The organism is Sulfitobacter sp. SK011 (genome assembly GCF_003352065.1).
Classification (GTDB): domain Bacteria; phylum Pseudomonadota; class Alphaproteobacteria; order Rhodobacterales; family Rhodobacteraceae; genus Sulfitobacter.
This window is the reverse complement of record NZ_CP025803.1, coordinates 344360-459702: the sequence shown is the minus strand read 5'-3', so window position 1 is coordinate 459702 and position 115343 is coordinate 344360. Positions and strand designations below refer to the sequence as shown.

Here is a 115343-nt window from a genome sequence, read left to right as displayed (position 1 = left end):
TCAAACCGATTGCCGGATGAGCTTTATAAACATGGTTTGAACAGAAGCCTTTTCATTCCGTTTATCGAAATGATCAAAGAAAAAATGGTTGTGCGTGAAATGGTCAGCCCAACCGATTACCGTCAGAACCGCCTGTCAGGGACCCAAGTGTATTTTACCCCGGTCAACGCCGACAGCCGCGCCGCGATGAATGCGGTTTGGGACGATTTGGCCGGTGGCCCCGGCACACCGCTAACGCTGCGTGTCAAAGGCCGCGACGTGGTGATCCCGGCGTTTCACAACGGAATGGCGCGCGCGCAATTTCATGACCTGTGTGGTACTGCCCTTGGCCCGGCCGATTATCTCGCCCTGGCTGAGGCCGTTCGGGTTTTGCTGCTTGACGATATTCCCACGCTCAGCCGATCAAATTTCAATGAAGCGAAGAGGTTTGTGACTTTGATCGATGCACTTTATGAGGCACGCGTGCGTCTCATTTGCTCGGCAGCCGCAAAACCCGAAATGCTGTATGTCGAAGGCGAAGGCACGTTTGAATTTGAACGCACCGCGTCGCGGCTGCGTGAAATGCAGGCGGATGGCTGGGGCGACTAGACGTCCCGCTTAGGAATCGGCGGTGTCGATGATCAGCGTTTCGGTCACGGGGATGTCTGGATGATAGGGGCCGTCAACATCATAAAGCAGCCACAAACCACCCACAACGATGGCAAAGCCAACGCCGATAAAGATCACCTGAGAACGGTTTGAAGCATCTGCTTTTGACGGCGGCAGAATCGCGGTCTGGTCCTTTCTTTCCATGGTGCTCACCTTTGGTCTTTTGATTTATTGCATGCGCGTGTCGCGCCTGAATACGCCTAACTATACACCAAATATTGATGATTGATCAGCTCAGCACACAAAATACTGCGGGTTAGCTGTTTTCTCGCAACACGCCACCGGCCAGATAAAGTGAGCCACAGATCAGCACTCGGGCGGTCGGATCGCTCGCCACAATGTCACGCAGGGCTTGTGCCACGCTTGGCGCTTCAAAGGCATCCATCCCCACTTTGCGTGCGGCAGCCGCAGTATCAGCGGCAGGCAGCGTCGCGGTTTCCCCAGGTATGGAAACCGCATGCAGGGTGGTGGCATGTGCCGCCAAAGGGCGCAGATATCCACCAATGTCCTTGGTGTTCAACATGCCGCAAATCAAATGCGTGGGACGTTTGGGGCCCTGTGCTAGCACCGCTGCGATTGCATCGCCTGCTGCGGGGTTGTGACCACCGTCGAGCCATAGTTCTGCTTGGTCCGCGATATCGGCAAGCGGTCCTGTTTTCAAACGCTGCATGCGCGCGGGCCAGTAGGCCTGGGTCACAGCCGCCTCGCAAGCAGCGTCATCTGCGCCCAGATGGCGCAGGGCGGCCAGCGCTGCCCCAGCATTCATAATCTGATGATCACCGGGCAAATTGGGCCGTGGCAAATCAAGCAAGCCCCGCTCATCCTGATAGATCATGCGCCCGGCTTCGGCACCTGCATGCCAATGCTGGCCATATGCCAAAAGAGGCGCGGCATTGCGGGCCGCGACCGCCTCGATCACATCCAAACCCGCGTCGTCCTGCGGTCCAACGACACATGGTACATGGCGCTTGATGATCCCTGCCTTTTCACCGGCAATCTCGGCCAGAGTGTCGCCCAGATATTGCTGATGATCGACCGACACAGGCGTGATGATTGTGAGCAACGGTGTCTCGACGACGTTGGTCGCATCAAGCCGTCCACCCAGCCCCACCTCAAGCAAGGTATAATCCGCACGGGTGCGCGCAAACGCCAGCAGAGCCGCGCAGGTGGTGATCTCAAAATAGGTGATGCTCTCGCCGCCATTGGCCGCATAGCATTCATCCAGAACTTTTGTGAGGTCATCTTCGTCAATCAACGATCCGGCAACACGAATACGTTCATGGAACCGGGCCAGATGCGGAGAGGTATAGGCATGCACCGACTTGCCCATCGCCTCCAATCCCGCACGTATCATGGCCTGCGTTGAACCTTTGCCATTCGTGCCTGCAATATGGATCACAGGCGGCAGATCATTTTGCGGATTGCCCAATGCGCTGAGCAACCGGTGCATGCGGTCCAGTGTCAGATCAATGATCTTGGGGTGCAGCGCCATCATCCGGGCCAGGATGACGTCCGACGTCGGAGTGGTCATTTTTTGGCATCTGCCTTGGCTTGCGCCTCTTCGACATCGCTCAGCGCATGATCCAATTCGCCACCCTCGCGTGGCGCTGGCAGATCGCCGCGCACAGCAGGCGGCATGCCAAGCAGCATTCGGGTGATTTTGATCAGCTCGTCGCGCAGTTGCGTGCGCGGGGTCACGCGGTCCAACATACCGTGATCCAACAGGTATTCTGCGCGCTGGAACCCATCGGGCAGCTTTTCGCGTATGGTTTGTTCAATCACGCGCGGCCCGGCAAAACAGATCAACGCGTTGGGTTCAGCAATGTGAACATCACCCAGCATCGCATAGCTTGCCGTGACGCCACCGGTCGTCGGATGGGTCAGGACAACGATATAGGGCAATCCGGCCTCTTTGAGCATCTGCACCGCCACTGTCGTGCGCGGCATTTGCATCAGTGACAAAATCCCTTCCTGCATCCGCGCGCCCCCTGCGGCCGAAAACAGGATCAGCGGGCGCTTTAGCTTCACTGCCTCTTCGGCGGCGGCAATGATTGCGTTGCCTACATACATGCCCATTGATCCGGCCATGAATGAAAAATCCTGTCCTGCCGCGACAATCGGTGTGCGGCCCATCTCGCCCGTGGCCACCAACATCGCTTCGGCCTCTGCCGTTTGTTTCTGCGCGGCTTTCAGGCGGTCGGGATATTTCTTCTGGTCCCGGAAATGCAGGGGGTCCGGCGTGGGGGCCGGAACTTTGACTTCTGTAAACACACCGCCGTCGAACAATGTCTGAAACCGCTCACGCGGGGTGATCGGCATGTGGTGGCCGCAGTTGGTACAGACGTTCAGGTTGTCGGAAACCTCACGATGAAACAGCATGGTGCCGCAATCATCACATTTGGTCCAAAGATTGTCCGGCGTTTCGCGGCGCGAAAAGATCGAGTTGATCCGTGGCCGGACGTAATTGGTAATCCAGTTCATGTGCAGCCCCTGTTGGCATCAGTTGCATCTGAAATAAGCTGCCGGCCGGTGAATTGCAATCAGCGGCGTAGGGCCAGCCGCGCCGCCAGCCATGAGACGAACATCAAGACGAAATCAACCGGCAGCCATGCGCGTATTTCTGCGGCATCGCCTAGACCGAAGGGTGCCAGATACAGCGCCAGACCCGAAAGGTCATCGGGCAGCGACACGATCAGGATTGCCGATACGTTATTCCACAAGTGCACGGCGATCGCGGGGCCAAGTGTGCCCGCGCGGGCCGTGAGATCGGCCATCATGATCCCGAATAGACCTGCCCAAACAGCAATAAACAGTGCATTTTCACCCGCGGAGTCGGGTAGGTAATGCCCCAGTGCAAACAGAACTGATGGCAAGATCATCCAAACCAGCGGCGACTTGAAACGGGCGGCCAGCTGTTGCTGTACATAGCCTCGAAAAACGATCTCTTCTGCGCTGACCTGCACCATGACAGCCACCAATGAAATCGGCAGCAGAACGACCCAACGGCTGGCTGACATGTTCGCGACGAAATCGCCGCCCATGTCCCAAGGGGGCAACAAAAACACCACAATCATCAGGCCCAACATGGCTGCGGACACCGCGCCGAACTGTGACAACGCAAGGCGCAGGTCGCCCAGCAGACCTAATGCCGATCTGCGGTGCACAATGCGTACGGTGACACCAACCGCCATTGTCATGAATGCAAAGCTAAAAAGCAGCAGGTACATCGCCTGCGGTGAACTGCCTTTCAACAAGTTCTCATAAAGCGCGCTGCTTTGCGCGCCCAGAAACGAATACACGACCTGAAAAAACATCTGATTAAGCGCAACATACCCCAGCGATGCCAGAGTAAAGCCCAACACAAGCCGCCATAATGCAGCGCTGTCACGCGCTGGCGCAATAAACTGCTCATGCGCGGCATAGTTCAATCGCCAGATCACTTCTTTTCCTCTGCCTCGATCAGCGGGGGCAACCCTGGCCCAAATTCGCGCGGAACTTCAATTTGTGACGCACGTAACAATTCTGCGGCACCTGTCAAATGCCCCGCGACCGTTTGGAGCAACCGAAGCAATACGGTCTTATCATTTTCAACCACAGCCAAAAATTCTTCTGCACCGATGCGCAAGAACTTGGTGGGTTCAGTCGCTGTCAGGTTTAATTGCCGCGGTTCATTGAGGATAATTGCCAGATCGCCGATCAACCGTCCCGGCTCAACCTGCGAGACATGGTGCAAGACGCCATATTCATCCAACCAACCCAAATCGGCACGGCCCGACAGACACAGATAAGCGGCATCAGGGCGTTCGCCCATAGAGAAGACACGTTGTCCTGCGTCAACGTCGTACCATTGGGCGGCAAACGCCAGAAGGCGCTGGCTCCGGGCATCCAGACTGCCGAAAAGATCATTTCGCGAAATGATCTGTAGTTTGCGACGCAGATCGTCGGAAGTGCCTTCATCGTCATCACTTGTTTCCTGTTCGACGACCCCAACAATGCGACCATGTCGGATGACCATATGAAGGTCGAAGTCTTCCGGAGCAGCGAACTTACTGCCCAGATATATCTGGGTGCTTTCGGGCAAAAGGGCGCTCAGCTTGTTGCGTATATCCGATTGTGATTTGGCGTCCTGACCTGCGAGGAGTTGGTTAAAGACCAACACATCGGGGCGCTTGATCGCAGCGCGACCAAAGGCAACGCGTTCCTGAAAAACCGCAGGCAAATTCGCGCCACCTATTGTTGTGCCAACATCAAAAAGGATCGCTGAAACCATTTGCTGCAATCCGTGTTCTTCCAGCACCTCGGCCACGACATCCTGCACCAGATCACCCTGCAAACCGGCGACCGAAGACAATCGGCCATATAGCATGTTTTCAAGGATCGTCAGCCGTGGCAGGTAGTTCTCCGGTGCCACGGGCACAAACAATGCACTGGCCTTTTTCCGCAGCATTTCACCGTTGGTTTTGCGAATGTGGAGGATTTCTTTTTTAAAGCTGTCCGGAAAGGCCGGACCGATCTGTTCTGCCGTAAAGGCGAATGGAACAGTTAGGAGCAGTGCAAATTCGTCTGGCGTCAGCGCCTCGTCGCCCATCTCGCGGCGGCGGCCGGCGATATCCACAAGCTGTTCGTAAAGCGCCTCTTCAATACCCAGTGCCGTGAACAATGGATGCCCGGTTCCATCCATGCCAAAGGTCTGGTGCAGCCCTTCGATGAGGGTTTGTGAAATTGCGATGGCCTGTTCCGCAAGGCCCTGATCAATGATCATCGCCAAAAACGATTTTTCAGCGACAAGGCTTTGGGGGCTGATGTTGCGTGCCGGGCTCGCAAACATAAGGTTGCCCCCTAAAGGCACTGACGGATTGAACTTGTCAGGATCGAACCGGTTGACAACTTTGTCCAAGCCTTTGGCCTTGAGCCTTTTGTGCACCTCATCGCGCAACGACACGATCCGCCGGGCAAGTTCCCCATGCTTTGTCGCATCCATGCGAGAATTCAGCATGCGTTCGAACAATACCTCGGCTGTTCCCAATGCCTGCGTGATTTGGAACCACCATTTGAGGATGTCTTCGTCGGTGTTTAGACCTGCAAGCCCCGGATCAAGCCAATCGGCGCGCAGGCTATCACGGCTGTTGCCGGCACGCATTGCTTCGATGGTTTCACGGTCACTGCTTTTTGGGTCCCACAAAACCGTTTTCGGGCTGGTGCGCAGCGGCATCAACAAATTGTCGCCGACCGTCCCCTGAAACAGATAGGGCGATGAACTCGCGTACCCGATGCGCGCCGCAACGACTGATTGATGGAGGCGTGACAGGTCAAACTCACCAATTCTGACTTTCCCGCGGGTTGGAATAATTTCTCGGGTCAAGATTTCGGCCAACGCCGTTCTTTCTGACTGCGTCGGCACTTCGATCGCCACGCGGCTGCCTGCCGGAATATGGATTGTCAGGTCGTCCAGAAGGGTATTGCCACTGGCATTGCGCACCGAGACGTTTGTCAGATCGATGTCGCCGCGCAAGTGGGGAATTTGATCTGGCTCACCCTCAAACAATGCCTCGTCTATCATGTTTTTCGGGGCAAAACGTTCGATCACGATTTCCCAGCGCAGCGACATATCCTGTGTCTGATTGTAATATGTCAGCAGTTCTTTCCAAGGATTGCTGAGGTCTTTGTAGGCTGCAAGCGCTGCGACAAGCGCCCCAACCGTTATGTCACCGTTGATCGCCAGATAACCGCCAACCGCATAGAAAAAGAACGGAGTAAGTTGCGTGATGAAGTTGTTGAGAAACTTCATGAAGAACTTCTTTTGATAGATCCGAAACCGGATTTCAAAGAGCCGCCCCAAAATACCGGTAAACGTCGCCAATCGGAATCGCCAGCCCCCGTTGGTTCGCAAATCAGTGATGCCTGCCGCCGTCTCGCCGATCTCGGCAGACAAATGGCGGACCTCTTTGATACGCTCCTTGTTCAACAGATTGATCTGACGTTGCAGCAAAGGGATCAGCCATGCCTGCAACGGGATCAGTGCCACACCAGCAAGGCCGAACCAGAGCGATTGGATAAAAAGGAACAACAATATGATGAGCATTTGACCGGCCTGAAACACAGGCTGCGCCACGGCTTCGCCCATCAGCCCGCCCATGGGCTCGGCCTCGGATGTCACCATGCTAACCAATTCGCCCTGGCTGGTGTCCTGAAAATAACTATGCGGAAAGCGCATCATCCGCGCGATCAACTGATAGCGGAAACGACGCAACAGACGTTCCGCCACGACACCCTTCATGGTGTTAAGACGCATTTTCATCAGGCCATGCACCAGAACGGATGCCAGATAGGCAAAACACAGCGCCAACAGGAACTGCACCTGGGTGACCTCAAAGCCAAACACATCAACGAATCTGGTGGTTGATCCGATCGCGTCGTTGATGATGCGTTTGGGCAGTTCCAGCGTCACATAAAGAAATGGAAAGGTGACGATTGTGAACAGCAATAATGCCAGCTGATCGCGACGGGAATATTTCCAGATAAAGGAAAATATGTTGGGTTCCATACGCCGCTCTTTCTTTGGGAAGGGCCGCAAAAGGCACCGAATACGCTTGTGCAAAGGTAAGCGTTGCGGTTGGCCAATACAACATCCTGCACAGGCTGTGTTGTCTTGCGGCCTTGCAGCACCGGGCGCAGCCGACTATTCCAGTGGAAATGCTTAACGGAGAGCCTGTCGATGTCCACCAATCAACGCTTTGATAAATCCAAATTACCCAGCCGCCATGTCACCGAAGGCCCTGCGCGTGCGCCGCATCGTTCATATTACTACGCGATGGGCATGACCGACGAAGAAATCCATCAGCCTTTGGTGGGTGTCGCGACCTGCTGGAACGAAGCGGCACCTTGTAACATTGCGCTCAATCGTCAGGCGCAGGCTGTCAAGATCGGTGTCAAACAAGAACAAGGTACGCCGCGCGAATTTACCACCATCACCGTCACGGACGGCATCGCAATGGGTCACGAGGGCATGCGGTCTTCGCTGGCAAGCCGCGAGGCGATTGCCGATACGGTTGAGTTGACGATGCGCGGTCATTGCTATGACGCGATTGTGGGTCTTGCAGGGTGTGACAAATCGCTGCCCGGTATGATGATGGCAATGATCCGGCTGAATGTTCCGTCGGTATTCATGTACGGCGGATCGATCTTGCCGGGTCGGGCCCCCGAAGGGGCCGATGTCCCGGCCGCTTTTGCAGATCGGGACCTGACGGTCCAGGATATGTTCGAAGCCGTTGGCAACTGGCAAAGCGGCACCATGTCCGAAGCTGAACTTGAAATTCTTGAAAGGGTGGCCTGTCCGTCTGCGGGCGCGTGTGGGGGTCAATTCACGGCCAATACGATGGCTTGCGTATCCGAAGCAATTGGCCTTGCCCTGCCCAATTCGTCCGGCGCACCTGCTCCGTATAAATCACGCGATGAATATGCCGTGGCCTCTGGTGCGGCAGTGATGAACCTGATCGAGAAGAATATCCGCGCCCGCGATATCTGTACCCGCGAAGCCTTTGAAAACGCGGCGCGCATCGTTGCCTGCACGGGTGGCTCGACCAACGCGGGTCTGCATTTGCCTGCGATGGCACATGAGGCAGGCATTGATTTCTTTCTCGAAGATGTCTGCGAGATCTTCCGCGACACGCCATACTTCGTCGACATGAAACCGGGCGGCGCTTATGTGGCCAAGGATCTTTATGAGGCGGGCGGCGTGCCCGTGGTGATGAAGGAACTGCGCAAAGCGGGGTTGATCCATACCGATTGTATGACGGCAACAGGCTATTCGATGGGTGAAGAACTTGACCGGATTGAGCGTGAAGCGGATGGCAAGGTCATCCACTCCGTTGCGAACCCGATCAGCAAGACAGGCGGCGTTGTCGGGCTTAAGGGCAACCTCGCGCCTGAAGGCGCAATTGTGAAGATCGCCGGTATGTCAGAGGATGATATCGTATTCACCGGTCCCGCATTGGTTTTCGAATGCGAACAGGATGCTTTCGAAGCGGTGCAAAACCGGACCTACAAAGAAGGCGACGTGTTCGTTATCCGCAACGAGGGTCCCGCCGGTGGTCCGGGTATGCGTGAAATGCTCGCGACGACCGCGGCGCTGTCAGGTCAGGGCATGGGCAAGAAAGTCGCGCTGATCACCGATGGTCGTTTTTCAGGTGCGACACGCGGGTTCTGTGTGGGCCATGTTGGCCCAGAAGCGGCACTTGGCGGACCAATCGGATTGCTGGAAAATGGCGATATGATCACGCTGAATGCCATCGAAGGGTCAATCTCTGTCGATTTGAGCGATGACGAACTGGCCAAGCGCAAGGCCAACTGGAAAGGCGCGCGCCCCACCAATTATGCTAGCGGAGCCTTGTGGAAATACGCGCAACTTGTTGGGCCAACCTATCTGGGTGCGGTCACACATCCCGGTGCCAAGGCGGAAACCCATGACTACATGGACCTGTAAAGGTCCCATCGCGGCCCTTTTGCTGTTCGCCCTGACCGCCTGCGAAGACGGTCAGGGTGCAGCGCTGTTTGAAGGGCTATCAGTGCCTCCGGCTACAGGTCGAACAACCAAGCCAATCTTGCAGGCAAAGCTGTCAGAGGGTGCCGTTATACTTGTCGCGCCACCGGGATTTTGTATTGACAGAAAAAGTGTGCGGAAAAGATTTGCGCTGATGGCCCGGTGCGACATTCTGGGTGCGCCGCAGGCCGCAGGCGATGCGCCCCTGGCATTCATCACGGTCAGCATCCAACCCGCCAGCCCGGACGCCTCACTGCCAGCTGTTGAACATTTGGCAGCGGCCAGCGCATTAAGCGCTGTATCAGATCCTCAGATCAGGAATGGTCAGCTTACCTTTCGTGCCAAGGGGGCCGCACCGATTGACGGGGTGAGCAATACCCACTGGCGCGGTACAACACGTATCGGCACGCAAATTGTCGGCGTGGCGCTTTATGGACCTGAAAAGGGGCGCGCGATAACCGGAGAGGGACGCAGCATCGTTTCCGCCGTGTTGTCACGCAGTCAAATTGGATCGTGACGCTAACTGTTTCCATCAAAGCAACATAGTAGGATTTCGCCCAAGTATTGTTGCCAATTTATTTGAATGAAACCTTTAGGCTAGATAGAGTGTCAAAAAGTCAGAGGCAGTCCATACATGTCCAAGCTCGGTTTTCGGTTTCTGGATGGCAAGATATATGCGCGCAACATCCAACGTTGGGCGCGTGCGGCCCGTATGGCGGCAACGACCGACCTGTCTTTGCTGCGCCGCCAGCGCAGCCGTGCGAGATTGCTCAAAACGCACCTGGACCGGCTTATTCACACAGCGGATGAACGGTTGGCTTTGCCCAAAGTCGGCTCCAACAGTTTTCCCAAACCCCACAATGCAGACTGGTCGTGGCGGCCGGAACTTTGGCGCGGATCGCTGCCCACGCCGGGGCTGTCGTCGGTTCAGACAAAATCCATGTTGGGCGATGAAGTCACGCTGTTTCATGATTGCGAATTTTCAGAGCTGACCTTGCGCCAATTGCGCAATCTTCGCGAAGAAGACCTCGCACCTTACGGGCTACGACTGGATGTTTTCAAATTTGACGGGTCTTTTTTGTCGTTGGTCGTGGACCTGCCGGATGCCGGGGTGAAAGGGCTCAAGCGCAGCCACCTGTTGCGGATGGATGCCATCGTCGAGATGGAAAAACCGCTTGAGATTTTTGCGCGCCTGAACATCCGCCATGGCCCCAATACCGAACAGATCGTGCGTGAGTTGCCCCTGAGCGAAGAGAATATTCGCGTTGAATTTGATCTGGCTTATTCCAACATGAACGAAAAAAGGGTCGAGCGGGCGTGGATTGATCTGATATTTGAAGGGCCGCAAATGAACCAGGTGATCCTGCGCGACCTGACCTTTTCGCGCCGCCCGCGCGCCCACCTTTGAGGAGCCATGCACATGACTGCAGTTCAACTAACAAAGACCAAAATGCAGCAAGGGGTTTGGCAGGGGATCATCACCCAAAATGGCACAGACACCCCACAGATTGATGTGTCACATCAAAAGAATTCTATAGCAGACGTGAGCATAACCCATGATAGCGCCGCCAATCACTGGGTTTTGTCGGTTCCCATCCCGAAAGAGGCAATTGCGGATGGCGTTCAAACGCTGATTATCCGAGACACCGCCGCTGATGTAGACATTGGTCATATCACATTGCTGGCAGGTGAAGTGTTGGGAGATGACATCCGTGCTGAAATCGATCTTTTGCGGGCGGAACTGGATATGCTGAAACGGGCATTTCGCCGCCATTGCCTTGAAACGATGTGATTTTCGCCGCATGAGTGCGACGTGATCCCAGCGCTTTGTCCTATGGATTTCACAAACCAAGGATCACAACGAAAAAGGCCCGCGCATAAAGCACGGGCCTTTTCAATCATGCTGTTGCCTCGCGTTACTCTTTCGGACCCAACGCCGACAGGCCTTTCAGAATATCAATGGCATAGGCCAGTTGATAATCCTCTTCGCGCAACTCTGCTGCCTTTTCCGCTTTATCACGGTCCGCTTCGATTTGTTTGATCTGGTCGTCGGTGAGGCTGTCATTGTTCAGTCTACCGCGCAGGTCGGCTTCCGAACGTGTACGACGCGCTGAATTTTTTTCGTCCTCGTCCTCTGCTGCGGGCTTTGCGGGGGGCTGTGCCACGATGATGTCAGGCGAAACACCCAGCGCCTGAATAGACCGGCCTGATGGTGTGTAATATCGCGCCGTCGTCAGGCGCATCGCACCGTCACCACGAAGAGGCATGACCGTCTGAACCGACCCTTTACCAAAGCTTTTGGTGCCGATGACAATGGCACGGCGGTGGTCCTGCAAAGCACCGGCCACAATTTCAGAGGCCGAGGCAGAGCCGCCATTGATCAACACTACAATCGGTTTGCCCTGTGACAGGTCACCCGGTGTTGCGTTGACACGGTCCCCGTCCGCCAATTCACGGCCTCGGGTGCTGACAATCTCGCCTTCTTCCAGAAATGCGTCTGATACTGCAATCGCCTGGTTCAACAACCCACCGGGATTATTGCGCAGGTCGATAACGATTCCATTCAGGTTGTCGATACCGCCCAAAGCATCGATTTGCTTGGCCAGTTCTTCCTTCATCTTGGGATAGGTTTGTTCGTTGAAGGTGGTCAGGCGCAGGACAGCGGTTGATCCAACAGTACGGGCACGCACCGCGGTCAGTTGGATGGTGTCGCGAATGATTGAGACATCGAATGGTTCCGCCTCGCCTTCGCGCACCACGGTGATGATGATCTCGGACCCGACCGGGCCACGCATCAGCTCAACCGCGTCATCGAGGAGCAGGCCCAAAAGGCTCTCGCCATTCACATGGGTGATAAAATCACCTGCCTCAATGCCGGCTTCTGCCGCAGGCGTCCCGTCGATGGGGGAAACCACTTTGACAAAACCTTCTTCTTGCGTGACCTCAATCCCCAGGCCACCAAATTCGCCGCGCGTCTGTTCACGCATCTTCGCGGCGGCCTTCGGCGACAGATAACTTGAGTGCGGATCAAGAGATGTCAGCATGCCGTTAATCGCCGCTTCGATCAGTTCACTTGAATCGACCTGCTCGACATATTGCGCGCGGATGCGTTCAAAGATGTCGCCAAACAGGTCCAGTTGCTCATAGACATTGACCGTCTTGGCCGATTCCTGTGCTAACAACGGCCCGGCAATCTGGGTAGTGGCGATTACACCTGCCAATGTGCCGCCAACGGCCGCCATCACGAATTTCTTCATCTCTTTATCCATCCTTGTCGGTGCGGAACCAGTCACTTGGGTCCTGTGGAGTGTTGTCTTGCCTGACCTCTATATAGAGCGTTTCTGAGCGATCAGTGCCAGTGCCATCACGATTGGGTGACAATGTCGTGTCATTTTCATCCGCCGGGGCCCCCATCAGGCCAATCGGCGTGCCCGCAGCGATCACTTGACCAGTCTGGCCATAGACCGTTTCCAGCCCAGCCATAACAAACAAAGTGTCCGCCTGGGGTTCTAAAATGATCACATTGCCTAAATCAAGCAATGGGCCGGTATAGCGGATCGTTGCCGCCGTCGGGCTGATCACGATGGCCCGCGGGCGGGTTGCCACGATAATGCCGGGTCTTCTGATGCCAGCGGCATCTGCTTCGCCTGCCCGGCGCAAGATCAAGCCCTGGACCGGCAAGGCAAGCTCTCCAACTTTGCCGTCCAGTTTTGCGAGGGCTGGTGCCGTTTCGTCTGTCACAATCTCTGACAATCCGCTGGCAAAGCCACCCAAGGTCTCGGTTGAGGCAATCAGGATAGCGGTCCGCACCGGATCTTCGGTAAAACGCTTGGGCAGGTCGGTGCGGTTTGCCATGGCCTGATTAAGTGCCGTCCGTGCCGCCTGAACTTCAGTCAGCCCATCTTGCAGACGTTCGGCTGCATCGACCTGCAGGTCGCGCAGGGTTTGCACATCTTCCACATCGCGGCGCAGGGCATCGGCACGGGTGTTGAGCGCGGGGGTCAATTCCGCCAGTAACATGCCGGCCCGCGCGGTACCCGTTGGGCCACTTGGATGCAGAAATGCCACGGGCGACGGTGTGCCGCCGATGTTTTGCAATACACCAAGCAACTGTGCGACTTCACCGTCACTTGCCTGCAGTTTTTGGGACAGCTGTGCCTCGCGGATCGCAACCTGACGCAACCCTGCACGCATCGCGCCCAGACCCTTCTCAAAGGCCTGGATCGTCTCAGTCAGGGCCTTGACCCGGTCGCGGGCACCTTCCGCACTGTCCAATAGTGCCGATGCTATTTCCAGCTCTGCTGCCGCTGCACGGGCCTGACTGGCTGCCTCAGATTGGGCAACGGCTGTCATTGGCCATAAGAGCATGAGGATCAGCGCTGTGCGGATCATGACAACAAACACCGCCCCGTCATTTCGTCGGGTTTTGCCAAGCCCATCAAGTGCAACAGTGTCGGTGCCAGATCTGCCAGCCGCCCGTCTTTGAGTGTCGCGCCGGTCGGTCCGCCCAGAAGAGCTACTGGCACAGGATTCAAAGTATGCGCCGTGTGCGGACCACCTGTTTCAGGATCAATCATCGTCTCGCAATTGCCGTGATCCGCCGTCAGGATCATGGCACCGCCCGCTTTTTCCAGCGCCTCAACAACCCGTGCAAGCCCCGCGTCCACCGCCTCGCAGGCGGCAATTGCGGCCTGCAAATCGCCGGTATGGCCCACCATATCCGGGTTGGCGTAATTCACGACAATCAAATCATAGCCATCGTCAATTGCCTGAACGAAATGATCAGTCACCTCGCCGCAAGACATCTCTGGTTTTAGATCGTAGGTCGCCACGTCTGGCGATTTCGCCATGTACCGATCTTCACCAGCCACAGGCGTTTCAGCGCCGCCGTTCAAAAAGAATGTCACATGCGGATATTTCTCGGTTTCTGCCAGACGGAATTGGCGCAGGCCCTGCTGCGACACCCACGCGCCCAATGTGTTCACGATGTCGGGCTTGGGATACATCGTGGTCATATAGGAAGTATGGGCATCGGAATAGGCCGCCATACCCATGAGCGCCGCAAATTTCGGGCGTTTGCCTGTGTCAAATGCATCAAACTTCGGATCGCCCAGCGCAGCCATGATCTCGCGCGCGCGGTCGGCGCGGAAATTCAGGCAAAACAACCCATCGCCATCCTTAACCCGTTCATAGCCTTCCAGAACTGTCGGCAGGATGAACTCGTCATTCTCGTCGCGCGCATAGGCGGCGTTGACCGCTGCCTTGGCTGACTTTTCGAGATGTCCCTGAGCCTGCGCAATAGCCTTATAAGCCTTGGCAATACGGTCCCAACGGTTGTCACGGTCCATCGCATAATAGCGCCCTGTCACTGTGACCACATCCGCACCTGTCGGCAATTCAGCCTCCAAAGTCTCAAGAAATCCCAGCGCCGAACGAGGGGCCACGTCACGACCATCGGTCAATGCGTGGATCACAACCGGCACTTTCGCGTCGTGCAAGGCGTTTGCCGCAGCGATCATATGGCTCAGATGACCATGCACCCCCCCATCGGACACAACACCCATCAGATGGGCGGTGCCGCCGGTCTCAAGCATCTGGCCGATAAAGGCCCGCAACCGCGCGTTATTGGCAAAGCTGCCTTCCTCAATCGCAAGATCAATTTGGCCCAGATCCATTGCCACGACGCGCCCTGCACCGATGTTGGTATGGCCGACCTCAGAATTCCCCATCTGCCCGCGTGGCAAACCCACGTCGGGGCCATAGGTGATCAAGGTCGCATTGGGACAGGTTTTCATGATTTGATCATAAGTGGGCGTCTTGGCCAAGAGCGGTGCATTGCCCTCGGACGCGTCGCGCAATCCCCATCCGTCAAGGATGCACAACACTACTGGTTTGGGGCTGCTCATGTCTGTGTCTGCTCCGAACGATCTTTGTTTTGTTGGCCTTTTAGCGGGTCAAAGGGCCGGGGTGAACCGTTTTCATGGTGATGGGCAAATATGCGCAATAATCGGATTGAGCGGTTGATCCAAAACCACAACAAGAAGTGGCACATCAAGGGAGACACACCATGCACTATTCCGCTATGCCCACCAACATTGCCCGCGCTTATCAGACGGGTATGGCTGACGCTTATGACAACGCGCCTGAACAAGCAGTCTCAAACGGGCCCGGCACGCCATGCCGGCATTGTCTAAAGAATATCCCGAAAGGCGCAGGCATGCTTATACTTGCTTATCGGCCTTTTGACGGGCTGCACCCATACGCTGAAACAGGGCCGATATTTCTATGCGCCGAACATTGCAGGCGCGGGGGTGGCGATGTCCTACCGCCGGTTTTAACCACCTCGCCTGCATATCTGGTCAAAGGCTATTCATCTGATGATCGCATCGTCTATGGCACTGGTGCGATTGTGAAATCAGCAGAGATTCCTGATCATGCGGCTCAGGTCTTGAAAGATCCTCGCGTCACATATGTCCACGTCAGATCCGCAAGCAATAACTGCTATCTGGCGCGGATTGATCGCGATTAACGGTCTTCAAGCAGGGCTTGTCCCGCTCGCTGGCTTTGGGCATAACAGACTGGCAATCTGCCCAGAGCCAAGGATCATTCGATGACCATATCAGCGCCCGAAACCCGGATCGTGAACACCTACCGCGTCGCCTGTGATGGCAGCGAAGGTGCGTTGGGCCATCCCCGTGTCTGGCTGCAAATTCCCCGCGATACCGGATGGGTCGAGTGCGGCTATTGCGATTGCAGGTTTGTGCATTCGGATTTTGAGGGAAAATCCTGATCAAAATGGCGACCTCTCCTACTGGACGGGTCAGACGGTACTTTTGAAAAGGCGAAGGACAACGATTTGCCTGTATCGCAGGTCGCATGTGATCCTTTGCAACAGACAACGCAGGAAAAGGAACGCAGCATGTCCCAGACATTTGGCAAAGGCCATCACCTGCATCTGATTGACGGCTCGGCCTTCATATTTCGCGCATACCATGCATTGCCGCCGCTAACGCGCAAATCTGATGGCTTGCCCATTGGTGCGGTTGCGGGCTTCTGCAACATGCTGCACCGCTATGTCGAGGGCAACACCGGCCCAGATGCGCCGACCCATGCCGCCGTTATTTTCGACAAAGGCAGCCATACGTTTCGCAATGAAATGTACGACCAATACAAAGCCAACCGCGATGCAATGCCCGAGGATTTGCGCCCGCAAATACCGCTGACCCGAGATGCGACAGTTGCCTTCAACATTGCCTGCAAGGAAAAAGAAGGGTTTGAAGCCGACGACATTATTGCAACCCTCGCGGTCCAAGCGCGCAAGGCTGGCGGGCGGTGTACGATCATCAGCTCTGACAAGGACTTGATGCAGTTGGTCGGGGACGGCGTCGAGATGCTTGACGCGATGAAGAACAAGACCATCGACCGGGAAGGCGTATTTGAGAAATTCGGCGTTTACCCTGAGCGGGTGGTCGATGTGCAGGCGCTGGCGGGCGACAGCGTTGACAACGTCCCCGGCGCGCCGGGCATTGGGGTCAAGACAGCGGCCTTGTTGATCAATGAGTATGGAGATCTGGATGCGCTTTTGGAGCGCGCGGGCGAGATCAAACAGCCCAAGCGCCGCGAGACCTTAATTGAGCATGCAGAGCAAATCCGGCTGTCGCGCCGCCTTGTCCAGCTGGACGAGAATACCCCGCTGGATTTCACCCTTGATGATCTTGAGGTAAAAGACCCTGACCCAGACAAGCTCTTGTCTTTCCTTGCCGAGATGGAGTTTCGCACCCTCTCTAAACGAGTTGCGGAAGTTCTTGGCCGAGAAGCTCCAGTAATTGAAGACACCCCTGTAACGCCTGATGCACCTGTTGCTGCGGATATCCCGTTTGACGCCGCTAATTACGAGCAGGTCGGTGATGCGGCTGCCCTTCAAAAGTGGATCGACCAGATTTACGAATTTGGGTACGTCGCCGTGGATACCGAAACCACCGGTCTGAATGAAATGACGGCAGAGCTGGTTGGCATATCCTTGGCGGTTGAGGCAGGGCGGGCCTGTTACATCCCGCTGATCCACAAAGCGCATCGCGGCGATGATCTGTTTGGATCCGATGATCTGGCCGAGGGGCAGATGGCTGTTGAAGACGTGCTTGGGATGCTCACGCCGGTGTTGGAGGATGCAAGTATCCTCAAGATCGGGCAGAACATGAAATATGATGCCAAGATATTTGCTCAGATCGGCATAACTGTGGCCCCCTTCGATGACACGATGCTGATGTCCTATGCGCAACACGCAGGTCTGCACAATCATGGCATGGATACGTTGTCAGAACGTTATCTGGGGCACACCCCTATCCCGATCAAACCGCTGTTGGGCTCTGGTAAATCCGCAATCACCTTTGACAAGGTGCCGCTGGAAGACGCTGTGAAATATGCAGCAGAAGACGCCGACATCACCCTGCGGCTTTGGCAATTGCTGAAACCTCAATTGCACATGGCGCAAGTTACAAAAGTCTACGAAACGCTTGAGCGGCCGTTGGTGCCGGTGCTGGCCGCGATGGAACGCTCTGGCATCAAAGTGGACCGCGATACATTGTCCCGCATGTCCAATGCCTTTGCCCAAAAGATGGCCGGGCTGGAGGATGAGATATACGGTTTGGCAGGCCGAAAGTTCAATGTCGGCTCACCCAAACAACTGGGTGAAATCCTGTTTGACGAAATGGCGCTTGAGGGTGGCAAGAAGGGCAAGACCGGGGCCTATGCCACAGGTGCCGATGTGCTGGAGGATCTGGCGACCGAACATGAATTGCCTGCGCGTGTGTTGGATTGGCGTCAGTTGAGCAAGCTCAAGTCCACCTATACCGATGCGTTGCAGGACCACATCAACCCCGATACGGGCCGGGTGCACACGTCTTATTCCATCGCGGGCGCTTCGACAGGCCGCCTCGCATCCACCGATCCAAACCTGCAAAACATCCCGATCCGGACCGAAGAAGGCCGTCGCATCCGCGAGGCATTTATCGCGGAACCGGGCAAGACACTTGTTGCGCTCGACTATTCCCAAATTGAGTTGCGTATTCTGGCGCATATTGCTGAGATCCCCGAATTGAAACAGGCCTTTGCGGATGGCATCGACATTCACGCGCTCACGGCCTCGGAAATGTTCGGTGTGCCCCTGGACGAGATGACCCCGGATGTGCGTCGTCAGGCCAAGGCGATCAATTTTGGCGTGATCTATGGCATTTCGGGCTTTGGCCTTGCCCGAAACCTGCGCATCCCGAGGGCCGAAGCACAGGGATTTATTGATCGCTATTTCGAACGCTTTCCCGGCATCCGAACCTACATGGACGACACCAAGGCGTTTGCCAAAGAACACGGGTATGTGCAGACGCTATTTGGCCGCAAGATACATACCCCCAACATCGGCGCAAAAGGCCCGCACGCCGGATTCGCCGCGCGGGCTGCCATCAACGCGCCGATCCAAGGCACCGCTGCCGACGTCATTCGCCGCGCTATGATCCGCATGCCGGATGCCATTACCGATCTGCCGGCAAAAATGCTTTTGCAGGTGCATGACGAATTGCTGTTCGAGGTGGACGAAGGATCCGAAGATGCGCTGATTGCTGCGGCCCGAGAGGTCATGGAAAACGCCAATGATCCAGTGGTAAAGTTGGATGTAAAACTGACAGTGGACGCAGGACAGGGCAAGAACTGGGCCGAGGCGCATTAAGGGTGACATGACCCCAATTTTCTATTCGTTTCGCCGTTGCCCATATGCCATGCGCGCACGACTGGCGATTGCGGCGGCTGGCATCACAGTCGAATTGCGGGAGGTGGTTCTGCGCGATAAACCCGCTGCTTTTCTAGCGGCGTCAGACAGCGGCACGGTTCCCTGCCTTGTCACGGATCAAGGCAACATCGACGAAAGCCTCGACATTATGAAATGGGCCTTGGCGCGCAACGACACAGATCATTGGCTGGATATGCGAGATACGGGCTGGGACTTGATCGCGCGCGCTGACGGTCCGTTCAAAGACGCATTGGACCGCACGAAATACGCCAGCCGTTATTCAGATACCGACGCCAAAGAACAGCGCGAGGTCGCTGCAGAATTTCTGACGGAATTGGACAGTAGGATCGCAGTTTGGATTTTTGAGCGTCCGAGTATTGCGGATTTTGCGATCTTACCTTTTGTCCGGCAATTCGCCTTTATCGACAAGCCGTGGTTTGATGCGCAACCATGGCCCGACCTGCAGGGCTGGCTGGACCGGTTTCTGGCGACGGATCAGTTTGAGAACATCATGTTGAAATACCCGCAATGGTCCGAGGGCGACGCGCCAACATTCTTTCCCGATTAACTGCGACGTTCGGACCTACCGGACCAATTTAGCGACCAGTTTCCGGGTCAGCGGGGCGATCACCAGAACAACCGGAAAAGCGATCATCCAACTGGCCAACCAACCGCCCATCCAGAGCACTGCAAAATCAGGGGCCAATCCCGCCGCTCTATATGTCGCGATGCCGGAAACCATCAGTGACATAAGACCCGACAGAATAAAGCCAAACAATATCGGTGCAAATCGGGCAGGTATCATAGGTCTTTCATCCAATCCAACGTGTCTTCGGTCCGTCCATTCGGGTGGTATTCTGCGCTGATCCAACCCTGATATCCGCTGGTCCTCATCCGGTCAAAGAGCGCTTTGAAATCAACCTCACCAGTTCCTGGGGGGCCACGATCCGGGGTGTCACCGACCTGAAAATGACGGACCAGATGGGCAAATTGATCAAAGACCGCAACCGCATCCCCATGGATCATTTGCGCATGATAGCTGTCAAATTGGAGCGCAACATTCGGCGCGTTGACCGCCACCAGAACATCCCGAGCAAGGTTGTAGTCGTTTAGGAAATATCCGGCCATCGCCACCCGGTTCAGCGGTTCAATCATCAACGTCAGATCGCCCGGTGCAACTTTTGCTGCCCATTTGAGGTTTTCAACAAACGTCGCTTTGGCCTCAGATCCGCCTGCAGCGCCAGCCATGACGTGCACCATGCTCACGCCCGAACCTATCGCATATTCAAAAACCAGTCGCATATCCTGCTGAAACCGGGCTCTTTTGCCCGGTACGGCGGCAAATCCACGTTCCCCATCCGCTTCATTTAGCGGAGGTGCGTTGATCAGCACCATTTCCAGATTGGTCCGCGACAGTGCTGCCAGAATGGCTTTCGCAGCAATATCGTAAGGGAACAACACCTCAACACCAGTGAACCCAGCCGCCGCAGCCGCGTCAAATCGCTCAAGAAAGGGTAATTCCGGCCATAAAAGGCTTAGATTGGCGGCACATTTCATCTTTGGAAGGGCCAACGTCAGGCTTCCGGCAACTCATCCGACGGGATGATGCCAAAGAATTCCCCGCCCGACCAAACACCAAACCAGCCTTCATGATGCACGCCCAAATCGACCAACCGGTAGAAACTCTTGCGGTCAATCAGCGCCTCAAGGTTACGGCGGATCCGCACATAGGGCGATGGCTCGCCTGTTTTTTCATCACGCACAACACGGATTGGCGCGTCCTGACCTGCGACACTGAAATCGCCCAAGTTGGTCTCAAACCGCAGGTCTTGTGCCTCTCCGGTCCCCTCAGCCTCAAAATCTACGGCGACAAAAGGTGCGTCTTCGACGGTGATGCCCACCTTCTCAACGGGCGTGACGAGGAAATACTTGTCCCCTTCGCGCCACAGAATCGTCGCGAACAATTTCACCAGTTCACGGCGTCCGATGGGTGTGCCCTGATAGAACCACGTCCCATCACGCTTGATCTGCATGTCCAGATCACCGCAAAACGGCGGATTCCACTTTTCCAACGGCGGCAAACCGCGCGTTTTGGCGGCTTTTGCCGACGCCACAAGGCTTTCAGCGGTTGGGGTAACGGTTTTTTGTCCGCTCATTGCTTTTGCCATTTCCTGTGACCGATATACACTTACACTGTAACGATATAACCCAAGGGACCTGAATGTCATGACCAAAGCCGAAGATATGGTAGCGCAAATCGAAGCGTTGGGCGAAAAGCTGGCTGAGGCAAAGAAGTCGATTACCAGTCGGTTTATCGGTCAGGAACGGGTTGTCGACCTGACGCTGACAGCGCTTTTATGTGGTGGTCACGGGTTGCTGATCGGTTTGCCGGGCCTGGGCAAAACCCGGCTGGTTGAAACATTGTCCACGGTGATGGGGCTGGATGGCAGCCGGGTGCAATTCACGCCCGATCTGATGCCAGCGGACATTCTGGGGTCCGAAGTTCTGGAAACCGGGGCCGATGGCGTCCGGTCCTTTCGGTTTATCGAAGGGCCAATTTTTTGCCAACTTCTGATGGCTGATGAAATCAACCGTGCCAGCCCACGCACGCAATCCGCGCTGTTGCAGGCGATGCAGGAAAAAACGGTGACCGTTGCCGGGCAGGACCGGGCATTGGGTGTGCCGTTTCACGTGCTGGCGACGCAAAACCCGATTGAACAGGAAGGGACATATCCCCTGCCCGAAGCACAACTTGACCGGTTTCTGGTGCAGATCGACGTCGCATATCCGGACCGCGACACCGAACGTGACATTCTGATTGCCACTACAGGCGACGTCGAAGCGCAGGCGACCCAGACTTTCACTGCCGCTGAATTGCTTGATGCGCAGCGTTTGCTGCGCCGCATGCCAGTCGGTGAATCCGTTGTCGAGATGATCCTTGATCTTGTCCGCGCCTTTCGCCCCGAAGAGGACGGTGCAAGTCAGCAAGTCCGTGAAACTGTCGCTTGGGGCCCCGGCCCGCGTGCCGCGCAAGCGCTGATTCTGGCGGTGCGCGCCCGTGCCTTGTTGCAGGGACGTTTGGCACCCTCGGCCGAAGACGTCATTGATATGGCGCGCCCGGTCCTGAGCCACCGGATGGCCTTGAATTTCGCGGCGCGGGCGCGGGGTGACAGCCTGTATGCGCTCATCGACGAAACTGCCGCCAATTTGTCCGGGGCAAAGGCCGCAGCGTGAACACCCCTGCAACCTTACGCGCATCTGCTGAACGTGAGGCCACCCGCCTGCCAGACCTGCTGGCGCGGGCCGAACATCTTGCTGGGGCGGTTTTGTTGGGTGCCCATGGGCGCAGACGCGCGGGCATGGGTGACGATTTCTGGCAGTACCGCCCGGCGCAGATGGGCGACAGCCGCCGGTCCATTGACTATCGCCGCTCGGCCATGGGGGATCAGGAATTTGTGCGCCAGCGCGAATGGCAGATTGCACAGTCAGTGATGCTTTGGGTCGATCAGGGTGCCTCGATGCGTTTCGCATCTGACGCAAATGTACCGCAAAAAGCGGATCGCGCACGCTTGCTGGGTCTGGCGCTGTCCATCCTGCTGCTGCGCAGTGGCGAACGGGTTGGGCTGACGGGTACCACCCTGCCCCCGCGTCGGGGCAATCCTCAGGTCCTGCGGCTGGCCGAGATGTTTTGTCGTGACGATGAGACCGATTACAGCCCCCCCGAACACCGCGCCATGATCCCCCATGCGCGGGCGGTATTTGTATCGGATTTCATGGGTAATCTGGCTGGGGTGCAACTGGCACTGACCAAGGCCGCTGATCGTGGCGTGCGCGGGGTGCTTTATCATGTGCTGGACCCGTCAGAGGAAGCGTTTCCGTTCACCGGACGCACCATTTTCGAAAGTATCGGCGGCACGTTAAGCCACGAAACGCTCAAGGCGAATGACCTCAAGGGGCGTTATCTTGAACGCCTTGCGGAACGTAAATTCGAACTTCAGCGGCTGTGCACCCTGACCGGATGGCAATATGGCCTGCATCACACGGATGCATCGGCGCAGTCCGCCCTGCTGTGGCTTTATGGTGCGCTTGATGCGCGGGCAGGTGTCGCAGCATGATTATCTTCGGGGGCATAGGCTTTACGGCACCCTGGTTGCTTGTCGCCTTATTGGCGCTTCCAATCCTGTGGCTGATCTTGCGCGCCGTGCCGCCTGCGCCAATCCGGCGTCGCTTTCCCGGTGTCGCATTGCTGTTGGGGTTGAATGACGATGAAACTGTATCGGATCGCACGCCATGGTGGTTGCTTTTGCTGCGGATACTGGCGGTTGCGGCGATCATTTTGGGGTTGGCGGGTCCAGTTCTTAATCCCCAGGCAGATCAGGCTGAGGGTAATGGGCCCCTGCTGATCGTCTTGGATGGCACATGGGCGGGTGCCCCCCGTTGGCCGCAACAGACCGAAGCGATTGAGGCCCAGTTGACCCGTGCCGGACGCGCCGGACGCACCGTTGGTTTCCTGGTCCTGACCCGGCCGGACATCCCGGCATTTCAATCTGCCGATGTTTGGCGTTCCCGGCTTGCTGGATTTGCCCCTGCTGCTTGGCAACCATCCCCTGCAGATCTCGAAAAAGCCGCAAAAATTATGGCTGACTTGCCGGCATTCGACACGCTTTGGTTCAGTGATGGGTTGGACTTTGACGGACGCGCTGTCGCTTTGGACGCGATGCAGGCACGGGGCAGTGTTGACGTCTATCAGACCGCCGCAAACGTGTTGGCGATCGCGCCTGCGCGGTACGAAGACAATGTTGTCAAGCTGGAGCTTAACCGCGCCGCCGCTGGACCTGAACGAGAGGTCGTTATCCAGACAGAAGGGCGCGACCCTGCGGGCAATGCCCGTATTCTGGCAACTGTCCCTGCGCTATTTGAACAAGGGTCCGTGAACGCAAGCGCCGAACTGGCCCTGCCTGCAGAAATGCGGGCGCGGGTGACGGGGTTCGTGATTGCCGGGCAACGCTCTGCCGGGGCGACAACGATTGTGGATGACGGGTTGCGCCGCCGCGAAGTTGCACTGATTGGCGGGCGCAATGACCGCGAGGGCCTGCAACTTCTGTCGCCCTTGCACTACATCGAGCAGGCGCTGGCACCAACCGCTGATCTGATCGACGGATCACTTGCCGATGTATTGCCAGCCAACCCCGATGTGATCGTGCTGGCCGATATTGCGACACTCTCAGAGGCCGAAGCGGGGCCGCTGATGGACTGGATTGACAGTGGTGGCATGCTGGTCCGTTTTGCTGGCCCCCGCATTGCCGCAAGCGACATCAGCCGGATTGACGAAGACCCGCTGATGCCCGTGCGCCTTCGGGCCGGCGGGCGCAGTGTCGGAGGCGCGATGTCATGGGGGGAGCCAAAATCGCTCGCACCATTTCGGGACACATCACCCTTTTTTGGTCTGAACGTCCCGGACGATGTCGTGGTCTCTGCACAAGTTGTGGCGCAACCGGATCCCACTTTGGCAAACCGTGTCATCGCCTCGCTCAGTGATGGGACGCCTTTGGTCACGCGCAAACCTGTTGGCCAGGGTCAGATTGTGCTGTTTCATGTAACGGCAACGGCAGAATGGTCCACTTTACCGATTTCGGGCTTGTTCGTCGAGATGATGGAGCGGTTGGCGGTGTCCTCTGCGGCCGCGACACCGGACGCCGGTGATCTGGTGGGCACGACATGGACGCCACTACGGGTGATGGATGGCTATGGCGTTCTGACAGATGCGGGAAATCTGCCCGGTGTGAATGGCCCTGACCTGATCAACGCCCCAGCAGGGCCGCGGATGCAACCCGGGATTTACGGGTCCGGTGACCGACGTTTGGCGCGCAATGTTTTTACGGGCGAGAGCATGCTGACGCCCGCAACATGGCCCGCCAATGTGACCGTGCGCGGCCTTGCCGTGGCCCCGGAACAGCCCATCGCCGGTTGGCTGCTGAGCCTTTCGATCTTGCTGCTTCTGGCAGATGTTGTCGCTTCACTGGCGCTGTCGGGCCGTTTGTTGACCCGCAGCAATGCGGCGGCGGTGGTCTTGCTGGCGCTGCCTCTCATTGGTCAGCCGATCACAGGCCATGCCCAAACCAACGCAGATGCTTTCGCCCTTGAAGCCACAAACGAAGTGTCACTGGCGCATGTCATGACGGGCAATGCTCAACTTGATGAGATCGCCCATGCGGGGCTCGTGGGCCTGTCAGACACGCTTTTCTTTCGCACCTCGGTCGAACCGGCTACACCAATCGGTGTTGACCTCGAAACGGACGAACTGGCGTTTTTCCCGATCCTTTATTGGCCGATCACACCAGATCAGCCGCGCCCCTCTGCCGAGGCTTATGGCAAGCTGAACGAATATCTGCGATCTGGCGGGTTGATCGTTTTCGATACCCGCGACGCGGATACTGCGCGTTATGGGGCCGCCAGCCCCAATGGCCGCAAGCTGCAGGAACTTGCCGAACCGCTTGATATTCCACCGCTTGAACCGCTGCCTGCCGATCATGTGCTGACCCGAACATTCTATCTGTTGCAGGATTTTCCGGGCCGCTACATTAGCCGCGATGTCTGGGTTGAGGCATCCCCACCTGATGCCGAACGCATCGAAGGGATGCCGTTCAGGAACCTCAACGATGGTGTGACGCCGGTGATCATCGGCGGCAACGATTGGGCCGCTGCTTGGGCCGTGCGCAGTGACGGCGCACCCCTGTTGCCCATCGGGCGCGGCTATTCCGGTGAGCGGCAGCGCGAGTTGGCCAATCGGTTTGGTGTGAACCTCGTCATGCATGTGCTGACGGGCAACTATAAGTCAGATCAGGTGCATGTTCCCGCCCTGCTGGATCGGTTGGGACAATGACGGCAACCATTGTCTTTGACCCGTTGGTTCCCTTGTCACTGCTGATTGTTGTGGCGATTATTGCGGCACTTGGCGTTGTATTGGCTGGATTGCGGGGGCTGCAGGGCTGGGCGTTGCGCGGATTGGCGGCACTTGTTATTCTGGGTGCCCTTGCAGGGCCATCATATCAGCAAGAAGACCGCGCACCGCTCAGCGATATTGTGCTGCTTGTCGAAGACAACAGTGCCAGCCAGAAACTGGGCGACCGCGCAGATCAAAGCGCCGATGCCGCCAATGCCATCGCTGCCCAGATCGCCGCGCGACCCAATACCGAGGTGCGCCGTGTCTCTGTGCCGGATGGTGCGGGGGATGCGGGCACCGAATTGATGACTGCCATTGCCGATGCGCTGGCCGAAGAACCCCGCGCGCGGGTTGCTGGCATCCTAGCGATCAGCGATGGCCGCGTGCATGACGCCGATTTGCCTATCGACCTGCCCGCGCCCATGCATGTGCTTCTGTCGGGGCGAGCGGATGATTGGGACCGCCGCCTGACCGTGCGCAATGCCCCTGCATTTGCCATCATCGGTGAAGCGGTGACGCTTACCCTGCGCATTGACGATTTGGGGGCGGCACCTGCCGGGCAAACCCTTGCAGCCCTCGATATTTCCATCGACGGCGAACCGGCACAGACGTTCCGTGTCCCGATTGGCGAGGACATTACCCTTCCCGTCACGCTGCCCCACGGGGGGCGCAATGTGATCCGCTTTTCGCTGCCCTTCGCAGACGGCGAGTTGACGGACCGCAACAATGCCGCGCTGATCCAGATGAACGGCGTGCGTGACCGCCTGCGCGTGCTGTTGGTCAGCGGCGAGCCGCATCCGGGCGGGCGCACATGGCGCAACCTGCTGAAGTCTGACAGCTCTGTCGATCTGGTGCATTTTACCATTCTGCGCCCGCCCGAAAAGCAGGACGGCGTGCCGGTTGGCGAACTGTCCCTGATCGCATTTCCCACCCGTGAATTGTTCATGGAAAAAATCGACGATTTCGATCTGATCATATTTGACCGCTACAAACGGCGCGGCATCCTGCCCGGCCTCTATCTTGAGAACGTGGCGAATTATGTGCGCAAAGGTGGGGCGGTGCTGGTTGCTGCTGGCCCCGATTTTGCCAGCGCAGACAGCCTTTATCGGTCGCCCTTGGGGTCGGTGTTGCCTGCCACACCTTCCGCGCGGGTGTTTGAGGATCCCTTCCTGCCAACGGTCAGCGATTTGGGCAAGCGTCATCCCGTTACGGCGGGGTTGCCCGGCAATGGCGATTGGGGTCGCTGGCTGCGCCAGATTGATGTCGCCGAACCACAGGGAAATGTGGTTCTTGAAGGGATCGAAGGGCGGCCGCTTTTGATCCTGAACAGAGTTGACGAAGGACGCGTGGCGCTCTTGGCATCGGATCATGCATGGCTTTGGAGCCGGGGCTATGAAGGGGGCGGACCACAGTTGGAACTGCTGCGCCGCCTGGCCCATTGGATGATGAAAGAACCCGAGCTTGAGGAAGAAGCGTTGACCGCCACCGCTGAGGGTCAAAGCATGCGCATCACGCGCCGGACCTTGGGCGAAACCGCCCCCCCGGTCATTGTTACGGCACCCGATGGCAGCACCAGCGCGGTTGATCTGACACCCAACGGACCCGGTACATTTGAGGGCACGTATCAAGGGCCTGATATTGGCCTTTATCGCCTGGAAAATGGCGATGAGACGTCGGTGATCGGCCTTGGCCCTGCCGCACCACGTGAATTTGTCGAAACCATCGCCGATGCAGTGGCCTTGGCACCTGCAATTTCCGCATTGCGCGGTGGTGTTGTGCGACTTGAGGATGGATCACCGCGGTTGCGCAACGTGCGCGCAGGTCGTCCCGCTGCCGGGCGCGGATGGCTGGGCCTGACCCCGCGCGGCGCATATGAAACCCGCGATGTGCGCCAGACGCCGATCCTGCCGGGATGGTTGGTATTGCTGCTCAGCGCCGCTCTGATCACCGGCGCGTGGCTGCGTGAAGGGCGGCGATGATCGCCTAGATGGCGCGCAACAGCAGTACCGCGGCAAGGAATGCGACAAAACACCCTGCAACCATTTCCACGACCGCAGCAATCTGAGCGCCCCGCGTGGACCCGGCGACACCGGCCAGCATGCCACCGCGCAGACCAGTTGTTGCAAGACCCACAGAGATCGTGATCGCCGCCGTGCCAATCGCCATTGCAAAGGCACCAAGGACACCAAGCAGCGCGATCCCCATTTGCCAGGTAATGATCAGCACAAACAGCGCACCGGTGCAGGGCCGAATGGCGATACCTGCAATCAGCGCCAGACCTTCGCGCAGTGAATTCACGTTTTCCACCTGCTGCAACGTGGGACCATGTGCGTGACCGCAACTGGCGCAAACCTCGCCATGATCCGAATGGCTATGCACCTGCGGCGCACTGGCCCCGCGCAACCGCCGCAGCCCGCGCCAGACCAACCACAATCCGATTGCGGCGATAGCGCCATAGCTTACGGGCGCAAAAACCTGTTCTGTCACGCCAACCATGGCCTGACGGCTTAGGTTCAGGATCAACACGCCCGCATAGACCAATGCAATTGCTGTCACCGCCTGACCCAGAGATGCAGCCAGAGCGATGAGGGACAATCGGAACATCGGAACCCTGCGCGCAAACCCGTAGGCCCCGATCAGAACCTTGCCATGGCCCGGACCCGCAGCATGCGCCAGACCATAGGCAAAACAAGCCGTCACCAGTGCCAATACTGCACCTGCATCACCGGCCCGTGCGCCGCGCAACGATATCGCGATGGAGTTTTGAAACGCGCGTTGCTGGCTTGCGGCCCATAGGCCAAGTTCCGCAAACCCTCCGGTGAGCCACATCAATGCAAGGCCCAACACTACAGCCAAAACCGTCAAAGTTATGATCCGGCGCATGTCACGATCACATCATTGGCCAGTTCCGCCCCAATATTCGGCAGCCCCGCATCCTGGGGTTCAGCGTCGGGATCAAGCGTGCTGAGCTGGTCACGTATTTCGGTGAGATCAGCGTTTATATCCGGCATCTTCACGCGCGCACGGCATGTATCAGACCCCCTGATCACCACAGGCAGGGTGACATCATAGGCCGTATAATAGGTTGGATCGTAAGGTTTGATCACCACCTGCTCTACGACAGACACAGGCGACAGAATTTCGCGTAAGTGCGTGGTTGTAATCCGGCCCTCTGCGAACACCGCAGTGGTCTTTGACGGGCCCGACAGGGCAAGAACCTCGGCCCCGTTCAACACCTCAAGATCACCGTTGAAACCTTCGACCCATTTCATATCGAAACCTGTCAGTGCCGCCTGTTCGGCTGTGGTCAAAACACCGTCATAGTCAGGATCAAGCCCCATATCCTCAGTGATTAACAATGAGTAAAGGGCGTCATATTGCCAGGTGACCTGCACATGGGTCAGCTGCCCGGTATCATTAAAAATCATCTCCAGCCCCGTGTCGACAAACACATGTGGATGTGCCGCCAAAGGGGTCGCCATCATCAAAGCAACAACAGGATGAATGATACGTTTCATTGCCTGACGTCTTAGCGCAGAGCGGACCCTGCAGCAATCAGGCACATCACGGGCATGCGGGACTTAGCCGATCAGCGCATAGGCCCAGATTGGCAGCACGATCAGGCATAAAAGCGTCTGCCAGGACAAAACATCCACATAAGGGTCGGCGTCTCCACCCATTTGCTTGGCGATGATGTACCCATTCAACGCGGCCCGTGCCACGGGCGGCAACGTCAGTCCAGACGGATTTCCACCTGCGCCCCGCGACCTCTGGCATCAATCACTGATATTTGGGAAAACCCCGGCCCGCTGATTGGCAGCATGACACTGCGTTCACGGACACCGGTCAAAACGGGCGCACCATTCACCAGCACCGTCATCGGCAGAACGCCATCGCGCAGCTTAAGCGGAATGCTGTCGCCGCTTTGCCGCAGCACTGCCCCTTGAGGGGGGAAACTGACCAAAGGTGCATCGGTGGCTTTTTGAAAAACCGCGTCGCGGCTGCGAAAGCGTTGCAACGGAACGGGCAATGCCGCCGTGCTGAGGATCAGGGTCTCGGGCGGCGGCGCTGCCAGTGGCGTGGGCGTTGGCTTGAGCCGGCCAAAGGCCTCAAACAAAATCGGCGCGGCCAGATCACCCCCAAAGGCACCCGGCACCGGGGTACCATCAGGGCGTCCCAGCCAGACACCCACCACGTGGCGGCCATCAAACCCAATCGCCCAGGCATCCCGATGGCCATAAGACGTCCCCGTCTTATAGGCGATCTGGCCGCTGCGCGCGGTGGTGCCCGCAGGTGGCGTGATGCTGGCAAGGATGTGACCGACCTGCCATGCGGCGGACCTTGACATCATCTGGTGCTGAGATGCGTTTTCGCTGCCCAGCCGCCAAACCAAAGGCCGCGTTTTGCCGCCATTGGCAAGCCCTGCATAAAGCTGCACAAGATCGTTCAGGGTCAGGCCAACACCACCCAGCGCCACCGCCAGACCCGGCTTGCCACCCGGCACCTGCGGATCAGCGCCACCTCCGCGCAAACTGGCCATCAGCCGGGCGGGTCCAAGCTCTTGGGTCAGCAGAACGGGCGGGATATTAAGCGACAGTTGCAAAGCTTCCCGCACCGTGAGTTCACCGCGAAACTGTCCGTCGAAATTCTGCGGCGCATAGCGGCCAAAGGCGACCGGACTGTCGTCGATCAGTGTGTCGGGGTGGGCCAGCCCCTGATCAAAGGCCAACCCATAGATAAAGGGCTTTAACGTCGAACCCGGAGAGCGCACAGCGCGGGTCATATCGACAAAGCCAAGCGCGCCGCCTTGGGCCGAATAATCGGGCGACCCCGTCGAGGCCAGCACTTCGCCAGTCTGATGATCCGCAATGACAATGGCGGCTGAGACACCGCGCGCCTGACCCTGAACCGCGCGCCGGGCAAGGTTTTCGATTTCTGCCTGCAAACGGGCATTCAACGTCAGATCGTGATGCCCGGCCAACGGGTCCGCGTGCTGCATCTGGTCCGCCAGATGCGGGGCCAGTCTGATAAAGGGTTTCATCGCTTGTGGCACTGCGGCCAATCGCATTTGTTCGGGTGCATCCACACGGTCCAGGACCCGCGCACGGGCAGCCTTGGCCGCGTCAGGATGGCGATCGGGGCGGCGTGTTTCGGGTGACTGCGGCAGCGCCACCAATAGCGCTGCCTCTGCCATGGTCAGCCGCGCTGGTTCTTTGCCAAACCACGCCAAAGACCCCGCGCGCAACCCTTCGACAGCACCGCCGTACGGCGCATGCGCCAGATACAGCCTCAGGATATCATCCTTGCTGAGCCGCCGTTCGAGCGCCAGCGCGACCTGCACTTGGCGCAGTTTGCCCTGCCAGCGCCCCGTGCCGGAGTTTTCCAAAAGGCGCGCAACCTGCATCGTCAGCGTCGAGCCGCCAGAAATAACCTGCCCATTCCATGCTGCTTGAGCAACGGCACGCAGCGCCGCGAGCGGGTCCACACCCTGATGGCGGTAAAACCGCTTATCCTCATAGGCGATCAGCATTGCGAGATAGTCTTTGTCGACATTCTCCAGACTGAGGGCCAGTCGAACCCGCCCATCCTCAACCGGAAAGACCCGCATCAGCTCACCATCCCGGTCGCGCACCTCAACCGAGTTTTCAACGAGGACAGGCGGCAGATCAGTCGCATCCACCCAAGCGTCGAACCCGTCCCTCACGCCCGCCGCGATGCCAAGTACCGCGACCAGAACAAAGAGGCCAAACCGCTGGGTCATGGGGAAACCGTCACCTCGCCCGTGTCGGTATTGGCGCGGTATTCGGGGCGATACATATCTGTCACCGTGGCTGCGGGGTGATGATATGTCCCCGGTGTCACGGCCCGTACGATGTAAGCCAGTCGAAAGGCATCAGCGTCACGGTGATTGACTGCCGCGACAAACCGATCACTACGGAATTCGGCGTTTTCGGCCTCTTTGGTTTGCAACCAGTCAAGCGCACCGACCTGACCGCTGCGCAGCAGGTTGGGGTTGTCGATCTCAAAACCTGCCGGAAGCGGATCGTCCAGGATCAGCCGCGCGCCCACATCCTCGAACGGGTTCACTTCCAGAACAACCACCATCCGATCCCCCGATTTCATCGGGCCCTGCGCTGGCACACCCTCCATCGTGAAATAGCTGCGCGTAATCGCATACCCATATCCGCCCGCCGCTGGCGGCACCTCTGGCACCCCATAAGCGGTCATCGTGACATCCATCGCGATATCGCTGACGTTTTCGATCACCGCCGGTATCGGGTCGCCATCATTCAGGCGTTTTACCACAGGGCCATTCACCGATTGGCCGTCCACCCTAAGACCCGGCACCGCATCCGGTGACGAAAGCGCATGCGCCGCCAGAACCACTTGGGCCGCTTCTTGTGTCGACAGATGTTTGTTGTCATTGCCAACCCAGGACACCAGCGTTGCGGCATCAATGGCAGTGCTGCCTGCCTCTGCTGTGAGTTTGAGAACACCGGCAGTATCGCGCAGATTGGTCCCGAAATCCGACCGCCAGCCGCGTCGCTGATCCCTGTCGCGCAGCAACAGCGCCCCGGCCCTGCGAAACATCATATCGGCGCGGACCTGATCGCCATAAGCCGCAAGTGCCGCGCCCAGTTGGGCGGCAGCCAAAGGCGTCCCGAAATTGTTCATCCTGGTATCTGCGTAATACCGCAAATCACCCATGCTCGCGGCTCCTTCGCGTGCAAGCACAAGAAGGGCGTAGGCAACGTCTTCTCCCCCCTCGTCAAAATCGGGCGCATAGCTGATCCGGTTGCGCAGGTTGTCCATCGCCTGTGCAAAGGCCAGGTCAGGCACGGCATGACCCTCACGGCGGGCGCGGGACAGGAAATCGGTGACATAGGCATCAAGCCAGAACTCGCCGGATTCGGCCCGCCAAAGACCAAAAGCACCATTGCTGGCTTGTCGTGTCAAAATGCGGGCAATGGCTTTGCTGATCTTGTCGTCGATCTGCGCAGGTTCCCCAATGCCTGCGGCCTGCGCCATCGCACTGAGATACAAGAGCGGCATCGCGCCCGATGTCACCTGCTCGGTGCAGCCGTAAGGGTAGCGGTCCAACTGGCGCAACAGCCCCGGCACATCGAACCGCGCCAACGGCCCAGCGGTGAGCGTGGCGCTGGCCGTGCCCAGCCGCAATCCCGCAAAAACATTACCATCGAAAGTGAATGTCTCGCCAACGCCCAGCGCAAACTGCCGGGTTACTGATACCTCAGGATCATTGTCACGCACGGGCATGGTCAGCACCTTGCGCAATTCTTTGCCATCCGGCGTGGTCAGCGAAACGGTGATCAGATGATCGCCAATTTCGCGCGCCGTGATCGGAACGCTCAGACGCTGCGACCCTTGATCTTGGAGGCTTACGATTGTCGGCGCATCGCCAAGGGCCACACCAGCGTCTGTAATGACCTGCAACGCCATCTCACCAGATGCACCTGTTGCGTGGACAAGTTCCAGCAACAACCGGCTTTGATCGCCGGGCGCGAGAAACCGTGGAAGCGACGCGGTAACGACAACCGGATCGCGGGCGACAACGTCAGCAGAGGCATCGCCGACAGCGCTGTCAGACCAGGCAACCGCCATCAGTTTGATCGTCCCGTTAAAAGCAGGACGGATGATTTCAACCTCGGCGCGGCCATCGGGGCCGATCTGCAATGGTCCGGTAAAAAACGCCATCAACTCTTCGGTTGGCGGGGGTGATTGCAATTGCGCGCTGGCTGCCGCATCACCGCCCGACCGCACAGCGCCCATCGCGCCGTTCATGCCGTCGATGAGCCGACCATAAAGATCGCGCATTTCCACGCCCAATCTTCTTTGACCAAAATAATGATCGGTCGCATCAGGCGCTTTGAACCCTGTGAGGTTCAATATGCCCACATCAACTGCGGCAAGGGTGACATAGGCCGTTTCGCCGGGTTTCACCCCATCGACCAGCACCGCAGCACGCATCGTGCCCGCTTGCCCATCAACCTCCTGCGGTGTTTCAAAGCTGACCGACAAATTCTTATCGCCCGGTCGCACAGCGGCGTGTGCCAACCCCAGACTGCGCGTGGGGTTTTGGCCTGTTGCCTCATCCATGGCGCTCAGGACCGATGCTGTGACGTAGGCCCCGCTACCCCAATCTTCGGTCACCTCCAGCGGGATCAGGTTTTCACCTGCCGACACGGCCACGGCCTTGCGTTCAATCACCTGGTTCGACAGCACGCTGATCAGCGCCACGCCGTCACTTTCAGGAACCAGTCGCACCTGAACGGTATCGCCCATGCTGAATTCTGTGTCATTTAACGACAGGTCCAGACGATCGGGCGTATCCGTCGCCCCGTCGCCACCGTACCAGCCAGAATAGAATTGAACCGATGTTGCCGCATAGGGCGTGCCAATGCGTTCTACCAACAGCTCATATTCGCCCCATTCTGTTGGAGCAGTCAGGGTCAAAGGCGTTTCACCCATTGTCATCTCACCCGTATCCTGACGGATGCGACGTGTGGTCGGCTCCCACTCCCAGTTGCCGTAAAGTTGATACCACTGATAGCGCGTCTCAACCTTGTTCAATGTCCAGCGCACCGGCATTTGTGCAGGTGTTCCGTCAGGGTTGAGCGCGATCAGGTTAAACGAGGCCTCACTGCCCTCAGGCAGGACATCATCGAAGTTCGGTTTGATCCCGATCAACGCCATTTCAGGCTCAATTGGTTTCGTCAGACGGCGTTCAACTGGTCGGCCTGACCCTTCGGACACCCGCAATATCACCTGGGCCTCAAGCGGCATTCCCGGATCTTCGTTGAGTTCCGGCAGTTTCAGGGCCAGTATCGCCCTGCCCTGACCATCAGTCACTTCGTCGCCGATGGACTGCGTTTGCGTGCCAAATCGGGTATCATATCGGCCGAACAGGTACCCATCCCAGCCCGCAATTTCACGTGTCGCACGCAGGCGCAGATCGCCCTGCACGGCCAAATCCGCGCCCGGCGCACCAAACAGGTACCGAACATCTACAGACAGAGGGGGCGTGCCAGTGATCCGCAAAGGTGCATCCGGCAGGCTGATATCAAAATCAATCCGTTCCGGCAGAAAATCCTCAACCAGCACGGTTTGGCTTGCCAGCGCCGGCCTTTCCACGTCTGACAGGATATCAAGACGCCAGGCACCGCGCGGCACGTCCGGCCCCAATGGCATCGCAAAAACATGCCCGCCAGCGACAGCATTCTGGCTAAGAGTGCGGCTGTATTCGACCCCATCAGGACGCTTGAGGATTGCGGTCACTGGCAAATCTGTCAGCGCCCTGGCCTGCGCATCCCGGGTCAGGACCGTGGCATAAACGGTATCGCCAACGCGGTATGCACCACGATCGGTGGTCAGAAACGTATCGATCGGCGGGCTGGGCGGATGGCCTTCTACGCCACGGTCAGAAAGATCAAAGGACGGATCGGTCAGCGGCAGGAACGCGATATCCCGCCCACCATCATCAGCCATCAATAACGCAGGACTGGCGGCACCCGTCCCGCGGGTCAGGCCCGCCGGAAATGCGGCAAAACCATCAGCATCTGATGTCACCTCACCCAGAATCGCATTTGCGCGCGAAATCAGGGTCAGTTTTACCCCAGCACGCGGTGCGGTGTCTGACAATCGGCGCACAGAAACCTGCATGCCATCCACGCCTGCCCAAGTCGACAATCCCAGATCAGACAGCACAAACCATTGCGTCGCTGCCGGGTAATCATACGGGTCCTGTCCCGGCACTGAAGCGCTTAACGCATAAATGCCCGCTGTCTGACCCACCAATACATCGCCCATCGGCAAGCGCGTGGTCATGTCGGCGTTCAGTGTATTTTGAACATCGCCTGTCCCGGTCCAGATTTCCTGTGCAAGGTCGCTGGAAAACTGATCATCCTCATATTTGCTCAGGGGTTTCCCGAAATAGCTTTCTCTGATCGCGCGCACCAGATTGCGGTCGCTGACGCGCCGCAATTTCAGATCCAGTGTGTCGACGTTTACCGTCTCAACAGGCAATGCCGCCTGCGCGCTGCGCGGCAGCACATAGGCCCGACCGGGGAACCGCACCACTGGATTGCGGTCTTTTACATAAAGGACCAACCGCACATCCTCGTGCAGCGTTTCTGTGCTGGCAGCGGGCAGCCCCTGACGAAACGTGACATCATAGCGCACGCCGTGTTCGACACCATCAATGCAAAGCTGGCTTTCGTCGGCCTGCACAACCAGCCCTTTGCCTTCAATCCGCACAAAAGGTTCGTAATCGACACCGACCTGCACCAGCTTTTCCGAAAATTCGGCGCAAATGCGCGGCGCTGCTGCGTCGTTATCGACCCGATGTTCCACAATGCGGAATCCGTATTTGCCAATGGCCTCGTCCAGCGCTGCATTCAGATCGTCGCGTGGGGTCAGGGAAAGGGCCAGTCGCAATGCCGGGATCATGTCGCGCCCCCGCCGGTTCGCTTCCAATGCCTGCGCCATCACATCCAGCGCATCCACGCGGACCCCGGCATCGGTTGCCCGCAGGTAAGCGTTCACCGCCGCTGACAACGCATCAAGGCGTGCGCGGTGCCGCTCGGAATTGCCCTCCCGGTTTGCCTCGCGCAGTGACAACCGCGCATATCGCGCCCAGAGGTCAGCACGGTCTGAGGCGGCAACCGCTTTGCCCGCCCATACCAATGCTGACCGTGTGGCACCCGATTGGATTGACGCCACCATCGCCGCGATCAGGTCGTCCAGAACGGCATCGCCGACGGGCAAGCGCCGCGCGTTGGTGCCAACCAGCATTCGCGCGCTTTCCAGATCGCTTGTTGTCAGAATCCCCAGATCAGCCGCGCGTGCAGCAGCGTTGTTTATCACGTCGGGGTCCGTGGATACTTTGCTGGCCGACATCGCCCCGTTGTAGGGTTGTTTGTCTGTAATGGCTGACTTTGGAAAACATGCGTTGGAGCGTTTGTTGAAGGTAAAGGCGACACAATCGGCCTGCGCAGAACACGCACTTTCGCAAGCGGATTGCGTCGTATCAAAGAGATTGGTCAGGTCGGCCCCAAAGAAATCCACATCCTGCGTATAGACATACCGATGATCCGGCACCGCAGCCTGAGCCCAGACTTGCGTGGCGAAAAAAATCGGGATCAGGAAAATCAGACGAAACGCGCGGAAAAAAGTCATGACACTCTCCATTCGGGGTCTTTTCATCGTGCCACGCAGCCCCCTTTCGAGCAAGTGTTGCTGCAGGACTTAAGCATATGTTCACCCTGTTACAGCAGTCTGCGCATGACGTCTTGAGGACCACATCGGAGTGGCGGATGAGCCTTGCCAACAAACTGACCGAAGAGCGGCGCAGCCGCCTTGCGGCAGAGCGCCTGCTGGAGCTCAAACAGGCCGAACTGTTCGCGGCAAACCGAAAATTGGGTCAACATGCCCAGCAACTTACCGAGGAAATTGTCGAAACCCGCGCCGAAGTTGAAAACATCCGGGGCGAGAATCAACGGGTCAAATCCGACCTCACCGCAGCAAACCAAAAGATCGAGATCGTCGAACGCAGGTTATGGTATTCGATTGAGACCATAACCGATGGCTTCGCGTTCTTTAACGCTGACAACGAGATGATAATGGCCAACCGATCCTATCTGGCGATCTTTGATGGTCTTGAGGTGGTCAAACCGGGGGTCAATTATGTGACGATCCTTCAGGCCCTCACCGATGAAGGCATCGTCAACACCGGCCATCTGGACCCGAACGGCTGGCGCCAGATGATGACGGAACGCCTGCACAACCTGCAACCCGAACCTATCGTCATCCAACTTTGGAATGGCACTCATATCAAATTGATCGACCAGCGCGGACCGGGGGGCGACATGGTATCGCTTGGCCTCGATATCACGGCGACCGTTATGTATGAGGAGCAACTGAAAGAAGCCCGCGCCATCGCAGAAAGCGCCAACCGCGCCAAGTCGGCTTTCCTTGCCAACATGAGCCATGAGATCAGGACACCGATGAATGGTGTTGTCGGCATGGCGGATGTCCTGAACGACACAGAACTGACCGACGAGCAGCGGCTTTATGTCGATACGATCAAGAATTCCGGCGAGGCATTGTTGGTGATCATCAACGACGTGCTGGATTACTCGAAAATTGAGGCCAAGAAACTTGATCTGCATCCAGAACCCTTTGACCTTGAACGGGCCATCCAGGAAGTCCTGATGCTGCTGCAAACATCTGCGCGCAGTAAAGGCCTGAACTTGCTGCTGGACTATGACATGTTCTTGCCGACCAAGTTGCTGGGTGACCCCGGGCGCATTAGGCAGGTCTTGACCAATCTGGTTGGCAACGCCGTCAAATTCACCACAAGCGGGCATGTGTTGGTCAGGGTCACAGGGGTGCCCGATGCGGCGACAAACATTGTGGCACTGCACATCACCATTGAGGATACCGGCATTGGCATTCCCGAAAATATGGTCAACCACATATTTGGCGAGTTCAATCAGGTCGAAAATGAACGAAACCGCCAGTTTGACGGTACCGGACTTGGCCTTGCCATCTCGCAGCGCCTGATCGACATGATGGGTGGCACCATCTGGGTTACCTCCGAAGAAGGCGTCGGATCATGCTTTGGTTTTAAGCTGGATATGGCAGCCGCCTCTGATTTGCATCCCGATCATCATAGCCTGCCAGCGGGGCTGCGCCGCATCATGATTGTGGATGACGTCGCGATCAACCGCACCATATTGGAGCGGCAGTTGGAACTACTGGGCCTTGGTGTGATCAGCTGCGCCAGCGGACAAGAAGCATTGGCCCGCTTGGATGAGAATATTGATTTGATCCTGACCGATCACAACATGCCTGAGATGAATGGCATCGAACTGGCCAAGGCAGTGCGCGGCACCGGCAACACCGTTCCGATCTTACTGCTCAGTTCAAATCCCGGCCTTGCGGAAAATGATCCCGCACGGGTTCACCTTCAGGGCGTGTTGCAAAAACCTCTGCCCCGTCAGGAACTTTTGGCGCAGCTCGAGGCGGTGGTCATGCCACCCGCCCCAGATGCCGCAGTTACGTTGAGAAAGATGCGCATCCTCGCAGCCGAGGACAACAAAACGAACCAGCTGGTGTTTCGAAAAATGATCAAGGATCTGGAAGTTGATCTGACCTTTGCGTGCAATGGCGAAGAAGCCGTTGAATTGTTCCAAAGCCTTACCCCCGATATCATCTTCATGGATATCTCAATGCCCAAGATGGACGGAAAAGAGGCCACCAGAGCCATCCGCGCGCTTGAGGCAGACACAGGTGCACATGTGCCAATCGTGGCGATGACGGCACATGCGATGGACGGTGATGACGCGGGCATTCTGGCCGCTGGGCTGGACCATTATTTGACAAAACCACTGCGCAAGCCGGACATCATCGCCCAGATTGAGGCGGCAGTCAGCGCAGGTATCATCCCACCCCTATCTGCCGACCCTGTTCAGGCTACGGGATAGGGTCGCACAAACACCGGGCGATCCGGTGTTGATGCTGCTTTCTGCCAGACATACCCGCCCGCTTCAAATCCGTGAATGGCGTCCGGATCTGTCAGCCGATGTTGCACGATAAAACGCGCCATCGCACCGCGTGCCTTTTTCGCGAAAAAGCTGACGATCTTTGGCCCTTTTCCATCGCCCTTATCTTCCATGAACTGGGGCGTGATGACCCTGAGCTTCAGTGCTTTTGGCGAGACCGCCCCAAAATATTCCTGGCTTGCACAGTTCACCAAAACATCGCTGGCCACCGCGGCTGCCTGCGCATTCAGCGCTTTGGACAGCGTGTCACGCCAATAGTCATAAAGGTTGCTACCCCGCCGCGTTTTCAGGCGGCTGCCCATCTCCAATCGGTAGGGCTGGATCGCGTCCAGTGGACGCAGCACGCCATAAAGCCCGGACAGAATGCGCAGGTGATCCTGAGCCCAGGCCATCTCGTCTGTGTCAAGGCTGCCAGCCTCCAGACCTTGATAGGTGTCGCCAGCAAAGGCCAGTGCTGCCGGCCTTGTGACATCGCTGACCGGTTCATCTTCAAAGGCTGCAAACCGGTCCCGGTTGAGCCGCGCCAGATCATCTGACAAATCCATCAGTCCCTTGAGTTTGCCCAAGGTCAGATTGCGTGCCGTCTTGGCCAGTCGCACCGCATCATCCTGAAAGGCAGGCTCGGTCGTTGCAACGTCGCGTGTGTCCCAATCCAGCCGCTTGGCGGGCGAAATAACAACCAACATCATAGTCCCCTTTGTACAGATGTGCCTGATCTAGCCCGCGTCCCGTAGAACGTCCAGAAAAGCCGGTCCAAATCGTTCGGCATGTCGGTCGCCAAGCAGCCTTTTCAACGCGCTGTCGTCGGCATTGCGCAGTTGCGCCACCTTGGCGAGCACCGAGGCAGAGCAGGACATAGGTTTGTCCGCGCCTGCGGAACCACGCGCCAGGTCTGCCTGAACCTGCAACAACTGATCATAGACCGTGCCCGCATCACGGCCCGCCAATTTGCGCCTTGTCGGATGCATTTGCTGCACCTCTCCGTTGATGACCTCAAGAAACGCCTTGCCGTAAGTCTCAAGCTTCTTGGCACCGACGCCACCGATCCGCGCCATCCCATCCAGATCGCGGGGCCGGGTTTCGGCCATCTCAATCAACGTGCGGTCGTTGAAAATAATATATGCCGGGACCTTGGCCGCCTCTGCCAGACCGCGGCGTTTGGCCTTGAGGGCTGACAACAACGGCGCGTCCTCGTCGCTTACCATCTCTTTGACTGCGGGTCGGCGGGTGGCCGATGCTGCCTTGATCGAATCCCCGCGCAGGCTGATCTTGGCCTCATCGCGCAGGATCGGCAGCGCCGCATCGGTCATGCGCAACGCGCCGTGGCGTTCCGGGTCAGGCCGGATCAGATCATGCCCCATCATCTGCCGGAAAACCGCCTGCCATTGGCGGCGATCATATTCAGTACCCACACCAAATGTCGGAAGGCTGGTATGGCCGCGCTGTGTCACCTTGTCGGTCTCGACCCCCAGCAGAATATCGATCAGATGCCCCGCGCCGAACCATTCCTCGGTGCGTAAGATTGCAGAAAGCGCCTTGCGCACCGCCGTTGTGCCATCAAATACGTCAGCTGGCGCATCGCACAGATCGCAATGTCCGCAGGTGATGTCCGCCTCAGCGAAATACCCCAGCAATGTCTTACGTCTGCATTCCAACGCCTCTGCCAGACCCAGCAAGGCATTCAACCGCGCATGATCGGCGCTGCGCCGTTCGGGTGGGGCCAACCCTTCGTCAATCTGACTGCGGCGCAGGCGGATGTCGTCCGCCCCAAACAGGGTCAAAGTCTCGGCTGGTGCACCATCGCGGCCAGCGCGGCCAATTTCCTGATAATAGGATTCGATTGATTTCGGCAAATCGGCATGCGCAACCCAGCGGATATCCGGTTTGTCGATGCCCATGCCAAAGGCCACGGTGGCAACCACAATCAGACCGTCCTCTTGTTGAAACCGCCGTTCCGCGATGCGGCGGTCTTCGGCGTCCATCCCGCCGTGATAATGCAGCGCCACATGACCCTCGTCGCGCAGTGCTTTGGCAAGGCCTTCGGTTTTGGCCCGCGTTCCGCAATAGACAATTCCCGATTGGCTTTTGCGCGCGGATGCAAAATTTAAAATCTGGTCGCGCGGTTTGTTTTTCGCGGCAAAAGCCAAGTGAATGTTGGGGCGGTCAAACCCGCGCAGAAAGGCGCGTGGCGCAACCCCATCGAACAGCTTTTGCACAATCTCGACTTGGGTTTCTGCATCCGCAGTTGCCGTGAACGCGGCAAGTGGCACGTTTAAACTGCGCCGCAATTCCCCGATGCGAAGATAATCTGGCCTGAAATCATGACCCCATTGGCTGACGCAATGCGCTTCATCGACCGCGATCAGCCGCACGTTCACACGCCGCAGCATGCCCATGGCCGACCCCGCCGCCAACCGCTCTGGTGCCATGTAAAGCAGCTTGAGCGTGCCTGCTTCCAGCGCCTCCCAGACGGCGTCGGTTTCTTCAGGTGTGTTGCCAGAGGTCAGGGCACCCGCCGACACACCCGCCTCTTGCAAGAACCGCACCTGATCCCGCATCAGTGCAATGAGCGGGGAAATCACCACTGTGACCCCCTCGCGCATCAGCGCAGGCAATTGAAAGCAAAGGGATTTTCCGCCACCCGTCGGCATGATCGCCAGCACGTTTTCGCCGGCTGTCACAGCCTCGACAATTTCCTGCTGTCCGGGCCTGAACGCGTCAAAGCCGAATACATCACGGATCAGCGTATCAGCACCGGAAAGTGTGGCCGTCATGTGGGAACCCATATGTTTGTCTGCTCTTTTTTGCAGACTCCCACACTAACAATTGGTGAACAAGTGCTAGCGCCTCATTGGCCCAAAAATACGCCAGACCAATCTGGGTTTAATAGAATGCAGCCGCGTTGTTGGTCAGGATGATCCGCAAAATCGCCACACCGATCAAGACAACCAAGGGGGCAAGGTCAAGCCCGCCCATCGCAGGGATGACCGACCGCACACGGCTATAAAGCGGTTCCAGCAACCGGTTCAGCCCGTACCAGATTTGCGCGACCAGAGGCTGACGCAAATTCAGGACCTGAAAATTGATGAGCCATGACATGATCACATGCGCGATGATGACAAACCAAACGATGTTCAGCAGCAGCATCAAAATTTCAAACAGCGATGACATGGCAAACCCTTTCAAAGTGGTGCCTGTCAGTTAAGCGTCGGCGCACAAAACCGCAAGAGTGCCGCGAGGTTCATGCTTGACGCGCACGCGTTCAGGTGCACCTGACTACGGCCAAAGGAGACGCTAAAATGTTCCCATTCGTCCGTCTGTTCAAAGATCTCTTTCTGGCCAGCCGCCAACCGCCGCTTGAAACGCTGACCGAAACCCATGTCAGCCATCACATCTGCTGGCCGCATGATCTGGATGTCTGGCTTGAACTGAACAATGGCCGCGCGCTGTCGCTCTATGATCTGGGGCGCACGGCAATGGCCCAGCGCGCCGGTATGATCGGTGTATTGAAGCGTGAAGGGTGGGGGTTGACCATGGCTGGTACGTCAACTCGTTTCCGCCGTCGCATTCGCGGGTTTGAGCGTTTTGAAATGCGAAGCCGAGCCCTGTGTTGGGATGACAAATTTATCTATCTTGAGCAATCCATGTGGAAGCGGAACGGCGAATGCGCGAGCCATGTCCTTTATCGGTCTGCCGTGACCAACAAAAACGGTATTGTCGCGCCGCACACCGTGCTGTCGGCAATGGGGCAACCGACCACGTCGCCAGAGATGCCGGATTGGGTGGCAAAATGGTGCGCTGCTGAAACGCACCGTCCCTGGCCGCCCATGCAGGACGCCTGAGCACCAAACCGTATCTTGCGCATACGTCGCTGCCCTGTTCTACCTTCAGCCAACGAAGAACGGGGTAGCTATGACACAGATCACCGCACGCAAACGCATCTGGGGCTGGTATTTCTTTGATTGGGCAAGCCAGCCTTACAATACCCTTCTGCTTACCTTCATTTTTGGCCCCTACTTCGCCCAGACGGCAACTGCTTCTCTGGTCGAGGGCGGCATGGAACTGTCTGCCGCCAAGGCGCAGGCGCAGGCCTATTGGGGATATGGTCTGGCCATCGCGGGCATCGCCATCGCAATCCTCGCGCCAATCCTGGGTGCGGTTGCGGATTCGTCCGGCAAGAGGTTGCCTTGGGTCTGGCTGTTCTCGCTGCTTTATGTCGTTGGGTCCGGCGCGCTTTGGTGGACCGCCCCACAGGATTTCTCGGTGCTTTGGGCGTTGTTCTTTTTCGGCATTGGCCTCATCGGGATGGAGTTCGCGACGATCTTTACCAATGCCTATCTGCCAGAGTTATCCCCGGACCCTGCAGAACGCGGGCGTATTTCAGGGGACGGTTGGGCGTTTGGTTATGCCGGTGGGGTGCTTGCATTGATCATCATGATTGCCTTGTTCCAAAGCGGGTCCAGCGGCAAAACGATGGCCGGACTGTCACCGCTCTTTGGTATGGATCCGGCGACCAAGGCCGATACCCGCGTGGTCGGACCCCTGACTGCGATCTGGTTCGCGGTCTTCATGATCCCTTTCTTCCTTTATACACGCGACACCCCCAAACCGGCCGCCGCGCGGTATCGGCTGGGCAAAGGATTGACCGATTTGGTGCAGACATTACGCAATCTGCCGCGGCATCCTTCATTGATGGCCTATCTCGGATCGTCGATGTTTTACCGTGACGCGCTCAATGGCATGTATACCTTTGGCGGGCTCTATGCGTCCGGCGTCTTGGAATGGTCAATTCAGGAGATTGGTATTTTTGGCATCCTCGCCGCCATCTCGGGTGCTATTTTTTGTGTGATCGGTGGCCGGGTTGACCGTCGCATCGGGCCCATGCCGGTTATCGTATTTTGCTGTATCATCCTGATCTTCACGGCCTGCCTGATCATCTCGTTGACGCCTACATCCGTGTTGGGCATGACCGTTGCGCAAGGCTCCACCTTGCCTGATATCATGTTCTATCTGGCCGGTGCACTGATTGGTGCTGCAGGTGGCGCATTGCAGGCGTCATCGCGCAACATGATGACACGTCAGGGCAACCCGGACCGCATGACCGAATCATTTGGCCTCTATGCATTGTCGGGCAAGGCAACCTCATTCATTGCACCTGCGCTGATTGCGCTCACAAGTGACATCACAGGCAGCCAGCGCCTTGGCATTACACCCGTTGTGGGTCTGTTCATTGTCGGCCTAATACTGTTAGCATGGGTCAAACCGAACGGAGATTTTGAAAAATGATCCTGACACGCCTTTTGACCTGTGCGGCCTTGGTCCTGACAATGGGTTCGTGTGGCGGTGGCAATTCCAGCAATGACATCAGCGGCAGATCAGCGGTCCTGCCCACCATCGGGTCGTCCGGCGGCGCACTCAGCAATGTGCAGGCGAAAAAGCTCTTTGGGGCAAAAAGTTTTGCCTCGCCACAGTCATCCGCGCCCTATGGCAGCTATGCCAAGGGGTGCCTTGCAGGGGCAGAACAACTGGCCGAAACAGGCCCGACATGGCAGGCCATGCGCTTGTCACGCAATCGAAACTGGGGGCATCCCGACCTGATTGATATGGTCAAAAAACTCAGCGCCAAAGCCGCTCAGCAGCCCGGTTGGGCTGGTATTTATGTGGGCGATATGAGCCAGGCGCGTGGCGGTCCGATGTTGACAGGCCATCGCAGCCACCAGATTGGTCTTGACGCAGACATCTGGATGCTGCCCCCGAAAACACTGGGCCTGTCCCGCGCACAGCGCGAAAGCATTTCATCCATTTCGATGCGCCGTGCCAACGGTGCATATGTGAACAGCAGTTGGACCCGCGCGCACCACGAGATCATCAAAGCCGCCGCCGAAGACCCGCGTGTCGAGCGTATTTTCGTATTCCCCGGTGCCAAGGTGCAGATGTGCAATGATGAAAAAGGCAACCGTGCCTATCTGCGCAAAATCAGGCCATGGTATGGGCATCACTACCATTTCCACGTGCGCCTTGCCTGTCCGGCTGGGGCGCGCGGCTGCACCAACCAGACACCACCCCCCGCCGGGGACGGCTGCGCCGATGCACGCGAATGGCAGCGCAATATTCTGAACCCGCCGCCACCAAACCCAAACGCGCCGAAACCAAAACCCCGGCGTGAACTGGTGCTGGCCGACCTGCCCGCCCAATGTAAGTCTGTGCTGGACAACTGATCTACGTCATCAGAACAGCCTTTTTCGTTGCATTCACCTGTGTCGCACTGACCGCACAGGCCGAACCGTCACTTCATCAGGTGTCCAAATTAATCTGGTCACAAACCGATCCGTGGTTCGGCGGTTTCTCCGGGGCCGAGGTGACGGCAAACGGCACCGACATAACGTTGATCACCGACAAGGGCAGTCTCGTCACTGCGACCATGCTGCGTGAGAACGGTGTCCTCACAGCGCTCAAGTTGCGTGGGCATGTCTTATTGACGCCTACCGTCAGGGTCTCGTCAGAAAGTTTTGAATTGGATGCCGAAGGGCTGGCCATGGATGCGCATGGTCACGCATTTGTATCCTTTGAACAAGATCATCGGGTGGAACAGGTGGATCTCGACTCTGCGCGCATCCTAGGTGCCTTGACCACAACAGAGTTTGTAGACCTGCAGGACAATTCTGGACTTGAGGCGCTTGCCGTTCACCCCGATGGGACACTTTACACACTGCCCGAACGGTCGGGCATGATTGATACCCCATTTCCCGTTTTCACACATGTGGGCGGGGAATGGCATGTGGCCCATCATATCCCACGTCGCGGCCCCTTCCTGCCGGTGGGTGCGGATTTCAGTGATGATGGGCTGTTCTACCTTCTCGAACGGGCTGTGACGCCTTTGGGCTTTCGCAGTCGCATTCGCAGGTTCGATCTTGCTGCGCCTGACCTGGACGAAGAGGTCCTGCTTACCACCGGCCCCGGCCAGTTTGACAATTTTGAAGCCATCAGCATTTGGCGGGATATGTCAGGTCAAACATTCGTAACGCTGGTTTCTGACGACAATTTTCTGCCCATTCAGCAGACACAGATCGTGGAATTCGCCCTGGAAGAATAGCTTGCGCGCATCGTCAGGAAACCGTAAAGCGCCCCTGTCAGCGATCCCCGCTGGCCAAGTCGCCGCACCCTTGCAAAAAACGGTTTACATATGACACGCACTTATCTTCCCGGCATTCTTGCCATGGCCACCATTGTTGTGGCCTCAAACATCCTCGTTCAATTTCTCTATGGTCAGTGGTTGACCTGGGGCGCATTCACTTACCCCTTCGCGTTTCTGGTCACAGACGTGATGAACCGCGTTTATGGCGCATCGGCTGCCCGCCGTGTTGTCCTTGTCGGGTTTGTAGTCGGCCTGATCTGTTCATTGATTGGCACCCAGATCATGGGCGAATTTGGCCCGCTGGTCACCTTGCGCATCGCAATTGGTTCTGGCGTGGCGTTCCTTGCTGCACAGCTTCTTGATGTTTCCATCTTTGCCGCCCTGCGCGGCGGTGCCTGGTGGCGCGCGCCCCTGATCAGCACTTTGATCGGCAGCACAGTTGATACGGCATTGTTCTTTGGGATCGCCTTTTCCGGTGCGCTATCTTTTGTGCACCCTGCCACGGACGTTTCCTGGGCGGCTGAAATTCTGCCGCTGCTTGGCTTTGGTCCGGCGGCCCCGCTCTGGGTTTCGCTTGCGCTGGCAGATTGGGCCGTGAAACTCAGCATTGCCCTGGTCGCACTGATCCCGTTCCGCATGATTACCAGCAGGCTCATGCCGACGGCGTGATTGTTGTCGCAATGACAAAGGGAACCTCCTGTGCGGCAATGTCACACTTTCGGAATGTAAGCGAAAAAAGTGCTTTGCGTTTTGAAATACCTGTGCAACGATTCAGGTGAGTTCAACAAATGTAAAGGAGGTGATCTAGTGTCAAGAAAGGTACTGGAGCGAGGTGTCGGAACAGCTTGGGAGGTAACCTGCTAGGGCAGCCCTTGGCAGCGATAACAACCCAGGTGGATCAGTTGATCTAACCGATCCCACCTCCTTAAACCATTCGATTGGGCCGCTCCTTAGCTGGAGCGGCCCATTTCGTTTCTCGCCCTTCAACTTGGCCAATGCCCATGCGATATTGAACCCATGTTACGCATCACCGATACCGTTGCCCTGCAAGACTGGGAATTGACCGAAACCTTCATGCGGGCGTCGGGGCCGGGTGGCCAGAATGTGAACAAGGTCTCGTCTGCTGTCGAGTTGAGGTTTGAGGCAGCAACGTCTCCTTCGCTGACGGGTCCGGTCAAAACGCGACTGCGACGGCTGGCCGGTCGGCGCTGGACGCTTGAAGGTGCGCTGGTCATTCAGTGCGACGAAACCCGATCACAGGCGCGCAATCGAGATATCGCGCGGGATCGTCTGGCGGAACTGATTAAAAAGGCGCTGACACCACCCAAGCGACGCATCGCGACCCGGCCCACTTTGGGGTCCAAGAAACGGCGATTGAAGGCCAAGAAGGTGCGTGGTGAGGTCAAGGCAATGCGTGGAAAAGTCGACCCGGATACCTAGTGCCAAAGCAAGGACGCACCGTTTACTGGCGGCCCTCAGCACATTCTGCGCAGGATATATATGTCCATGATCCAACCGTGCCGGCCCCGCGCCTCAGCGCGCATTTTGATGATCTGATCCCGCACCTCAACCAGCGGCCCCTCGCAAATGATTTGTTCCATCATCCCAACATACCCACCCCACCAGATGTGCACCCCGTCAGCTGCCAGTGTCTGAAATGCACAATCGCCGTCCAGCATGACAACAACAGTATCGACACCTGCGGGCCACCCTTCATCGCGCAACCGCCGCCCTGTGGTCACGACAAATGGCGCGCCAATGTCATTCACGGGGATCGCATGTGCCGCGGTCAGCGCGTGCAATGATGTGATACCGGGGATCACCTCAAGCGCCGGCGCGGGGTCCAGCCGCGCGGCAATCCGCAAGGTGCTGTCATAAAGGGATGGATCCCCCCAGACCAGCAGTGCGACCTTCGCGGCCCCCGGATGACCTGCCATCGCCTCTTGCCATGCCAGCGCAATGGCGTCGTGCCAATCATCAACCCGTTGCCGATAATCCGCTGTCGCTTCATCCCGCACAGGCAAATCAAATTCCACAATCTGTGTGGCTTTGTTGTTTAAAACCTCATCACATATCGCGCGGCGCAGTTCGGCAAGATCGGCCTTTGCCTCGCCTTTGCGCGGGATCAGGATCAAATCCTGCCTGTTGATCGCGCGGATCGCCTGCAGGGTCAGATGCTCGGGGTTGCCCGTCCCGATCCCGATCAGCGTCAGATGCACAAGGCTCATCCCGGTATCCGCGCGATGGCTTTGGTGCGCAGATTGCCCAGCACGCGTGCATCCGGGAATGTCCCATCTTCGGACGCCAGATAAAGCCGCACAAAGTTTCGCAAATCGTCCATGTCCGCCGTCGTGATGTCACCGAACAGATATGCAACCTTGCCGGGGCTGCGGAACGCAATCGTTTGTGCACGCTCACAGCCTGACATGCAGTCGACACTGACAACATCCACCTCCTGCAATCCGACGCGCACCTCATCGACAAAATCACCTTCGACGGAACAGCTCTTGCAGACAAAAACCTTCACCCGTCAAACTCCGCCAATGGGCCGTAAAAGATCAGCGCAGGTGTGGTGCTTGTCGCTTTTTCCAGATGGAGGGCAAGGGTCGCAATCGTAAATCGCTGAACCTTTTCGGCGGGGGTCGATACCGCCTCGGCCAGCATCGCAGGTGTATCGCCCGGCAACCCATGTTCGATCAAACGTGCGACCAGTCCGGCAAAAGTCCGTTTGCCCATATAGACAACGGTGGTCGCCAGAGGGTCAGCCAAAGCGGCCATGTTCACATCGGCTGGCAAATCACCGGTGACATCTGCGCCGGTAATAAACTGCACCCGCCGGGCGGTCAGGCGGCGGGTCAATGGAATACCTGCCGTAGCCGCTGCAGCAGAGGCCGAGGTCACACCGGGAATAATCTCAAACGGAATGCCCGCCGCCCGCAACGCGATGATCTCTTCTTCGAGCCGTCCGAACATACCGCAATCACCGGATTTGAGGCGCACCACCCGCAATCCAGCTTGAGCATATTCCACCAGAACCCGGCTGACGTGATCTTGTTTCGGCGACGCGCGCCCGGCCCGTTTGCCCACACCAATCAGATCCGCGTCAGGTTTGGCGTGTTCCAGAATCGGTCCTGCGCTCAGATCATCAAACAGAACCACTTCGGCCTTTTGCAGCCGGTCCACCGCCTTGACGGTCAGCAGGTCGGGATCACCCGGCCCGGAGGAGACAAAAGAGACAAAGCCGTTCATGGTGCCTCAGCGATCATATGAAAAAACGTGCCCGTCGCGCGTCCGCCACCTTCAAAGGTCCGCACCGATCCGGTTTCCGGCACGTCCAGATCGTTGCTGTCGGTGATGTGCGCCAAGGGCGCATCAGGTTCGGTCAGAATGGTGGCATAGTGAAATTCATGCCCGCGCAGCCGGGCCCGCGCATCATGACCGGGGATCGCTGCGTTCAGGTCCGCTTTGCGATAGCCAAGGTGCATCTTGCGTTTGGCAAAAGACGTCTCCAATCCCAAGAGGCCTGCCATCTCGTGACGCACACCATCCTTGTCGATAATTCCGGTCCCCATCGCCATGTAGCCGCCGCATTCGCCGTGCACGGGTTTGGTCTGGGCAAAGCTTTGCAATCCGGTGCGGAAATGCGCCGCCGCCGCCAGTTTCCCTGCATGCAATTCAGGATACCCGCCGGGCAGCCAGCACACATCAGCGCTGACATCCGGTGCCTCATCCGCCAGCGGTGAGAATGGCAGAATTTCTGCGCCCGCAGCACGCCAACCGGCCAACAGATGCGGATAGACAAAGGCAAAGGCATTGTCCTGTGCCAGCGCAATGCGGCCCCCGGGCGGCGGTATCTTTGCTGGCGGGGGTGCATCGGTCATCGTCCCGGCGGCTGCTGCGCGAATGGCTGCGATGTCCACATGTTCAGTCACAAACGCTGCGGCCTCTGCCAAAAGCTGCGGCAGGTTTTCCTGTTCTCCGGCCTGCACTAATCCCAGATGGCGTTCAGGCATTTCAATCGCTGTCCGTCGAGGCAAGGACCCCAGCACGGTTACGCCGACCTGCGCCATCCCGACCCGCACCAGGGTATCATGGCGCGGAGACGCCACGCGGTTCAGGACCACGCCCGCCAATGTCACATCCGGGCGCATCAGTTTGAAACCTAGCGCCGTCGCCGCCACCGATTGCGCTGCACCGGACACATCCAGAACCAGAACCACAGGCCAGCCCATCAGGGCCGCAACATCAGCACTTGCGCCATTTCCGCACGCGCCCGGCACCGCCACACCGTCAAACAGCCCCATCGACCCTTCGGCAAGGATCAAATCTGCGCCCGCCGCGTTTCCTGTCAAACCGTCGATACGCGCACGGTCCATCGACCAGCTATCAAGGTTGAAAGATGCGCGCCCTGATGCGGCCGTATGGAAGGCAGGGTCAATATAGTCCGGGCCGCTTTTGAAGGGCTGCACGTTGACGCCTTGCGCCTTGAGCGCGGCCAAAAGGCCCAGCATCAGCGTGGTCTTGCCGGTGCCTGATGAGGGTGCGGAAATCAGAATGCCGGGGGGGATCATTCGGCTGTCTCCGGAAAGCGCGGGTCTGTGCCAACAGGCCGGAATCGCCGATCATAATCACCGGCATAAAGCCGGCTTTCACCAAAATCTTCGGACCCCAGCGCGTGCCCGACAAGGATCAGCGCCGTGCGCTCCATTTCGGCACCGATTGCGGTCTGCAGGGTGGCAAGCGTTGCCTTGACGATGCGCTGATCCGGCCAACTGGCGCGCCAGACCACGGCAACCGGACAATCGGTACCATAAAATGGGGTCAGGTCCGTCACCACCTTGTCCAGAACATGAACGCTCAGATGGATTGCCAGCGTCGCCCCCGTTTTCGCAAAGTTCTCAAGCGTTTCGCCATCAGGCATTGCCGTGGCACGCCCCGACGTGCGGGTCAGGATCACGGATTGAACGACACCGGGAAGCGTCAGTTCAGCACCAAGTTCGGCCGCCGCAGCGGCAAAGGACGGCACACCGGGCGTGACGTCATACGCGATACCGAGCGCGCGCAATCGGCGCAGTTGTTCGCCCATCGCGGACCAGACCGAGAGATCACCAGAATGCAGCCGCGCCACATCATGACCCGCCGCGTCCGCCTGCGCGATCACCTCGATAATCTCATCCAGCGACATACGCGCCGTGTTGACCACCTGCGCCCCTTCGGGGCAATGCGAAAGCAAGGCTTCGGGCACCAAAGACCCGGCAAATAGACACACAGGACAGGCCGCGATCAGGTCACGCCCGCGCAATGTGATCAGATCAGGGGCACCCGGCCCTGCGCCAATGAAATGTACCGTCACAGGCTTGTTTCCCCTTAATTCTCGGCAATCGCCGCAGTGGCCATACCATCGCTTGAGATCACCCGCTCTGCAAGCAATCGCGCACCCGGTCCGGCGGCGACAAGGGCCGCGGCTTCGGGCACCAAAGACCCGGCAAATAGACACACAGGACAGGCCGCGATCAGGTCACGCCCGCGCAATGTGATCAGATCAGGGGCACCCGGCCCTGCGCCAATGAAATGTACCGTCACAGGCTTGTTTCCCCTTAATTCTCGGCAATCGCCGCAGTGGCCATACCATCGCTTGAGATCACCCGCTCTGCAAGCAATCGCGCACCCGGTCCGGCGGCGACAAGGGCCGCGGCTTCGGCCAATGAGCCTGTGCCAAATTTATCTTGAATGCGGGCGGATTGGGTCGGCGTGAGCATCTGAGCCATATCCGTCTGCGTCACACCCATGCCCGGAATGCGCATCGCCTGCGCCAACTCGCGAAACACTTTTTCACGGGCCTTTGAAGCCTCGCTTACCAGCGCATCAACTGCACCGCCGTCGGTTGCGCTGATGGCTTTTTGCAATGCGTCCTGCAGGCTTGCCAAATCCGCCGCGCCGCGAAATCCGATGCCAGCAAATCTCATAACGTAACACTCCATTGCACAACGGGGCGTGCCGATGCCCAGCCGCGCATCCGGCCAAGCGGTGCGGCTTGCGCCAGTTCAATGCGCAACAGATCACCGCCCATTTTGGCATGAAGATGTGCCAACAGGCTTTCGGTTTCCAGGGTCACCCCATTGGCCACAAGTCGCGTGCCTTTGGGCAGCAGATCAAACAGATGGTCAAACAACGCCGCGTTCCCGCCCCCGCCGACGAACACGGCGGCTGGGGCCGGATGGTCCTGCACTGCGGTGGCTGCATCGCCCTGAACAACCGACATGCGGTGGCCGATGCCAAAATCCTCGATGTTCTGTGCGATGTTGGCGACACGTGTCGCGTGCTGTTCAAATGCGATTGAACGGCCACCGGCCAGACACCATTCTACCGAGATCGACCCGGACCCGGCACCAATGTCCCAGAGCAATTCGTCGGCGCGTGGGCCAATCGCAGACAAGGTCAGCGCCCGGATGGGTCGTTTGGTGATCTGTCCATCGTGGGCAAAGCTGTCGTCTGGCAACCCAGATGCGCGCGAGAGGCCGACATTGTCGGGCAAGGCGATGGCAACGGCCACCGGTGCTGCAATGTCTGAAAGGTCAAATTCCCCGGCTGTGGATCGACGCACGCGCTGTGCATCGCCGCCCATCCGTTCGCAAATCCAAAGGGTCGCCGCACCTGCGCCCTGTCCGGTCAACCACGCCGCCAATGCCTGCGGTGCATCCCCGTCGCGGACCAGACAGATCATTTGGCCACCCGGTGCCAGCACCCCACGAAGCCGTTCAAAAGGCGTGGCATGCAGGCCGTGGCAGGTCGTATCCTCCAACCGCCAGCCAAGATGGCCCGCGACCCATGCGAACGTGGAGGGTGCCGGGAACACCCGCCATTCGTCTGGCTGCAGATGGGTCGCGAGGCTTGCGCCAGCGCCAAACCAAAATGGATCGCCTGAGGCAAGAACGGCAACGCGCTGACTGCGATGGGCCAGCACCGGCTCAATGGAAAAGGGAATTGGCCACGGCCGACCACGTGCGCCTGCGTCCGCCAATTCCAGATGTCGTGGACCGCCGAAAATTACATCCGCCGCGTCAAGGGCGGCACGGCTTGCAGGCGGCAGGTTTGTCGCGCTATCGTCAGCCATTCCAATGATGCTAAGCCAAGGATCACCCATCATGCGCGTCCTCTTGCTGGGTGGCACAACCGAAGCGGGCCAGATGGCCACAGCTTTGTTTGATGCGGGGATCGATGCGGTTTACTCCTATGCGGGGCGCACCAAATCCCCGGTGCCGCAACCGTTGTCCACCCGTATCGGCGGTTTTGGTGGTGTGGCGGGGTTGATTGAGTATTTGGGCGAAAAGAAAATCACCCATGTCATCGACGCCACCCATCCATTTGCTGCGGGCATGAGCAAGAATGCCTTTGCCGCCTGTCGCGATGCCGGGGTTCCGCTGATCCGATTTGAGCGCGCGCCATGGGCCGCTGGGCCCGGTGACAACTGGACGCTTGTGCCGACAATCAATGAAATTCCCGCGGCCCTGCCGGACCCGCCCGCGCGGGTGTTTCTGGCAATCGGCAAACAACAGATTGGCCTCTTTGCCGCCAAACCACAGCATCACTATGTGCTGCGGCTGGTGGATGCACCGGACGCGGAACTGCCCTTGCCCGATGTCACGGTGTTGCTGGCGCGGGGGCCCTTTACGATCCAAGGGGATGTCGCCTTGATGCAGGAACACGCCATCACGCATGTCGTGGCGAAGAATGCCGGCGGCGTGGGCGCGCGGGCCAAGCTGGATGCCGCCCGTACTCTGGGCCTGCCGGTGATCATGGCAAACCGCCCTATCTTGCCGGGTGACGTCACCGCCGGTGGCGTGGCCGAGGTGATGGCGTGGCTGGGTCATGACGCCGACCGGGGCGTATAAACATACCGCCCGACCCGTCGTGTGGCGGCGTTGCCGACCAGCACAACGGTGCGCATATCTGCCATATCTGGGGTCGCCTCGCCCAGTGTGACCGTGCTGATCCTCTGTTCTGGGGTGCTCACGGCGCGGGCAAAGGTGATCAGACGGTCCAGCCCACATTCCTGTCTCAGGATGTTCAGACATTCGGTGAATTGATGCGGGCGCGATTTGGAACGGGGATTGTAAAACGCCATTGCAAAGTCCGCCCGCGCCGCCAAGCGTAATCGGTGCTCGACCGTTGCCCATGGCTTGAGATTATCACTTAGGTTGATCGCGCAAAAATCATGCCCCAATGGCGCACCGGCAGCAGCAGCAGCCGCAAGCATCGCGGTGATGCCGGGCAACACGCGGATGTCTGTTTCGGCAAACTCGGGGTGGTTTTCCAGCGCCTCAAAAACAGCGGAAGCCATTGCAAATACGCCGGGATCACCGGAGGACACCACAACAACACGTGCCCCTGTCGCGGCCAGTTGCAGCGCATGAAGCGCGCGGTCAATCTCAACCCGGTTGTCGGTTGGATGCAGGTTCAGCCCCTCACGTGGGGCCACACGTGCAACGTAGGGAATGTAACCGATGACATCGGTGGCCTGCATCAAGACCTGAGACACCTCAGGTGTTACCAGATCATCGCGCCCTGGCCCCAGCCCTGCGATGGCGATCCATCCTTTGGTCTGGCCTGTCATTCCGCCGCCTCTGGCCTGCGGCCCTGACCATGCACCAGAACAATCGCGAAATAAGGGCAATCGGCGTCATCGACGTCAATCAGCCTGGCAACCCGTTGTCCCGGCATTGTGCCCTTCTCAACCAACCATGCATCGTCCAGCCGCCCGGTGGTGGCAAGCGCGCGGCGCACGGCAGGCAAGTTGCGCCCGGTCTTCATCACCACAAGCGCATCGGCGCGCGCCATATGGGTGATCAGATCTTCCTCGGGCAAGGTGCCCATCAGCACGGTCATCACATCGTCGCCCCAGGTGAACGGCTGATCAAGCGCATTCCAGCAGCCAACCATGCCGGGGATTGCAGGCAATACTTCAACCTCCGCGCGGCCTTGCAACCGGGTGTGCAGATGCATGAACGAGCCATAGAAAAAAGGGTCGCCTTCGCAGAGCACAACGACCTCGTGATCCTGTGCCAAAGCGCTCAGCCTGTCGGCCCATTCGGCGTAAAAACCGACCATCAGCTGTTTGTATTCATCCGAACTGAAATGCAGCTCGGTGGTAACCGGGTATTCCATCGGGTACTCGACCACATCATCGCGCAGCATGTCTTTGACAATTGTGCGCGCCTGACCTGCGCGGCCTTTCTTGCGGAAATAGGCAAGATGCGTCGCCCCACGGATTACCCGGTCAGATTTCACTGACATCAATTCAGGGTCGCCCGGTCCCAGACCTGCACAGATTACTTTACCCATTGTTCATTCCACCCTGCTGGCAAGCGCGTTCACGGCAGCCACCGTGATGGCCGACCCCCCCAGACGTCCCTGCACGATCATTGCAGGCACTGGCAAGTCCTGCATCAGTGCTTCTTTTGATTCCGCGGCCCCGATAAAGCCAACCGGGCAGCCGATGATCGCGGCTGGGCGCGGGCAGTCAGGGTCTTCGAGCATATTCAACAGATGGAACAGCGCGGTTGGCGCATTGCCAATCGCGACCACGGCACCCGCCAGATGGGGCCGCCATAGCTCAAGCGCCGCCGCAGACCGCGTATTGGCCATCGCCTTGGCCATGTCCGGTACCTCTGGATCCCGCAGGGTACAGATGACCTCGTTCTGCTTTGGCAGCCGTTTACGGGTTATCCCCTCGCTGACCATATAGGCGTCGCACAGAATTGGTGCGCCATCTTCCAATGCTGCGCGTGCGGCGATGGCCATGCCGTCCGAGAACCGTACATGCTCCTCCAACCCCACCATCCCGGCAGCATGGATCATCCGCACGGTCACAATTTCCTCTTCAGGCGTGAAACGGTCCAATGCCGCCTCTGACCTGATGGTGGCGAAAGACTGGCGATAAATCTCTGCGCCGTCGGTGATGTAGGTATGGGGCATCAGATCGCCTTGATTAAAGTGTCGGGGGTGAGTTTGGTTTGTTCAGGGGCATCAGACGCCCTGCCGTTCCGGATCAGATCGTACGCAGTTTCGGTCGCCGTGATCGTTAACGCCGACGCACCGGGGTGCGCGCACCCTTTGGCACAGCCTGAGACATGTAACGTTTGTCCGCACGGCACATGCGGTGCAAGCGCGCGCGCAACGTCGCGTGTGGGTCCAAGGCCTTGGCCACAACCAGGTGCACCGGTACAGGCCACAACGCGCAGCAACGGGTCATTGGCGTCGGTGATGATCCCATCAATCTGTGGCAGTTGCCGCGCGCTTTCGACCAGCAGCATCCGCCATGGCGTCATCCGCAGCCCGCCGTGTTTTGCAAGCGTTGCAAGTGTTTCCGATGTCATTTGTCCAAACGCCAAAGCAATCATGGCACCCAAGGGCGTATGGCCGGGTTTTGGAACATAACTTTGGGTCTGCCGCGGAACCATGAAACCGGGTGGCAAGGCTGCGCCTGCGGTCATCAGCCGACCCATCCGCATGTGATTTTTGCAGGTGACCATAAACCAACGCGCCAGTGCAACAGCCTCATCCACGGCGGTTTCAGACGTCACTGGTTTGCCAGTATCAGCCCCATCCGCAACAAGGATCAGCCCGCCGCCCGCGTCACGTTCCAACCGGATATCCGCAGATGCGGTTTGCAAGACCGGCAGACGCCCCGTGTCGATGGCAAAACCAAATTTGCCGGGCAATGCGGGCGCATCCGGTGCTGCCAAAGCCTGGGTCAACTCAGCGGCGAAAAGCTCCGTGTCGTCCCCGGATTGCCAGAACGGCGTGACAAGAATATTCCGCCGCCCTTCAACGCTGGCGTCCGCGTCCACCAGTGACATGCGGCGCAGCCCTTCGATCAGTGGTCTGTGGCTGTCTTCGCGCACGCCGCGCATCTGAATGTTGCCACGACCCGACAGGTCAAACATGCCATTGCCATGCGCCGCAGCCAACGTGGCAAGGCCATCTGCCTGCGCGCGGCGCAACCTGCCGCCATAGGGGCGCACGCGCACGACCCATCCATCGCCAGACAGCATCGGGCGCAGCGCGCCGGGGCACCAGCCTTTTATCTGAGGTGCGCCACTCATTCTGCCATGTCCATCTGGGCGCTGATCGAATTGCGGCGCGTGATCCACAAACCGGCATCGCGCAGGGCCGTAAAACGATCGCGCATTTCCTGCAGGGACTGTGGGTTTTCCGCCTCCATAAAGGCAACCAGATCGTCGCGGCCCAGCGTTGCATCAAAGTAGAGGTCAATCAGATGCGCCGGCACCTCACGGGTGAGATGCGCAAAAGCAGCAAGGTTATCAAGCGTCGCTGCCACCTCAGCTGCACCTCGGAACCCATGGCGCATCATCCCGCTGGCCCAATCGGGATTGGCGGCGCGCGCGCGCACCACCCGCGCGATTTCTTCTGGCATCGTGCGGGCGCGCGGTGTGCCAACAACGGTGCTGTCCACGTGATAGATCGCTGGCTTCTCCGCGCCCAAATGGGCCATTGCTGCGGCGAAACCACCCTCATGGCTGGCATAATCAGCGGCCAGCAACACATCCGTCTCGGTCAAATCCTGCACATGGGCAAATCCGTCTGCGCCGTGCAAACGCGCCTCTAACGCGGCGCGGTCCTGATGCGCCTCACCTTGGGCATTGATCGCCCATTCGGACCCTTTGAGCCACGCCTCACCCGCCGCATCCCGACCGGCATCAGAATAATCATGCAACGCACTTTCCATGTTCATGCCGTAAAGACCCGGCTTTGGGCCAAAAACGCGGGGTGCCTGCGTCAGATAAGGGTTCATATCGGGCGCTTCTTCTCGCGCTGCAAGGGCGGTGGCTCCGGCCTCGAACAGCTGACTGAGGCCCGGAAACACATCGCGGAACAACCCAGACACCCGCAAGGTCACATCAATGCGCGGGCGGTTCAGCAGGGTAAGCGGCAGGATCTCAAATCCCGAAACACGTTCTGACCCATCGTCCCATTTTGGTGCCAATCCAGCCAGATGCAGCGCCATTGCAACCTCTTCACCGGCTGTGCGCATGGTCGCAGAGCCCCAAAGATCGACAACCAGCCCCTTGGGCCAATCACCCTGATCCTGCAGATGCCGCCGCAACAATTCCTCGGCCAGTTTCACCCCTTGGGCATAGGCCGCACGCGACGGCACACTGCGCGGATCAACGGAATAAAGGTTGCGGCCCGTGGGCAGCACATCTGTGCGCCCGCGATACGGGGAACCCGATGGCCCGGAGGTGACCCGTTTGCCATCAAGTGCAGCAAGCAGTCCTTCGAACTCCCCTTTTCCTGCGCCGTAAACGTGCAGGCCATCGCCATACTGGCTTTCCTTGATGTCACACACAAACCGGTCAATGCGGGTGATCGCCTCGGCGGCACTGGCATCTTCGGTCAGGCCAAGGTCACTTTCCACCCCTGCGGCTTGAGCTTCGGACCGGATCGTTTCAATCAGCCGATCGCGCCGCGCCGGATCAAGCCCATCGGCGGTGGAATATTCATCCAACAGACGTTCAAGCCGCAACAATCCGTCGGGCGTTTCGCTGTCTTTCATCGGGGGCGGCAGGTGACCCAATGTCACCGCCCCAATGCGCCGCTTGGCTTGCGCGGCTTCACCGGGGTCATTGACAATAAAGGGATAAATCACCGGCATACGTCCGGTCAGCGCCTCGGGCCAACAATCATTTGACAGCGCCACCGCTTTGCCCGGCAACCATTCCAACGTGCCATGCGCGCCGATGTGAACAAGGGCATCCATGCCCTGGGCCTGCAGCCACAAATAGAACGCCACATAGGAATGGCGCGGCACACGGGCAAGGTCGTGGTAATCCGTGTCACGCGCCGCAATCGAACCGCGTTCCGGTTGCAGCGCGACCAGCGCATTGCCACAGGTCTGGGCCGGGAAATGGAATGCGCCGCCTGCAAACAACGGGTCTGTTTCCGGTGCGCCCCAAGCTGTCTCCAGATCGGCCCGCAAGGCTTTCGGCAGACGCGCAACCGCTGTTTGATACGCAGACAGCGGCCATTTAACCGTCTGTTGAGTCAGTGTTTTGCCAAATCCGATGCTGGGCTCAGCGCTATACCCGGCACCCGCCAGCGTCAGCAACATATCCTCAACCGACGCCAATGCATCAAGGCCGACAGCATGGGCAATCTGGTCGGCACGTCCGGGATAGGTCGAAAGCACCAGTGCGAGTTTGCGATCTTTGGCGGGCGTCTGGCCCAGCCTGTGCCACCCCAGAACCCGGTCCGCCACCGCAGCGATCCGGTCCTGGTCTGCCCGATGGGCAAAGCGCGAAAATTGCAGATCCGGGTCTTTCTTTTGCGGTGCCTTAAAACTGACAACCCCGGTGAAAATCCGGCCATCTACCTCGGGCAGAACCACATGCATGGCCAGATCCGCAGGCGACAACCCACGCTCTGAATCGGCCCATTCCTTTTGGCGCGCCGTGGAAAGTGCAATCTGAAAGACCGGGCAACCGGGGGCATCAAGTGGCGACGTGCCATCACCGCCACGGCCCGAAAACGCAGTGGCATTGACGATGGCCACCGGATCAATCTGCGCCAAAGCCGCGCCCAGAAATGACCGGGCTCTTTCTGCTTTGAGCGAGGGCACAAAAAGACCAATGGCATTGAACCCGCGATCCCGCAGGGCCTTGATCATCGCGTCAACAGGGCTGGTATCAGCGGCAGTCAGGTAGCTGCGGTAAAACGTGACAGCGATCGCATCGCCTTGGGTGTCGGCGAACGGAACCACACCCAGATCAGGGTCATAAAACCCGCAATCCGGAACGGTTTTCGCGCCGAGAACCGGACCGGCATAAAGCCCGGCAGCCAGCGCCAATTGTGCCAGGGCCGCTTGCGCTGCAACGGCACCGCCTGCATCACACAAATGCGACAGACGGCGCAGGGTTGAAACTGGCAACGTCGAATGTGCATCAAGCGCCGGGTCCTCGCGCCCATCCGCGGGCAGCACCGCCAGGGCAATGCCGTTTCGGCGGGCGAAATCCTGAACCTGCATGATGCCGTAGGGCCAATAGTTTTCGCCCCCAATAAGGCGGATCAAAATGCCCTTGACCCCGGTCAGCGTCGCCTCAACATAATTATCGACAGACGCCGGATGGCGCAGTGCCACCAGATTACACAGACGCAAAGTTGGCAGCTTGCCGTCTGGTCCGCCGCCGCGATGCCAGCCTGCCGCGAATGCGCCAAGGTCGCTGTCGGAAAAGGACAGCACCACCAGATCAGCGGGCGTTTGCCCCGGATCAAACGGGGTGTCCGCATCCTCCAGCCCATGGCTTTCACGGAAGACGACATGCATGGGTCAGGCACCCAGCGTCGCGCGAATTTTGGCGGGATCCACGTGATCATGTTCGCCAATCACCACCAGATGCCCTGCCCGCATGTCACTGCCCCACGGCCGATCAAACTGGTGCCGTACCCGCGCGCCCACGGCCTGAACCAGCAGACGCATAGGTTTGCCTGTCACGGCCACGTATCCCTTGACGCGCAGGATATGCTGTTCTTGTGCCAGCCGTTCGATGGATTTCACCAAGGCTTCAACATCTTCCACCTCGGGCATCGGGATCACCACGGTTTCAAAGTCATCGTGTTCGTGGTCATCGTGTCCGTCATGATGCGAGGGCCGCGCCGCCAGGTCATCTTCAGCCTGCGCATTCAGGCCCAGCACGACATTGGGGTCGATCACGCCTTCGCTCATTTCGAGAATTGGAATTTTGCGCGGGCTTTCCGCCTCAATCACCTTGCGCGCAGCGGCAAGGCCATCCGTGCCAGCCAGATCGGCCTTGGACATCAGAATGATGTCAGCGCAAGAAATCTGATCCTCGAACACTTCGGACAGCGGTGTTTCATGATCAATACTATCATCCGACAAGCGCTGCGCATCCACCGCCGCAACATCAGCGGCAAAAGTGCCTGCCGCCACCGCTTCGGCATCAGCCAGCGCAATCACCCCGTCGACCGTGATCTTGGACCGGATCGCAGGCCAATCAAATGCCTTTAGCAACGGCTTGGGCAGCGCCAGGCCCGACGTTTCGATCAAAATATGATCAGGCCGCGTCGGCATAGCCATCAACGCCTCAATCGTGGGGATGAAATCATCCGCCACAGTGCAACAGATACAGCCATTCGCCAGCTCGACGATGTTCTCTGCCGGGCAATCCTCGTCCGCGCAGGATTTGAGGATATCACCATCGACACCAACGGTGCCAAATTCATTGACCAAAACCGCCAATCGGCGGCCTTTGGAATGGGTCATCAAATGGCGGATCAACGTGGTTTTCCCGGACCCCAAAAAGCCGGTGATCACGGTTACGGGAATTTTGGCAAGATCGGTCATTTGGGCAGCTCCATTGGCGGAATACGGGCAAGGCTTTGTTTGCGGAAAATCACGGGGCGCTCGCGCCATGGCACAAGGCCGTCGGTGGTCGCGGCATAGGCGGCAGCGCCAGCCAGGATATCGCCGGCGTCATCCTTGGTCAGACGGCCATAGACATAGGTCCATTTGCCCGGTTCCGACAATGCCACCGCCGCCCCTTGCGAACAGGCAGACAGGCACTCAACACCGACGATATTGACCCCTTCAGGTGCCGTGGCACCCGTAAGTGCGGCATGCAGCAACGCACCGGGGCGCGGCGCGTCTTCTTCAAGCACTTCGCCGGCGCGACAGGTGGTGCAGACGTGGAGGGTAACGGTCATCGGGTACGTCCTAAAGCAGGGTGCGGATCAAGCCTGCGGCCTATCCTATTGAGGGGTGTCGGGCAAGTTGCGCCCGGCTATTCAACGGTTAGCGTGGTGCTGGCAGAAATCGGTGTGCCATCGACAGCTAGCGGTCGGTGGTCATTACTGTTGAGAGATACTTCAACAGTCACGTCGCCTTTGGGCAAAGCGGCAATATGCATCCACTCGCCATAAAGACGCGACAGTTTTTCACCATTTACATAAACATGTGCATGGCCCTGACCGGGAACCGCGGCAAGGCTGGCACCCTCGGGATGAAATACGAAATTTTCAACAGTGACATGCAGGTTATAACCCGCCATCGGATCGGCCATCAGCATCAGTGATACCTTTGGCGCATCCTCGGATGGCACATCAATCGGTGTGTCATGCGCCGCGCTATGGTCCATGTTTTCATGCGCAGTTGCCACGTCTGTATCAGCATGCGCTGCTGTGTCCGCGTGATCATGGCCGTCAAACGTAATGCCGTTTCCTGCCGCAACGACAAATCCGATACCGCCGCCAAAGATCAGGCCAATCGCGAAAAGCGCAAGACTTCTATCCATTCTCCCGCGCCCCTTCACGTTGCCAGAAATAGCCCGCAAATGAACCGATCAGAACCCAGGCTGCCAGACCAACACCAAAGGCGCGGGCCGCAAAAAGGGCCGCGATCTCTGGCGGGACCGATCCGGCAAAGTAGTCGGGTTCCGGTGCGCCGATCATGTGCGGAGCCGCCAAAAAGATCACGGCGACGCCCCACATCGTCCAACTGTGGCCAAAGGCCAGCAACCACATCGCGATCCCGGCAGCAACCACCGTGCCCCACCACCATATCTGGCGGGCACCGATATCTGCGGCGGCGACACCCGGCACTTCCGGGGCAAGGCTCAGGCCCGGCGCGAAATGAAAGGTCACAAAACCCGCGATGCCCCACAGGATGCCTGTGCGGCCGTCAATCTGCGCGCCGCGTTCTTCGGCAATGCTCATCAAGGCGACCAGAACCAGCGTATAACCGGTATAGGTCAGCATGGTGAAAATCAGGCTCAGCCCATCACGCACGGTATCAAAGCCGGATAATTCTGGATGCGCGCTTGGCGGGGTTGCGCCGAAATGGACCAGCGCACCGCTTTCATAAAGCTCTGCGTGCAGCAACACAGGCTGCACAAACATCAATTGCAAGATGCCCGCAATCAGGCCCGCCGCTGCACCTGCAAACAGCGATGTTATCAGAAACCTCTGAAACATGAATGTATCCTCGATATGATCGTACCGCGCGATCAATCGCGTGTGGCAGGTTGGCCAGATTGACGTCTGCACAAACGCAATGGGTCAGGCATTGTCCATCGACAAGCCCGCCTCAAACACGCACCTAAAAATGATCAGTGGCAGGGAAAGCCTGTCGCATGGCGCACATCATGTGCCGCGTCATGCAGGGCTGCTGCCTGTACATGGCCGGTCAGCGAAATCACGGCAACGCCGATCATCGCAGCAAACAGGGCTGGAAAAAATCGTGCGCGGCTGGCGCTAAGCGTTTTTGTCATCGTGGTCATTGTCGTACTCCTTACCGTCACACCCGACGGCATGTTGCGTTTCATTCTCGCCTGGCAGGTCTCCTGGCTCGCGGGTCGTGGCCTTGGCCCGCCTTCCCTGTCCATATGAACAAGTGGCTATTGGGCCTTGGCTCACCGCTTACAGTCGCGGGGGCGGCTTCGGCTTCGGGTGCTGCATGCAGCGGCCCTTACTGAATTCCCTTTTCGGTCCCACACCAAACGGCGCTTTTCGGAACACCAAGCGCCCCCAATTACGCATTTTGCATCTCCAAACGCAAGGTGGATTTGCGACGCCATACAGACCAGAAGCGCTTCTTTTCTGGTCTCTGAGGCAGTTGTCACTCATATATACGCAATCACGGGCCGCCTCGCTTCGTCCGAATCTCTGAAAATCGAAAGCTCCATGCCGACAAACCGGACCACACTTGCGATCCTTTACTCCTTGCTGGCGCTGGTCCTGTTTGACGCAATGGGGCTGATCATCAAACATCTGTCCGGGAATTATGGCGCGGCCGAACTGTCTGCCTATCGTAACTTGTTTGGGCTTATCCCGGCGGCCATCGCGCTGTGGTGGTCAGCTGACTGGCATGTGCGCGGTCGGCAAATGCGCGTGCGACAATGGCGTCTGGCGCTGAACCGCGGGGCGATCCTGACCTTTGCGCAATACTTCTTTTACCTGTCGCTGGGGCTGCTCAGCTTTGCCACCGCCTCCACGATCACCTATGCCAATGCGCTGTTTATGGTAGCACTTGCCGTGCCTTTGCTGCGTGAACAGGTGGGGGCCGCCCGTTGGGCCGCGGTGCTGATCGGCTTTGTCGGCGTGATCATGATCGTGGGGCCGGGGCGGGACACGTTCACACCTGCCGCCCTGCTGCCGCTGGCCGCAGCGGCCTGTTATGCACTTACCGGGATCACCGCGCGTATGATGGACCATGAGGTGCCGACGGCCCTGATCAATCTATATTCGTCCGGCGTCGCGGTCGTTGGGTCGCTGATCCTCGCAGCATTCACACAAGGCTTTACGCCCCTTCAATCCCCCACCGACCTGCTGTGGATCATCGGCATGGGCGCTTTTGGCGGCTCAGCGGTGTTGCTGCTGATCGCCGCGTACAGGATGACAGAGCAAAGCAACCTCGCCCCGTTCAGCTATTTCGGTATCCCCTTCGCCTTTGTGTTCGGTTGGTTGTTTTACGATGAGGCCCCGTGGAGCGAGCTGTTTCCGGGCGCATTGCTGATCATCCTCGGTGGTCTGGTCATCGTCTGGCGCGAACGCGCACAGCGACGGGGATGAGGAGCGACGGCTTATGATGCGGGTCGCGATGAAGGGCTGTGCGAAAATTATTTTCGCAGAATGCTGCGGTTTGCACCAATGTCGGTGCCTTCCTGTCGAGCGCATCAACGTTTCTGACAATCGCTGCCTTGGCCTTCATGGTAATTTCTCGCTTCCCTTGGCACCTCAAATACCGGTGACCAACGCTGCAACGCCTCCCTTATCCAGCGTTGCACGTCAAACGAACACATTTTTCCAGAAGGTCCTGATTTGGCTCTGCAATGACAAGCAAGCTATGCGCAATCGAAACCCTTCATCGATATCTACCGATGTCATGGCGACGTACAACTACTCAGGTTAAGATGATAATCAGGTCACTTTTGCCGGGCGGGAGCCCGACCAACGGGGACACGATCACATTTACCATCCCCACAGATCACCTGATTTCGATCACCGATACCGACACGAGTCTCCAGCACGGAACCGACGACCGGGGCGACGAGGATTCCAGTCAAACCGTGATCGTCTACGACGAATTCGGCAATCCCGAAGCGTCCGGCCAGGTTCAGCCCCGTGATGAAATCACCCTGACCGACGGCACCAATACCTATCGCATCACCGAAATCTATATCGCGTCCAGCAATTCCTACTACTACATCTTCCATGATCCGGCCCCGGAACTGGGCGTTCCATACACGGTCACAAGTGTCACAAATCCGAATTCGACCAGCTACAGCAGCTTTTCCAACGAGGGTGTCGTCTGCTTTGCGGCGGGAACGTTGATTCTGACGTCGCAAGGTGAGACGCCCGACGAAAATCTGCGCAAGGGCGATCTGGTGACCACGATGGATCACGGACCACGTGCGATCCGATTGGTCATGAGGCGGACGCTCACATTCCCTGCCTCTCCAGAGAAACGCAAACCGATAGAAATCAAGGCCTGTGCTCTGGGGTCAGGCCACCCCAAACGCACTCTAATCGTATCGCCTCAACACCGGATGCTCATTACCGATGGTGTGTTGTCCACGGCCATGGGTCTGACCAAGGCGCTGGTCCCCGCCAAGGGTTTTTTGAATTTACGGAGGGTGCGTCAAAATATGGGGTGCAGCAGGAATTGCAGGAAATTTTTCCGCAATTGTCTGCAGAACCAGAGGATCTGAAATACGACTTGGCGCGCAAATGCGTTGCGGTTGGCACGGCCCAACGGGTTTTTCAACGCTCAAACTTTTCGACAGCGATGCTAACCTGACAGCAGCCTTTGGTGCGACCGCAGCGAAATCCGATCAAGTCCACTTCTCGCTCTTTGTGTTACCTTTTTTACGGTGCCAACGATCAACGACCGCTTCGGGACGGCTGTCGACTATCGCGACGAATGTCCGGTATGCGCCGCGAAAGCCTGCCGCGTTGTCGGATTTGCATGTTGTCGCGCGTCCTTGCAGCATGTCACGAAACTGCGGAGGTAGAAATGATCTATGCAATCACGATTTACGGTGAGGCGGGCGTGTTTGAAGCGCTTCCCAAGGACCGTCAGGATGAAGTCATGTCGGGGCATGGCGCGCTTCAGGCGGCGCTGAAGAAGCGGGGAAAGTTCGTGTCGATGAAACTTATGCCGCCAACGTCAGCGGTGATGGTTGAACCTGCGACGTCAAAGGGCAGCCGTCCGCTTATCACCGACGGCCCGTTTTCCGACACCAAGGAGAATTTTCTGGGCTTTTATGCCGCGGATTTCAAAGACCTTAACGAAGCCTTGGAATACGCAAAAATGATATCGTCACCCATCGCCCGCCTGGAAGTCCGACCGGTGGCTTGGGCCGGAGGTGCAATTTCATCGGAATAGCCAATGTCTGACTGGTTGGAGGCCACCTTTGCGCAAAAGCGCCCAAGGGCCATTGCGGCGCTGACGCGGATTTTCCGCGATATCGACGTCGCTGAGGAGGCCTTTGCCGACGCCTGCCTCAAGGCGCTCACCGTCTGGACACAGGACGGGGCACCGCGTGACCCATTGGCTTGGTTGCTTGCGACGGCCCGGAATGCCGGGCTGGATAGTCTGCGCACATCGCAGCGCCGGGCCGCCATCCTGTCGCGCCACAATGAGGAGTTTCAGCCGGTGCCTGCGGAAATGCCTGACCCCAACGAAATGCGTGACGATGTGCTGCGGCTGCTTTTTATCTGCTGCCATCCGGAACTGGACCGGCGGGATCAGATTGCCCTCGCGCTTCGGATCATCGCTGGCCTTGCCGTGGAAGAGATTGCCCGGGCTTTCCTGATCAAACCCAAGACCATGGAACAACGGATCACCCGTGCCAAAAAGAAGATCGCCAGCAGTGCCATCGCCTTTGGAACCCCAAGCCCGGCAGAACGTGGCGCGCGGCTGGGTGAAGTCTCCTTGATGATCTACCTGATGTTCAACGAAGGGTGGTCAACGTCGGCAGGACCCTCGCAGATGAAACTGACGCTGTGCGAGGAGGCAATCCGCTTGGCCCGACTGCTTGTCGCGCTGTTTCCAGCCATGGGCGAACAGGCCGCCCTCTTGGCGCTGATGTTGTTGCAGCACGCGCGAAGGGAGGCTCGGATCGATCCGGAAGGGAAGCTCGTCGCACTCGATGATCAGGATCGAACGAAGTGGGACCGCAAAGATATCGCCGAGGCAACGGCCCTGCTGCAAAAGGCCCAACGTATCAATCATCACGGTGTTTACATCATCCAGGCCGCAATCGCTGCTGCGCATGCACGTGCGTCGTCGTCAGATGATACAGACTGGGCGCTGATTGAGAGCCATTATGCCGCGCTTAATGCGCTTCAACCGACCCCTGTCATACGCCTCAATCAAATTGCGGTGCAGGCCAAACTCCATGGTCCTGAATTCGCCCTGAAAGCGATGGAACCCTTGGCCGAGGATTTGTCGGAATATCGTTGGTTTCATGCAATGCGCGGCGCGCTTTTGCAGGAGGTAGAGGACCATCAAGGGGCGATTTTGGCATTCCAGTCCGTCCTGACACTTGCACCCACTGCACCTGAACGCGTTGCTGTCAAAGATAAAATCGCAATCAGCAAAAAAGAATTGAAGCGGTTGTAGGGAAGCCCGTCGTTCATCCGTCCTTGAATCAGACCCGCATGTGGCGGGCGCAACCAAGGGAGATGACCATGAGTATTCTTGACATGACCACCATCGGCAATTCCGGCTGGATCGGCCATTCCGGCCCTGATCAGGGAAAGGCCAAGGCCTTTTATCAGGATGTGCTGGGCTGGACGATCAACGACATGCCGATGCAGGACGGATCAAGCTATTCGGCTGCTGTTGTCGGAGAGACGGCCATCGGGGGCTTCTCGCCCATGCCGGAAGATACCGGAAGCTGGACGATCTTTTTCACGGTTGCGGATGTTGATGCGGGTGTGGCCAAGGCTGAGGCCAAGGGTGCCGCGGTCGTTCAGCCCGCAATGGATATGCCGGGCGTTGGCCGCATGGCAACCCTGACCGATCCGCAGGGCGCGCGGTTCGCGCTGATCACATACGAAAGCATGGCCACCTAGGCCCCCGAGAAAGGAAGGATCAGATGGAAGATATCCCTAGGATCGCGCTAGGTGTGACCGCCGTGTTTGTCCTGATGAGCATACCCATGGCGATTGCTGTTGGCGTAAAGCGCGCCAGAACCGGTATCCTGCTGCTGCATGGAGACAACGCTGACCTGTTGCGGCTTATGCGGGCACACGGGAACTTTGTGGAATATGTACCGCTTGCCCTTCTGGCGCTTGCAGGGGCGGAAATTGCAGGGGCTGCGCCCTGGCTGGTCGCCCTGTGTGGTGCAGCACTGCTGTTGGCGCGACTTATCCATTATTTCGGCCTGCGCGCCGCAGCGGACAGCAAGGGCCGTGCGATCGGGGCCGGGCTGACAACAGCCACAATGCTCGTGCTCTCGATCACGATCCTATGGCAACTTGGTTTGTCTTTCTGATGCCCATTGATGAACACCTCAATCGGCGCATACGCGACGCGCTTGCCGCGCACGTGGGCATCTCTGAGAAAAAGATGATGGGCGGGCTTTGCTTTTTCTTGAATGGCAACATGCTCTGCGGGGCGCGGCGTCATCAGGACGGCATCGGCCGGTTCATGTTTCGGGTGGGCAAGGCGAACCAGGCAACCGCGCTCAGGGACCCTGATGCGCAAGAGGTGGTCCACGGCACCCGAAAGCTGGGAGGGTTCGTACGCGTCGACGCACATGATTGTGATGAATCAGCACTTCGGCGCTGGCTTCACCTATGCTTGGACCATGCCGCCGCACTGCCTGCAAAGACATGAACGGAGGAACACATGGAGACATTTCGCGCATTTTCACCAGAGGCGATCAGGTACTTGAGTGACCTTAAGAAAAACAACACCAGAGAATGGTTCGCTGCCAACAAAGCGTCCTATGAGGCACATCTCAAGGAACCCGGCAAGCAATTCGCAGCACACCTGGCGCGAAGGCTTGGCGCGTTGACCGGCCATAGCCACGACAGCAAGATCTTTCGGATCAATCGCGATATCCGTTTTTCGAAGGACAAAACGCCGTACAACGCGCATTTACACATCGCGTTGATACCCGTGGGCCGGGCGGGCCAACCGCCAATGTGGTTCTTTGGCGTCTCATCTGAAAAGCTCTCGCTTGGCTGCGGTGTTTTTCAATACCCCAAGGATACGCTGACCGACTTTCGTGCCGCAATGGCGGGACCCATGGGATCAGACCTGATCAGCCTCAGTGCGGAACTGTGCGAAAAAGGGATCCGCATTGGGGAACCCGAACTGAAACGGGTACCTCCCGGCTTTGAAAAGGATCATCCCAATGGCGAAGCGCTTCGGCGCAAAGGTTTTGCGGCCTGGATTGATAAAGACGATCCGGCGTTTGTCACCAAAGCGGATCTTGTTGATCGCACGATTGCGGAGTTTGAAACCCTGCTGCCGGTCTATCATCTGTTGTCTCAGGTGCTTTAACCGCGACCGTTGCGCTGCAGCAAAAGTCAGCGTTGGAAAAGTGACAATCGCCACAGCCACATTATGATGGCGTCCATGGATGCTGTGACTTCACTTTTTGTACGCAAGATGGTGGCGACTGCAGGTAGTGGTGTCGATGCCGCAGCCTTGCTTCAATCTGTTGGCCTTGATCCGAATGCCAAGGCTGATCCCAAAGTTATGGTTTTGGCATCTGCGTATTACGATCTGCTAGAGAGAATCGCGGGCGAAATCGACGCAACGCAATTGCCGTTGCGAACCGGTGCATCGATGCGATGTGATGACTATGGTGCGTTGGGACTTGCGTTCAAGGCGGCTCCAACGCTCTTTGGATCGTATTCCCGTGTGGTGCGTTACGCCCGCCTCTGGACAAGCGTTGTCGCCTACGAACTGGAGCCTGACGGGGTAAACACATGGTTCGCGCTGCACCGACCTGGAGCCCGCCGGTTGGGGCTGCGGTTGTCCAATGAAGCGACAATTGCAAGTGCGACCGCAATAGCGCGAGAAGTGTCTCAAGACGGCGCGTTCACGCCACTTGAAGTCCATTTCACCCATCCCCGGCCAGACATAATTGTACATCACGAAGCTTACTTTGGCTGTCCGGTCTTTTTCGGTTCAGACCGCGATGCAATTCTGATTTCGGCTGAAAGTATTAACCGGGCCAACAAGCTTGGCGATGAAGGTATCACGCAATTCCTGCAGCAGCATCTCGATCAGGAACTCGCACAGATAACCCACACAAAGTCGCTGAATGAACGAACCCGGGATGTAATTGCACGTGCGTTAAGCGAAGGGGTACCAAAAATGGAAGACGTGGCGCGTAACCTCGGCATGAGTGTCCGGTCGTTGCATCGACGCTTGGCAAACGATGGCATGACCTTTCGAACTCTGACTGAGGAAACACGACAGGAATTGGCTGAGGGTTTATTGTGTGACGAGCGGTATTCAATCGCGGAAGTCGCATTCCTGACAGGGTTTTCAGAGCAAAGCTCTTTCAACCGTGCCTTCAAGCGTTGGGCTGGTGATACACCGGCGAAATACCGCAAAGCACAGAACAGACCCGCGGCGGCACCCTGACCGCTTTGGTCAATTTGTTGGCTGGATCAGCCAATACTGCAAATCACTGATCCCCTATCCCATGGTCATCGCATTCAAACCTGGGAGACCCAAAATGCATACTTCCCTCACATTCGCGGCCGTTGCCTGTGTCGTCGGGCTTGCATCGGCAGTGCCGTCATTGGCAGAGACTGACCACAACCTCGCAAATACTATCTCGCTTGACTCCAACCATCCTGACAGCTTCCGAAATTTCGCTCCGGAGTTGCCGCAAATGCGGGCGCGGGCTTCGACGATCAACACCGAAATCGGCTTGCACGTAAGCGAGATCGAACCGGGGCTCTTCTTTGTAACCGACCTCGTCTATCAATCCGCATTTGTGGTGACCGACGATGGTGTCGTGGTTCTGGACGCGCCGCCCAGCTTTGGAGCAAACCTGCGCAAAGCCATAGCGATGACTGCCCCGGATGCCCCAATTACCCATCTGATCATGAGCCATGGCCACCGTGATCATAACGGCGGCGGTCACTTTTTCGCCGACATCCCCGGACTGGAAATTGTCGCCGCTGCTGAAGTGGCTGAAACGCTTGAGAAGTTCCATCTTGAAGGCGTTCTTACACCAACGCAGGTCTTCGATTCTGCATTGGACCTGTCAATCGGCGGCGTGGACATCCAGCTTCAAACGGCCAATTACCATGCCGAAGACACCGACGTGATGATCTATTTGCCGGACCAAAAGTTTCTTATGGCAATCGATACGATCACACCGGGCGAGGCACCGTTCATGAACTTTGGCGCTACGACAAACGTGAATGCCTATTTCGAAAGTTTTGCGACTTTCCTAGAATACGACTTCGAACACTTCCTCTCTGGGCACGTGTCCATACTTGGCAACCGTCAGGACGTCGTGGCCGCACGCGACTACGCATTTGATGTAAGAACCACGGTCTACAATCTGATGTCAGGCTTCAATGATCGTTTCATGAACGGGTTTGAAGCTGTCGAATTTCAAAACGCAAATCTGGCTTATCGCGTCGCTATGGAGGGCATCCGCGACGATTGTGCGCAGAAGATTATTGACCGTTGGGAAGACAAGCTTTCGGTGGTTGATCTCTGGGCCGATAGCCACTGTGAAACAGCACTTCTTTACGCGGTGATGCACTGACCACAGCGGGGCGCAGAAATGCGCCCCGGACCATCCTCAACTCACATCGAAGGGCTTGCCCAATGTCACTCTGGTTATTCATCCTCATTCAATTCGCCGTTCTCGCTTATGCATTTGTGGGCGGCGTGTTCCTGGCATTTTCCGATTTCATCATGCGCTCCCTTGCCAAGACCAGCGGTGTGGAAGGTGTTCAAGCAATGCAAGTCATCAACCGCGAGGTCTTTCGTTGGGTGTTCATGACGCTCTTTCTAGGTCTGGTGCCCATCTCGTTGATCATCGTCGGATACACCGCAACCCACTTGGATGGACCGGTCAGCGTGTTCATGGCTGTCGCAGGCCTAACGTACCTTTTTGGATGCTTTGGCGTGACGCTTCTCTTCAATGTGCCGATGAACGAAACACTCGCCGGAATGGAACTGGACGGCAGCGCGACTCATGACTATTGGACCCAAACCTATGTGCCTCTCTGGACGTTCTGGAACACCGTGCGAACGTTGGCATGTGCGGTTTCTTCTGCCCTTCTTTTGTGCGGATTGGCCTTGGAGGCAACTGCGTGCTGATGGGCGCACTCGTCTGGCGATCTGGTCTGTTCGCACGTGCGTTTGGCGTCGGCTTGGCACTTGCCGGGCTGGTTTATCTCGTTGGCAGCAAAACCTCACTTCGTCCTCACCACCGCCATTAACCCTTGCGTGATAAACCCCACCGCACACCGGGTTGACCGGGCGAATTCTCCGAAAACCGTTGCTGTTACCGACGCAATACCGACACTTTACTGTCGCGATGCAGCACAGGGTTTCTCATAAAAATAAGGCGTTTACGAACCGATTCTCGACTGCCGCGGAAAACCGGCTGCACCGCGTTGCGCATTTTTCAAACCACAACCTTTTGCGCGGCTTGCTTGCCCACGCCAAACACCCGTTTGTAGCGCTCGATCTGGTCCGCTGGTCCCATCGCTTTGTTGGGGTTGTCCGACAGTTTCACTGTCGGCTGGCCGTTTGCCGCAACCGCCTTGCAGACAAGGCTGAACGGGGCCAAGGCATCATCCGGCACCAGGCCGCGGAAATCATTGGTCAGTAATGTGCCCCAGCCGAATGACACCTTCACCTTGCCCGCAAATTCCGTGTGCAACTCTCTGATCTTCTCGACGTCCAGTCCATCGCTGAAAATCACCCGCTTTTCGCCGGGGTCCTCACCCCGGTCTCGCCACCAGTCTATTGCGATCTGCGCCGCCTGTGCCGGATCGCCGCTGTCGACCCGGATGCCAGTCCAACCGGCCAGCCAATCGGGGGCGTTGTCCAGAAATCCCTTGGTGCCATAGGTGTCCGGCAGGATAATGCGCAGGTTGCCTTCGTGTTCGTCCTGCCAGTCCTGCAAGACGTCATAGGGGGCCTGCGCGAGGGCGGCGTCGTCTTTGGCAAGGGCGGCGTAAACCATTGGCAATTCGTGGGCGTTGGTCCCAATGGCCTCAACTTCACGGCTCATCGCGATTTTGCAGTTGGATGTGCCTGTAAATGCATCCCCCAGACCTTCGCGCATGGCCTGAACACACCAATCCTGCCAGAGAAACGAGTGGCGGCGTCGGGTCCCGAAATCCGCAATCGACAAATCAGGAATACCGCGCAAGGTTTCAATCTTTTCCCAAACGCGGGTCATCGCGCGGGCATAAAGCACCTGCAATTCAAACCGTCCCATTGAATTCAGAACGGCACGCCCGCGCAGTTCCATCAACACAGCAAGTGCAGGAATTTCCCACAGCATAACCTCAGGCCAGGACCCTTCGAACGTCAGCTCATACTGATCGCCTTTGCGTTCAAGATGATAAGGCGGAAGGCGCAGCCCCTCGAACCACTCCATGAAATCAGGGCGGAACATCTGGCGCTTGCCATAAAACGTGTTACCGCGCAGCCAGGTGGATTCCCCCCGACTGAGGGACAGGGACCGGATATGGTCCAGCTGCTCTCTCAATTCGCCCTCGTCGATCAGGTCAGCCAGCGGGATGAGTTTGGAGCGGTTGATCAGACTGAACGTGACCTGTGTATCGGGTTTGTTGCGGAAAACCGATTGGCACATCAGCAGTTTGTAGAAATCCGTGTCAATCAAGGATCGCACAATGGGGTCGATCTTCCACTTGTGGTTATAGACGCGGGACGCGATATCGACCATTGATCTTTCCTTTGTAATTCCATTGTTTGTGCCAAGGAGAGACCTGCAAGGGCAAGGGCAATTGCGACCTCTTTTAGGGATAAATTCATCAAAGGGCCCTATTTACGTGGCCATCAATCGAGTGGTTTAGTTTATGGCGGAGATAAATTTGGAGCCAATGAGCGTCTTGGCAGCAATTGTTTTGGGCCTTGCTCTGGTTGGGTACATCACTTTTTTGATGCGTTTCTATTGGGCGTCTTTGGCCCTGACAGCCTTGGCTGTTGCCTATCTTAGCGCGAAAATGCCAATTGATGCCGAAACGATCCCCTACTGGGTCGCATCGGCCCTCGCCGTTGCTGTTGCCTTGGCCATCGCTTCGATCCTCAGGTCGCGGCAAACCGGGCCAAAACCCATCTCAAAAAACAGCATGCCAAAATCAACCAAGCGTCGCATTGTGATTGATGGCACCAACGTGATGTACTGGGATGGAGAAACCGCCCAACTCGATACTTTGCGGAGCGTTGTGGACTATCTGAAGCAGCGCGATATCACTCCCATTGTCTTTCTAGATGCCTCGTCACGCCACCATTTAAAAGACAAGTCACTGACAGAAAAAGGGTTCGCCCTGGCTTTGGGCCTGCCCCAAAAACAGGTGATGGTCTGCCCCGCCGGGACCGAAGCCGATGTCTTTATCCTCAAGTTCGCCAAGCAAGAGGAATTGAAGATTCTGTCCAATGACCGGTTTGGCGACCGATCCAATCTGGCAAAGGACATCAAGATTGTGAAAGGCGTGGTAACCGCAGGGCGGCCTATTTTGGATGGGCTTTAGGACGTCATTCTTGTCACCACGGCAAAGGCTGCATCATCGGCTATGAGACAATGTTGACCCCCGCCGCCTGCATGCCCGAGACTGCGGCGCCCAACGATCCGTTCAGATCAATTGCCCGGCACAGACCCTTTTGAACGGTCACATCAAACTCCAGTTTCGCTGCGTCAACAGCCGAATAGTTCACGCAGAAATCCAATGCGAGGCCAACCATAGTCAGCTTTGATATTCCGCGGGTGCGCAGGTATCCCTCTAATCCGGTCGGTGTCTTGTGATCATTCTCAAAAAACGCGGAATAGCTGTCGATGGCAGGGTTATACCCCTTTCGGATGATCAGATCGGCACGGTCTTGTTGTAGTTCCATATGAAACTTTGCTCCCATGCTGCCTTGGATACAGTGGTCGGGCCACAGAGCTTGTGGACCGTAAGGCATTTCAATCATGTCATACGGCGCGCTGCCCTGATGCGCTGACGCAAATGAGGAATGGCCCGCCGGATGCCAATCCTGGGTCAGAATCACGGCATCAAAGTCAGCCATCATTGTATTGATGCCCTGCACGATTGCGTCGCCTTGTGGCACGGCAAGCGCGCCACCGGGGCAGAAATCATTCTGAACGTCGATAACAATGAGTGCCTGCATGGGATGTCCTTTTACCAAAACGTGCTTTGTCCGGGTTTTAACCCACTGCCCTCTTGCGCAACAGACCCTGCACCCTTTATTTCCCCGCCCATGTACACAATTGCTGCCCTTTATCACTTTTCCCGGTTTGACGACCCCGCCGCACTGCAACCTGCGCTGCTGGACCTTTGCGTCGCACAGGAGGTACAAGGCACGCTGTTGTTCGCCCATGAAGGGGTGAACGGGACCATCGCTGGGCCGCAAGCCGGGATCGAAACCGTGATCGCCCACCTGCGCGCCCTGCCCGGATGTGCCGATCTGGAATGGAAGACGTCGACCAGCAAAAACCGCCCCTTTGGCAAGATGAAAGTCAAGGTAAAGCGTGAGATTGTCACGATGGGCCAACCCGATGTTGATCCACTTTCACGGGTTGGAAACTATGTTGAACCGCGCGACTGGAACGCCCTGATCGCAAGCCCAGACGTGGCGGTGATCGACACCCGCAACGACTACGAAGTTGCGATTGGCACGTTTGACGGGGCTATCGACCCTGAGACAGAAAGCTTCAGCGCATTCCCTGCATGGTGGGAAGCAAACAAGCATCGGTTCCACAACAAAAAGGTCGCAATGTTTTGCACCGGCGGCATCAGGTGCGAAAAATCGACGAACTATCTATTGGGCCAGGGTGTCGAGGATGTGTTTCACCTAAAGGGTGGCATCCTGAAATACCTCGAAGAGGTCCCGCAGGATCAAAGCACATGGCAGGGAGATTGCTTTGTCTTTGACAACCGGGTGAGCGTGGGGCACGGCCTGGTCGAAGGACCACATGAGCTGTGTCATGGCTGTCGCAGACCGATCTTGCCGTCTGATACCAAACGACCAGAATTTGAGGCTGGTGTCAGTTGCCACCATTGTTTTGATGAAACATCAGATTGGGATAAGGATCGGTTTCGCGAGCGGCAAAAGCAGATCACCCTGACCAAGGCACGCAAGCACGCTCAGAGCGGTTGAACGGCCATGCGAGGTGCGCGCGGACGGCTGCGGTTGAGCAGCCAGATCATGATTGCGATATTCAGCCCGTTCCAGACAATGCCGTTTATGAAGGCCCATTGGTACGACCCGGTCAGATCGTAAATCTGGCCCGACATCCAACCGCCCAGCGCCATGCCCAGTATCGTTGCCATCAATACGAAACCAACCCGTGCACCGGCCTCTTTTGCGGGCATATATTCGCGGACGATCAGTGCATAGCTGGGCACGATACCCCCCTGGCTCAGGCCAAAGATTAGGCTGACCATATATAGCGAAACCATGCTGCCGGCCGGTAGATACAAGAATAATGCGATGCATTGCAGGATTGAGCCAATCAGCAAAGTGCGCACACCGCCAAGCCGGTCCGCCAGCAAACCAGATACGATGCGCGACCCGACACCGCCGAGCAACATCAATGACAGCATCTGAGCGCCCACTGCCGGACCAAAACCTAGGCCCACGCAAAGCGATACGATATGAACTTGCGGCATCGACATCGCGACGCAGCATCCAATGCCAGCAAGGCCAAGAAGGTATTGCAACGTACGCGGGCTAAGGCCTGACGATTGTGCATTGAGGGACGACGCCAGTTGCGCCGCGTCGCGCGCATCTTCCGGCACCTGCCGGCGCAGGGCCAGCGACAGCGGGATCACGCAGACCAGTGTAACAACGGCCATGACCGCATAGACCGCGCGCCAACCGCTGTCTTGCAAGATGCCTGCCAGAACCATTGGCCAGATCGCCCCGGACAGGTAATTCCCACTTGCCACAAGCGCCACTGCGATCCCGCGTCTGCGCACAAACCAATGAGAGATGTCGGCAATCAAGGGACCAAACCCAACGGCAGATGCGAAACCAACGAGCAACTGCGCCAAGGAAAGCATGGCGATAGAATGCGACAGAATGGCCAGGCCCAGACCGGCAACAATCGCCAATGCGGCACAGATCAGCGACAGCGTGACGCCAAACCGGTCCACTGCCCGTCCGATTACAAAATTTCCCAGCGCGAAACCGATCATTGTCAGGGTGTAAGGCAGTGCCGCGTCCGCACGGGTGGTCGCAAACTCAGCCTCCACCGCGGGCATGATAACGATAATCGCCCACATGCCGGCATTCGCCACGGTTGCAACCAACAGGGTCAGCAACAGCCGAAACCACGAATATCCACTGTCTGTCACAGGTTGCTGCATGATGGCGTTACTCCTTGATATCCATCTGCTGCAAAAGCCAACCCAAGTACAAGGACACAAAAGAAGTAATGACATTTGGATATGTTAAGCAGGCGGTAAACCTTAGCGCCCTAGAAAGGTCTTGGGTGAATAAAGGTGGTGGAGATGGGTGCGCAAAGCAATTTGGCACCAGTCATCATTAAACGTAAAAAGGTCATCGCTGGCGGTGGGCATCATGGTGGTGCCTGGAAAGTCGCGATAAGCATGTTCCTTCAGTCATTGACGCTTTGCGTCCGTTGTTGTCCCTCCCTATTCAGGGTTGGACGAAATGTCGTTCTGACCTGTGCAATCGCTTATGTTTGATCACGATGCGCCACCCGACCTCGGATGCATCGCCACCATGTCCGGTTTTACCTTAACGCCCCCTAAATGCGCCCGGATTGAGTAGGCAGCTTTTTATTCAAACGCTCATGCGCGCTTCTCGACAGAATGATCCGTGTCGACGCCAATGTTCCGCTTCTTTCCATCGGATCCATAGGTTTCAAGCGATCCGCGTAGGCGGCGCAAGGTCGCCAGACGTTCGGCCACGTTTCTGATGCCTTCCAAGGCACCATCGAGCAACAACTGGTTTCGCTTGACCTTAATATCGAGCGATTGAAGCGTCGGAATGTCCGCATGGGGAACGCCGTTCAGTGCATCAATCAATGCCTCTTTGCGTGGCAACATGTCCGTCAGCTTGTCCAGCGCACCGCTCAGTAATGCTGTGCGTTCTTCTTCAAGAAGCGCATCCAGCGCGTCAACGTTCAACTCTGATTTATAATCCGACATTCTGCCGCTCCTTTAAAGTTTCATAAATCGATTCGCTTAACCCGATGCCTCCGGCCCTGACCATTTGCATCGCTTGTTCCTGAACAAGAAATGACGCGAACTGATCTTCCCCGGCCCCGCCGCCAAAACTCTCACTCGCCTGACCAAGCCCTGATGATTTCAGCATTTCAGCCAGAAAAGTGGCCTCCAGTTTTTGGGCGGCTTCCATCAAAGCCCTGTCTTTGCCAACAGGCGGTGCTGCGGGTCCCACAGGTAATATGTGCGTCATGCATCGGATCCTTAAATTGCGTTCTATTTTTGCGATCCTGCGCTGAAAGCGGTAAACAACCAGTAAGGATGTCAGCGCATAGTGACCAAATCGGAGAAGAACTCCCGGAGGTCGACCATGCATCCTTTATTATCGCAGCTCCCCAACCAGAGTACTCTGGTTGGCAAACCGTCGATGGGCGGAACCGAACAGCTGCCGCCTCAAAAACGCACAAATGAAGACCTTGCCGGACGAGGGGATGACACATTCACGAGCTTTCAACAGATTTTTGAAATCGAGAATGACGTCAAATCTGGTGATACACAGGTCAACGCCCCACCGGCGGTTCCTGAAGAGGAGGCTGATCAGCCGGCGGACATCACTGATGCTCCGGCGGATGAGCAAGATATGGACGGATCAGACACTTTGGCAAACCGGACCAGCTTGGCGAACGGGCTGTCTGGTCAAGACTCTGCTCAGTTTGCAAGGGATCCTGTGAACAGCACTGCTAATTCAGGGCACAGAAAGCCCCAGCCATTGGAAAATGGTCATTTGGCGAAAGCCACGCAAAGCACCGCCGCTTCCAAACCTGGCGAATCCCAAGCGGCTCCTCCGACAAAAACTTCCCCCAATCCAGATCACTTTGACGGGCCCGTGGCATCCAAAACTCAAGCACAGGCATCCCATAATTTCGGCCTCAACACGCAAACAAGTTCAACTGTGACCCATGGGGGAAAAGATCACGCTCAACCAAATGCTGCTCATCCGTTTGTTGCAGCAGCAGACCAGAAGGCGACAGGGGATAGTCATAACTTCGGGCGCATGATCGTTCCAATGCCGGGCAAGAACTTTGAGAACGCTGCGTCCACCCTAGCAGGAAAACCAAAGCCAGAGTTTTCAGTTCAGCAATCACAGACGGGTGAACCAAAAGCCTTTGAGGTATTTAAGGCCTCTTCTACCGCTCAGGCTGATGCGGTGATCAGGGCGTCGGGCATGGGTCACAAGGGGCAAATGCCAATTCCGGAACGATTTGACCCCACCATGAGGCCAACACTGGATCGGGCCACTTCACCTTCGACCAGACCAATGCCAACTGGCCCAATTCAAAGCATGTCTTGGAGTGCCGTAGCGGGGCAAGCGGTGCCGAACCAAAACCTCCTTTCAAAAACGCTTGTGACAGAGCCATTTTTGCTGCTCTCTCCAGAAGTTTCGCATGACCCCATATCTCAGCAGGGGCCTGTTGCCTTGCGTCCCGAGATGCCCGCGCACATCGCGCGTCAACTGGCCGAGGTGGCACAGCACCTGCCTGCCCGTCCCGTTGACATCACCCTCAGTCCAGAGGAATTGGGGCGTGTGCGGCTTTCCGTTGTTCCTTCGGAACATGGTCTTGTCGTGAACGTGCTGGCGGAACGTCCTGAAACGCTTGATTTGCTGCGCCGCCATATCGACCAGCTTGCTCAGGAATTTCAAAGGCTGGGATACGAGGACATTGGTTTTTCGTTCTCAGGTGCAGAACAGAACATGTCGGATGAGCAGGCTGATCATCCAACAGATCACAGTGGTCAGGCGACGCCCCTCGATCCTGATCACGACGCTATCGAAAACACACGCATCCATCTCTCTGCCGAGGCCGTGACTGGCCTTGACCTGAGGCTTTAAGAAAGGGCACCCATGGATATTTCTTCGACAACCGCTGCCGCCAACAGAGGTGCAACGCAAAGTGGCGCGGCACCAAGCGAAGCCGTTTTGGCATCAGATTTTGAAACGTTCCTGAAAATGCTCACCGCGCAGGCAAGGCACCAAAACCCACTTGAGCCTATGGATTCGTCCGAATACGCCGCCCAGCTGGCACAGTTTTCAATGGTTGAACAACAGGTGCTGTCAAATGATCTGTTGTCTGCGCTCACCGCGCAATTGGGATCGGGAAACATGGCACAAATGGCCAATTGGATCGGGATGGAGGCACGCACCACTGCCCCCGTTCAATTTGACGGCAGCCCCATCGCGATGGAGCCGAACCCTGCGGCCGCGTCGGATGAAGTGTTTCTTGTCGTTTATGACAGTGACGGACAGGAAGTGCAGCGCCGCGCCATCCCGGTCTCTGCTGACCCGATTGAATGGGCAGGTGTGTCGGATGATGGCACCCCGTTTCAGGACGGACTTTACAGCTTTGTGGTCGAAAGCCGCGCTAAAGGTGAATTGCTGTTGTCTGACCCGGTCGAAACCTATGCCCGCATCGTCGAAGCGCGCACCCAAGCCGGGGAAACCATATTGATTCTAGAGGGAGGGTCGGCGGTATTGGCTGGCAATGTTAACGGCCTGCGGGAGGCTAGATAGACTCTGACCGAGTGGGCTCTGCAACTTCCACAACCGCTCTATTCCCGCCTCATCGATCAGACAGCGCAAAACCGGCATAGGCAAAAGGCATGATTGCGCGCCTAAAACGCCCCAACTCAAATCGCGCAAGCGGGCGTTTCACCACTTCCGGATAGATTTTCGTTGGTTCTTTTTCTTGCACGATATCCGCCAGCAGTGCGCCGGAATAGCTGGCCATGGCAACGCCATTTCCGTGATAGCAAAGGCTGGTGAACATGCCATTCTCGCCCGGTATTTCGCCAACAAACGGCATTCTGTTTCGGGCGATACAGACCATACCGGACCACGCATGCGGCGTTTCAACGTTGCGCCAGGCGGGGAACATCGCTTCAAAATCGGTACGTGCGCGGTTGATGGCGCGCGCCTCTGATGCAGCGTTTGCCATCAGCCCTCCACGGACACCAAACAACATGCGATTGTCTGGCATCAGCCGAAAATAATGCAGCAGATGGCGCGTATCATAGGACGCCTGACCGCTTGTCCATCCCTGCGCGCCCAGTTCGGTCTGAGACATGGGCCGCGTAACGATAATACTGGATTGCGTGGGCATATAGCGCGCGGCCAACCACTCCGGCAGGTCTTCGGATGAATACCCATTGGTGGCGATAATGACTTTTTCGGCGGTCACCGTGCCATTTGGCGTTTGGATGCGGAACGTTCCGGCATGCCTTGTGATGCGGCTCACAGGTGTTTCGTGAAATATTTGCGCGCCCGCATTTTCCGCCGCCGCTGCCAATCCAAAGAGGTACTTGCGGGGGTTAAGACCAAAACCAATGGGCACAGTCAGAGCGCCATAAAAACCCGCGTTCATGCCCTCGGACTTTAGATCTGCCTGCTCTGTCAGCCGCGCCTTTACGCCGTAATTCTCGGCAAAATAGTCAAGCTTGCGGCGCATCTGTTCCATATCTTTGGGACGGTGTGCCAATTGGGTTTCGCCGTCAGAATGGCGACCGACATCAAAGTTGAACCGGGTGATCAGGTCCTCAACCAGTTTGACCGCCGCAAGTTCGGTCTGTCGCCATTGATCACGCCCGGATCGACCAACCTTTTTGTCCAATGCCGCGTTGTCCAGCATGCCGCCACCCAGACAGCAGAACCCGCCGTTACGTCCGGACGCACCCCATCCAACATAGCGGTTCTCTAGCACAGTTGCGGCAACCCCTGCTTCTGCCAGATGCAGAGCCGCTGAAACGCCCGTAAACCCACCGCCGACAATGGCCACATCACATCGGTGATCACCTGCCAACGCAGGCCGCTCGGGCGCTTGGCAGGTTTCATCCCACCAGCATCCCGCACGGGGCGCATCGCTATAGGCGAAGTCCGGATAGATACGCTTCATTCAGCAGTGCGTTCCGCCGCTTGCGTATCTTTTTGGGCACGCAGGGAATTGCGTTTACTGACCAAAGAGGCGCTGATCACGCCGATGGTTACAATCGCAATCATGATCGTCGACAACGCATTGATCTCGGGCGACACACCCAAACGCACCGCGCTGAATATTTTGATCGGCAAGGTTGTGGCGGATGGCCCTGAGGTAAACGAGGCGATCACCAGATCATCAAGGCTGAGTGTAAAGGCCAGAAGCCAGCCGGAAATAACCGCAGGTGCGATGATGGGCAGTGTCACCAACCGGAACGCCTCCCAGGGGGACGACCCCAGATCGAGTGCTGCTTCTTCCAAAGACCGGTCAAAAGTGACCAGCCGCGACGACACCACAACCGAAACGTAGCACATCGAAAACGTGGTATGCGCCAGAACGATGGTCAGCACCCCACGGTCCAACCCGATGCCAATGAACAAGAGCAGCAAGGACAGACCGGTTATCACTTCGGGCATGACCAGCGGCGCATATATCATGCCCGAAAACAGCGTGCGTCCCATGAAACGTCCACCACGCACCAACACATAGGCCGCCATCGTGCCAAGGATTGTGGCAAAGGTGGATGAGATGACAGCGACTTTGATCGTAACCCACGCAGCGTTCATGAACGCTTCATTCTGGAACAGGGTGCCATACCATTTGGTCGAAAACCCGGCCCAGACCGTCACCAATTTACCTGCGTTAAAGCTGTAAATGATCAAAATGATCATCGGGATATAGAGAAACGCAAACCCCAGGGTCAGAGAAGTCACATTGAACCAGCTGAGACGCTTCATTGTTCTGCCTCCGCTTGCTTTTGCTGGTTCCGCTGAAACAGCACAATCGGGATGATCAGGATCAACAACAAGATCACCGCAACCGCGCTCGCGACGGGCCAGTCTCGGTTGTTAAAGAACTCTTCCCACAGCACCTTGCCGATCATCAGCGTGCCGGAACCGCCCAGCAACGAGGGGATCACAAATTCGCCCAGCGCCGGAATAAAGACCAGGAAACACCCGGCAATGATACCGTTCTTGGACAAGGGGATCGTGACCAGCCAAAACGCCTGCGTGCGCGAACAGCCAAGGTCCTCTGCCGCCTCGTTCAGGGATTCATCCAACCGGTCGAGCGCTGCGTAAATCGGCAGGATCATAAACGGCAGATAGGTATAAACGATACCAATATAGACGGCTGTATTTGTGTTCAGGATCGTCAAAGGCTCGCCGATAACACCCAACCACAGTAAAAACTGGTTCAGCAATCCTTCGGTGCTGAGGATACCCATCCATGCATAGACCCGGATCAGAAAACTGGTCCAGAACGGCAGGATCACCAGCATCATCAAGGTTGGCCGCCATTCTTCGGGCGCTTTGGCCATGCCGTAAGCAATGGGATACCCCACCAAGAGCGTGCAGAACGTTGATATCACCGCAATGCGCAAGGAACTGAGGTAGGCTTTCCAATACAGATCGTCCGACGCGATGAAGGCAAAATTCTCAAAATCCAATTCTGCCAGAAGGGCACCCAAGCCGTCGCGCAAGGTTGGGGTATAAGGCGGGATCGCCAGTGCCGTATCAGACAGCGAGATTTTGAAAACGATAATGAACGGCACCAGAAACAGCACCAGGAGCCATGCATAGGGAACTGCAATCAGAGCAAAACGCCGCATCATTGCGCCAACAACACGCCGGCGGTCGCGCTCCATGAAATCCAGACGGGATCTTCCCAGGTGATGTCTCGCCGTGCAAGACGGCGGGTGTTTGCAGTCTGCGCCTTGATGATCTGACCACCGGGCAGTTCCACATGATAGGTCGAAAGGTTGCCAAGATATGCGATGTCCAGAACCTTGCCCTGCAGCGCATTTGCCGCGTCCTTGGGTTTTTCAGTGCTGATGCCAATCTTTTCGGGTCGAATGGCAAGATGCGCCTTTTGCCCATCGCTGAAGGGGTGCTCAGACATTGCAACGATCGGGTCCTGCCCCTCAGCCCAGTCGAGGTGATACTTATCTTTGCCCACTGCTTTTGCTGTGGCCTCAATGATGTTCACTTCGCCGATGAAATCCGCGACATAAACTGAATTTGGATATTCATAAATCGCCGCCGGGGTGGACACCTGAATGATCCGGCCTTCGTCCATCACCGCCACGCGGGATGCCACGGTCATTGCTTCTTCCTGATCGTGGGTTACGATCACGAATGTGGTGCCCGTCGTTTCCTGAATGTCCATCAACTCAAACTGGGTATCTTGGCGCAATTTCTTGTCCAGCGCGCCCAGAGGTTCGTCCAGCAAAAGTAGTTTCGGTGCCTTGGCCAAAGACCGCGCCAATGCAACACGCTGCCGCTGACCACCCGATATCTGATGTGGTTTGCGTTGTGCAAATTTTTCCAGCCGGGTGAGCTTGAGCATCTCATCAACCCGTGCCGCAATCTGATCTTTGCTTTGCTTGTCACGCTTGAGACCAAAGGCGATGTTTTCCCAAATGCTCAGATGCGGGAACAAAGCATAAGACTGAAACATCATGTTGACGGCGCGTTTGTTGGGCGGCACATCGGCGATGTCTTGTCCGGCCAATTCCATCTTGCCTTCTGTCGGGTTTTCAAACCCGGCCAGCATGCGCATCATTGTCGTCTTGCCGCATCCTGATGGCCCCAGCAGCGCAAAAAATTCCTGGGCATAGATATCCAACGTGAGATCGTCGATGGCGACAAACTCGCCAAATTTCTTGGTGACATTCTCAAACCGGATCAGTGGCTTTTCGTTAGGATCATCCCAAGGTGCAAAAACGGTCTGGCTCACAGGGTGCTTCTTTCATTTGTTCGGGAGGTCTTGGCAGTCAAAAAAGGGCGAGGCTGATATTGCCTCGCCCTTTGTCAGAAAACTTCAGGTACCGGATTTGATCTTGGTCCAAAGCCGCGTCACAACCCGCTGCACCTTGGGGCCATAAGGCGACGTGGTGTAGAGATTCTCAAGTGTTTCAGGTGTCGGATAAATCGCCGGATCACCGATCACGTCTTCTTCCAGAAACTCCTGTGAGGCCAGATTGCCGTTGGCGTAATAGACATAGTTCGATGCCGCCGCCATGTTCTGCGCGTCCATGATAAAGTTCAGGAACTTATGCGCGCCCTCCGGGTTTGGCGCATCCACCGGGATCGCCATGTTGTCGAACCACATCAACGCCCCTTCGCTGGGTGCATTGAATTCAATTTCGACACCATTGTCCGCTTCTGCCGCACGGTCACGCGCCTGCAAGATGTCGCCGGACCAGCCGAACGCCACGCAGATGTCGCCATTCGCCAGCGCATTGATGTATTCAGAGCTGTGGAATTTCTGCACAAACGGGGCCACCGCTGTCAGCGTCGGCTCTACCGTTGCAATGACATCGGGGTCCTGGCTGTCGGGGTCTTCGCCCATATAGGCCAGTGCCGCCGGAATGATCTCTGCCGGGGCATCAAGAAAATGCACACCGCAGGCAGACAGTTTTTCCATGTTTTCTGGTTCAAAAATCAACGCCAATGAGCCAACAGGCGCATCGTCGCCCAGCACTTCCTTGACCTTGTTGATGTTCACGCCAATGCCCGTGGTGCCCCACATATAGTTGATCGCATATTGGTTGTCGGGGTCATATTTCGCCACACGGGTGTTGATCACATCCCACATGTTGCCAGAGTTGGTCAGCTTGGACTGGTCCAGCTTCTGAAATGCGCCCGCCGTGATCTGGCGCTGTAAGAATGTGCCCGATGGCACAACCACGTCATAGCCTGACCCACCGGCCAGCATCTTGGTTTCCAGAACCTCGTTGCTGTCAAACACGTCATAGATCAGATCAATGCCGGTTTCCGTCTCAAACTTTTCGAGCAGAGATTCGTCAATATAGTCAGACCAGTTGTAGACGCGCACCTCTTCGGCAATCGCCGTGGATGCAAGCAAGGCCGTGGCAGCAACGCTGCCCAAAATTCCAAGTTTCATGTAATACTCCCGTTTAACAGACGTCATACCGACGTGATACAGACAGGGTTTTTCCCCGCCTTTGGCTAATTTGATCAAGTTTTGCCTCTCACGGCAAGATAATTTATGCTTTCATGCACGGCACGTTGGTGCAAGGTAACCGGTATCGACCATAAAGCAGGCGTTTGATGATGAACCAGGAACTGATCGCTCCGACGAATCCCTTCACGTCTGAGGATACCGGAAAGGCACCTGTGCATCAGCACGTCTACGAGCGTCTGCGGGCGATGATCCTCTTTGGTGATCTGGCACCCGGACAGGCGGTCACAATTCAAGGGCTGACCTCAGAGCTGGGTGTGGGCATGACACCGGTGCGTGAAGCGCTTCGTCGGCTGATCGCCGAGGGCGCGCTGACCCATCAGGGCAATCGCCGGGTCAGCGTCCCTATTCTGACTGCTGAAAGCGTCGAAGAGCTTGGTTTTATGAGGAAAGCGCTCGAACCCGAGCTGACAAGGCGCGCTGCAAATCGGATAACCACGGCTCAACTTGCCCATCTTCGAAGCTGTGATGACGATCTGAATATGGCGATCGAGCAGGGCGATGTCGGCGGTTATCTTACCCATAATTATCGGTTTCATGCGTTTATCTATGACTGCGCAAATGCGGCGATCATGACCGCGACAGTTGACCAATTATGGCTTCGGTTTGGACCCTCTTTGCGGGTCGTGTGCGGCCGCTTTGGCACCAACAATCTGCCCGACAGACATATGGATCTGCTCAATGCATTGTCTGCCGGCAACACCGAAGCCGCAGCCGAGGCGATGGCACAGGATGTCGAACAAGGCATCCGGCAGGTCCGCGCGGCCCTGCAATCAGATTGACCTGCCTATTGATTCGGTTTGACTTCGCATAATTTGATCATATTCTGCGGTCATTGATTTTCGCCGCTTTCCATGAGGTATGCGCCATGACCGCCATTACAAACCACCTGCCCACTTCTGAACTACAGGCGCTGGATGCTGCCCACCACATGCATCCTTTTACCACAAATAATGAACTGGCAGAAAAGGGTGCGCGCGTTATCACCCGGGCCAAGGGAATTTACCTGACCGACAGCGAGGGCAACGAAATCCTCGATGCCATGGCGGGTCTGTGGTGTGTGAACCTTGGCTATGGCCGCTCCGAAATGGGTAAGGTCGCCGCGCGGCAGATGGACGAGCTCCCCTTCTACAATACATTTTTCATGACCAGCCATATCCCTGCCATCGCGCTGGCCAAGGAATTGGCCGATCTGGCTCCGGGTGATTTGAACCACGTCTTTTTTGCAGGCTCAGGCTCAGAAGCGAACGACACCAACCTGCGCATGGTCCGCGTCTATTGGGCGCAAAAGGGCCAGCCGGAAAAAAGCCACATCATCAGCCGCAAAAACGGCTATCACGGCTCCTCCATGGGGTCGGGCAGCTTGGGCGGCATGACCTATATGCACGAACAGGGCGGCATGCCGATCCCCGGCATTCATCATATCGGTCAGCCCGATTGGTGGGCCGAAGGCGGCACCCAAACACCAGAAGACTTCGGCCTTGCCCGCGCGCAGGAACTTGAAGCCAAAATCCTTGAATTGGGTGCTGAGAACGTTGCGGCTTTTATCGGTGAACCTGTGCAGGGTGCAGGTGGCGTCATTATCCCGCCCAGCACTTATTGGCCTGAGATTCAACGCATCTGCACCAAATACGATGTGCTGTTGATTGCTGATGAAGTTATCTGCGGTTTTGGCCGTACGGGAAACTGGTTCGGCTCGCAGACCATGGGCATCACCCCTGACATTATGACCATCGCAAAGGGTCTCAGCTCTGGCTATGCGCCAATCGGTGGCTCTATTGTCAGCGACAAGATTGCAAAGGTCATTGATGCCTGCGAGTTCAACCACGGCTATACCTATTCCGGGCATCCGGTGTGTGCCGCTGTGGCGCTGGAAAACCTGCGCATCATGAAAGAGGAAAACATCCTTGATCACGTGCGCAATGTGGCTGGTCCCGCGTTGAATGAAGCGCTGCAAAAATTGGGCGATCACCCGCTGGTGGGTGGCGTCAATATCTCCGGCATGATGGCCTCCATCCCCCTGACCCCGCACAAGGAAAGCCGGGCGTCTTTTGCCAGTGATGGCGGCACGGTGGGATACATGTGCCGCGAACATTGCTTTGCCAACAATCTGGTGATGCGCCACGTCGGCGACCGCATGATCATCTCGCCTCCGCTTGTGATCACGCCTGAGGAGATTAAAGAATTCGGCAAACGGGCAAAGCTCGCGCTGGACGCGACCTATGCCACGCTGAAAGAAAAAGACATGCTCAAGGCGGCATCATAAACACCTATCTCTGCGCGGCGGGGTGATTGTCCTGCCGCGCGACCCTCACAGCGCGCGCAACCTGTCCAGCAACCGCAGCGACGGATAACCATCCGGCACAACACCAACATATTGCTGAAACCCGCGCACTGCGTTGATCGTCAGCGGCCCCATTTTTGCGTCAATCTTGATCGTATCAAATCCCGCCGAGGTCAGCCGTTTTTGCAGTTCGATCCTTTCATCGTACGTCAACGCACGATCCTCGCGCGGCCATATATGTTTGATCGGGCCCGCGCCCTTTATCCGATCGCTCAGGTGGCCCACGCCGATAACATAGGCGTCAGCGGTGTTATAATGCTCAATCACCTCAAAGTTAGAAAAGACCAAAAACGCGGCCCCTTCAGCTCCGGCTGGCAAAAGCACCGAAGCCAGACCGTGATCCTTGACCGAATTTCCGTTTACATCAGTGACGCCCAAAGCGGCCCAGTCACTTGGCAGTTTTTGGATTGACCGGTTTGCCGAAAGATAATCGAAACCCTTCGGCACCTGAACCTCAACACCCCATGGTTGATCCTTCTTCCAGCCGAAATGCTTGAGATAGGCAGCCGTTGAGGCCAATGCGTCAACAGGATTTTCTCCCCAGATGTTTCGTTTGCCATTCTTGTCATGATCGACGGCATGTTTGTTGAATGAGGATGGCATAAACTGAGTATGCCCCATGGCCCCTGCCCAACTGCCTGTCATCTGGTCCGGCGTTGTATCTCCGCTTTGCAAAATCTGCAGGGCGTTGATCAACTCATCCTCGAAAAATTCTGAACGGCGGGCGTCATAGGCCAAGGTCGCCAGGGAATTTATGACACTGCTGCTGCCGCGAAAGGTCCCATAGGCGCTCTCCAAACCCCAGATGGCTACAATGACTTCCTTGTCGACGTTAAATTCCGCCTCGATTCCAATCAGGGTCTCATCCCATTTTTCCAACGCTTTGCGCCCGTTTTCGATGCGCAAATCAGACACCGCAGTGTCGAGATAATCCCAGATCGTTTTGGTGAACTCAGATTGGTTGCGGTCGCGTTGGATAACCTGTGCATCATAGGTGACGCCGCGCAGCGCCGCATCGAACGTCGCACCCTCGATGCCTTGCTCAAGCGCGCGGGTGCGAAAATCTTTGATCCAGGCATTTAATCCCGCATCGGTCGCGGTCTGTGGTGACGGGGTTAGAGCCTCAGTCGCAGCAATCTTGATGGCTTCACTGCGCGCCACAGGCCGCATAGATGTTTGCGCATGTGCAGCAAAAGGGCCCGCACAGCTTGCCAAAATCGTGATGCCTGTAACGAATTGCCTTAGCATAGTTGCTCCGTTTCTTATGATTGGTTTGCTATCCAATCCTAGTAGGATTTTGCGTTCTGCCAAAGAGGTCACAATCGCTGCGCGCTGCTTTCCGCCATAGCTTCAATCTCGGCTCTGATACGGGCCAGATGTTCACGCAGCATCGGAACCCGGCGGGGCCTGAAACTTTTGCCCGTTCGCGCCAAGCCATCCATTCTGTCCAGGCGAAAAACGCGGTAATCTGTCCGAAGGTGACACCACGCCATCAGCATATTGGTGTCTTGCATATAAACGATGCCCAGCGGATCGACCTCGCGTTGTGAGGCGGCCCCCTTGGCGTCAGTATACCCAAAGCTGACGGTTTCCTCGTCCCACGTGGCGGCGCGCAGATCTGCCACATTGATGCGGGGCGGTTCCGGTCGTCTGAAACGACGCACATCCAAGATGGCATGTTGCAGCCGGTGCGCCTGCCGCGGCGGGACGCGTGCCGTCAGTTTCGCCAAAGCAGATTGAGCCGCACGCGCCAATGCCGGATCACCTATCACCGCCACATCGCGCAGCCCCAGAACCAGTGCTTCCAGCTCATCATTCTCAAAACCCAAGGGCGGTAACGCGGCGTCTTCGATCAAGGTATACCCAAATCCGGCTTCCCCATCTATCACGGCACCCAGACCCCGCAGGGCGTCAATATCCCGGTACACCGTGCGCAGCGACACATTAAGTTCGTCTGCCAGCTGCATCGCCCGCACCGGTGCAGGCATGCGCCGCAGTGAGGTCATCATTTGAAAAAGGCGGTGCGTGCGATTCATGTTCTCAGCTTAACCTGTGCTGACAGAAATTGACAGCATAGGCTGATATCAAATGCCTAGAATTTCAATTGGAGAACCTCATGATCACCCTCATCACATTTGCCCCTGCATTTGGTCAGATCAGCGCCAGCCCATTCTGCGTCAAAGCGGCATGGATGCTGAATATGTCGGGCCTGCAATGGCAGCGCGAAGACAGCATGGACCCCCGAAAGATGCCCAAACAAAAACTACCTGTTATTCGCGTGGGTCAAACCCTTGTCCAGGATAGCGACAACATCCGGGCTTACCTTGAACAACAGGGGGCCGATTTTGATGCCGGCCTCAATGACATGGAAAAGGCAACCTCTCGCGCCTTCATTCGGATGGCCGAGGAACACCTGTATTTCCATTGCGTCCTGCAACGCTGGGGCGAAGACACCGTTTGGCCGACGATCCGTGACACCTATTTCACCGCTATTCCTTCGGTCCTGCGGGGGTTCGTCACCAACAAATTGCGCAGGGCCTGTTTGCAGGGGATGGACAGGCAGGGGCTTGGCCGGCTGACACCACAGGAGCGGATGCAAAGAATTGAACCTGATCTGCAGGCGATCACAACCCGGCTATGGCACGGCAGGTTCCTTTTCGGGGGCCAGCCAACTGCCGCAGATGCATCCGTTGCCCCGATGCTTGCCGGTATGCGCGCAACGCCCGGCACGACCCTGCTCAAGACCCGGATTGCCGAAGATGAAATCCTGTGTCGCTACATTGACAGGACAGAGGATGCGTTGTCGGTGCCCAGAACTACCGCCGCGTCCGTGTCACTTTGCGCTTGATCTTGTCTTTCTTGCGTTTGGCATTACTGCCCTTGCGTCGGGGGCTGCGCCCGGCCGGGCTTCGACCGCCTTGTGGTATTTTTTGACCTTCAATCTCCAGCAGTTCGAGAGCTATCCCGCCGGTAACGGGCACAGCCTCGGCCAACCGCACGATGACGTGTTGGCCGAGGCTGATTGTCATCCCGGTGTCTGACCCCGTCAACGTCTGCGCTTCGGCGTCATGATGAAAGTACTCGCGCCCGAGCGATCGCATCGGCAGCAATCCATCAGCCCCGGTTTCATCCAGTTTCACAAACGCACCAAAGCGCGCGATCCCGCTGATCCGCCCTGTAAATTCATTTCCAACACGTTCCGACAGAAACGCCGCCAAATAACGATCTGTGGTATCGCGTTCCGCCATCATGGATCGGCGTTCGGTGTCAGAAATATGCGCACCAGTATGCTCAAGCGCTTCAATCTCTTCGGCCTGCAGGCCATCCTTGCCCCAGCCATGCGCGGTGATCAGCGCCCGGTGAACGATCAGGTCAGCATACCGCCGAATTGGTGATGTGAAATGCGCATATGACCGCAGTGCAAGGCCAAAGTGGCCGATGTGAGCGGGCGCATAATAGGCCTGAGTCATCGACCTTAATGTCGAGATGTTGATCAGTTCGGCATCGTCTGTTCCGGCCGCGTCATTCAGCAATCGGTTCAAATGAGAGGTTTGCAAGACCTGACCCTTGGCAAGCGTGAACCCTGCTGCCTGCGCAGTCTCACGCAGGCTATCAAGTTTTTCTGGTGAGGGTTCCTCGTGCACACGGAACAGCAATGGCGTTTTCTTGGCCAGCAGTGTTTCAGCCGCTGCAACATTGGCCAAAACCATAAATTCTTCGATCAGCCGATGCGCGTCCAACCGATCCTTGAAGTTGACAGAACTCACCTTGCCATCGTCACCCAGTTCGATCCGCCGTTCCGGCAGGTTCAGATCAAGTGGTTGCCGCAGTTTGCGGGCCTCTGTCAGGGCGGCATAGGCGGCATAAAGCGGCTTTAGAACGGGCTCTAACAATGGGCCAGTGCGGTCATTTGGGGCACCGTCAATGGCGTCCTGAACCTCTTGGTAATGAAGAGATGCAGGTGATTTCATCAACACGCGGTGGAAAGAATGCGACAGCTTTTGGCCATTGGCGTTCAGCACCATCCGCACGGCGATTGACGGGCGTGGCACACCCTCGTGTAAAGAACACAGATCACCAGACAAACGGTCTGGCAACATCGGCACAACCCGGTCAGGGAAATAGGTGGAGTTGCCACGTTTGCGCGCCTCTCGGTCCAATGCGGACCCGGGCGTGACATAAGCGGCGACATCGGCAATCGCGACCCAGACGACGTGACCCCCGGCATTTTTCGGATCGTGATCAGCATGCGCATAACACGCATCGTCGTGGTCCCGCGCGTCAGACGGATCGATGGTGATCAGTGGCAGATCGCGCAGGTCCTCACGGCCCTTGACACCTATGGGTTTGGCGGCGTCCGCCTCTGCGATGACATCATCGGGAAACTGGTCCGGGATGCCATGCTGGTGAATGGCAATCAATGACACCGCTCTGGGCGCAGACGGATCACCCAACCGCTCAACAATCCGCGCGCGCGGCAATCCCATCCGCCCTTTTGGCCCGGCCTGTTCAGCTTCGACCAGCTCACCATCTTTGGCACCATGGGTTGCGTCGCTGGCGACGGTCCATTCCCGGTCCGCACCCTTGTCGATGGGTTGAATACGCCCCCCTTCGGCCGTTTTTCGAAAAATGCCCATGACCCGAATTGGATTGGTGCCGATCCGGCGGATCAGCCGGCCCTCGTATGCGTGCCCGTCCCCTTTGCCCAGCGTCAGCCGGGCAAGAATACGGTCCCCTTCGCCCAGCGCCGGATCAGAGGCGCGCGGGATCAGCAGCACGACCGGTTCTTTACCGCTGCCCTGCCATTCCATCGGTTTGGCAAAAAGATCACCATCCTTGTCGGTCCCTGTCACCAGCAACACCGATACGGGCGGCAGGCGGTCCGGGTCCTGATAGCTTTTCTTGCGTTTTTCCAGATGGCCCTCGGCCTCCAACTCTTTCATCATACGCTTAAGGTCGATGCGGGCGGCACCTTTGATCCCAAACGCCTTGGCGATGTCGCGCTTGGCGGTCAGAGTGGGGTTTTGTTCGATCCATTCGAGGATCTCGGATTTTGACGGTAATGTTTTCATGCGCCTCAGGTAGCACGCGCATGGTGTCACGTCATGGTCAAATCGGTCACGTCGTCCACGTCACGCAGTGTCGCAATTTCAGCAATGCGGTACCCCGGCATCGTCGCCTTGGTATCGGCAAGCGCATGTTCGCTGGACCAGCGGACATCTTTGAACAACTTCGGCGGTTGTCGCCGTGGATGTTTCAGGCCGATCAACCAATATCCACCATCAGGCGCGGGGCCAAACACCGCATCATGTGCGCCCAACGTCCGAAAAGCCTCTGCAATATGATGCCGCCTTATGCCGGGAACATCAGCCCCAATGACGCAAGCCGGGCCGCGCACGACCTGCCCCAATATCCGCGCCATACGATCCCCCAGATTTCCGCACCCTTGCGGCCACCGGATCAGATGCTTGGGCCAAACGCGGCTTTGCAGCCCTTGGGTATCGGGGGCCACTGCCAAGACCACATGCCAACGCGGGTCCTGCATGCGGCGGATCAATTGGCGCGTCTGGTGGCGAAACCACCACGCCGCCGCCGTCATCCCGATATCGCGTCCCAACCGGGTTTTAACCCTGCCGGGGTGCGGTTCTTTGACCATGATGATCAGGGTGGGCTTCACAACATTTGCACCGTGCCCAGGTTTGATGCTTTGACGGCCATCCGCCGCGACGCTCTGCGCACCAGAGTATCATCGGTCTGCACAATGCCCACACTCACGCAAAGTAGTCTTTCAGGATGCGGCCATAAATTGCCTTGAGTTGATGAATGTGTTCTACCCGCACGTGTTCGTCGACCTGATGCATGGATTGCCCTACAAGACCAAATTCCACCACCGGGCAATGCGCCTTGACAAAACGTGCGTCAGAGGTGCCACCACTGGTAGACAATGTGGGCGTCACACCTGTTTCAGCGGCAACCGCGTTTGACACCATGTCTGACAACGGTCCGGGAGGCGTGATAAAACTTTCCCCGGAAATCTTAACCTCTACCTCAATCTGAACCCCAAACTTTTCGCGAATTTCTTTGGCCTGTTGTTCCAGCCATGTGGTCAGGCTGGCCCCCGAATGCAGGTCATTGAAGCGAATGTTGATCGCTGCTGTGCAAGCCGCCGGAATGACATTGGTGACGGGATTGCCGGTGTCGACCGTGACGACAGCCAAAGTGGACGCATCGAAATGGTCCGTTCCCTGATCCAGCTCATGGGATGCCAAATTGTCCATCAACCGGACCATTGCAGTCAGCGGATTGTTCGCCCTGTGTGGATAGGCCGCGTGGCCCTGTTTTCCTACGACGCGAAAAAGTGCATTCATCGATCCACGGCGGCCAATTTTCATCATATCGCCCATTGTTTCAGGACAAGTTGGTTCCCCCACAAGGCAGACATCCATGCGTTCGCCATGATCTGTCATATAATCTAACAGTGCGGTGGTGCCATCGTCAGCATCGCCTTCCTCGTCCCCGGTGATTGCCAAAATGATCGACCCATCAGGCGGGGTTTCGCGTACAAAATCAATCGCCGCTGCCGCAAACGCCGCAACGCCTGATTTCATGTCCGTGGTGCCGCGGCCGTACATAACGCCGTCTTTTACTTCAGCTCCAAACGGCGGCATCGTCCAATCCGCTTCGTTTCCGATCGGAACAACATCGGTATGCCCGTTGAAGCCAAAGGACCGGGTGTTGCCTTTGTTGCCCCACCGGGCAAACAAGTTCCTGATGCCACCACGATCCGCCCAGACGCAGTCAAAACCCGCACCGCTGAGCAGATCATACAGGATTTCCAGCGCCCCTTCATTTGCAGGCGTTACAGAGGCGCAGCGCACCAGTTTTGCGGTCAATTCAGCAGGGTCAACGCCAGACATTTCGGCTCCTTTGTTTGGGGAAACGTGTGTTCGACCCTTTGTGTGGCGAAAAAAGTGAAGTGCCAAGGGGTGGATGCAGGAAAAGCTTAACAGTTTCCCGTTTCTCGTGTTATGAATTCATTAATAATATGACCCGAGGCAGGGCATCAGCAGTGTAGATCGCGTTTAGCACCTGAAAACAGGGCAGATGGATCATCAAATCAACGAATGACATGGGGCAAATCCATGTCGTGCTGACTGTGGCCACCTCGACCAAAGGTTGGGGCAGAGAAATGGTTGCAGCGTCGGAACTTCCGATTGACACAGTCCGCGAGGGCACGACGGCCATGGATATGGCGAATGCCATCTTTGGCAGTGGCGTAACTGTCACCGGGGCAACATTTTTCGGCGATATCGACAGCGCCGGCATCTACTCGGGCGGGCTTTCGACATCACCGGGCGTCGTACCGGGAGACACCGGCGTCATATTGTCGACCGGCAACGCAGAAGATTTCACCAATTCCAATGGACAGGCCAACCAAAGGGCCAACACCTCTACGAACACATCCGGCACAAACAACAACCCCCAGTACAACGCAGCAGCAGGCGCGCGTACCTATGACGCGGCAACGCTGGATATTGATTTCATTCCCGACAGCTCGGTTATGACGATGCAGTTTGTGTTTTCTTCCGAGGAATACCCCGAGTTTCAGAATTCAATTTATCAGGATTTTGTGGGCGTCTGGATCAATGGCACCCTTGTTCCGATGGATGTGGGCAATGGTGATGTTGACCCCGGCAACGTGAACACCTCGAACAACATCAACATGTATGTGTCCAACCAAAACTCTCAGGCAAACACCGAAATGGACGGGTTCACCATCACGCTGACCCTGACCATGTTGGTCAATCCCGGAGTTGTAAACTCCATGCGGATCGCCATCGCGGATGTGTCTGACAGTAGCTACGATTCAAATCTTCTGATCGCTGGAGACTCTGTCCAAACTGATCTGATTGCCATTTCTGACGCCGTTAACGTGTTTCCCACCGGACAGAAAACTATCGATGTCTTGGGGAATGATATCAACAACGGTGTCGGTGCGCTGACGATCACCCAGATCAACGGACAAGGTGTTTCGGTTGGGACCCTTATCACCCTGCCGACGGGTCAGACGGTGCAACTGAACGCGGACGGCACACTTACTGTTACCGGTGACGGTGATGTCGAAAACTTTAATTTCACCTACACGATCGACAACGGGACGAACACGGACGTTGGCTTTGTCAACGCGACAAGTGTCCCCTGTTTTGTTGCCGGCACGCTCATTGCGACCCCTGATGGCGAATGCGCAGCAGAGTTGTTGCAACCTGGTGATCTGGTGATGACAAAAGACGATGGGCCCCAGCCGCTACGTTGGATTGGCACACGTCACGTTGAAGCAAGTGGTGATTTCGCCCCAATTCACATCCGAGCGAACACCTTTGGTGAACATCGTGATCTTTTGGTGTCGCCCCTCCATCGTATCTTGATCCGCGACAATCTGGCGGAATTGCTGTTCGGCGAAGCCGAGGTGCTGATCGCCGCACGTGATCTGGTGAATGACCGGTCCGTCCTGCGTCGTGAAGGAGGCGAGGTGTGCTATGTCCATCTGATGTTTGACCGGCATCAGGTCGTGTTTTCCGAAGGATTGGAAACAGAGAGCTTTCTGCCCGGCCCGCAGACAACCAAAAGTTTTGAGGCTGACATCGTGGATGAAATTTGTGCGATATTCCCCGGAATGGATCCCGACACCGGGAAAGGGTATTCGCCCGCTGCACGTCGGACACTCAAAAGGTACGAAGCCCACCTTTTGCGCGTGACACAGGCGGCCTGATCATGACATGGCTTGCCCTCACTGATCACGATGACCGTCGCTTTTCCCTTCGCGGGTTGGGGTCAGATAAGAAAGACACCCCCCTGCTGGCGGATGACCCGCGTGCGATGCTGACACGTGGCACGATCATGTTTGAAACACGATTGTCTGCGGACGGTCGCCCGCAGGTTTTGTTTGGCTATAAAACAACCCATCCTTGGCTGCGCAGCCTCACGTTTCAGGCGATCCCCGGTGGCGGGGTCGCGATGGTTCAGGTCCAGGGCAAGGCGATCACCCATGCCGCAATCCAACATGAGGATGCGGGCCGCACCGATGTTGTACGCATTACTTATTCTTGGGACAGCACCGCAAAATGGGGGCGCATGACGCTGGAACAACCCGAAGACATGCAAGTTGTCAGCGTTGCCGTTGAAAACCCGCGGCCCCTGTCTTTGGATGACATACGCGACCTGATGCTGGGCCGTGGCGATCAGACATTTGCCCCAGACATGATATTCGCAGCGCTCTCAAATCAGATTGAGCCAATTGGTCCGATGCCAACGCTGCTGCCCGACACGCCATTGGCGACTCCTCTGGGGTACAAAAACGCCGGGCAGTTGCAGCGTGGCGATACCGTTTTGACCAAAAGTGCCGGCATCGTCCCTGTGTTGCAGCGGGTCAGCAGGATGGTCCCTGCGCGCGGCAGCTATCAGCCCATCCGCCTGCGCGCGCCCTACTTTGGCCTGCAACAGGACATCATCGTATCCCCGGATCAGCGCCTTGTGATTGATGGCCCAGAAGTCGAATACCTGTTCAGCCAGGAAGCCGTATTGGTGCCTGCACGTCATTTGGTGAACGGATTTGCCGCGCTTAACGAACCTTGCGGTCCGACCATCTGCTATTCTCAGCTCCTGTTGCCGGGTCATGAGACAATGCTGGCGGCGGGCACAGCCTTGGAAAGCCTCTATATTGGTCGCATCCGACGCAACGCGTCTCATCTGCAAAGCAGCATCCTGCACACATTTGATCGCAGCAGTTTGCCTGAACACGGTCGGCCCGGGCATCACGTCTTGCGGTGGTATGATGCGATCCACCTTGCCCGCCAGCGGGCCGCCTAGGGCAACAGGCTGTTGCGCACTGCGTGTCAATTGCCTCTTTCAAATTTCCAGTTCTCTGCGCACATTCATGAAATTGCCAAGAGCCTGAAAAATGAAAGTGCCGCCCTTTGCCTGCTGATTTGGAAATAGGAGAACGTCTTGCCGCGCGCCTCAAAGAAGAGCGCAAGAAGAAGGGACTGAGCCTTGAAGCACTGGCACAGCTTTCCGGCGTTTCACGGTCAATGCTATCACAGATTGAGCGCAGCGAATCCAGCCCAACAGTGGCAAGCCTTTGGAACCTCACCCGCGCCTTGAATGTTGATTTCGCCGGGCTCTTGGACGAAAGCGCCGATGCACCACGGTCCATCAAAGAAGTGGTGCGCGCCAACGAGATACCGCAGATCAATAGCAAGGCAGGTGGTTGCATTATCCGAATCCTAAGCGCCCCCGAAGATGTCGGACAGACCGAAGTTTACGACATTGAATTCAAAGATAATGCTCTGCTGGACAGCGCGCCGCACAAAGCAAATTGCGAGGAACATTTGACCGTGCTTGCAGGCACCGTACTGGTCCGCTCAGATGAGGAAACTGCGTTGGCAGAAGTGGGTGATACCCTGCGCTATCGTGCTGATCGGGATCATTCGATTCAGGCCAAGGGCAATGCACGGGTGATATTGATCGTGAAAAACGCCTGAGGGCTGGCCATCAAAAGGATTAGAAAATGAAAATCGGATTTATCGGACTTGGGAACGTTGGCGGCAAACTTGCCGGGTCTATCCTGCGCAATGGGTACGACCTGACCGTGCGGGATCTGAACCAGGACTTTGTGGATGGTTTTGTTGCCCGTGGTGCGGACAGCGCGGACAGCCCCAAAGAACTTGCTGAGATGTGCGATGTTATCATCACCTGCCTGCCGTCGCCCGCCGCCTGTAGCGACGTGATGGAAGCCGCCGATGGCGTGATCGCCGGGCTGAGCGAAGGCAAGATCTGGGCCGAGATGTCGACCACAGATGAGACCGAGGTTAAACGCATCGCGGAACTGGTGCGCGCCACCGGGGCCGCCCCCATCGAATGCCCGGTTTCGGGCGGCTGCCACCGTGCGGCGACGGGCAACATCTCGATCTTTGCGGGCTGTGACCGGGATACTTTTGAGCGCATGTTGCCGATGCTGACCACTTTGGGCCGGCGCGTGTTGCACACAGGTCCTATTGGGTCTGCGTCGGTGCTCAAGGTAATGACAAACTATCTGGCCACCGCCAACCTGCTGACCCTTTGCGAGGCGATGGTGACAATGAAAGCCGCGGGCATGGACATGGCCACCACCTATGAGGCGATCACGATCTCGTCTGGCACATCCTTTGTCGCTGAAACCGAAGGTCAGGTCATTCTGAACGGCAGCCGCGATATTTCGTTCACCATGGATCTGGTGCTCAAGGATATCGGCCTGTTTCACAAGATCGCGGAACAGCATGACATCCCGCTCGAAATCAGCCCGCTGATGATCGAGATATTCAAGGATGGGCAAAAACGCTATGGCAGCCGTGCACAATCTGACGACATCATTCGCAGGTTGGAAGATGCCACGGGCCTGTCGATTCTGGCAGATGGCTTCCCGGCCGAGATGACCGACGATGAACCCGAAGAGCCGGGGTATGAAGTGGTGCCGCGTGGATCGAACGTCAGATAACTCTGACCTTCAAGTCACAAACAGGCTCAAAATGAAGAAACGGGACCTTCAGGTAGGATGCGGCAAAAGTCGGTTGTGAGCCCAATTCGACCGATGCTGCGCGATGCACTAACGGCCACAAGTTGCGCAAACCTGCCATACGACCGAAGCCGACGAAAATGGATTGGTAAATTTCTGCGGTTGCGAAAATTCCCCCAAACCAGCCAATGGCCTTGTTGTTGTTCGAGCAGGGTGTTGGATGACCGGGTCGCGGACGGAGTAGACGTTGCCCTTTTCGGGCTTTGCTACCCAATGCTGGTCGCAATCTAGGTGTCTGGATTAGGTACCCTGCTCTGGCAACGCGTGGGTCTTCATCGCGTTCTTGTAAGCGGGACGCTGTGCGGCGGAGAGATACATTGCCTCGATCTTTGGGTGGGCGGCAAACAGAGCTGCCCGATCTGTTGGCCATTCAGTTAGCATGGCGAAGTAATAGTCTAACGCCGTGAAGCCGCGCTTCATAAAGGAGGCTTCGCCCGAAATGGCTGCTTCCATGACGTCAAAGAACACGCTCAGATCAGCTGAAGCTTTCTTCTCTACCTCTGCAATTGCGATTTCAGAGTTGGCATATCTTTCTGGATGATTCCATCGCGCGACTGTCGGGTACCCTGCTGTCGCCATGACATTAAGCCAAAACAGGAACTCCGCCCTGTCTGGTTCCCCTGGCTGAGGCGTAATGCCAGATTGAGGGAAGGCTTCGCCTAGCAAAGTTACGATGGCACCAGTTTCCCCGACAGTGGAACCGTCAGGTAGCGAGAGTGCAGGCACGCGCCCAGTCGGGTTCAAGCCAAGATAATCGGGTTCCTTGTGCTCACCACGACCCATATCGACATAGCAAAGATCAAACTTGGCTCTAATGTCTTGCAGCATTGCATGCACGACAATTGAGCCCGCCATATATTCCCAGTGCAAAGTGTACATTTCCGCTCCTTAAGTTAGATTTTCTTTAGCCCACTCACTATCCCATGGTATAAAGTCACGATTTCAAATTATTTGGGTTCATGCACGGCGGATTTTGTTTGGGTCAGTGATAGAAAATCTTTAGTAATGAAATATGCGGATATCCCATCTCAACGCATTGCGAGCACTTGAGGCCACGCTGCGCCATGGCAGTTTTTCAGCGGCGGCTGGTGAACTTGGCATTACTCCCGCTGCTGTGGGGCAGCGTGTCCGATCGCTTGAGGACTATCTTGGCAAGGAGCTGTTTGAGCGCGCCAGCACCGGTATCCGGGCACTGGAAGAGGTGCGCCAGATCGAACCTATGTTGACCAACAGTTTTTCAGGTTTGGCGGCGACCTTGGACCAGCTTCGCGCTGGGCTTTCCGGCTCACGCTTGTCCGTTACTTTGCCTGCATCTTTTGTCGAGAACTGGCTAAGCCCGGTGATTTCGGAGTTCTATCAGCGCCATGCAGAGGTTGATCTGCGCCTGGACGCATCTAACCGAGACGTCGATCTGTTGACCGAGCCCTTCGACTTTGCCGTGCGCTACGGCTCACACCCGACAGATCAACTTCAGGGGGAGGTGCTGTTCGGAGATCACGTGCTACCAGTTTGTTCACCCGAGTTTGCACGACTATACGGGATTGAACCAGGCCTTCGGTCGTTCAAGGGCATCCCGCTAATACATATTTTGAACCGGACAAATGACCCAAGCTGGGTCGGGTTCGAGGGCTGGGGAACAGTTTTCGGCTTCGAACAAGAGAATATACTCGATGGAGTCCGGTTCTCGAAAGTCAGTTCCGGCCTTCAATCGGCAATCGCTGGGCAAGGATTGGTTTTGTGCGGGCTGGTTGAGGCGTTCAACGCCGTTCGCTCGGGTCAGCTCTTAATCCCCTTCGGACCGTCAATGCGATGCGAAACAGACTACAAGTACCGACTGCTATGGGTTCGAGGGCGGCCGATGACGAGGTTGCAAGCAGACTTCAAGGCATGGCTCTTGGAAAAGGTCGCGGTGTTCAACAAGGAAATGAATGCTCTGTTGATGGACGTACACAGCTGACCGCACCAATCGTGTCTGAATTGGGGCTCGGAGTGGTCAACGGTTGATTGGCTCCTGCCTGCACTAATCGCGAAGGGTGGCAACGGCGGGTCCGAGCCCGAAGTTAGCTTTCCGGCTCCTTAGTGATTACGGTCGTGACAGTTCGTGTAGAGCGGCTTTGCGTAATGGCTATCGCCCCCAATACCAAAGCGCAGGCTATCGCCTGTGCAGCCGTAATCACTTCACCAAACGCAAGCACGCCAACGGCAAACATCGTCGGCAATTCAATGCTTCCAATAACAGCCGTGCGCGTCGCACCGATGATAGGTGAACAGACAGTGTAAATCAGTTGCGGAATAAGCGCGGTTACAAGGCCGATCCCAACAATCAGAAACCAGTCACTCCCGCCCTTTGGCAGGATTTCGGCAACCTCAGACGTGAGAATGAGAGGGGCAAGGCCAATGATCGACCCAAGTGAGACCGACGCTATTCTGGCCAAAGGGGCAATACGAGACAGGCGATGAACGAGAACACATATACCAAAACCAAAACCAAAAGGTGCCGCCAAGGACACGAGTAGCGTTGGAACCTGTTCTGGAGGCACAGATGCCGGAGATCCTGCAATGATCGCCGCAACAACAATCAACCCAGCTGCAACGATGCTGCGCCGTGTCGGTCGGTCGCCAAAAAGTGTCCATGCGATCACAATCGTGAACACTGGATACGTCATATATAGAACGCCAACGGTCGATGCAGGAACTGTCTCAAGAGCCGTGACATAGCCAACCCAGCCAAGCCCCATCACACCTCCGGCCATCATCCCCCAGACGATCTCCCGCCAATTTGAGCGATACTTCAGGATTGCAGGCAACAGGATAATCGCTGCCAATATGTAACGATAAAATGCGACTGCATAGGGAGCGAGACCCTGATCGGTCAACCCGCGGCTAAAATACGGGACAAAGCCAAAGCAGATGGATGCAAAAAGAACACCAGCGACCGCAAGGGCATAGGGGGTAGCTGCTCCTTTGGCTGAGTTTGGTTTATCCATTTTTGACAGCTAACACACGCTGATGTGGTTGGCATCACCAATACAAATGAACGGCGGCTTGGTCCCGCGACTCGGTCATCTAAGTTTCGATTTTCGCTGCGCCGCACATGAGTGGCGGCTTTTCATACGGCATCGCGGCAAACTGGGCCCAGCCAATGACGGCTGATCTTGAACTTGCCGATGCCGTCAATATCGCGATGCGCCAACACCGGCCATTGGTGCCAAAGGAGCGAATGTCTCAAAAGTCCGCTCATTGCCAGTTGGCCCGGCATGCAGCGAATTTCTGCTTTTCCAGAAGCGGACGTTCGCGAATAGCGCGGCGATCGACGGCACTGAGCCCTTTGTTCCAAATGCTGCGCAGTGCACGAAGGTCAGCTATGCTGGCGATGGCAATTGCGGGCAAATAAGATACAAGGCCTTCTTTGCAGAACAACCAGCTTCAGTTGTTTTTTTTGGTGAATAATCATCACTTACAACAGATAAACGCAGGAACTTGGTATGCGATTCTTAATGAAAGTTTTTGCAATCAGCTTGGCCACGGCAGTTAATGCCCAGAGCGGGTTCCAATGTAATGAGCACGGTGCAATCGTTACAATTGCAGATGGCACCGTATATTATTTGGGCAAAAACTGTGATGCAGCCCAAAAAGGCGGGGGCACCGGGAAATGGTGGCTAGCTGCGTCGGCACTTGTTGTCGACATTGGCGGACAACCTGTTCGACTTCCATTCGAAATTGATTGCGATCTGCCAGCTTGCTGGTTGGATAGCTGAAAGAGAATAGTGTTGGAGCGTATTTAATGCGATCCACCTTAACAAATGGTCCGAATTTCCGCGACCACCTCTGAGACAGTCGGTTTGCTGGATTCCCACTCGCGGATCAGGTTCGTGCATCTTCGCAAGCCGCGACCGCAGGATTTGGTGGTTTAATACGCTTGCGATGCAAGTGACTTTAAGGGGAAATCGCTGCCAAATGTGTCTCGAGGTGGTTATTTATATGGTATGCCGAAATTTTTTGGGATTTATCTATTTAAAATCAATATATTGAATGAATGATATGGATGATCTTCCGTCCGCTACCAAATCATCTCAACACTTTGCAAATGATGATCTTATGGCTTTTGCCATGGCTGTTCTAACAGTCTTGCGCGGCGTCGTGTTGGCCTGCTTAATGGGCGGTGCTAGGACAGTAGGCGATGATACCTGACGCGGCGGCCAGCCAGTTTTCGCCGCAACAAGGCCGCCATGACGGCGACCTGATACTTAACGATAAAAAAGCGACTGCCCGTTGTGGAACACCTGTACCTTTTCAGGGACTGCGGTAAGGCGGATTGAGGTGCCGCGTACATTGTTGTGCACGCCGGGAAGCTTGCCAATCACGGCATTGCCCGCGTCCTGTTCTTCAAAATATAGCAAAGTGACTTCGCCCAGTGCTTCGGTGAAATTCACGACACCTTCGAACAGGAAATCACCAGACGTCCTGACAAGATCCTCTGGCCGAACCCCGACGTTCACGCGGATGCCCTTGTCGTTCTTGTCAGTTTTCACCGCAGAAACCGCCGTGCCGCCGCCGTCAAGTTTCACTGTTGTTTGCGCACCGGTCTTGACCACCTCGCCCGGCAGGAGGTTCATTGCAGGAGAGCCAATGAACTGGGCCACAAATTCGTTTTCGGGACGCTCATACAAATCCAACGGCGTGCCAACCTGGGCGATGCCCTTGTCAGCCAAAACAACAATGCGACTGGCAAGGGTCATTGCCTCGACCTGATCATGGGTCACATAAATCATCGTTGAATCTGGCATCTGCTCTTTAAGTTGGGCAATTTCAATGCGAGTCGCGACACGCAGCGCCGCATCGAGGTTCGACAGCGGTTCGTCAAACAAATAGACCTTTGGGTCACGCACAATCGAACGGCCGATTGCAACGCGCTGGCGTTGACCGCCAGACAATGCCTTGGGCAGGCGGTCCAGATATTCGGTCAGTTGCAGCTTGTCCGCCGCGCGCTTGATCGCCGCATCAATGTCCGCAGGGCTTTTCTTGGCAAGCTTCAGCGCAAAGGCCATGTTGTCCCGCACAGTCATGTGCGGATAAAGAGCGTAGGATTGGAATACCATCGCAATGCCACGTTCGGACGGGGGCACATTGTTGACCACTTGACCGTCAATTTCCAACGTCCCGCCAGAGATCTTTTCCAGACCTGCAATCATCCGCAGCAGGGTGGATTTGCCGCACCCTGATGGCCCCACAAACACGATGAGTTCGCCTGTGGTGATATCCAGATTGATGTTCTTGAGGACTTCGACGTTGCCATAGGTCTTGGCAACTTGGGTCAACTTGAGATTGGCCATTTACGTTTCCTTTTGATCAATGGATCGTTTGCTGATGCATGCCTGCCAAGGGGCAAGGGCAATTGTCCCGCCTTTATCCGTGTCGGCAGTATCCATATCGGGGGCCAGATTGGCCCAGTTACCTGTGGGCAGGTCAACGGTCGCCGGGGCATCGGAGAGATTGAAAGCACAGAACACCTCTTCGCCATCCAACATGCGCGAAAAACTCAGGACGTCGTCTTTGACTGTCAGATTTGATAACGTTCCTTTGGCCAGCACGGCGTTTGATTGACGCAAGCCAATGGCCTTTCGATAATGGTGCAACATTGCCGAGGGGTCTGCCTCTTGCGCGGCAACAGAGAGGTTCAGATGCTCAGGGCTGACCGGCAGCCATGGCTTGCCAGTGGTGAACCCGCCGTTTTGATTGGACAGCTCCCAGGCCATGGGGCTGCGACAGCCGTCGCGGCCTTTGAATTCCGGCCAGAATTCAATGCCATAGGGATCTTGCAGGTCCTCGAATGCGATGTCGGCTTCGGGCAGGCCCAATTCTTCACCTTGGTACAGGCAGACGGACCCGCGCAGGCACATCAGCATTGTCACAAACAGGCGTTGTGCTGCGGGGGACAGTGCCCACCGGCTGGCATGGCGCATCACGTCATGGTTTGAAAACGCCCAGCAGGCCCACCCGTCGGCGGCAACATCCGCGACCTTGGCGAACACTTCCGCGATCCGTTCCGCAGTTGGTTTTTCCTTAGCCAAAAGCTCGAAAGCATAGCACATGTGAACAAACTCATCGCCACTTGTGTACTGGCCCAAAATCTCCAGCCCGTACTGTGCATCACCGACTTCGCCCACCGCGGCCTTACCGGGATATTCATCCAGCAGCGCGCGGAAGCGGCGCAAAAAGGCGAGGTTCTCGGGTTGGTTCTTGGAATAGATATGTTGCTGGTGGTTGTACGGATTGACCGACGGCGCGATGTTGGCATTGCGTTTTTCAGGAGGCAGGGCGGGGTTATCGCGCAGCTGCTTGTCGGCAAAGTAAAAGTTGATGGTATCAAGCCGAAATCCATCTACGCCCCGGTCCAGCCAGAAACGGGTTGCATCCAGCAGGGCATCTTGCACTGCGGGTGTGTGCAAATTTAGATCCGGCTGACTGCTCAGAAAATTATGCAGGTAATACTGTTCGCGCCGGGGGTCCCAGTGCCACGCCGGCCCACCGAAGATCGACAGCCAATTGTTCGGGGCTGTTCCATCGGGTTTGGGATCAGCCCAGACATACCAATCTGCCTTGTCGTTTTCACGGTCTAGTCGGCTTTGTGCGAACCAAGGATGTTGGTCGGATGAATGCGACAGCACCAGGTCGATCATCACTTTGACGCCGTGATCATGCGCGGTGGCAATCATTTCATCGAGATCGGTCAGTTTGCCAAACATCGGATCGACATCACAGTAATCGCTTACGTCATACCCGAAATCCTTCATCGGAGAGGTAAAGAATGGCGAAATCCAAATCGCATCCACTCCAAGTGATGCGATATAGGGCAGGCGTTGCACGATGCCTTTGAGGTCGCCAATACCGTCACCATCGCTGTCCTGAAAACTGCGTGGGTAGATCTGATAGATGACCGCGCCACGCCACCAGTCTTGATCGACCACGGCTGATTCAACGGTGTTTGGTTTTACAGTCATGTTCATCCGCATGTCTTTCGCTTACTTGACGGATCCGGCCAGCAGGCCCCGGACCAGATATTTTTGCATGGCAAAGAAAACCGCCAACGGCACGGCGATTGAGACAAAGGCCGATGTCGCCAGAATTTCCCAATTGCCGCCACGGGTGCCCAACAGCTCAACGATTTGTTTGGTCATCACCGTGGTTTCCCCGGTTGAATCGATCAGGAACACCAGCGAGACAAGCAGGTCATTCCACGTCCAGAGGAACTGAAAAATCGCAAAAGAGGCGAGGGCCGGAAAGGACAGGGGCAGGATGATTTTCACAAAAACCTGAAAATCAGTTGCACCGTCCACGCGTGCGTTCTCGATGATATCGCGGGGCAGGCCCACCATGTAGTTGCGCAACAGATAAATCGCCAGCGGCAGGCCAAACCCGGTGTGTGCCAGCCAAACGCCAAGATAACCCTTGCCGATGCCAACCTCGTTGTGCAGCTTCAAAAGCGGGATCAGCGCCAATTGTAACGGCACCACCAAAAGCCCAACCACAGCGGCGATCAGCAGCGCACGGCCCGGAAAATCCATCCAGGCCAACGCATAAGCGGCAAAGGCCGCAATCAGGATCGGGATGATCGTCGCCGGAATCGTTACTGTCAGCGTGTTGAAGAATGCCTTTGCCATGCCTTCCCGATTGGTTGGGTCAAACAGCACTTTTTGATAGTTTTCCAAGGTGAATTCCGGGGGCGTCTTGGCGGTCACAAATACCCGTGTGCCCCTGCTGCCCGTGAATTCTTCGGCGTTTTCCATACGGTAGTCGCCGTTGGCCTGAACCGTGACCGTACCACCTTTGTTAAGCTCGGCCGTATCTCCTGCGACGTAGGTGTCGATCTCGCGGGACGACAGGCCCCACGCGGATATCTCTGCATCGCTGGTCGCGCCAAAGAGATTCCCTTCAATCACATACACGCCGTCCATCAAGAGCTGCGTTTCGGGGTCTGCGGAGCGCAAGGTCAGGTTCTGTTCCGATGGAAACATGGAGTTCCACCAGCCCGATGTTGCAATCTGGTCGGACGTGCGAAAAGATGACACCAACAAACCGACAGTCGGAAAGAGCCACAACATGACCAGCACGGCAACCGAGATGTGAACGGCCCATGTCAGGCCCGATTTTGTTCCTGCAATATTATCCATTGTTCCGCACCTCCCTCAGCGCATTTCTTTGCGTGCGCTATAGACGTTCCAGACCAGGATCGGCGTCACCAACAGCATGATCACCATGGCCGATGCCGACCCCACGCCCCAATCATTGGCACGGAACATTTTGTCATACATGTAGTTGGCCAAAACCTGCGTTTCCCACTGCCCATTGGTCATGGCGTAAACGATGTCGAATACCTTGAGCACAACGATGGTGATCGTCGTCCAGACCACAACGATTGTGGGGATGATCTGGGGGGCTTTGATTTTGAAGAACACCTGCATCGGGTTGGCCCCATCCACAATCGCAGCCTCAATCGTTTCTTCCGGAATACCGCGCAGGGCGGCGGACAGGATGACCATGGCAAACCCAGTCTGAATCCAAATCAGAACAGCCATTAGAAAGAATGAATTCCACAGCGGTATCGTCAGCCATTGTTGCGGCTCATCGCCACCAAAGGCCAGATAGATCGCGTTAAGGACACCAATCTGGTCTTGATCAACGGGGCGCGTGTCATAGACCAGCTTCCAGATAACGGCAGCGCCTACAAACGAAATGGCCATCGGCATAAAAATCAGTGATTTTGCAATGTTCCCCCACCGGATGCGGTCAGTCAGCTGTGCTGCCAAAAGCCCGAAGGCCGTCGAAAAAGCAGGTACAATAATCAGCCAGAGGAAGTTGTTCTTAAGGGCCTCCCAAAACTTTGGCTCACCCAGCATTTGAGTATAGTTGGCAAGGCCGACGAACTTATAGCCACCGCCCGGAATACGCTCTGTCACGGACAGGCGGATCGTTTCAAACACCGGGTAGGCAAGGTAGAGCCCAAGGGCGATCATGGCAGGGGCAAGAAACAACCAGGGACGGATCATATTCGCCTGATTGATGTTACGTCCGGCGTTCGGACCTCGCGGCGGGAACAGCACCTTGTCGAGCAACTGATTGGAAAAATAGAAATACCCAACACAGCCACCAACACCGATAAAGATGGTCATCAGACCTTGTAGCGCTGGATGCATGATCCCCTCCCCGAGACTGTCATGAAGTGGTGGAACAATCCGGGGTCATATCGCCCGGATTGTTCGTTTTTGTGCGGCCCGCTTACTTCAGGGCGTCCCAGGAGTTTTGGATTTCGGTCGCAACTTCGGTGGCATCTTTGCCGCCCGCATAGTCAACCATCCCGGTCCAGAACGACCCCGCACCAACACCACCTGGCATCAGGTCAGACCCGTCAAAGCGGAATGTGGTCGCGCCCAACAGGATGTCGTTCATCTTTTTCAAGGTTGGATCGCTGAACACGTTGGTGTCCACGCCCTTGTGTGGCGTCAGAAAGCCTTGGCGTGCCATCCATGTTTCATGCGCGACGGGTTCGCGCAGCCATTCAATCAACGCCTGTGCGCCGGGACTGTCGTTGGTGATGCCCCAAACGGTGCCCGCCCCCAGAACAGGAGAGCCGAGGTCTTTGTCCGCGTAGGCCGGGAAGTAGAAGAAGTCGGCGTCTTCGCCGACAACCGTGCCTTCAGGGAAGAACGCGGGGATAAATGACGCCTGACGGTGCATGTAGCATTGTGGCGGCGAGCTGAATAACCCTTTTGGGCTGTCACGGAAGTCGGTTGATGCGACCGCACCGGCACCACCGGCAACATAGGCGTCATTGCGGGCAAACGCGCCAAATTCTTCAATCGCCGCGACCACCTTTGGATCGTTGAATTTCATTTCGTTTGACACCCAGGCATCATAATCCGCAGGGGATTGTGTGCGCAGCATCATGTCCTCGACCCAATCGGTCGCAGGCCAGCCTGTCGCGCCGCCGGACCCCAGACCGATACACCAAGGCGTGCCGCCATCGGCCACAATCTGATCTGTCAGTGCTTTGAGGTCTTCCATGGAAGTTGGGACTTCGTAACCCGCATCCTCAAAGTTCTCAGGTGAGTACCATACCAAAGATTTTACATCGACTTTGTAGAAAAAGCCGTAAAGCGCCTCTGTGCCATCGGTCCCGGCAAATGTTCCCAGATCGACCCAGGATTGACCGGCCGCATAGTTTTCGCGGACCCAATCGTCGGTGCCAGCGGTCAGGGGCGTCAAGAAACCTGAGGCGGCAAGGTCAGCGGCCAGGCCGGGCTGTGGAAAGACGGCGATGTTTGGGGCCGATCCCGCTTCGGTATCAACGCGAATTTGCTGTTCAAAGCTGTCAGAACCAACATAGCGCACATCTGCGCCCGTGGCTTTTGCAAATTCGGCCAACACGGCTTCGACGTTCACCTGATCTGGGCCAAGCCACGGACCAAAAACTGTCACCTGTTCGCCGGCCAAATGTCCGTCTGCATGGGCCATGCCAGAGGCCAAAGCCAAAGTAGCGGCACCCGCATAAAGTACTCGTTTCATGTGTTCCTCCCAAATTGCGCTGCGCGCAGATTATTTAGTGGCGATTCGGATCTAACCAAAGCGCTTTGGATGGCGAGATAATCACAAGTTGACTGACGTCCGTCAAGAGAAATGTAATGGATATGTATACTGACAAGGCTCAATCTTGTTGTTCAACTCGATGGCAACCCAAAACTTTCCTTTGACCTGATCTTGCGATGTCCGTAAAAAGGGGCAATAACCAAAGCGATTTGGCGGTAAGAGATGAACCTCAAGAGACTGGCAGAAATACTTAATCTATCTCAGACCACGGTCAGCCGGGCGCTAAATGGCTATTCAGATGTAAGCGAGGCCACGCGCACAAGGGTGCAGCAGGCGGCAGAACAGTATGACTACAGGCCCAGCATGCGCGCCAAGAGCCTTGCAACCGGGCGGGCTATGGCCATTGGTCATGTCATCCCGGTCACATCAAGTCATGAAATGGTCAATCCGGTCTTTGGCGACTTTATCGCTGGTGCGGGCGAAACCTATTCCTCACGTGGTTATGATACGCTTCTCAAGCTGGTGCCAGATGGCGATGAAGAACGGGTTTACCGCGACCTGAAATCACGGGGGACAGTGGACGGAATTATCGTTCACGGGCCGCGCATGAATGATCAACGGATCGCACTTTTACATGAAATTGGGTTGCCTTTCGTGGTGCATGGCCGCGCCTCGGACATTGAGGGCGGATATTCGTGGCTGGACGTGAACAACAAAAGTGCGTTTGAACGGGCAACGAAATTCCTGCTTGATCTGGGGCACAGCCGCATCGCTTTGATCAATGGATTGGAAGAGATGGACTTCGCCCATCGCAGGCGAAATGGGTATGTGCAGGCGCTTAAGGATCGGCATATTGACCCGGATCCAGCGCTCATGCGCAGTGAGGAAATGACCGAGATTTATGGCTATCGCTCGGCCCGCGAGATGCTGAGCCTACCAGCTGCGCCAACGGCTTTTTTGACCTCTTCGATGATCTCGGCCATTGGCGTGCGCCGGGCATTGGAAGATGCGGGGCTTAAAATGGGGCGGGATGTGTCGGTCATTACCCATGACGACGATCTGTCGTATCTCAAAAACGGTGAGGGGGTTCCGATCTTTACGGCCACCCGGTCTTCCGTGCGCGATGCAGGTCGCGAATGTGCGAAAATGCTGCTTGATTATATTCAAGATCCTTCGATGGAACCGGTCACGCGTCTTCTCGAGGTGGATTTGACGGTGGGATATTCAACAGAACCGGTATCTCGGCACGCCTTGGTACAGGGGTAAGAAATGCAATTCAAACGCTCAGACTTTCCAGCCGGATTTAAGTTCGGGGCCGCAACGTCCAGTTACCAGATCGAAGGCCACGCGTATGGAGGGGCTGGGAAAACTCACTGGGACAGCTTTGCCGCGACTCCTGGAAATGTTGTGCGTGCGGAAAATGGCGATATCGGCTGTGATCATTATCACCTGTACGAACAGGATCTCGATCTGGTTGCGGCGGCGGGGTTTGATTGTTACCGGTTCTCGACAAGTTGGGCGCGTGTGTTGCCAACGGGTCGCGGTACGCCAAACCCTGAGGGGCTGGATTTTTACGACCGTTTAACAGACGCTATGCTGGAACGCGGGCTGAAACCCTGTGCCACTCTTTATCATTGGGAATTGCCATCACCGCTGGCCGATGTGGGGGGATGGCGGAACCGTGATATTGCCGGGTGGTTTGCCGATTTCACCGAAACCATCATGGGGCGCATTGGCGACCGGATGTACAGCGTGGCCCCAATCAATGAGCCTTGGTGCGTCGGGTGGCTGTCGCATTTTCTGGGCCATCACGCGCCGGGATTGCGCGACATTCGTGCCACGGCACGGGCAATGCATCACGTATTGCTGGCGCATGGTCGTGCAATCCAGACGATGCGCGGACTGGGCATGGAAAACCTTGGTGCGGTCTTTAACATGGAATGGGCCACGCCCGTCGATCAGACGCCGCAAGCCGCGCAGGCGGCAGCGCTTTATGATGGCTATTACAACCGCTTTTTTCTGGAGGGTGTTTTTAAGGGCCGCTATCCGGACAATGTGATGGAAGGGCTGGGCCCACATATGCCGGACGGCTGGCAGGACGATTTCGACACCATTGGATCGCAAGTCGACTGGTGCGGTATCAATTATTACACCCGCAAGATAATCGCCCCCGACGATGGCCCCTGGCCCGGACATCACGAGGTTCCCGGCCCGTTACCCAAAACGCAGATGGCGTGGGAAATATACCCACAAGGGCTGCGTGATTTTCTAATCAGAACTGCGCAGGAATATACTGGTGAATTGCCACTTTATGTTACCGAAAACGGCATGGCTAACGACGATCATTTGGTGGATGGCGTGGTGAATGATCAGGGACGCATTGATTATCTGAACAGCCATGTCGCGGCGGCCAAAGAAGCGATTGCGGCGGGTGTGCCCCTTAGGGGCTACATGGTCTGGTCTTTGATGGACAACTACGAGTGGGCGCTCGGCTATGAAAAGCGGTTTGGCTTGGTACATGTCGATTTTGAAACGCTCCGGCGCACACCAAAGGCGTCTTATATGGCCTTAAAGTCCGCACTTTCAGGTTGAGACGCCAGAATTAGGCCTGATCTGAGCGGTCTAAGCTCAGCCTAAATCACACTTGGCCTGTCCAGATAGTAAATATATGAACATTGTTCAAGGTATGGAATTACCCCGTTTCAATGGCGGCTTTTCTGCACCAGACTGAGCAGTGATAAGAGTTGTGGAAAGGCATTTTTGCGGATGAAGAATTGGACACGCAGGGCGGCATTGCTTGGGTCAGGGGCGGTGTTGGGTGCTCTTGGTTATCGCGGTTTGGCATCGCATAATCCGACATTGGACGGCGCGGGATCGACTGCCACGACAAACCCACCCGGCACGCTTAACGATGCCAGCCTGTTGAGCCAAACGCCCGTTCACAAACATATCATCCTCAAGGATGACCCCGGCGAGACCCTCGTCGCGGCACTTCGGGCCGAGATAAAAGAGGCACGCGAGAATGGTCGCCCGGTCAATGTAAGTGCTGCGCGTCATTCAATGGGCGGTCAGGCGATCCCATTGGACGGTCATGCGATCACGTTTGACAATGGCTTGATCGAGCCAGACACCAGTCAAGGAACATACCGCGCCCACGCCGGGGCCCGCTGGGCGCAGGTGATCAAGGCGATCGATCCGATTGGATATTCGCCCAAGGTCATGCAATCCAACAATGATTTTGGTGTTGCGGCGACTTTCTGTGTGAATGCCCATGGCTGGCCCGTGCCGTTTGGCCCGATGGGATCGACGGTCAAATCCATTGACCTGATCACCCCGGATGGGTCGCTCGTTACCTGTTCGCGTACTGAAAACAGCACGCTCTTTGATCAGAGCATGGGCGGCTACGGCCTGACCGGTGCCATCGTGTCGATGGAGGTCGAAATGGAGCAAAACACCCGGCTCAAACCATCATTCACCGAAATGCCCGCCGAGGATTTTGGGATCGCCTTTATTCAAGCCCTCGAAGATCCCGAAGTCACGATGGCCTACGGACGCCTGAACGTGTCGCGCGCCGAGTTTTTCAAACACGCGCTCATGATCACCTATCGCGCTACCGATGATCAATCTGATCTGCCCGCCGCGTCCGGATCTGGCACAATGTCGAAAATCGCCAGCTATGTGTACCGCGCACAACTGGGCAATGAGCGGATGAAGGACCTGCGCTGGTGGTTTGAAACAGACCTTG

At 56.9% G+C, this 115343-nt stretch carries 105 protein-coding genes, 2 pseudogenes and 1 riboswitch (2 of these 108 running past the window's edge); of the genes and pseudogenes, 48 read left to right on the top strand and 59 right to left on the bottom strand.

The genetic code is table 11. The features are described from left to right. Positions 1-588, top strand: the 3' portion of a protein-coding gene (zapE, locus tag C1J02_RS02170; protein ID WP_114876941.1) for a cell division protein ZapE. It extends 471 nt beyond the left edge of the window; the window shows 588 of its 1059 coding nt (coding positions 472-1059); its start codon lies off the left edge, out of view; its stop codon occupies positions 586-588. 9 nt (positions 589-597) lie between these two features. On the opposite strand, the gene C1J02_RS02165 is transcribed toward zapE, so the two are convergent. From C1J02_RS02165 to C1J02_RS02145, 5 genes are all read right to left on the bottom strand, one after another. Then, positions 598-792 carry a hypothetical protein gene (locus C1J02_RS02165; RefSeq protein WP_114876940.1) on the bottom strand — a complete coding sequence of 65 codons (195 nt, stop codon included), beginning with the start codon at positions 790-792 and terminating at the stop codon, positions 598-600. Positions 793-904: 112 nt separating this feature from the next. Further along, a complete protein-coding gene (locus C1J02_RS02160) occupies positions 905-2179 on the bottom strand; it encodes a folylpolyglutamate synthase/dihydrofolate synthase family protein (RefSeq protein ID WP_114876939.1) in 1275 nt (424 codons plus the stop codon). After that, the gene (gene accD, locus C1J02_RS02155; RefSeq protein WP_114876938.1) at positions 2176-3129 is read right to left on the bottom strand and encodes an acetyl-CoA carboxylase, carboxyltransferase subunit beta; all 954 of its coding nucleotides are present in this window, start codon (positions 3127-3129) and stop codon (positions 2176-2178) included. The genes C1J02_RS02160 and accD overlap by 4 nt, the downstream gene beginning before the upstream one ends. A gap of 59 nt (positions 3130-3188) precedes the next feature. Next, positions 3189-4088: a CPBP family intramembrane glutamic endopeptidase gene (locus C1J02_RS02150; RefSeq protein ID WP_114876937.1), complete on the bottom strand. Its 900-nt coding sequence runs from the start codon at positions 4086-4088 to the stop codon at positions 3189-3191. Beyond that, positions 4085-7192, bottom strand: a complete 3108-nt coding sequence (locus tag C1J02_RS02145) for an ABC transporter transmembrane domain-containing protein (RefSeq protein ID WP_114876936.1) — start codon at positions 7190-7192, stop codon at positions 4085-4087. Before C1J02_RS02145 ends, C1J02_RS02150 begins: the two co-directional genes overlap by 4 nt. 171 nt (positions 7193-7363) lie before the next feature. Between C1J02_RS02145 and ilvD the strand changes: the two genes are divergently transcribed. The 4 genes from ilvD to C1J02_RS02125 all read left to right on the top strand — a co-directional run bounded on the left by ilvD (position 7364) and on the right by C1J02_RS02125 (position 10979). Further along, complete coding sequence (gene ilvD / locus C1J02_RS02140; RefSeq protein ID WP_114876935.1) at positions 7364-9130, top strand: dihydroxy-acid dehydratase; 1767 nt, start codon at positions 7364-7366, stop codon at positions 9128-9130. Further along, entirely contained in the window at positions 9111-9704 is a 594-nt protein-coding gene (locus C1J02_RS02135; RefSeq protein ID WP_114876934.1) for a hypothetical protein, read from the top strand. Before ilvD ends, C1J02_RS02135 begins: the two co-directional genes overlap by 20 nt. A gap of 117 nt (positions 9705-9821) precedes the next feature. Next, complete coding sequence (locus C1J02_RS02130; RefSeq protein ID WP_114876933.1) at positions 9822-10595, top strand: DUF6478 family protein; 774 nt, start codon at positions 9822-9824, stop codon at positions 10593-10595. A 12-nt stretch (positions 10596-10607) separates the two neighbouring features. Further along, complete coding sequence (locus C1J02_RS02125) at positions 10608-10979, top strand: hypothetical protein (protein ID WP_114876932.1); 372 nt, start codon at positions 10608-10610, stop codon at positions 10977-10979. 124 nt (positions 10980-11103) lie between these two features. On the opposite strand, the gene C1J02_RS02120 is transcribed toward C1J02_RS02125, so the two are convergent. The 3 genes from C1J02_RS02120 to gpmI are packed head-to-tail and all read right to left on the bottom strand — an operon-like array spanning position 11104 to position 15093. Further along, positions 11104-12444 carry a S41 family peptidase gene (locus C1J02_RS02120; RefSeq protein WP_114880320.1) on the bottom strand — a complete coding sequence of 447 codons (1341 nt, stop codon included), beginning with the start codon at positions 12442-12444 and terminating at the stop codon, positions 11104-11106. Positions 12445-12448: 4 nt separating this feature from the next. Continuing rightward, positions 12449-13579 (bottom strand): murein hydrolase activator EnvC, encoded by a 1131-nt coding sequence (locus C1J02_RS02115; protein WP_114876931.1) that lies wholly within the window; start codon positions 13577-13579, stop codon positions 12449-12451. Then, on the bottom strand, positions 13576-15093 hold the full coding sequence (gene gpmI, locus C1J02_RS02110; RefSeq protein ID WP_114876930.1) for a 2,3-bisphosphoglycerate-independent phosphoglycerate mutase: 1518 nt from the start codon (positions 15091-15093) through the stop codon (positions 13576-13578). The genes C1J02_RS02115 and gpmI overlap by 4 nt, the downstream gene beginning before the upstream one ends. Positions 15094-15254: 161 nt before the next feature. Between gpmI and C1J02_RS02105 the strand changes: the two genes are divergently transcribed. The 4 genes from C1J02_RS02105 to C1J02_RS02090 all read left to right on the top strand — a co-directional run bounded on the left by C1J02_RS02105 (position 15255) and on the right by C1J02_RS02090 (position 19533). Beyond that, entirely contained in the window at positions 15255-15716 is a 462-nt protein-coding gene (locus C1J02_RS02105) for a DUF1203 domain-containing protein (RefSeq protein ID WP_114876929.1), read from the top strand. Between the two features lie 81 nt (positions 15717-15797). Then, on the top strand, positions 15798-15977 hold the full coding sequence (locus C1J02_RS02100; protein ID WP_114876928.1) for a zinc-finger domain-containing protein: 180 nt from the start codon (positions 15798-15800) through the stop codon (positions 15975-15977). Positions 15978-16106: 129 nt separating this feature from the next. Next, positions 16107-18905, top strand: a complete 2799-nt coding sequence (polA, locus tag C1J02_RS02095; protein ID WP_114880319.1) for a DNA polymerase I — start codon at positions 16107-16109, stop codon at positions 18903-18905. A gap of 7 nt (positions 18906-18912) precedes the next feature. Continuing rightward, entirely contained in the window at positions 18913-19533 is a 621-nt protein-coding gene (locus C1J02_RS02090) for a glutathione S-transferase (protein ID WP_114876927.1), read from the top strand. Positions 19534-19548: 15 nt separating this feature from the next. Here the strand turns inward: C1J02_RS02090 and C1J02_RS02085 are convergent, their stop codons facing one another. From C1J02_RS02085 to C1J02_RS02075, 3 genes are read right to left on the bottom strand one after another with little or no spacing between them, the layout of a single operon-like run. Next, complete coding sequence (locus C1J02_RS02085; protein ID WP_114876926.1) at positions 19549-19770, bottom strand: DUF2798 domain-containing protein; 222 nt, start codon at positions 19768-19770, stop codon at positions 19549-19551. Continuing rightward, the gene (locus tag C1J02_RS02080) at positions 19767-20522 is read right to left on the bottom strand and encodes a hydroxypyruvate isomerase family protein (protein WP_114876925.1); all 756 of its coding nucleotides are present in this window, start codon (positions 20520-20522) and stop codon (positions 19767-19769) included. Before C1J02_RS02080 ends, C1J02_RS02085 begins: the two co-directional genes overlap by 4 nt. Positions 20523-20539: 17 nt before the next feature. Beyond that, complete coding sequence (locus tag C1J02_RS02075; protein WP_114880318.1) at positions 20540-21121, bottom strand: DUF1285 domain-containing protein; 582 nt, start codon at positions 21119-21121, stop codon at positions 20540-20542. Between the two features lie 70 nt (positions 21122-21191). Here C1J02_RS02075 and C1J02_RS02070 point away from each other — a divergent pair, with 70 nt between their 5' ends. Genes C1J02_RS02070 through C1J02_RS02055 form a run of 4 tightly spaced genes read left to right on the top strand, consistent with a single transcriptional unit; the run spans position 21192 to position 27887 of the window. Continuing rightward, positions 21192-22199, top strand: a complete 1008-nt coding sequence (locus tag C1J02_RS02070; RefSeq protein WP_114876924.1) for a MoxR family ATPase — start codon at positions 21192-21194, stop codon at positions 22197-22199. Next, positions 22196-23080 (top strand): DUF58 domain-containing protein, encoded by an 885-nt coding sequence (locus C1J02_RS02065; RefSeq protein WP_114876923.1) that lies wholly within the window; start codon positions 22196-22198, stop codon positions 23078-23080. Before C1J02_RS02070 ends, C1J02_RS02065 begins: the two co-directional genes overlap by 4 nt. Then, positions 23077-25848, top strand: a complete 2772-nt coding sequence (locus tag C1J02_RS02060) for a DUF4159 domain-containing protein (RefSeq protein ID WP_114876922.1) — start codon at positions 23077-23079, stop codon at positions 25846-25848. The genes C1J02_RS02065 and C1J02_RS02060 overlap by 4 nt, the downstream gene beginning before the upstream one ends. Continuing rightward, entirely contained in the window at positions 25845-27887 is a 2043-nt protein-coding gene (locus tag C1J02_RS02055) for a hypothetical protein (protein ID WP_114876921.1), read from the top strand. The genes C1J02_RS02060 and C1J02_RS02055 overlap by 4 nt, the downstream gene beginning before the upstream one ends. 4 nt (positions 27888-27891) lie before the next feature. Here the strand turns inward: C1J02_RS02055 and C1J02_RS02050 are convergent, their stop codons facing one another. The 5 genes from C1J02_RS02050 to C1J02_RS02035 all read right to left on the bottom strand — a co-directional run bounded on the left by C1J02_RS02050 (position 27892) and on the right by C1J02_RS02035 (position 37104). Next, positions 27892-28791, bottom strand: coding sequence for a nickel/cobalt transporter (locus C1J02_RS02050; protein ID WP_114876920.1), 900 nt, complete (start codon positions 28789-28791; stop codon positions 27892-27894). After that, entirely contained in the window at positions 28776-29426 is a 651-nt protein-coding gene (locus C1J02_RS02045) for a DUF1007 family protein (protein ID WP_114876919.1), read from the bottom strand. The genes C1J02_RS02050 and C1J02_RS02045 overlap by 16 nt, the downstream gene beginning before the upstream one ends. Positions 29427-29489: 63 nt before the next feature. Beyond that, entirely contained in the window at positions 29490-29639 is a 150-nt protein-coding gene (locus tag C1J02_RS20765; RefSeq protein ID WP_162798211.1) for a hypothetical protein, read from the bottom strand. A gap of 2 nt (positions 29640-29641) precedes the next feature. Beyond that, complete coding sequence (pbpC, locus tag C1J02_RS02040) at positions 29642-31669, bottom strand: penicillin-binding protein 1C (RefSeq protein ID WP_114876918.1); 2028 nt, start codon at positions 31667-31669, stop codon at positions 29642-29644. Further along, positions 31666-37104: an alpha-2-macroglobulin family protein gene (locus C1J02_RS02035; protein WP_114876917.1), complete on the bottom strand. Its 5439-nt coding sequence runs from the start codon at positions 37102-37104 to the stop codon at positions 31666-31668. The genes pbpC and C1J02_RS02035 overlap by 4 nt, the downstream gene beginning before the upstream one ends. A 137-nt stretch (positions 37105-37241) precedes the next feature. Between C1J02_RS02035 and C1J02_RS02030 the strand changes: the two genes are divergently transcribed. After that, a complete protein-coding gene (locus tag C1J02_RS02030; protein ID WP_114876916.1) occupies positions 37242-39413 on the top strand; it encodes a response regulator in 2172 nt (723 codons plus the stop codon). Here C1J02_RS02030 and yaaA read toward each other — a convergent pair. The 3 genes from yaaA to C1J02_RS02015 form a co-directional block, all read right to left on the bottom strand. Next, entirely contained in the window at positions 39398-40177 is a 780-nt protein-coding gene (gene yaaA / locus C1J02_RS02025; protein WP_114880317.1) for a peroxide stress protein YaaA, read from the bottom strand. The two genes, C1J02_RS02030 and yaaA, sit on opposite strands and share 16 nt — an antisense overlap. Positions 40178-40207: 30 nt before the next feature. Next, on the bottom strand, positions 40208-42265 hold the full coding sequence (gene recQ / locus C1J02_RS02020; RefSeq protein WP_114876915.1) for a DNA helicase RecQ: 2058 nt from the start codon (positions 42263-42265) through the stop codon (positions 40208-40210). A 109-nt stretch (positions 42266-42374) separates the two neighbouring features. Then, on the bottom strand, positions 42375-42662 hold the full coding sequence (locus C1J02_RS02015) for a YggT family protein (protein WP_114876914.1): 288 nt from the start codon (positions 42660-42662) through the stop codon (positions 42375-42377). 128 nt (positions 42663-42790) lie between these two features. On the opposite strand from C1J02_RS02015, the gene C1J02_RS02010 reads away from it, so the two are divergent. The 6 genes from C1J02_RS02010 (at position 42791) to arfB (ending at position 48066) form a co-directional block, all read left to right on the top strand. Further along, positions 42791-43333 (top strand): acyl-CoA thioesterase, encoded by a 543-nt coding sequence (locus tag C1J02_RS02010; protein WP_114876913.1) that lies wholly within the window; start codon positions 42791-42793, stop codon positions 43331-43333. Between the two features lie 70 nt (positions 43334-43403). After that, on the top strand, positions 43404-44777 hold the full coding sequence (locus C1J02_RS02005; protein ID WP_114876912.1) for an MFS transporter: 1374 nt from the start codon (positions 43404-43406) through the stop codon (positions 44775-44777). Next, complete coding sequence (gene mepA / locus C1J02_RS02000) at positions 44774-45709, top strand: penicillin-insensitive murein endopeptidase (RefSeq protein WP_114876911.1); 936 nt, start codon at positions 44774-44776, stop codon at positions 45707-45709. Before C1J02_RS02005 ends, mepA begins: the two co-directional genes overlap by 4 nt. Before the next feature lie 80 nt (positions 45710-45789). Further along, positions 45790-46584 carry an esterase-like activity of phytase family protein gene (locus tag C1J02_RS01995; RefSeq protein WP_162798210.1) on the top strand — a complete coding sequence of 265 codons (795 nt, stop codon included), beginning with the start codon at positions 45790-45792 and terminating at the stop codon, positions 46582-46584. A gap of 90 nt (positions 46585-46674) precedes the next feature. Continuing rightward, a complete protein-coding gene (locus C1J02_RS01990) occupies positions 46675-47295 on the top strand; it encodes a queuosine precursor transporter (RefSeq protein ID WP_114876909.1) in 621 nt (206 codons plus the stop codon). Positions 47296-47643: 348 nt separating this feature from the next. Beyond that, complete coding sequence (arfB, locus tag C1J02_RS01985; protein ID WP_114876908.1) at positions 47644-48066, top strand: alternative ribosome rescue aminoacyl-tRNA hydrolase ArfB; 423 nt, start codon at positions 47644-47646, stop codon at positions 48064-48066. Positions 48067-48101: 35 nt separating this feature from the next. Here the strand turns inward: arfB and cobF are convergent, their stop codons facing one another. From cobF to cbiE, 8 genes and pseudogenes are all read right to left on the bottom strand, one after another. Next, a complete protein-coding gene (cobF, locus tag C1J02_RS01980; RefSeq protein ID WP_114876907.1) occupies positions 48102-48854 on the bottom strand; it encodes a precorrin-6A synthase (deacetylating) in 753 nt (250 codons plus the stop codon). Continuing rightward, positions 48851-49153, bottom strand: coding sequence for a DUF1636 domain-containing protein (locus C1J02_RS01975; protein ID WP_114876906.1), 303 nt, complete (start codon positions 49151-49153; stop codon positions 48851-48853). Before C1J02_RS01975 ends, cobF begins: the two co-directional genes overlap by 4 nt. Continuing rightward, entirely contained in the window at positions 49150-49875 is a 726-nt protein-coding gene (gene cobA / locus C1J02_RS01970; protein ID WP_114876905.1) for a uroporphyrinogen-III C-methyltransferase, read from the bottom strand. The genes C1J02_RS01975 and cobA overlap by 4 nt, the downstream gene beginning before the upstream one ends. Next, complete coding sequence (locus C1J02_RS01965; RefSeq protein WP_114876904.1) at positions 49872-51197, bottom strand: cobyrinate a,c-diamide synthase; 1326 nt, start codon at positions 51195-51197, stop codon at positions 49872-49874. The genes cobA and C1J02_RS01965 overlap by 4 nt, the downstream gene beginning before the upstream one ends. Continuing rightward, entirely contained in the window at positions 51194-51979 is a 786-nt protein-coding gene (cobM, locus tag C1J02_RS01960) for a precorrin-4 C(11)-methyltransferase (RefSeq protein WP_114876903.1), read from the bottom strand. The genes C1J02_RS01965 and cobM overlap by 4 nt, the downstream gene beginning before the upstream one ends. A gap of 71 nt (positions 51980-52050) precedes the next feature. Continuing rightward, positions 52051-52209: pseudogene (locus tag C1J02_RS01955) on the bottom strand (SAM-dependent methyltransferase); the annotation flags it as partial. A 14-nt stretch (positions 52210-52223) separates the two neighbouring features. Then, complete coding sequence (locus C1J02_RS01950; protein ID WP_114876902.1) at positions 52224-52592, bottom strand: cobalamin biosynthesis protein; 369 nt, start codon at positions 52590-52592, stop codon at positions 52224-52226. Further along, on the bottom strand, positions 52589-53770 hold the full coding sequence (gene cbiE / locus C1J02_RS01945) for a precorrin-6y C5,15-methyltransferase (decarboxylating) subunit CbiE (protein ID WP_114876901.1): 1182 nt from the start codon (positions 53768-53770) through the stop codon (positions 52589-52591). Before cbiE ends, C1J02_RS01950 begins: the two co-directional genes overlap by 4 nt. On the opposite strand from cbiE, the gene C1J02_RS01940 reads away from it, so the two are divergent. Further along, positions 53769-54518 carry a cobalt-precorrin-6A reductase gene (locus tag C1J02_RS01940; RefSeq protein WP_114880316.1) on the top strand — a complete coding sequence of 250 codons (750 nt, stop codon included), beginning with the start codon at positions 53769-53771 and terminating at the stop codon, positions 54516-54518. The two genes, cbiE and C1J02_RS01940, sit on opposite strands and share 2 nt — an antisense overlap. Here C1J02_RS01940 and cobJ read toward each other — a convergent pair. From cobJ to C1J02_RS01890, 10 genes are all read right to left on the bottom strand, one after another. Beyond that, the gene (cobJ, locus tag C1J02_RS01935; protein ID WP_114876900.1) at positions 54494-55240 is read right to left on the bottom strand and encodes a precorrin-3B C(17)-methyltransferase; all 747 of its coding nucleotides are present in this window, start codon (positions 55238-55240) and stop codon (positions 54494-54496) included. The two genes, C1J02_RS01940 and cobJ, sit on opposite strands and share 25 nt — an antisense overlap. Next, positions 55237-55968 (bottom strand): precorrin-2 C(20)-methyltransferase, encoded by a 732-nt coding sequence (cobI, locus tag C1J02_RS01930; RefSeq protein ID WP_114876899.1) that lies wholly within the window; start codon positions 55966-55968, stop codon positions 55237-55239. The genes cobJ and cobI overlap by 4 nt, the downstream gene beginning before the upstream one ends. Positions 55969-55971: 3 nt before the next feature. Then, positions 55972-56601 (bottom strand): precorrin-8X methylmutase, encoded by a 630-nt coding sequence (locus C1J02_RS01925; RefSeq protein WP_114876898.1) that lies wholly within the window; start codon positions 56599-56601, stop codon positions 55972-55974. Beyond that, positions 56601-57731, bottom strand: coding sequence for a precorrin-3B synthase (cobG, locus tag C1J02_RS01920; RefSeq protein WP_114876897.1), 1131 nt, complete (start codon positions 57729-57731; stop codon positions 56601-56603). The genes C1J02_RS01925 and cobG overlap by 1 nt, the downstream gene beginning before the upstream one ends. Beyond that, complete coding sequence (gene cobN / locus C1J02_RS01915) at positions 57728-60970, bottom strand: cobaltochelatase subunit CobN (protein WP_114876896.1); 3243 nt, start codon at positions 60968-60970, stop codon at positions 57728-57730. Before cobN ends, cobG begins: the two co-directional genes overlap by 4 nt. Before the next feature lie 3 nt (positions 60971-60973). Then, entirely contained in the window at positions 60974-62008 is a 1035-nt protein-coding gene (gene cobW, locus C1J02_RS01910) for a cobalamin biosynthesis protein CobW (protein WP_114876895.1), read from the bottom strand. Continuing rightward, on the bottom strand, positions 62005-62367 hold the full coding sequence (locus C1J02_RS01905) for a DUF1636 domain-containing protein (protein ID WP_114876894.1): 363 nt from the start codon (positions 62365-62367) through the stop codon (positions 62005-62007). The genes cobW and C1J02_RS01905 overlap by 4 nt, the downstream gene beginning before the upstream one ends. 77 nt (positions 62368-62444) lie before the next feature. Continuing rightward, on the bottom strand, positions 62445-62954 hold the full coding sequence (locus C1J02_RS01900; RefSeq protein WP_114876893.1) for a hypothetical protein: 510 nt from the start codon (positions 62952-62954) through the stop codon (positions 62445-62447). Beyond that, positions 62947-63633 carry a CbtA family protein gene (locus tag C1J02_RS01895; RefSeq protein WP_114880315.1) on the bottom strand — a complete coding sequence of 229 codons (687 nt, stop codon included), beginning with the start codon at positions 63631-63633 and terminating at the stop codon, positions 62947-62949. Before C1J02_RS01895 ends, C1J02_RS01900 begins: the two co-directional genes overlap by 8 nt. 134 nt (positions 63634-63767) lie before the next feature. Further along, a complete protein-coding gene (locus C1J02_RS01890) occupies positions 63768-63938 on the bottom strand; it encodes a CbtB-domain containing protein (RefSeq protein WP_114876892.1) in 171 nt (56 codons plus the stop codon). A 35-nt stretch (positions 63939-63973) separates the two neighbouring features. Further along, positions 63974-64195, bottom strand: a riboswitch (cobalamin riboswitch). 146 nt (positions 64196-64341) lie between these two features. Here C1J02_RS01890 and C1J02_RS01885 point away from each other — a divergent pair. From C1J02_RS01885 to C1J02_RS01835, 11 genes are all read left to right on the top strand, one after another. Continuing rightward, on the top strand, positions 64342-65229 hold the full coding sequence (locus tag C1J02_RS01885; protein ID WP_114876891.1) for a DMT family transporter: 888 nt from the start codon (positions 64342-64344) through the stop codon (positions 65227-65229). A gap of 341 nt (positions 65230-65570) precedes the next feature. Then, entirely contained in the window at positions 65571-66368 is a 798-nt protein-coding gene (locus tag C1J02_RS01880) for a Hint domain-containing protein (protein WP_162798209.1), read from the top strand. A 305-nt stretch (positions 66369-66673) separates the two neighbouring features. Continuing rightward, the gene (locus C1J02_RS01875) at positions 66674-67045 is read left to right on the top strand and encodes a YciI family protein (RefSeq protein WP_162798208.1); all 372 of its coding nucleotides are present in this window, start codon (positions 66674-66676) and stop codon (positions 67043-67045) included. A 3-nt stretch (positions 67046-67048) separates the two neighbouring features. Continuing rightward, positions 67049-68284 carry an RNA polymerase sigma factor gene (locus tag C1J02_RS01870; protein ID WP_114876888.1) on the top strand — a complete coding sequence of 412 codons (1236 nt, stop codon included), beginning with the start codon at positions 67049-67051 and terminating at the stop codon, positions 68282-68284. A gap of 68 nt (positions 68285-68352) precedes the next feature. Next, a complete protein-coding gene (locus C1J02_RS01865; protein ID WP_162798207.1) occupies positions 68353-68739 on the top strand; it encodes a VOC family protein in 387 nt (128 codons plus the stop codon). 23 nt (positions 68740-68762) lie between these two features. After that, entirely contained in the window at positions 68763-69161 is a 399-nt protein-coding gene (locus C1J02_RS01860; protein ID WP_114876886.1) for an MAPEG family protein, read from the top strand. After that, complete coding sequence (locus C1J02_RS01855) at positions 69137-69505, top strand: TfoX/Sxy family protein (RefSeq protein WP_217525268.1); 369 nt, start codon at positions 69137-69139, stop codon at positions 69503-69505. The genes C1J02_RS01860 and C1J02_RS01855 overlap by 25 nt, the downstream gene beginning before the upstream one ends. Positions 69506-69517: 12 nt before the next feature. Then, positions 69518-70177, top strand: a complete 660-nt coding sequence (locus C1J02_RS01850; protein ID WP_114876885.1) for a DUF2461 domain-containing protein — start codon at positions 69518-69520, stop codon at positions 70175-70177. Positions 70178-70252: 75 nt separating this feature from the next. Then, the gene (locus tag C1J02_RS01845; protein ID WP_114876884.1) at positions 70253-71272 is read left to right on the top strand and encodes an AraC family transcriptional regulator; all 1020 of its coding nucleotides are present in this window, start codon (positions 70253-70255) and stop codon (positions 71270-71272) included. Positions 71273-71366: 94 nt separating this feature from the next. Continuing rightward, the gene (locus C1J02_RS01840) at positions 71367-72416 is read left to right on the top strand and encodes an MBL fold metallo-hydrolase (protein WP_162798206.1); all 1050 of its coding nucleotides are present in this window, start codon (positions 71367-71369) and stop codon (positions 72414-72416) included. 62 nt (positions 72417-72478) lie between these two features. Beyond that, positions 72479-72976 carry a DUF1772 domain-containing protein gene (locus C1J02_RS01835; RefSeq protein ID WP_114876882.1) on the top strand — a complete coding sequence of 166 codons (498 nt, stop codon included), beginning with the start codon at positions 72479-72481 and terminating at the stop codon, positions 72974-72976. A 310-nt stretch (positions 72977-73286) separates the two neighbouring features. Here the strand turns inward: C1J02_RS01835 and pncB are convergent, their stop codons facing one another. After that, on the bottom strand, positions 73287-74579 hold the full coding sequence (gene pncB, locus C1J02_RS01825; RefSeq protein ID WP_114876880.1) for a nicotinate phosphoribosyltransferase: 1293 nt from the start codon (positions 74577-74579) through the stop codon (positions 73287-73289). A gap of 157 nt (positions 74580-74736) precedes the next feature. Between pncB and C1J02_RS01820 the strand changes: the two genes are divergently transcribed. Continuing rightward, positions 74737-75387, top strand: coding sequence for a hypothetical protein (locus C1J02_RS01820; RefSeq protein WP_162798205.1), 651 nt, complete (start codon positions 74737-74739; stop codon positions 75385-75387). Between the two features lie 40 nt (positions 75388-75427). On the opposite strand, the gene pncA is transcribed toward C1J02_RS01820, so the two are convergent. Further along, positions 75428-76024 (bottom strand): bifunctional nicotinamidase/pyrazinamidase, encoded by a 597-nt coding sequence (gene pncA / locus C1J02_RS01815; RefSeq protein ID WP_114876878.1) that lies wholly within the window; start codon positions 76022-76024, stop codon positions 75428-75430. A gap of 90 nt (positions 76025-76114) precedes the next feature. Between pncA and C1J02_RS01810 the strand changes: the two genes are divergently transcribed. Next, entirely contained in the window at positions 76115-77014 is a 900-nt protein-coding gene (locus C1J02_RS01810; protein ID WP_114876877.1) for a rhodanese-related sulfurtransferase, read from the top strand. On the opposite strand, the gene C1J02_RS01805 is transcribed toward C1J02_RS01810, so the two are convergent. Continuing rightward, complete coding sequence (locus C1J02_RS01805; protein WP_114876876.1) at positions 77002-78225, bottom strand: MFS transporter; 1224 nt, start codon at positions 78223-78225, stop codon at positions 77002-77004. The two genes, C1J02_RS01810 and C1J02_RS01805, sit on opposite strands and share 13 nt — an antisense overlap. A gap of 144 nt (positions 78226-78369) precedes the next feature. On the opposite strand from C1J02_RS01805, the pseudogene C1J02_RS21105 reads away from it, so the two are divergent. Further along, positions 78370-78486 (top strand): annotated as a pseudogene (locus C1J02_RS21105) (chemotaxis protein MotB); the annotation flags it as partial. A gap of 186 nt (positions 78487-78672) precedes the next feature. Here the strand turns inward: C1J02_RS21105 and C1J02_RS01795 are convergent. Both C1J02_RS01795 and C1J02_RS01790 read right to left on the bottom strand, forming a co-directional pair. Continuing rightward, positions 78673-79032: a flagellar biosynthesis protein FlgN gene (locus C1J02_RS01795; RefSeq protein WP_114876875.1), complete on the bottom strand. Its 360-nt coding sequence runs from the start codon at positions 79030-79032 to the stop codon at positions 78673-78675. After that, positions 79019-79300 carry a rod-binding protein gene (locus tag C1J02_RS01790; RefSeq protein WP_114876874.1) on the bottom strand — a complete coding sequence of 94 codons (282 nt, stop codon included), beginning with the start codon at positions 79298-79300 and terminating at the stop codon, positions 79019-79021. The genes C1J02_RS01795 and C1J02_RS01790 overlap by 14 nt, the downstream gene beginning before the upstream one ends. Before the next feature lie 813 nt (positions 79301-80113). Between C1J02_RS01790 and C1J02_RS20760 the strand changes: the two genes are divergently transcribed. After that, a complete protein-coding gene (locus C1J02_RS20760) occupies positions 80114-80938 on the top strand; it encodes a flagellar hook-length control protein FliK (protein ID WP_162798204.1) in 825 nt (274 codons plus the stop codon). A gap of 12 nt (positions 80939-80950) precedes the next feature. Continuing rightward, positions 80951-81616 (top strand): flagellar hook capping FlgD N-terminal domain-containing protein, encoded by a 666-nt coding sequence (locus C1J02_RS01780; protein ID WP_114876872.1) that lies wholly within the window; start codon positions 80951-80953, stop codon positions 81614-81616. Between the two features lie 49 nt (positions 81617-81665). Here the strand turns inward: C1J02_RS01780 and C1J02_RS01775 are convergent, their stop codons facing one another. The 5 genes from C1J02_RS01775 to C1J02_RS01755 all read right to left on the bottom strand — a co-directional run bounded on the left by C1J02_RS01775 (position 81666) and on the right by C1J02_RS01755 (position 86981). Continuing rightward, positions 81666-82994 (bottom strand): FAD-binding oxidoreductase, encoded by a 1329-nt coding sequence (locus C1J02_RS01775; protein WP_114876871.1) that lies wholly within the window; start codon positions 82992-82994, stop codon positions 81666-81668. Further along, positions 82991-83812: an ABC transporter permease gene (locus C1J02_RS01770; protein WP_114876870.1), complete on the bottom strand. Its 822-nt coding sequence runs from the start codon at positions 83810-83812 to the stop codon at positions 82991-82993. The genes C1J02_RS01775 and C1J02_RS01770 overlap by 4 nt, the downstream gene beginning before the upstream one ends. Beyond that, complete coding sequence (locus C1J02_RS01765) at positions 83809-84684, bottom strand: ABC transporter permease subunit (RefSeq protein WP_205389896.1); 876 nt, start codon at positions 84682-84684, stop codon at positions 83809-83811. The genes C1J02_RS01770 and C1J02_RS01765 overlap by 4 nt, the downstream gene beginning before the upstream one ends. Further along, on the bottom strand, positions 84684-85811 hold the full coding sequence (locus tag C1J02_RS01760) for an ABC transporter ATP-binding protein (RefSeq protein ID WP_114876869.1): 1128 nt from the start codon (positions 85809-85811) through the stop codon (positions 84684-84686). Before C1J02_RS01760 ends, C1J02_RS01765 begins: the two co-directional genes overlap by 1 nt. A gap of 84 nt (positions 85812-85895) precedes the next feature. Continuing rightward, on the bottom strand, positions 85896-86981 hold the full coding sequence (locus C1J02_RS01755) for a polyamine ABC transporter substrate-binding protein (RefSeq protein ID WP_114876868.1): 1086 nt from the start codon (positions 86979-86981) through the stop codon (positions 85896-85898). Between the two features lie 170 nt (positions 86982-87151). On the opposite strand from C1J02_RS01755, the gene C1J02_RS01750 reads away from it, so the two are divergent. Then, positions 87152-87841 carry a GntR family transcriptional regulator gene (locus C1J02_RS01750; protein ID WP_114876867.1) on the top strand — a complete coding sequence of 230 codons (690 nt, stop codon included), beginning with the start codon at positions 87152-87154 and terminating at the stop codon, positions 87839-87841. Between the two features lie 86 nt (positions 87842-87927). After that, positions 87928-89325 carry an aspartate aminotransferase family protein gene (locus C1J02_RS01745; protein WP_114876866.1) on the top strand — a complete coding sequence of 466 codons (1398 nt, stop codon included), beginning with the start codon at positions 87928-87930 and terminating at the stop codon, positions 89323-89325. Between the two features lie 45 nt (positions 89326-89370). On the opposite strand, the gene C1J02_RS01740 is transcribed toward C1J02_RS01745, so the two are convergent. Together C1J02_RS01740 and C1J02_RS01735 are read right to left on the bottom strand one after the other, a co-directional pair. Continuing rightward, complete coding sequence (locus C1J02_RS01740; RefSeq protein WP_114876865.1) at positions 89371-90651, bottom strand: lytic murein transglycosylase; 1281 nt, start codon at positions 90649-90651, stop codon at positions 89371-89373. A gap of 68 nt (positions 90652-90719) precedes the next feature. Then, entirely contained in the window at positions 90720-91439 is a 720-nt protein-coding gene (locus C1J02_RS01735; RefSeq protein ID WP_114876864.1) for a YafY family protein, read from the bottom strand. 80 nt (positions 91440-91519) lie between these two features. On the opposite strand from C1J02_RS01735, the gene C1J02_RS01730 reads away from it, so the two are divergent. Next, complete coding sequence (locus C1J02_RS01730; protein ID WP_114876863.1) at positions 91520-92251, top strand: glutathione S-transferase family protein; 732 nt, start codon at positions 91520-91522, stop codon at positions 92249-92251. Here C1J02_RS01730 and rnr read toward each other — a convergent pair. The 3 genes from rnr to dapE all read right to left on the bottom strand — a co-directional run bounded on the left by rnr (position 92220) and on the right by dapE (position 96320). After that, entirely contained in the window at positions 92220-94475 is a 2256-nt protein-coding gene (rnr, locus tag C1J02_RS01725) for a ribonuclease R (protein ID WP_114876862.1), read from the bottom strand. The two genes, C1J02_RS01730 and rnr, sit on opposite strands and share 32 nt — an antisense overlap. A gap of 26 nt (positions 94476-94501) precedes the next feature. Beyond that, a complete protein-coding gene (locus C1J02_RS01720; RefSeq protein WP_114876861.1) occupies positions 94502-95080 on the bottom strand; it encodes a TIGR04282 family arsenosugar biosynthesis glycosyltransferase in 579 nt (192 codons plus the stop codon). Between the two features lie 94 nt (positions 95081-95174). Next, the gene (gene dapE, locus C1J02_RS01715; protein ID WP_114876860.1) at positions 95175-96320 is read right to left on the bottom strand and encodes a succinyl-diaminopimelate desuccinylase; all 1146 of its coding nucleotides are present in this window, start codon (positions 96318-96320) and stop codon (positions 95175-95177) included. A gap of 272 nt (positions 96321-96592) precedes the next feature. Here dapE and C1J02_RS01710 point away from each other — a divergent pair, with 272 nt between their 5' ends. From C1J02_RS01710 to C1J02_RS01695, 4 genes are all read left to right on the top strand, one after another. Next, positions 96593-98173 (top strand): Hint domain-containing protein, encoded by a 1581-nt coding sequence (locus C1J02_RS01710; protein WP_114880312.1) that lies wholly within the window; start codon positions 96593-96595, stop codon positions 98171-98173. Positions 98174-98175: 2 nt separating this feature from the next. Continuing rightward, the gene (locus C1J02_RS01705) at positions 98176-99270 is read left to right on the top strand and encodes a Hint domain-containing protein (RefSeq protein WP_114876859.1); all 1095 of its coding nucleotides are present in this window, start codon (positions 98176-98178) and stop codon (positions 99268-99270) included. A 107-nt stretch (positions 99271-99377) separates the two neighbouring features. Next, positions 99378-99944, top strand: a complete 567-nt coding sequence (locus C1J02_RS01700) for a helix-turn-helix domain-containing protein (protein WP_114876858.1) — start codon at positions 99378-99380, stop codon at positions 99942-99944. Between the two features lie 26 nt (positions 99945-99970). Then, positions 99971-100936, top strand: a complete 966-nt coding sequence (locus C1J02_RS01695; RefSeq protein ID WP_114876857.1) for an NAD(P)-dependent oxidoreductase — start codon at positions 99971-99973, stop codon at positions 100934-100936. A 318-nt stretch (positions 100937-101254) separates the two neighbouring features. Here the strand turns inward: C1J02_RS01695 and C1J02_RS01690 are convergent, their stop codons facing one another. After that, positions 101255-101893 (bottom strand): glutathione S-transferase family protein, encoded by a 639-nt coding sequence (locus tag C1J02_RS01690; protein ID WP_114876856.1) that lies wholly within the window; start codon positions 101891-101893, stop codon positions 101255-101257. Between the two features lie 133 nt (positions 101894-102026). Here C1J02_RS01690 and C1J02_RS01685 point away from each other — a divergent pair, with 133 nt between their 5' ends. Then, positions 102027-102971 (top strand): LysR substrate-binding domain-containing protein, encoded by a 945-nt coding sequence (locus C1J02_RS01685; protein ID WP_114876855.1) that lies wholly within the window; start codon positions 102027-102029, stop codon positions 102969-102971. 103 nt (positions 102972-103074) lie between these two features. On the opposite strand, the gene C1J02_RS01680 is transcribed toward C1J02_RS01685, so the two are convergent. The 6 genes from C1J02_RS01680 to C1J02_RS01645 all read right to left on the bottom strand — a co-directional run bounded on the left by C1J02_RS01680 (position 103075) and on the right by C1J02_RS01645 (position 111577). After that, entirely contained in the window at positions 103075-104001 is a 927-nt protein-coding gene (locus C1J02_RS01680; protein WP_114876854.1) for a DMT family transporter, read from the bottom strand. A gap of 1260 nt (positions 104002-105261) precedes the next feature. Next, a complete protein-coding gene (locus tag C1J02_RS01665; protein ID WP_114876851.1) occupies positions 105262-106347 on the bottom strand; it encodes an ABC transporter ATP-binding protein in 1086 nt (361 codons plus the stop codon). After that, positions 106348-108015, bottom strand: a complete 1668-nt coding sequence (locus tag C1J02_RS01660; protein WP_114880311.1) for an alpha-glucosidase — start codon at positions 108013-108015, stop codon at positions 106348-106350. Between the two features lie 21 nt (positions 108016-108036). Further along, positions 108037-109185 carry a carbohydrate ABC transporter permease gene (locus C1J02_RS01655; protein ID WP_114876850.1) on the bottom strand — a complete coding sequence of 383 codons (1149 nt, stop codon included), beginning with the start codon at positions 109183-109185 and terminating at the stop codon, positions 108037-108039. A gap of 15 nt (positions 109186-109200) precedes the next feature. Further along, a complete protein-coding gene (locus C1J02_RS01650) occupies positions 109201-110208 on the bottom strand; it encodes a carbohydrate ABC transporter permease (RefSeq protein ID WP_114876849.1) in 1008 nt (335 codons plus the stop codon). An 82-nt stretch (positions 110209-110290) separates the two neighbouring features. Beyond that, positions 110291-111577, bottom strand: coding sequence for an ABC transporter substrate-binding protein (locus C1J02_RS01645; RefSeq protein ID WP_114876848.1), 1287 nt, complete (start codon positions 111575-111577; stop codon positions 110291-110293). 243 nt (positions 111578-111820) lie between these two features. On the opposite strand from C1J02_RS01645, the gene C1J02_RS01640 reads away from it, so the two are divergent. The 3 genes from C1J02_RS01640 to C1J02_RS01630 all read left to right on the top strand — a co-directional run. Further along, positions 111821-112864, top strand: coding sequence for a substrate-binding domain-containing protein (locus tag C1J02_RS01640; RefSeq protein WP_114876847.1), 1044 nt, complete (start codon positions 111821-111823; stop codon positions 112862-112864). A 3-nt stretch (positions 112865-112867) separates the two neighbouring features. Continuing rightward, entirely contained in the window at positions 112868-114190 is a 1323-nt protein-coding gene (locus tag C1J02_RS01635; protein ID WP_114876846.1) for a GH1 family beta-glucosidase, read from the top strand. Between the two features lie 174 nt (positions 114191-114364). After that, positions 114365-115343, top strand: the 5' portion of a protein-coding gene (locus C1J02_RS01630; RefSeq protein WP_114876845.1) for an FAD-dependent oxidoreductase. 509 nt of this gene lie beyond the right edge of the window; only the first 979 of its 1488 coding nucleotides appear in the window; the start codon lies at positions 114365-114367; the stop codon falls past the right edge of the window.

Bases quoted from the DNA above. Each gene is read 5' to 3' on its own strand.
- yaaA (WP_114880317.1), bottom strand. From the start codon at position 40,177: ATGTTGGTTGTTATTTCGCCCGCCAAGCGGCTGGATTGGGACACACGC.
- C1J02_RS01745 (WP_114876866.1), top strand. From the start codon at position 87,928: ATGACCGCCATTACAAACCACCTGCCCACTTCTGAACTACAGGCGCTG.
- C1J02_RS02010 (WP_114876913.1), top strand. From the start codon at position 42,791: ATGTTCCCATTCGTCCGTCTGTTCAAAGATCTCTTTCTGGCCAGCCGC.
- C1J02_RS01855 (WP_217525268.1), top strand. From the start codon at position 69,137: ATGGCAACTTGGTTTGTCTTTCTGATGCCCATTGATGAACACCTCAAT.
- C1J02_RS01990 (WP_114876909.1), top strand. From the start codon at position 46,675: ATGACACGCACTTATCTTCCCGGCATTCTTGCCATGGCCACCATTGTT.
- C1J02_RS02100 (WP_114876928.1), top strand. From the start codon at position 15,798: ATGACCATATCAGCGCCCGAAACCCGGATCGTGAACACCTACCGCGTC.
- rnr (WP_114876862.1), bottom strand. From the start codon at position 94,475: ATGAAAACATTACCGTCAAAATCCGAGATCCTCGAATGGATCGAACAA.
- C1J02_RS01950 (WP_114876902.1), bottom strand. From the start codon at position 52,592: ATGAGATTTGCTGGCATCGGATTTCGCGGCGCGGCGGATTTGGCAAGC.
- dapE (WP_114876860.1), bottom strand. From the start codon at position 96,320: ATGTCTGGCGTTGACCCTGCTGAATTGACCGCAAAACTGGTGCGCTGC.
- C1J02_RS01775 (WP_114876871.1), bottom strand. From the start codon at position 82,994: ATGAAGCGTATCTATCCGGACTTCGCCTATAGCGATGCGCCCCGTGCG.
- C1J02_RS01640 (WP_114876847.1), top strand. From the start codon at position 111,821: ATGAACCTCAAGAGACTGGCAGAAATACTTAATCTATCTCAGACCACG.
- C1J02_RS01645 (WP_114876848.1), bottom strand. From the start codon at position 111,577: ATGAAACGAGTACTTTATGCGGGTGCCGCTACTTTGGCTTTGGCCTCT.
- C1J02_RS01755 (WP_114876868.1), bottom strand. From the start codon at position 86,981: ATGAAACTTGGAATTTTGGGCAGCGTTGCTGCCACGGCCTTGCTTGCA.
- C1J02_RS01925 (WP_114876898.1), bottom strand. From the start codon at position 56,601: ATGCCCCATACCTACATCACCGACGGCGCAGAGATTTATCGCCAGTCT.
- accD (WP_114876938.1), bottom strand. From the start codon at position 3,129: ATGAACTGGATTACCAATTACGTCCGGCCACGGATCAACTCGATCTTT.
- C1J02_RS01895 (WP_114880315.1), bottom strand. From the start codon at position 63,633: ATGTTTCAGAGGTTTCTGATAACATCGCTGTTTGCAGGTGCAGCGGCG.
- C1J02_RS01705 (WP_114876859.1), top strand. From the start codon at position 98,176: ATGACATGGCTTGCCCTCACTGATCACGATGACCGTCGCTTTTCCCTT.
- C1J02_RS02085 (WP_114876926.1), bottom strand. From the start codon at position 19,770: ATGATACCTGCCCGATTTGCACCGATATTGTTTGGCTTTATTCTGTCG.
- C1J02_RS02080 (WP_114876925.1), bottom strand. From the start codon at position 20,522: ATGAAATGTGCCGCCAATCTAAGCCTTTTATGGCCGGAATTACCCTTT.
- C1J02_RS01865 (WP_162798207.1), top strand. From the start codon at position 68,353: ATGAGTATTCTTGACATGACCACCATCGGCAATTCCGGCTGGATCGGC.
- C1J02_RS02055 (WP_114876921.1), top strand. From the start codon at position 25,845: ATGACGGCAACCATTGTCTTTGACCCGTTGGTTCCCTTGTCACTGCTG.
- polA (WP_114880319.1), top strand. From the start codon at position 16,107: ATGTCCCAGACATTTGGCAAAGGCCATCACCTGCATCTGATTGACGGC.
- C1J02_RS20760 (WP_162798204.1), top strand. From the start codon at position 80,114: ATGCCGGGCAAGAACTTTGAGAACGCTGCGTCCACCCTAGCAGGAAAA.
- C1J02_RS01840 (WP_162798206.1), top strand. From the start codon at position 71,367: ATGCATACTTCCCTCACATTCGCGGCCGTTGCCTGTGTCGTCGGGCTT.
- C1J02_RS01740 (WP_114876865.1), bottom strand. From the start codon at position 90,651: ATGCTAAGGCAATTCGTTACAGGCATCACGATTTTGGCAAGCTGTGCG.
- C1J02_RS01650 (WP_114876849.1), bottom strand. From the start codon at position 110,208: ATGCATCCAGCGCTACAAGGTCTGATGACCATCTTTATCGGTGTTGGT.
- C1J02_RS02090 (WP_114876927.1), top strand. From the start codon at position 18,913: ATGACCCCAATTTTCTATTCGTTTCGCCGTTGCCCATATGCCATGCGC.
- C1J02_RS01750 (WP_114876867.1), top strand. From the start codon at position 87,152: ATGAACCAGGAACTGATCGCTCCGACGAATCCCTTCACGTCTGAGGAT.
- C1J02_RS01710 (WP_114880312.1), top strand. From the start codon at position 96,593: ATGGTTGCAGCGTCGGAACTTCCGATTGACACAGTCCGCGAGGGCACG.
- C1J02_RS02165 (WP_114876940.1), bottom strand. From the start codon at position 792: ATGGAAAGAAAGGACCAGACCGCGATTCTGCCGCCGTCAAAAGCAGAT.
- cobF (WP_114876907.1), bottom strand. From the start codon at position 48,854: ATGAGCCTTGTGCATCTGACGCTGATCGGGATCGGGACGGGCAACCCC.
- C1J02_RS01875 (WP_162798208.1), top strand. From the start codon at position 66,674: ATGATCTATGCAATCACGATTTACGGTGAGGCGGGCGTGTTTGAAGCG.
- C1J02_RS01905 (WP_114876894.1), bottom strand. From the start codon at position 62,367: ATGACCGTTACCCTCCACGTCTGCACCACCTGTCGCGCCGGCGAAGTG.
- C1J02_RS01635 (WP_114876846.1), top strand. From the start codon at position 112,868: ATGCAATTCAAACGCTCAGACTTTCCAGCCGGATTTAAGTTCGGGGCC.
- C1J02_RS02005 (WP_114876912.1), top strand. From the start codon at position 43,404: ATGACACAGATCACCGCACGCAAACGCATCTGGGGCTGGTATTTCTTT.
- C1J02_RS02050 (WP_114876920.1), bottom strand. From the start codon at position 28,791: ATGCGCCGGATCATAACTTTGACGGTTTTGGCTGTAGTGTTGGGCCTT.
- C1J02_RS01735 (WP_114876864.1), bottom strand. From the start codon at position 91,439: ATGAATCGCACGCACCGCCTTTTTCAAATGATGACCTCACTGCGGCGC.
- C1J02_RS01900 (WP_114876893.1), bottom strand. From the start codon at position 62,954: ATGGATAGAAGTCTTGCGCTTTTCGCGATTGGCCTGATCTTTGGCGGC.
- C1J02_RS01665 (WP_114876851.1), bottom strand. From the start codon at position 106,347: ATGGCCAATCTCAAGTTGACCCAAGTTGCCAAGACCTATGGCAACGTC.
- C1J02_RS02035 (WP_114876917.1), bottom strand. From the start codon at position 37,104: ATGACTTTTTTCCGCGCGTTTCGTCTGATTTTCCTGATCCCGATTTTT.
- C1J02_RS01690 (WP_114876856.1), bottom strand. From the start codon at position 101,893: ATGTACACTTTGCACTGGGAATATATGGCGGGCTCAATTGTCGTGCAT.
- C1J02_RS02130 (WP_114876933.1), top strand. From the start codon at position 9,822: ATGTCCAAGCTCGGTTTTCGGTTTCTGGATGGCAAGATATATGCGCGC.
- C1J02_RS02115 (WP_114876931.1), bottom strand. From the start codon at position 13,579: ATGATCCGCACAGCGCTGATCCTCATGCTCTTATGGCCAATGACAGCC.
- C1J02_RS01860 (WP_114876886.1), top strand. From the start codon at position 68,763: ATGGAAGATATCCCTAGGATCGCGCTAGGTGTGACCGCCGTGTTTGTC.
- C1J02_RS02105 (WP_114876929.1), top strand. From the start codon at position 15,255: ATGCACTATTCCGCTATGCCCACCAACATTGCCCGCGCTTATCAGACG.
- C1J02_RS01845 (WP_114876884.1), top strand. From the start codon at position 70,253: ATGGATGCTGTGACTTCACTTTTTGTACGCAAGATGGTGGCGACTGCA.
- C1J02_RS01790 (WP_114876874.1), bottom strand. From the start codon at position 79,300: ATGACGCACATATTACCTGTGGGACCCGCAGCACCGCCTGTTGGCAAA.
- C1J02_RS02075 (WP_114880318.1), bottom strand. From the start codon at position 21,121: ATGAGCGGACAAAAAACCGTTACCCCAACCGCTGAAAGCCTTGTGGCG.
- cbiE (WP_114876901.1), bottom strand. From the start codon at position 53,770: ATGGGTGATCCTTGGCTTAGCATCATTGGAATGGCTGACGATAGCGCG.
- C1J02_RS01695 (WP_114876857.1), top strand. From the start codon at position 99,971: ATGAAAATCGGATTTATCGGACTTGGGAACGTTGGCGGCAAACTTGCC.
- cobG (WP_114876897.1), bottom strand. From the start codon at position 57,731: ATGAGTGGCGCACCTCAGATAAAAGGCTGGTGCCCCGGCGCGCTGCGC.
- pncB (WP_114876880.1), bottom strand. From the start codon at position 74,579: ATGGTCGATATCGCGTCCCGCGTCTATAACCACAAGTGGAAGATCGAC.
- C1J02_RS01810 (WP_114876877.1), top strand. From the start codon at position 76,115: ATGTACACAATTGCTGCCCTTTATCACTTTTCCCGGTTTGACGACCCC.
- C1J02_RS02125 (WP_114876932.1), top strand. From the start codon at position 10,608: ATGACTGCAGTTCAACTAACAAAGACCAAAATGCAGCAAGGGGTTTGG.
- C1J02_RS02030 (WP_114876916.1), top strand. From the start codon at position 37,242: ATGAGCCTTGCCAACAAACTGACCGAAGAGCGGCGCAGCCGCCTTGCG.
- C1J02_RS01965 (WP_114876904.1), bottom strand. From the start codon at position 51,197: ATGATCCCCCCCGGCATTCTGATTTCCGCACCCTCATCAGGCACCGGC.
- C1J02_RS01870 (WP_114876888.1), top strand. From the start codon at position 67,049: ATGTCTGACTGGTTGGAGGCCACCTTTGCGCAAAAGCGCCCAAGGGCC.
- C1J02_RS01660 (WP_114880311.1), bottom strand. From the start codon at position 108,015: ATGACTGTAAAACCAAACACCGTTGAATCAGCCGTGGTCGATCAAGAC.
- C1J02_RS02145 (WP_114876936.1), bottom strand. From the start codon at position 7,192: ATGGAACCCAACATATTTTCCTTTATCTGGAAATATTCCCGTCGCGAT.
- cobI (WP_114876899.1), bottom strand. From the start codon at position 55,968: ATGGGTAAAGTAATCTGTGCAGGTCTGGGACCGGGCGACCCTGAATTG.
- C1J02_RS01880 (WP_162798209.1), top strand. From the start codon at position 65,571: ATGATAATCAGGTCACTTTTGCCGGGCGGGAGCCCGACCAACGGGGAC.
- C1J02_RS01680 (WP_114876854.1), bottom strand. From the start codon at position 104,001: ATGGATAAACCAAACTCAGCCAAAGGAGCAGCTACCCCCTATGCCCTT.
- C1J02_RS01685 (WP_114876855.1), top strand. From the start codon at position 102,027: ATGCGGATATCCCATCTCAACGCATTGCGAGCACTTGAGGCCACGCTG.
- cobA (WP_114876905.1), bottom strand. From the start codon at position 49,875: ATGAACGGCTTTGTCTCTTTTGTCTCCTCCGGGCCGGGTGATCCCGAC.
- arfB (WP_114876908.1), top strand. From the start codon at position 47,644: ATGTTACGCATCACCGATACCGTTGCCCTGCAAGACTGGGAATTGACC.
- C1J02_RS01805 (WP_114876876.1), bottom strand. From the start codon at position 78,225: ATGCAGCAACCTGTGACAGACAGTGGATATTCGTGGTTTCGGCTGTTG.
- C1J02_RS01795 (WP_114876875.1), bottom strand. From the start codon at position 79,032: ATGTCGGATTATAAATCAGAGTTGAACGTTGACGCGCTGGATGCGCTT.
- cobJ (WP_114876900.1), bottom strand. From the start codon at position 55,240: ATGACAGGCCAGACCAAAGGATGGATCGCCATCGCAGGGCTGGGGCCA.
- C1J02_RS01770 (WP_114876870.1), bottom strand. From the start codon at position 83,812: ATGAAGCGTCTCAGCTGGTTCAATGTGACTTCTCTGACCCTGGGGTTT.
- C1J02_RS01835 (WP_114876882.1), top strand. From the start codon at position 72,479: ATGTCACTCTGGTTATTCATCCTCATTCAATTCGCCGTTCTCGCTTAT.
- C1J02_RS02160 (WP_114876939.1), bottom strand. From the start codon at position 2,179: ATGACCACTCCGACGTCGGACGTCATCCTGGCCCGGATGATGGCGCTG.
- C1J02_RS01820 (WP_162798205.1), top strand. From the start codon at position 74,737: ATGAGCGTCTTGGCAGCAATTGTTTTGGGCCTTGCTCTGGTTGGGTAC.
- ilvD (WP_114876935.1), top strand. From the start codon at position 7,364: ATGTCCACCAATCAACGCTTTGATAAATCCAAATTACCCAGCCGCCAT.
- C1J02_RS01765 (WP_205389896.1), bottom strand. From the start codon at position 84,684: ATGCGGCGTTTTGCTCTGATTGCAGTTCCCTATGCATGGCTCCTGGTG.
- pbpC (WP_114876918.1), bottom strand. From the start codon at position 31,669: ATGACCCAGCGGTTTGGCCTCTTTGTTCTGGTCGCGGTACTTGGCATC.
- C1J02_RS01885 (WP_114876891.1), top strand. From the start codon at position 64,342: ATGCCGACAAACCGGACCACACTTGCGATCCTTTACTCCTTGCTGGCG.
- C1J02_RS02135 (WP_114876934.1), top strand. From the start codon at position 9,111: ATGACTACATGGACCTGTAAAGGTCCCATCGCGGCCCTTTTGCTGTTC.
- C1J02_RS01890 (WP_114876892.1), bottom strand. From the start codon at position 63,938: ATGACCACGATGACAAAAACGCTTAGCGCCAGCCGCGCACGATTTTTT.
- C1J02_RS01655 (WP_114876850.1), bottom strand. From the start codon at position 109,185: ATGGATAATATTGCAGGAACAAAATCGGGCCTGACATGGGCCGTTCAC.
- C1J02_RS01850 (WP_114876885.1), top strand. From the start codon at position 69,518: ATGGAGACATTTCGCGCATTTTCACCAGAGGCGATCAGGTACTTGAGT.
- mepA (WP_114876911.1), top strand. From the start codon at position 44,774: ATGATCCTGACACGCCTTTTGACCTGTGCGGCCTTGGTCCTGACAATG.
- recQ (WP_114876915.1), bottom strand. From the start codon at position 42,265: ATGACGGCCACACTTTCCGGTGCTGATACGCTGATCCGTGATGTATTC.
- pncA (WP_114876878.1), bottom strand. From the start codon at position 76,024: ATGCAGGCACTCATTGTTATCGACGTTCAGAATGATTTCTGCCCCGGT.
- C1J02_RS02120 (WP_114880320.1), bottom strand. From the start codon at position 12,444: ATGAAGAAATTCGTGATGGCGGCCGTTGGCGGCACATTGGCAGGTGTA.
- C1J02_RS01780 (WP_114876872.1), top strand. From the start codon at position 80,951: ATGGATATTTCTTCGACAACCGCTGCCGCCAACAGAGGTGCAACGCAA.
- cobN (WP_114876896.1), bottom strand. From the start codon at position 60,970: ATGCATGTCGTCTTCCGTGAAAGCCATGGGCTGGAGGATGCGGACACC.
- gpmI (WP_114876930.1), bottom strand. From the start codon at position 15,093: ATGAGCAGCCCCAAACCAGTAGTGTTGTGCATCCTTGACGGATGGGGA.
- C1J02_RS02045 (WP_114876919.1), bottom strand. From the start codon at position 29,426: ATGAAACGTATCATTCATCCTGTTGTTGCTTTGATGATGGCGACCCCT.
- cobW (WP_114876895.1), bottom strand. From the start codon at position 62,008: ATGACCGATCTTGCCAAAATTCCCGTAACCGTGATCACCGGCTTTTTG.
- C1J02_RS01730 (WP_114876863.1), top strand. From the start codon at position 91,520: ATGATCACCCTCATCACATTTGCCCCTGCATTTGGTCAGATCAGCGCC.
- C1J02_RS02060 (WP_114876922.1), top strand. From the start codon at position 23,077: ATGATTATCTTCGGGGGCATAGGCTTTACGGCACCCTGGTTGCTTGTC.
- C1J02_RS02015 (WP_114876914.1), bottom strand. From the start codon at position 42,662: ATGTCATCGCTGTTTGAAATTTTGATGCTGCTGCTGAACATCGTTTGG.
- C1J02_RS02070 (WP_114876924.1), top strand. From the start codon at position 21,192: ATGACCAAAGCCGAAGATATGGTAGCGCAAATCGAAGCGTTGGGCGAA.